The sequence below is a fragment of the Paractinoplanes ferrugineus genome (assembly GCF_016862195.1).
Lineage (GTDB): Bacteria > Actinomycetota > Actinomycetes > Mycobacteriales > Micromonosporaceae > Actinoplanes > Actinoplanes ferrugineus.
Genome location: NZ_BOMM01000044.1, coordinates 1 through 92,335, shown reverse-complemented (window position 1 = coordinate 92,335; position 92,335 = coordinate 1). Strand labels below are relative to the sequence as shown.

Sequence of the window (92,335 nt, the reverse complement as noted above, 5' to 3'; positions counted from 1 at the left end):
GGTGCGCGGCGGGGGGCGGTTCAGCTGTCGTAGTAGGGGTCGTAGGGCGGTTCCTCGTCCGGGGGTTCCTCGTCGGCGAAGAACTGGGGCTCGTCGGCGCGGCGCTGCGCGGGCGGGGTGGGGGTGGAGTCGCCGAAGCGGGAGAGGTCGACGCGGGCGCCGGTCGGTGGTGGGGCGGCTGCGCGGGCGGGCGCGGACGCCGAGGTGGGGTTGGGTGCGGAGTCGAAGAGGTCCAGGACCTGCTGGCCGAACTTGGTGAGTTTGCTCTGGCCCACGCCGCTGATCGTGCCCAGCTGGGTCAGGGTGGCCGGGCGCAGGGTGGCGATCGCCTTGAGGGTGGCGTCGTGGAAGATCACGTAGGCGGGGACGCCCTGGTCCTTGGCGGTCGCGGCGCGCCACGCGCGGAGGCGTTCGAAGTCGGCGGCGGCGGTGGCGGGCAGGTCGGCGGCGGGGGTGGTGGCCTTGGTGGTGCGGCCCGGCTTGGTCTTCTGCTGGGGGGCCTCGCGGCGCATCATCACCTTGGTGTCGCCGCGCAGGACCTCGGTGCTCCGGTCGGTCAGGGCCAGCGTGCCGTATTCACCTTCGACGGCCAGGTAGCCGCTGGCCAGCAGCTTGCGGACGACGCCGCGCCACTCCTGGTCGCGCAGGTCCTTGCCGATGCCGAAGACCTTCAGCTCGTCGTGGCGGAACTGGGTGACCTTGTCGGTCTGCTTGCCCAGCAGGATGTCGATGGACTGGCCGGCGCCGAATTTCTGGCCTCGCTCGCGCTGCAGGCGCAGGACGGTGGACAGCAGTTTCTGGGCCGGGACCGTGCCGTCCCACGACTCGGGTGGGGCCAGACACGTGTCGCAGTTGCCGCAGGCGCCGCCGCCGGGCTGGCCGAAGTAGGCCAGGAGCTCGGCCCGGCGGCAGGAGACCGTCTCGCAGAGCGCCAGCATCGCGTCGAGGTGCTGGGCGGCGTTGCGGCGGAAGGCCATGTCGCCGTCGGAGCTTTCGATCATCTTGCGTTGCTGCACCACGTCCTGCAGGCCGTAGGCGAGCCAGGCGGTGGACGGCTGGCCGTCGCGGCCGGCCCGGCCGGTTTCCTGGTAGTAGCCCTCCACCGACTTGGGCAGGTCGAGGTGGGCCACGAACCGGACGTCGGGTTTGTCGATGCCCATGCCGAAGGCGATCGTCGCGACCATGACCAGGCCCTCCTCCCGGAGGAAGCGGGACTGGTTGGCGGCGCGCACCCGGGCGTCGAGGCCGGCGTGGTAGGGCAGCGCCGGGATGCCGTTGTCGGACAGGAACTCGGCGGTCTTGTCCACCGAGGCGCGGGACAGGCAGTAGACGATGCCGGAGTCGCCGGCGTGCTCGGCGCGCAGCAGGGAGAGGAGCTGGCGGCGCGGCTCGTTCTTCGGGACGATCCGGTACTGGATGTTGGGGCGGTCGAAACTCTGGGTGAAATGCCGGGCATCGTCCAGCCGCAGCCGGGTGGCGATCTCGGCCCGGGTGGCGCTGGTGGCGGTGGCCGTCAGCGCGATGCGCGGCACGTCGGGCCAGCGCTCGTGCAGCATCGACAGGCCGAGGTAGTCGGGGCGGAAGTCGTGGCCCCACTGGGAGACGCAGTGGGCCTCGTCGATGGCGAACAGCGAGATCTTGCCGCGGTCGAGGAGGCGCTGCGTGTTGTGCACGCCCAGGCCCTCGGGGGCGACGTAGAGCAGGTCGAGCTCGCCGTTGACGAAATCCTCCTCGACCGCCCGCCGCTGGGACATGTCCTGGGTGGAGTTGATGAAGCCGGCGTTGACCCCGAGGGTGCGCAGCGCGTCGACCTGATCCTGCATGAGGGCGATCAGGGGCGAGATCACGACACCGGTGCCCGCCCGTACCAAAGCTGGAATCTGATAGCACAGCGACTTGCCGCCGCCGGTGGGCATCAGCACCAGGGCGTCGCCGCCGCCGATCACGTGCTCGATGATGTCGCGCTGGCTGCCGCGGAAATCGGGGTACCCGAACACGCGGTTGAGGACGTCCATGGCGGGGGAGAGGGCCGAAGTCACCCCGCGAGTTTAGAGAGCGGGGCCGACATCCTGTTCGGGGCTGTGCACAACCTCGGTCACCGGGAGGGACACCAGGTCGAGAATCATCCGTGCGGGCGTCCCCGCGGCCGCGTGCAGCGTGAGCGGGACCTTCTGCTCGGCGTGTTTCGCCGCGACGTGATGCAGGGCGGAGACCCCGGCGCTGGCGAGGTGGGTGACGGCCGACAGGTCGACCTCGAGCGGCACGGTGCCGCCCCGGCCGTGCCGCAACAGCTCGGTGCGCACCCGGTCGGCGGAGGTCGCGTCGACGTCCCCCGCGACGACCACCCGGCCATCGCCGGCCGAGATTCCGAACGAATGCGACATTTCCGACGTACGCGACGGGGTGTCGGCGTCGAGCAGCCGCGCCGGGCGCATCAGCGTGTGCCGCAGCAGCGCCCGCGTCCCCTCCGCCGACGGCTCCACCTTGACGGTCTCCACCAGCTGCGAGGCCATGGCCAGGCCGCGGCCGCGATGCTCGGCGCCGGACGCGGGCGGGCGCCAGGTGCCATGGTCACGCACGGAGATGTCCAGCTGCCCGGCTGCGCCGAGCATCCCCCGGACCTCGACCATCGACGTGTACGGGGTGGCCGAGTGCTCGATGGCATTGGTCAGGAGCTCGCCCAGGGCATGCTGGACGTTGAAGGCGTCATCCGTCGTCGCCCCGAGCCCGGCGAGCCAGGCCTCGATCTTCTTCCGGGCCTCGCGCAGCACCGTGGGATCGGCCGGCAGGTCGAGCACGAGCGGCGCCGGGTGCGGCACCCGCTGCACCGCGAGCAGCGTGATGTCGTCCTGATGGCCGGTGGCCCGGGTGAGCAGCTCGACGGTGTTGGTGCAGACCCGCTCGGCCGGGGTGGTGCCCGGATCGCGAAGCGCCCGCCCGGCCACGCTGTCCGCCGCGACCTGGGCCAGCTCGGCCGAACCCGACGCGTGATCGCGGCCGGGCCGCTCGAGGATGCCGTCGGTGAACAGCAGCAGCAGCTCCGCGGGGGCGAGCCGGTCGGTGGCGATCGGGAAGGATCCACCGGTGGCGAGGGGTCGCCCGCCCGTACCGGACAGGTAGCGGGTCCGGCCGCCGGGCGTGACCACCAGCGGGGCCGGATGGCCCGCCGTGCAGTAGGCCAGGTCCCCGGTGACCGGATCGAGCACCACCATGCAGATGGTGGCCGCGTGGGCGCCCGCCGAGCGCGCCGCGAAGCGGTCGGCGGCGGCCAGCGCCTCGGTGATGCCGGCCCCGTCGTCGAGCCGGTCGCGCAGCACCGCCCGCAGCTGACCCATCACGCCCGAGGCGGCGACGCCGTGCCCGACCACGTCGCCGACGATCAGCGCGACCCGGCCGTCCCGCTGCGCGACCACGTCGAACCAGTCGCCGCCGGCGGCCGTGTCGGCGTCGGCGAGCAGGTAGCTGGCCGCGACCTGGAGTCCGGGCAGAACCGGCAGCCCGGCCGGCAGCAGCTCCCGCTGGAGGGCCGTGATGACGTCCCGGGTCGCCTTGTAACGTTGTTCCAGCAGCTCGGCGGCCTGCCGCTGGCGGACCGTCGCGGTGACGTCGAAGCCGACCCCGATGACCCCCCGCAGGACCCCGTCGGAATACCACGGCGAGATGGTGAAGTTGGCGAACATCTCGTGGACGGAGCCGTCGGGCATGTCCAGATGGACCCGCCACTCCTGCCCGGTGATCGGCGTCCCGGAGCGATAGACCTGGTAGTAGGCGTCCGTGATCTGCTGGCCGATCAGGTCTCTGATCACCTCGCGGATGGGCAGCCCCGACCAGGGCCGTCCGGGCAGGACGGCCCTGGTCGCAGCGCTCAGCGCACGCACCCGCAGCTCGGGCCCCTCGCACACGGCCAGGATGAACGGCACCTGGTCGAAGGCCGTCAGCAGCCGGTGCGGGTCGTCGGTCATCGTCTCATCGTGCCGTACATCCTGGTCCCGGCCCTACTCGGCGAGCGGTAGCTCGATGGTGTGTGACGTGTGCGACGCCTTCGTGGCCAGGTAGCGGACGTTGGCGGGGGACATGTGCACGCCGGTCGGGACCCGTTGGGTGACCTCGATCCCGCACGCCTCCAGCTGGACCGCCTTGTCGGGGTTGTTGGACAGCAGCCGCACCCGGTCGGCACCGACGGCGAGCAGCATCTGCGCCGCCGCGGTGTAGTCCCGCTCGTCCTCGCCGTGGCCGAGCGCGACGTTCGCCTCGTAGGTGTCGAGCCCGGAATCCTGTAGGGCGTACGCGTCGAGCTTGGCGTACAGGCCGATGCCCCGTCCCTCCTGCCGCAGGTAGAGGACGAAACCGCCCTGTTCGGCGATCCGCTCCACCGCCTCGCGCAGCTGCGGACCGCAGTCGCAGCGCTGAGATCCGAACACGTCGCCGGTCATGCACTCGCTGTGCGGCCGCACCAGGGGCGCCCGGCCACCGGCCGCCGACTTGGTGAGCGCGCGCCGCCAGTCGCCGAGGCCAAGAGCGATGTGCTCCTTGCCGTCCACCAGACCGTCGAAGGTCATCACTTGAGCCGGAGTGGTGTATCCGTCGGTGAAGCGCAGCGGAACAGTGACCTGTTGGCGCACCGTGGCCTCGATCATCGGTATCGGTCCTCCCTGTTGAATCCCCGCTGATTCGCTATGCCCGCCAGCAAGGTCACTGCAACGCAACAGACTGCGAATGTGCCAGTAATCGTGTCCCGGATTATCTTGGACGCAAATGTTCGACCGGGGTGACGATCGTCGCTCGGCTGGAGGCGTCATCAGTGGTTGATCGTCCCTACACGTTGTTGAGCTGCGGCATGTCGATCGACGGCTACCTCGACGACACTGAGCCGGAGCGGTTGCTCCTGTCCAACGACGCCGACTTCGACCGGGTCGACGACGTCCGAGCGGGTTGCGACGCTATCCTGGTCGGCTCGAACACGATCCGGCAGGACGACCCGCGGCTGCTGATCCGCTCGCCCGCCCGCCAGCAGGCGCGCGTGGCGCGCGGCGAGCGGCCACACCCACTTAAGGTGACGGTCACCGGCTCCTGCACCATCGATCCCCAGGCCCGGTTCTTCGCGCACGGTGCGGTCGAGAAGCTCGTCTACTGCGGGAGCTCGTCGATCGCGTCGGCGCACGAACGGCTGGGCAAGGTGGCCACCGTCATCGACGGCGGTGAGCCGGTCGATCTGTCGTTCGTGGTCGACGACCTCGGTGCCCGGGGCGTACGACGGCTCATGGTCGAGGGCGGCGGCTCCATGCACACCCAGTTCCTCACGGCCGGGCTCGTCGACGAGTTGCAGCTGGTCGTGGCGCCGTTCTTCGTCGGCGACTCGAGGGCGCCCCGCTTCGTCGGCGACGGCGACTTCCCGTGGGGACCGAGCCGCCGGGCCACCCTGGCCGGGGTGCGCCAGATCGGGGACGTCGTACTTCTGCGGTACGCCCTCTCGGAGCGCTTCCAGCACGGGTAACTGCCAGTACACCACCAGGGATCACGCGCCGGTGCGGACGAGCTCTTTGCGCACCGCGTAGCCGACGGCGGGCGAGACCGGGGCCACCGCGCGTACGGCCTGGGCGGTGGCCGCGAGCTTGACCCGCGTCGCCGCCCGGAGCAGCACCACGAGCGCGCCCGGCAGGGCCGCGACGAAGGCGAACACGCCGTAGACCACCGCGATCGTCAGGCCCTGGGTGGCGCTGAGGCCGGCGGCGCCGAACGCCCACGCGGTGACCGCCTCGCGCGGGCCCCAGCCGCCGATGTTCAGCGGGAGCGACATCGCGAGCAGGGCGAGCAGCATGAGCGGGACGAGTTTGGTGATCGTGGCGGTGGAGCCGGCGGAGCGGGCGGCCACCACGAACGTCGCCAGGTGGCCGGCCAGCACGACGGTCGAGGCGAGCGTGATGCCCGGCCAGTTGCGGCGGGCGAGCAGGCCGGTGCGGATCTCACCAAGCGTGGTCCGCAGGGCGCCGGCGATCCGGGAACCGCCCTGGCGCAGCTTGCGGAAGGCGAGAAGAACGAGCACGCCGGCGGCGGCGACAGCCAAGGTGACCGTCGCGGCCACCAGGCCGTGCTTTTGCAACAGGGCCAGGACCGGCGAGGGTACGGTCACCAGCACCGTCACGCCGACCCCGACCAGGACGATCTGTCCCGCCGTGCGCTCCAGGACCACGGCCCGGACACTCTTGGCGACGTCACCCTCGTCACGGCCGTGCTTGACGGCCCGGTCGACGTCGCCGAGCACCCCGCCGGGCAGCGCCGCGTTGAGGAACAGCGCCTTGTAGTAGTCGGCGATCGCGGTCCTCAGCCCGAGCGTCAGGCCCATGCCGCGGGCGACGAGGCACCAGCGCCACGCACTGAACACGGTGGTGGTGACCCCGATCAGGAACGCCGCCGCGAGGGCGGGCGTGTCGATGACCCGGAGCCCGTCGAGGAACGCACCGGTGCCGAGCCGCCACAGCAGCACGGCGATGATCACGGCCCCGCCGAGCAGGCGCATCCATGGCCAGATCGATCGCGTCACGTCCGAGTCCCCTCTTGTTGCCCGTCTTTCCCCTAATACGCCGGGACAGGCCAAAAGGGTTCAGCCGAAGGTCGCCAAAAGATCGACATGTCCGACCGTGGCCGTCGGCAGGTCACCGAGCCGCTCCGCCAGGTAGTCGTCGAGCCGCAGATCAGGGCGCTGTTCCTGGGCCGCAGCCACCCATCCGCGCAGCCATTCGGCGGTCAGATCCGGCATCTGCGGCCCGATCCGCCAGACGCTCGGGCGGGTGACGACGGTCGCACCGGCCTTCTCGAACGCGATCCGGGCGGCGGCCGGGGCGTCCGGCCCCAGCAGTTGGCGGCCACCCTCCGCGCGGCGCTGATGCTCGTTGAACGCCGCCTTGACCTCGTCGTCCTCGGGCCGGGCCGGCTCCAGGGTGACCTCGCCCGCCACCGACAGGGTGAACAGCGCCGCCGTCCGGGAGGCCGCGCAGGCCGCCGCCAGGTCGCCGATCTCCGCCTCGGTGAGCAGGTCGAGCAGCGCCGAGCAGGTGACCAGATCGGTGTCCCGGAGGTCGTCCGCGGTCAGGTCGGTGACGTCGCCGAACGCCACCTCCACCGTGACCCCGTCGAACGGCATGTGCGCCGACGCGTACCGCAGCAGCGCCGGGTCGCGGTCGGCCATCACCCAGTGCTGCGGCGTCGGCAGCTGGGGGGCGAGCCAGCGGCCCAGCGACCCGGTGCCGCATCCGAGATCCCGGATCACCCGCACCGGTTGCGGCACCAGCGCCACCAGGTCACGGGCCCGCGCGTCGGCGTCGGCCGGTTCCCGAAGCCCCAGCCAGCTCTCACTGAACTCCCCGGTCATGCGGTGCCTCCTCGTTCGTCCAATACGTCGCAGATGCGGTGTGCGGTCGCCGCCCAGGTCGGGAGGGTCTCGCGGCGTGCCCGGGCCGACGCGCGCAGGCGCTCGCGCAGCTCGGGGTCGGTGAGCCACCGGCGCAGGGCGGCGGCCAGGGCGTCCGGGTCGTCCGGGGGGATCAGCAGGCCGGGGCGGGAGCCGTCGGGGGCGAGGCCGAGAGCCTCGGAGACACCCCCGACGTCGGTCGCGACGACCGGCAGGGCGCGGGCGAGCGCCTCGGTGACGACCATGCCGTACGTCTCGGCCCGCGACGGGAGCACGAAGAGATCCGCGTCCGCGTAGGCGGCGTCCAGCTCGGCGCCCGCTTTCGGCCCGGCGAAGTGGATGTTCGAGCTGCGGTACGGCACCGGCCGGGTGAGCGCGCCGACGAAGGTGCAGCTCCAGCCGAGGTCGGCCAGGTCCCGTTCGAGGGCGGTGACCAGCAGGTCCTGCCCCTTGCGGGGCGTCACGGAGGCGACGCAGAGCAGCCGGTTCCCGCTCGGTGAGGGGGCCGCCGGGGGAGCGGGGTCGACGCCGGGCACCGCCGCGGTCACTCCGGTCAGGTCGTGCATCGCGGAGATGCGCCGGGCGGCGGCCTCGCTGGTGGCGATCACTTCGTCGGCCAGGTGGAGGGCGGCGCGTTCCTTGGCGCGCAGCCGGGCGGCGTCACTGTCGCCGAGCCCGGTCTCGTCGCTGAGCGGCAGGTGCACGAGCACGACCAGCCGGAGCCGGTGCCGGTGCGGTTCGAGGATCTCCGGCACCCCGCAGGCCACCAGCCCATCAACCAGCACATCCGACTTTTCCGGAATGTCGCCCAGGGCGCGATCGAGCGCCCGGCGAGTGGCCTCGTCGGGCTCCGGCCAGGTCCCGGCGATCGCGATCTCGTGCACGTCCCGCCCGGCGATCTCCCACCCTTCGCCTGCGGCGAGGCCGGTATCCCGCGGGTCCGGCCCGGCGGCGGCCGGGTGCGCGGCGGGGTGGGCGATCAGGTCGAGGATCGTACGGTCGTAGCGGTTGCCGCCGCTGGGGGCCGCCGGGTCGTCAATGCCACCCGGCAGCACCGCCCAGAGGGGTCTTGTCACAGGGTGCGCTCGTAGCTCGCCCAGGCCACATGGGACTCGTGCAGGGTGACCGAGATGCCCGACAGGCCCGCGGCACCGGGGCCGAGGTCACCCGAGGCGACCTTGTCGGCGAGGCGGTCGGCGATCACCTTGGCCAGGAACTCCGTGGACGTGTTGACGCCCTTGAAGGTGGGCTCGTCGTCGAGGTTGCGGTAGCTCAGGGTGCCGCAGATCGCGCGCAGCTCCTCCAGGGCGCGGCCGATGTCGACCACGATGTTGTCGTCGTCCAGTTCGGGGCGGCGGAACGTGGCGTCGACCACGAACGTCGCGCCGTGGAGTTTCTGGGCCGGGCCGAAGACCTCGCCGGTGAAGCTGTGGGCGACCATGATGTGGTCGCGGACGGTGACGCTGAACAAGACTGCTACTCCTCGGGATAGTCGATCACGTGGCAGAGGGCGGGAAGGCTACCGTCCGCGAGGCGGGGCATCACCTCGGGCAGCTCGGAGAACGGCGATCTCCCGGTGATCAATGTCTCGAACGCCGGGTTCCTCAGAAGGTCAAGGGACAGGGCGAGCCGATCCGCGTACGTGCGGCGCCGCCCCGGCACGATGTTCCCCACCTGGCTGCTTCGAATCTTCAGGCGGCGGGCGTGAAAGAACTCACCCAACGGCACGCTGACCTGCTTGTCGCCGTACCAGCTGAGTTCGACCACGGTGCCCTCCGGAGCCAGCAACTCCAGCGAGCGGGTCAGGCCGGCGGAGGTGGCACTGGCGTGGATCACGATGTCGCAGTCACCCGAGGCGTCGTCGGGATGCGCGTACGAGGCACCCAGTCGCGCGGCGATCGGCTCACGCGCGGGATCGACGTCGACGAGCTCCACGCGTACACCCGGAAGCGTCGCCGCGATCGCCGCGACCGAACAGCCCACCATGCCGCCCCCGACCACCGCGATCCGGTCGCCGATCAGCGGGGCGGCGTCCCAGAGCGCGTTGACCGCGGTCTCCACCGTGCCCGCCAGAACCGCGCGATGGGCCGGCACGCCGTCCGGGACGACAGTGACGGCCGATACCGGAACGACATATCTCGTCTGGTGGGGGTAAAGGGAGAAGATGGTTCGCCCGAGAAGGTCGTCCGGGCCCTGCTCGACGACGCCGACGTTGAGGTACCCGTACTTGACCGGCGCCGGGAAGTCGCCCACCTGGTACGGCGCCCGCATCTCGGCCCGCTGGCTGGCCGGGACCCGTCCGGTGAAGACGAGCGTCTCCGTTCCGCGGCTCACCCCGGTGTGCAAAGTGCGCACCAGTACCTCGTCCGCGGCCGGAGCCGGCACCTGTTCCGGACGGATCTCACCGTTTCCTGGGGCGGCGAGCCAGAACGCCCGTGCGTCACCCGACATGGGCTGTCTCCTCAAAAGCTGAACCGAAAGCCGCCGGCCGCCGTGTTACCCCACAGCGGCAACGATACGCAGCCGATCTTGCACTGGAGGCATGGTGACACTCGCAGCGACCCCGTCGGCGCCCCCGCGTGGCCCGATGACCGGCCTGGCCGTCCAGCTCGCCCTGCTGGCCGTGCTCGCCGTTGCGCTCGGGCTCACCCCGGCCGGTCTCGCCGCCGGCGTCATCTACGGGCTGGTGCTGTGCACGCTGCTCGCCGCCGGCCTGATCCGGGCCGGCCGCACCCGGATGGGCGCCGCGAACGTCGTGACGTTCAGCCGCGCGATCCTCGTCGGTGGCGTCACCGCCCTGGTCGTGACGTCGTTCTCGCACGACATCAGCATCCCGGCCCTGGTCACGATCGCCGGCGTGGCACTGGCCCTGGACGGCGTCGACGGCCAGGTGGCCCGCCGCACCGGCACCACCAGCGCGCTGGGCGCGCGCTTCGACATGGAGATCGACGCGTTCCTGATCCTTGTGCTGTCGGTCTACGCCGGCGACCGTTTCGGCTGGTGGACCGTGGCCCTGGGGGCCTACCGCTACCTGTTCGTGGCCGCCTCCTGGGCGCTGCCCTGGCTCAACGCCGCCCTGCCGCCCCGGTTCTCCCGCAAGGTGGTCGCCGCCCTGCAGGGCATCGTGCTCGCCCTGGTGACCGCCGGCCTGCTCCCGCACTACGCCGCGCTCGCCGCGCTCGCCCTGGCCCTGGCCACCCTGACCTGGTCGTTCGGCCGGGACGCGAGCTGGCTCTACAAGGCGTCGCGGAGCCGGGCGGCGGCCCGCGAGCGTTCGTCGACCCCGCCCCGGCACACAGTCCTGGCGAGCTGAGCGACCCGTTGGCCCGCCGGGCGAACTGAGCGACAAGAGGCTGGTCAGGCGACCCGGGCGATCGAGTCCGGCGGCGCCGGGGGGACCGCGCCGGGGTGGAAGATGGCGGCCAGGGCCTCGACGCCGTCGACCAGGCGAGGTCCGGGACGCACGATCAGCCCGTCGCCGTCGACCGCCCACACCTGGGCGCCGGGGAAGTGCGGCACGACGGCCCGCGCCTGCTCGGCGGCGCCGGCCAGGTGAAAACCGCACGGGGTGACGAGCACGATGTCGGGTTCCGGGGCGGCCAGATCGGCGTACGCGACCCGCACCGACCGCTCGCCCGCCCGGGCCGCAACCGGATCGCCGCCCGCCGCCGTCACCAGATCGGGCACCCAGTGCCCGGCGGTGAACGGCGGATCCACCCATTCCACCACCGCGACCTTGGGCCGGGGCCGGCCCCGCACCGCCGCCGCGACCGCGTCCAGCCGCCGGCGCAGGGCGGCGAGCAGCTCGGCGGCCCGATCGGGGACGCCGGCCGCCTCACCCACCCGGCGGAACGTGTCGAGGACCTCGTCGAGCGAGTACGGATCGAGCGACAGCACCTCCGACCGGCACCCCAGGTGGTCGAGCGCCTCGTCGACGTGGTCGGACGGCAGGGCGCACACCCGGCACAGGTCCTGCGTCAGGATCAGGTCGGGCTCGAGGCCGGCCAGCGCGTTCGCGTGCAGCGTGTAGAGGTCGCCGCCGGACGACATCTGCTCGGTCACATAGGAGTCGATCTCGGCGGGGGACATGCCGCTGGTGTCACGGCCACCGACCACCACGGTCTTCTCGGCGCGGGCCCGCGGTGGCTCGTCGCACTCGAAGGTCACCCCGACCAGGTCGTCGCCGAGGCCGAGGGCATAGACGATCTCGGTCGCGGAGGGAAGCAGGGAGACGAGTCGCATGCTCCTACTAAACCCGACGGCGACCGCGGCCCCCACCGCGATCGCCGTCGACGTTGCCGTACGCCCGCAAGACATCGCCCGGCCCAGGCCGGTCATGAGCGGAATCGGCCAAAAGTTGCAGTCCGGGTCGCGGATTCCGCCCCGCGGCAGATGTGCCGGCGAACGCCCGCCCACGATGCTGTGTCCACCCGCCGGACCAGCATGGGGGAGAACGAAACATGACCACGGCACCGCTCGCCCACACCGACATCGTCGTCCTCGACTATCTGGCCGCGCTGTGGGCCCAGAGCGACGATCTTCTGCCCGACCAGCGCGACGAACTGATGACCACGGTGGCCGACTACATCTCCGCCCGCCGGGTGGCGGCGGTCGACCCCCTCGAGGACGCCGCCGCCATCGTGCGGCGGTTAGGGCCGCCCGAGGACCTGGTCGCGGCGATGCGCCGAGGAGCGCTTCCGCCACACGTACGTCTGCCGGTCCTGCTGCCGCCCCCGCCCGCGGCGCTTGCCCGGCCGGTGCGCGACGGCGGTGGCCCCGCCGAGTACACCGCGATCGGCATGCTGTCGGCGGGTGCGTTCCTGCTTCCGGGCATCGCGCCGGTGGCCGGGATGCTGCTCGCCACAGCGTCGCCGCACTGGACGCCGGCGCAGAAGTCGGCCGGCTGGGTGCTGACGCTCGGCTCGGTCGCCGGCGCGTTCGTCTTCGGGCTGCTGCTCGCCGCGGTCGCGCCGTTCTCCGACACGCCCAGCCTGTTCCTCGTCTACCTGGTGATGCTGGCCGGGTCACTGGGCGCGAGCGGGGTGCTGCTCGCCGGCCTGCGCAGTCGGTCGGCCTGAGGCCACGGGGGTTCGGCCGGGCCCGGCCGCGGCGGCCGCCGGGAGTCGGTTCAGGCCGGCTGCCGGCCGCGCACCGGCTCGTGGCCGATGATCTCGTCGATCACCTGTTGCCAGACGGCCGCCGGCGGGAACTCGTGGCCGACGCCCTCCAGCCAGACCAGGCGCGAGCCGGGGATCTCGGCGGCGAGGGCGTGCGCGTGTTCGGCCCCGAACATCGGGTCGGCCGTGCCGTGCAGGATCAAGGTGGGCGCGCTGATGCCGCACAGCGGCTTGCGCGTCGGCGGGCCGGCCGGGCAGAGCCAGTGATTCTGCTGGGTGGCGGCCATGTCCTCGGTGCGGTCGTAGACCCGCTCGGCGAGCCGGCGCAGGTGGGCCTCGTCGGCGGTGAACAGCCCGCCGAGGTCCTTGATGTCCTTGATCATGCGCCGGACCGCGGACTTGCGGTCGGACCAGTCCGGCGCGGTGAGATCCCCGGGGGCGGTTCCTTCGGCGGGCGGAAGCGCGGCGGCGGTCGCCTCGGGGGCCGGCGGGTCGTCGTGGATCGCCTCGGGGGCCGCCGAGGCGGCGTCGCCGTCGAGGTCCGCACCGGAGATCGCGGTGGTGGACATCAAGGTCAGGGACAGGACGCGGTGCGGGCGCTCGACGGCGATGCGCTGAGCCAGGGCGCCGCCCATCGACAGGCCGACCACGTGCGCCCGGTGGATGCCGAGACCGTCCAGCACGCCCAGGGCGTCGTGGGCCAGATCGGCACCGGAATAGGGCGGCGCACCGGGCGGGAACGCCGTCGAGCGGCCGGTGTCGCGATGGTCGTAGCGGATGACGTGCCGTCCGCCGGCGGCCAGGCGGCGGCAGAACTCGTCCTCCCACCAGTCCATGGAACTGGCGCCGCCGGCGATGAGCAGCAGGGCGGGATCGGCCGGTTCGCCGAACGTCTCGACACAGATGTCGATTCCGTTGACCGGCAGGGTCTCGACCACCATCACGCCATTGTCCGGTATCGCATTTGACGGGCAGGTTAAAACTGGACTACCGGTTCGCTACAGCGATCTTGCGACGAAGGCGAACGCGTCCGGCACGCAGCGGGACCAGAAGCCGAAGTTGTGCCGCCCGTCCCCGTACGATCCGGCGGCTTTGCCCTCCGGCAGTTCCTTCTCCAGGGTGCGCACGTCGTAGTAGAGGCCGTCCTGCTTGCCGCACCACAGTCCGACCCGGGTGCCGCGCAGCAGGCCGGCCTGCCGGGTGACGTCGTCGTCCGGCCGGACCGCGGGGGAGAAGGCGGCGACCGCGCGGACGAACCCGGGGTAGGCCTCGGCCAGCAGCAGCGAGCCGTAACCGCCCAGCGACCAGCCCCAGGCGGCCATCCGGCCGGTGTCGTAGCCGAACCTGCGGCACCACGCCGGGATCTCCTCGTGGACCATGCGCTGCGGGTCGTCGGCTCCGGCCGGGCGCCACGCCAGACCGCCGCCGTCCGCGCCGACCAGGACGAACGGGGGCGCGCCCCGGCGTACCGCATCGGTCAGGAACCGGCCGAGGCCGAGGCCGGCGTAGTCGGCCGGCCGTTTGGTCCCGCCGTGCAGGATCAGGCAGACCGGCAGGCCCCGGCCGTCCCCGTGGCCCTGCGGAACGGCGGTGTAGACATCGACCGTGCGCCCGCGGGCGGCCGACGGGAGTTGCCGCAGCCGCTGCTCACCGGCGGGCGCGGCCGGCATCACGGGCTCTTCCTCGGCCGTTCGGCGGCGGTACCCGGCCACTGTGGCGAGGGTGGCCACCGTCGCGCCGGCGCCGAGCAGTGTTCGTCGTCTCATCCCCTCCACAACGTCGATATGTCCGTTGGCGTGACGTTCCTAGGCTCACGGCATGCGCCGGTCGGGGATTTTCGTCATGCTGATGGCGATGCTCGCCGGTTGCGGGGGATCGGCCGCCGCGGATGCCGCCGCCCAGGCCCCGGCGGGGGTGCTGACCCGTGTCGTCAGCCTGGCCCGGGGCGCGGCACGTCCACTGCCGACGACGGTCTGGTCTCTCGCCGGGCTGACCGGCAAGCACCCGGTGGTGTTGTTCTCGCACGGTCTCGGTGGACTGCCGGCCCAGTTCGCGCCGATCGCGACGACGTGGGCGCGGGCCGGTTTCATCGTGCTCGCGCCGGCCTATCCGCACACCAACGCACGGGTCCGGGTCGACCGGGCGGACATCGGCAACCAGCCGGCCGACGCCGTCCATGTGCTGCACGCGATGGAACGACGCGATCCGCGCCTCGACGCGACCCGGGTCGCGGTCGTCGGGTTCTCCGCCGGCGGCACGACCACGCTGGGCATGCTCGGGGCCGGGCACGATCCGGGGATCCGGGCCGCGATCACGGTGTCCGGCCGCCGGCCGCCTTCGGCGTTCGGCGGGCCCGAGATCCCGGTGCTCTTCGTGCACGGCGATCGCGATCCGACGGTTCCGCTCCGCGCGGGCAGGATGGCGTACGAGTCCCTGCCGTGGCCGAAGACCTGGCTGACCGTTGCGGGCGGGCGGCACGGCGAGTTCCTCATTCCGGGGCGCCCGGGTTACCCGATGGTGTCCGGGCGGATCCTCACCTTCCTCCGGCAGGCGGTTTAGAACTTTCACGCAGAGTGGTACCCGAGGGTGGTCTTCTCGGCCGATCGGGCAGGTCTGCACTTGGAGTGATCTTGATTAGGCTGCATATGTGCACCTCATTCACGTCACAACGGCCGCAGCAGTAACTCTCAGTGTTGCTGGAGTCTCTTACGCAGCGTTAGATCCGGCGAAACTGGAGGCGTCGGCGCGCGTCGTCGCCGACCAGGCCACCTGCCGTACGGTCGACTCGGCCATCGTCGCCTACGCGGGGGTGCACGGCGCCGCCCCGCGTACGGTCGCCGACCTGGCCGGCTATGTGAAGGGCGACATCACCGCGTACCGCATCGTCGACGGCCTGGCCGCCGGTCCCGGCTGCTGACCGGTCCGCCGGGTGTTCTTGTCGAGGACATCTGCTCGTCGTCCGGTTGCGGTGTCCTGAGAGACACGCGGTGATCGAGGAGGGCGACATGCCGGTAGAGCTCGGCCAAAACATGCAGGATGACCTGGTGGAGACCGATCTCGAGCTGGCCCACCGCGCCGTCCTCACCGGCGCCGCGGTGGCGTTGCCGCACTTCGCCGCCCTGGCCGACCTACCGCGGGAACTGAAGGCCGACGGCAGCGTGGTCACCGCCGCCGACCGCGCCGTCGAGACCGCGATCCGCGAGGTGCTCGCCGCGGCCCGCCCGCACGACGCCGTCCTCGGCGAGGAGCACGGCGAGAGCGCCGGGCCGGACGCCTCCCGCCGCTGGATCATCGACCCGATCGACGGCACCGCCCTGTTCGTCAAGGGCGACGACCGCTGGCTGATCCTGATGGCCCTCGAGGAGGACGGCGAAGTGGTGGTCGGCGTCGCCGCCCACCCGGCCCAGGGCAGCATCTTCTGGGCCGTCCGCGGCGCCGGCGCCTTCGAGGGCCGAGTCGTCGGCGGCCGCGTCGTCGCCGCCACACCCCTGCACGTCGCCGCCGGCCCGGACGAGGGTGGGACGGACGAGGGTGGGACGGACGAGGGTGGGACGGGCGAGGGTGGGGCGGACGAGGGTGGACTGGTGGGGGCGCGGTTCGCGGCGGTGCCGGAGACGTGGGCGCCGCATCTGGTCGGGCCGATCAATGAGATCGCGCCGGCGCTGCCCTGGTCGATCCATCCGGGGCTGCTGGTCGCCCGCGGCGACCTCGACCTGGCGATCCAGACCGGCGGGCAGATCTGGGACTTCGCGGCCACGTCGCTCATCCTGACCGAGGCGGGCGGTTCGTTCAGTGGGCTGAACGGGCGCACCCGCCCCGGTCCCGGCGCGTCGCTCTATGCGCGCAGTGCGGCGCTGCGGCTGGCGACACTCGATCTTCTGGGCGACGCCCGGCACGCCGGGGCAACATCGTGATTCGCGAACTCACGTCGGCCGTGTTCGTGCTGGTTCTCGCGGTGCCCGTGGCCGGGTGCCGGCAGGCACCGCCCGCGGCCACAGCCGCGGTCGTGGACAACCAGGCCCAGCAGGCCTGTGACACGCTGGCGGCCGGCTACCCGAAGTCCTCGACGGCGGGCAAGCGCCTCAACCTGGCCGACGACGTCTTCCGGTGGTCCGGCCGCAGCGACAACCCGGCAATCGTCAAGCAGGGCTCGGTCGTGGGCAAGGCCGCCAACGACAGCACCGAGGCGTGGGACCGGGCCGCGGCGGACTTCCTGCAGATCTGCCGGCGAGCGGGTTGGGTCAAGAAGTAGGGGCGTGCAGGGTGATGGTCGTCCAGGCGCCCACGTGCACCTGGTCGCCGTCCTTGAGCTGGCGGGTCTGCCCGGCGCTCAACTGCTGCTGCTCGTCGTTGACCCAGGTGCCGTTGGTCGAGCCCAGGTCGGACACCAGCCACACGCCGTCGACGCTCAGCGTCAGCAACGCGTGGCTGTGCGAGACACCCGGATCGTCGTCGGCCAGGTCGATCTCCGGGTCGGTGCCCTTCGACGAGCTGCGCCGGCCGATCCGCACCTGGGGGGCGGGCAGGTCGACCTCGCGGGACGGGGCGGTCGCCGGGAACTCGACGCCCTCGATCGCGTTCTCCTCGAAATAGGCCCGGTCGGCGGCGATCGTCGCCCGCCACCGACCGGCCACCGGCGTCGCCACGGCCGGGGGAGCGGTGAGCGTCGGCACCTTGCCGGTGCTGTGGTCGTAGCCGCAGTCCTCGCAGAAGCGCAGGCCGCTGGCGTGCGGAGCCCCGCAGTTGGGGCACGCCGCGGCCGGGCCGGCGGCGGGGGTGGCGGCGGGGGTGGCCGGGCTCGAGGCGGCGGGCAGCGGAGCCGCCGCCACGCCGCCGATCTTGGCGCCGCACTCGTCGCAGAAGTCGTCGGTGCCGGACGCGTGGCCCTTCGGGCAGGCGTAGGTGGTCACTGGCCCCGCCCGACCCGGACCGTCTTGGTCGAGCGGGTGTCCAGGGCCATCTCGTCGGCGGCCTCGACCTTGCGCCGCAGCCGCACGGTGCCGGTGGCGGCGTCCTCGATGTCGACCACCGTCGCGAGCAGCTCCTCGGTGGCGGTGTTGCCGCTGGCGTGGGCGAGCTGCGCGGCCCGGCCGAACTTGATGGTGGCGGTGCGGTCGTCGCCGGACTTGCGCGCCTCGATGCCGGCCTGGATCGCGTCGGCCAGCTCGGCCTGCCCGGTGTAGTGGGCGACCTGCCGGTTGATCCGGGTGGACAGCGCGGTGTCCTCCGTCCACACCGCCCGGACCAGCGACTGGGCGTGCACGGTGTCGCCCTCGACGATCGAGATCCGGGCGGCGAGCATCTCGTCGCCGGCCGCTCCGGGCGCGACGTCGATGCAGACGTGGTAGTCGCGGCTCTCCGCGCCCCACGAGCCGAGCGGGTAGCGCGCGGCGCGCGGGCCGTCCTCGACGCGCTTGCCGGTCAGGTCCCTCACCTCGGGCTCGACCTGCTTGACGAAACGGACCGTCGAGTTGACCGGCGTCCACACCTTGAGCTGCACGTCGGCGCTGGTCTTGCCCATCGACTTGGTCATCATCTCCTCGAACGCGGCGGTCAGGCCGGCCGGCTGGGCGACGATGTCGACGGTGCCGAGGAGAGCGTTCGCGATCTTGCGGAGCTCCGGGACCTTCCAGTTGACCCCGACGCCGCGGCAGTCGCAGGTGAACTTGCCGCCGATCGAGGCGAGCACCTGCTCGAGGTAGCCGGCGCGCTCGCCGTTGTCGCCGTCGGTGAGCAGGATGGCGTGCGCGATGTCGCCCGGCCGCTGGCTGAACAGCTGCGCCGCGAGCAGCAGCCAGGCGCCCATCGCGGTGCCGCCGCTGGCCTGGAGCCGGTCGATGTTGCTGATCGCGTCGGCGCGCGAGGCCGGCGACGACACGGCCAGTTGGCCGGGCGCGGGGTAGAGCTGCTGGGCGGTGCTGACCCCGGCGATGATCGCGAAGTGGACCCCGTCGTCGATGCACTCGATGGCCGCCTTGGCCGCCTGCCGGGCGGCGCTCATCCGGCCCTCGGCCTGCATCGACCCGGACGCGTCGACGATGATGATCTCGGTGGCGCCGGAGGTGCGCCGGCCGCCCTCGGAGCCCGACGACGTGACCGTGACGATCGCGTTGACCTCGGTCGCGCCCAGCGCGAGAAACTCGTTCTGGAAGGCCTCGGCGGTGTACGGCATCCCTACTCCTTGACGCTAGACAGCGAAAGCACGGGCACGACGGCGACGGTGATGTTGTCGGCGCCACCCGCGGCGTTGGCGAAGTCGACCAGACCACGCGCGGCATCGACCAGAGTGCCGCCCGTGCGCAAGTTCTCGCGTATGGTCTCGGCGAGCGCGGCCGGGTCGGTGAGGTAGTTCCACAGCCCGTCGCTGCACAGGATCAGGTGGCCGGGGTCCTTGACGGTGAACGCGCCGACCCGCGGCGTCACCGGCCCGGCGTCGGCACCGAGCCACGCGGTGATCGCGTGCGCCTTCGGGTCGCGCATCGCGGCCTGCGGGTCGGCACCCATCGCGATGGCGTGGGTGGCCCACGAGTCGTCCTCGGTGAGCTGCTCGGCCGGCCCGGCGGCGGGCAGCCAGTAGGCCCGGCTGTCGCCCAGCCAACCGACGTTGATCTCGGCGCCGCGGACCGTCGCGGCCACGATCGTGCAGGCCGGGTTGGACGAGCCGCGGCGCGGGTCACCGCTCTTGACGAGCTCGGCCACCGCGTCCTTGGCGCTCAGGATCGCCTTGGCGACGTCCGGATCGTCGGCCAGCAGCGCCCCCGCCACCCCGGCGGCCGTCTCCGAGGCCACATCCGGGTCGAACGACGCCGACACGCCGTCGCAGACCACCACGTCGACGTCGGTGCCGCGGACCGCGAGCCACGCCGCGTCCTCGTTGCGGTGATGCCGGCGGCCACGGTCGGTGACGGCGGCGGCGACCGAACCGTAGTCGGCCTCGACGTGGTCCCGCGGCCGGCTGGCCAGCATGCCGCAGTGCTCGCAGTAGCCGTCCGCGCCGATCCCACCCGGCACGCCGCAGTGCGGGCACGCCTTGGCCGAGCTCAGCGCCCGCCCGCAGGCCTCGCAGAACGCCGCGCCGGCGGCCCGCTCGTCGGCGCACGAGGCGCAATCGGTAGTGGTCATGCTGCCTCGTTCCGTCATGTGCGCGTCCGTGGGCGGGACGCGTTCGCGAGATCCACCAGGCGGATCCGTTCCGGGCCGTGGGCGGCCTGGGCCATCTCGCGGTAGGCGTGCTCCAGGGCGAACCGTACGTCGCGTTCACCCACCTGGCCGCCACGGGTGGCACCCAGGACCGTCCCCGGCAGGGTGCCGCCACCGGCCAGCGATTGCAAGGCCTGTTCGAGCAGTTCGGCCCGGAGCGCGGCCAGTTGTGCCGCCTCGATCTCCAGGCGCTCGATCAGCGCCGCCGCGGCCGCGAGCGAGGTCACGTCGGCGGCGGCGGACGGGTGCGCCCGCACCAGGGCCCGCACCGCGCCGACCTGCGAGCTGCGAAAGGCCGAGGAGGTGCCGGGCACCCGGTTGTACGCCTCGACGGCGCCGTTGCGGTCGCCCGCGACGAGACGGCAGCGGGCCAGCCCGGCGGCCGCGGTGGTGTACGCCGGGTCGGTGCGGCTGACCACGTCGTAGTAGCCGGCCGCCCCCGGGTCGCCGGCCAGTTCCAGGGTCAGGCCGAGCGCGAGCTGCGGGGCGAGCTCGCCGGGCAGTGCCGAATAGACCGCGTCGAACTGCTGGCGGGCGTCGTCGAACCGCTCGGTGGCGAGCGACAGCAGACCGTCGTACCAGGCGATCCGCCAGTCCGACCCGTCGGCGGCGAGGAGGGCGTCACGCGCTTGCTCGGCCGGGGCGAAGTCGTCGTCGCGTACCCCCAGATCGATCTGCGCGCGCAACGCGCGCAGCTTGACCTCGACCGTCTCCTCGGGCGCGTTCTTCAGCAGCGCCAGGACCTCGGCCGGGTCGGTGACCGTGACCGACGCCAGGAAGGCGGCCGACGGGTCGGCCAGGTCGATCATCGGGGTCGGCAGGTCCTGCCAGCGGGGCGCGTCGGCCTTGAGGTCGGTGCGCAGCTCGCCGGTGAACATCCGGGAGGTGGCCGGTCGGGGCTGCCCGTCCCCGGCCGACAGCACCTGACGCAGCACGCCGAGCATCTGGCTGGTCATCTCGTCGGAGTCGACGAACCGGTCGGCCGCGTTGAGCGCGGTGGCCCGCAGCAGCAGCCGGTAGAACGACTCGTGGCGGCGGTAGACCTCGAACTCGCCGCGGTCGGGCAGGCTGTCCTTGAACGTGCTCTGGTAGCCGCGGAAGTCGGTGGTCAGCACGGCCAGCGTGCGGCCGATGGTGAACAGGTCGGACGCGATCGACGGGCCCTCGGTGGCCATCTCCGGCGCCTGGTAACCGACGGTGCCGTAGAGCGCCGCGTCCAGGTCGTCGATGTGCACGACGCCGCCGAGGTCGATCAGCTTCATCTGGTCACCGGACTGGATCACGTTGTCCGGCTTGAAGTCACAGAAGATCAGACCGCGGTCGTGCAGGTAGCCGAACGCCGGCATGATCTCCAGGACGTACGCCAGGGCCTGGTCCACCGGCAGCGGGTCGACGTTGCCGGCGTTGGCCAACCGGCGCTTCTTGAGGATGTCCTTGAGGGACTGGCCACCGACGTACTCCATCACGATGTAACCGGCGCCGTCGTGCTCGACGAAGTTGTAGATCTTGACGATGTTCGGGTGCTCGACCTCGGCCAGGAAGCGCTGCTCGGCCACCGCCGCCGCGAGGGCGTCCTCGTCGCCGGAGTTGAGCAGGCCCTTGAGCACCACCCAGCGGTTCGAGACGTTCCGGTCGACGGCCAGGTAGATCCAGCCGAGACCGCCGTGCGCGATCGCGCCGACCACCTCGTACTGTCCGCCGACCAGATCGCCCTTGACCAGCTTCGGGGTGAAGTTGAACTGCTCACCGCACGCCGGGCAGAAGCCGGAGGTGCGCCCCGCGCGGTCACCCCGCGCCCGGCCGACCGCGTTTCCGCACTTCGCGCAGTACCGCTTGTCCTCCGGAACCTCGGCCTCGGCCATGATGGCGGTCGCCGGGTCGGCCTGCACGATCGGCACGACCTCGACGAGGCCGCCGCCGAACCGGCGGCGCCGGGACCCGGTGCGGGAGCTGCCGGTCCGGCCACTTCCGCCGGTACGGGTGGAGAGCGCACTCGTCCGCTGCGAGGGTGAGGTCGCCCGGGTGCGCTGGGAGGGCGTGGTGTTCGCCGGTTTCGCCGAGGCGGCCGGGGCCATGCCGCAGGTGTCGCAGTAGCCGTCCTCGATGGTGCCGGGACAGTTACGTTCGCACTTCATTTGCCGTCCCTCGCGATCGTGGCGGTGAGCGCATCCTGGTAGGCGTCGACGGCCACGCGGGCCGCCTCGAGATCACATGGTGCCGTGAACAGCATCGTCCGGGCCTTCTCGGCCAGCTCGGTCAGGTCGGTGCTCTCACCGAGACCCCGCCGCAGCGCCTTGGCCCGGTAGGCGTCGAGGCGGCCGCGCAGCTCGTTGCGGGTGGTGAGCAGGCCCGCGTTGTGCGCTGTCGCGTTCTCCAGGGTGGCCAGCCGCTCCCGGGCCCGGCGGGTCCAGTCGGCCAGCTTCGGGCTGATCAGCGGCCAGTGGCCGGCCGCCGCGAGCGCCTCGACGGCTCGCAGGTCGGGCGTCAGGTCGGGACCCCGTACCGATCTGATGTCCTGGTCGCGGAAACGGTCCAGGGCCTGGTCCGCGGCGTGCTGCAAGGCCGTCTGGGCGACGCTGAGCTTCGCGGCGAGCGCGCGGGCGTCGGCCAGGCGCTGGGTGAGTGCCTCTCTCAGCTCGGCGGCCGAGGTGCGCTCCGCGTCGGCCCGCCTGATCAGCTCCCGTACGGGGTCGAGATCGCGGCCGTCGGCCCCGAGCGGGTCGGATGCCAGCTGGGCGGTGAAGCGGCCGAGCCGGCGGTCGGCCTCGTCGATCGTCGCCGTGCTGGCGCCGGCCTGACGGGTCAGGGCGCGCACGTTGTCGACAGCGGCGGCGGCGTCGGCGGCGGCCGGCAGCAACCGCTGCCACGCCTCGCCGGCCCGGGTGGCCACCGTGGCCGCGACGGTGAACGCGGCCTCCATCGCCGACAGCAGCTCGGCCGGGGAACAGGTGGTGTGGATCTGGCTGGTGCCGAGCAGCCCGCGCTGAGCCAGCGGGACCGTGGTGGTGGACAGCATGATCGACTTGCCGAGGAGCTGGTGGCTGACCGCCGCCCGGTCGGCGTCGCTGAGCTTGCGCTGGTCGCGGGTCTGGCGCGCCTTGGTCACCACGTCGGTCAGCAGACGATAACCGTCCCAGAGCTCGGTGAGCGCGTCGGTGGCGTCCGCCCACCTCGCCTTGGTCACGCCGGTCAGCTGCGTCTTGTCCAGATCCTTGCGAGCCGGGTTGTCGTCGAGGTCGACCAGGTTGGCGGCGATCGCGGTCAAGGCGGTCTCGAGGCGGAACAACTCGGCGTCGGCCGGCGCGAGGTCGGTCATCTCCACTGCGCCACGGGCGGCTGCGGGGCCTTGCCGAACGAGCCCAGCCATTTCTCGTACGTCTTCGTCCAGGTGCCGTCGGCCTTGTTCCTCTCCAGCACCGCGTTCACGAACTGGGTGAACTCCGGGTGCTGCGAGGAGATCGCCATGCCGTACGGCTCCTCGGTGAACTTGTTCCCGACGACCTTCGCGTACGGGTCCTGCGCCGCCATGCCGGCCAGGATCGTGTCATCGGTGGAGACCGCGTCCACCTCGTTCTGCTGGAAAGCCACCAGGCAATCGCCGAACGAGGGTCGCGAGACGGCAATCGGTTTCGGCTTCACGGCGCCGATATTGGTGTACGAGGTCGAGCCCTCGGCCGCGCACACCTTCTTGCCGCCGAGGTCCTCGATCCTCGTGGCCGTCGAGTCCTTCGACACCAGCACCCGCTGCCCGGCCTCGTAGTAGATCGTCGAGAAGTCGACCTGCTTCCAGCGGTCGCAGTTGGCGGTCATGGTGTCGGCGACGATGTCCACGCCGCCCTTGTCCGGGCCGTCCTGCACGGAGCTGACCCGTTTGTCGTACGCGATGACCTTGATCTGCAGCTTGCCGGGATCGCCGAAGATGGCCTCGGCGATCTGCCTGCCCATGTCGACGTCGAAGCCCTCGACCTTGCCGGTGAACGGGTTGCGCGCCGAGAACAGCAGGGTGTCCTGGCTGGTGCCGAGCACCAACCGGCCCTTCTTCTGGATCTCCGCCATGTAGGAGCCGGCCGGCATCCGGCCCGGCTGGGGGAGCGCCCCGGCCGGCTTGCGGCTGGCCCGCGCGTTGCACGAGGTGTCCGCCGGGGCGGCCTTGGTGGTGGAGGAGCTGGGCTGCGGCACGGCCTTCGGCATCGACGTCGTCGTCGGGGTGCAGCCGGTCAGGGCGACGGTCAGCACGACGGCGGCGATCGCTCGCTTGATCATCGGTACTCCTCGAGGCGGGTGCGGATGCCCGCGTAGGCGAGCCCGCAGATCACCAGGGCCGCGAGCGGGCCGAGGATCAGCAGCGCGGTCAGGCCCGTACCGGCCGCTTCGATCTCCTCCGTGAATTTGACCTTGCGTTGCTCGAGGGCCGTGCCGATGTCGTCGGTGACCTGCTCGAACTTGCCGGTGGTGGCGGTGCCGACAGCCAGCGCGACCGCCCCGTCGTAGTTGCCGTCCTGCGCGTCCAGCTTGCGGATCTGCTGGTGGGCCTGCCGGTAGGCCGCGTAGGCCGCGCCGGTGCCGTCGGGCAGGAACTCGTTGCCCAGGGCCGCCGACAGTTGCGGGTCGGCCGCCACCCAGCGTTTCTCCGGCTCGTCGCTGCTGCCGTGCAGGGCCAGGGTGAGGGCCTCGTCACCGCGCTCCTGCAGGGCCAGGATGCGGGCCTCGGCCAGCTGCGCGATCGGGGTGGAACCGGCGTCCTCGGCATCGGCGAGATGGAACTGCTGCGACCGGAGGAGCCCGAGCGAGCCGAGTGCCAGCAGGACGGTCACGACGGTGGCCGCCACCAGCGGGACGTTGAAGGTGCGGTGGGTGGAGCGGCTCAGGTAGCGCTGGGTGAGCAACAACGCGCCGGCCAGGGCCAGCAGCGAGAGCGCGAAGAAGGTGACCCACCACCAGCTCTTCGCGTTGCGGTAGCCGTCCTGAACCTGCTGCTGGGCGATCGTGAACAAGCTCTGCGCCTGGGGGAGAAGGGTCTCCCGGTTCAACGTCGAGGCTGCCGACAGATAGGACGAACCGACCGGGAGGCCCTGCCGGTTGTCGGCGCGGGCCGTCGCCACCAGTGCGGTGTAACGCGCCACGCCGTTCGCGATCTCGTGGATCGCCTTCGACGCCTCGCTGTCGGCCGGGGCCAGCCGGGCCGCCTCGGTGAGCGCCGTGGTCGCCTTGGCGATCTTCTCGTTGTAGCGGTCGGTGAGCGCGGCCGGTTCCAGGCCACCGGCCAGGAACGCCTGCGCGGCCGTGGTGTCGGCGTCGGCCAGCCCCTCGTAGATCGCCTCCGCCTGCACCAGCAGCGGTTGCGCTCGCTCGCCCAGGTCACCGGTGCCGGACTTGGTCTCGGCGGCGGCGAGGCCGGCCAGCAGCCCGGTCAGAACACCCAGGACGACGAGCGCGGCCAGGCGCATCTGAAGCCGGCCCGGCGACGTACGCCGCAGGTGTGCCCACCGTTCCGCTTTCGTCGTTGCCGGCGTGGGCCGGGCCTCCAAAGCTGTGCTCAAGCTTCCTCCGTCGAGGCATGGATACCGCCGGTCCTACTGTGCGGTATCCACGCAAGTGATCATCCTCCGGGGTGGCTCAGCTCAACTCTCGCTTGAGGAGCTTGCCGGTCGCCGTCATCGGCAGGGACTCGACGATCGCGACCAGACGCGGGTATTTGTAGGCCGCCATCTGCTCCCGGCCCCACGCGATGAGCTCGTCCTCGGTCGCCGACACGCCGTCCTTGAGGATCACGAACGCCTTGACCTCCTCGCCGTGACTGTCGTGCGGCACCCCGATGACCGCCGCGAGCGAGACGGCCGGGTGCGTCATCAGCACCTCCTCGATCTCCCGCGGGTAGACGTTGAACCCACCCCGGATGATCATGTCCTTGGCCCGGTCGACGACGTAGTACCAGCCGTCCTTGTCCCGGCGCCCCAGGTCCCCGCTGCGGAACCAGCCGTCGCGGATCACCTCGGCGGTCGCCTCCGGCCGCCCCAGGTAACCGCGCATGATGTTGTGCCCGCGGATCGCGATCTCGCCGATCTCGTCGGCGCCCTCGATCGTGTTCCACTGCTCGTCGATCAACTTCACCTCGACGCCCCAGATCGGCACCCCGATCGAGCCCGGCCGCGGATCGGCTTCCGGCTGACTGAAGGTGGCCACCGGCGACGTCTCGGACAGCCCGTACCCCTCCAGGATGGTCAGGCCGAGCCGCTCCTTGACCGCCCGGATGATCTCCACCGGCAAACTCGACCCACCGGACACCGCCACCCGCATGTTGGCCGCGATCCGGGCCACGTCGACGTCGTCGGTGAGCGCGTTGAGCAGCCCCCAGTACATCGTCGGAACCCCCGCGAAGAACGTGACGTTCTCGCTCTCCAGCAGCTTGACCGCCGCCGCCGCGTCGAACCGGGGCAGCAGCACGAGCGTCGCCCCGACCGAGAAGCCGGCGTTCATGTTGACGGTCGACCCGAAGGAATGGAACAACGGCAGCACCAGCAGGTGCGTGTCCGTCCCCGGCTTGCTCCCGAACAGCCGATTGCAGGTGAGCGCGTTCAGCACCAGGTTGGAGTGGCTGAGCTCGGCGCCCTTGGACTGGCCCGTGGTGCCACTGGTGTAGAGCACGACGGCGGGGTCGGTCTCCGGCAGCAACACCGGCTCGAACACCGGCGCCTGCCCGGCCAGAGCCTGCCCCAGCGTCTCCACCCCGTCGATCGGCGACGCCGCCGCCGGGTCCGCGGTGATCAGGACGAAGTGCTCACACCCGGCACTCTGCCCGAACCCGGCGTGCCCCTGCGCGCCCATCGGCAGCTCAGCCGTGCCCTCGAAGCAGAAGTAGGCCTTGGCCTGCGAATCCGCGAGGTGGTAGGCGATCTCCCGCCCCTTGAGCAACACGTTCAGCGGCACCACCACCGCGCCGGCCTTCAGAATGCCGTAATAGACCACCGGAAAATACGGCAGATTCGGGCACGAGAGCGCCACCTTGTCCCCGGGCCGGATGCCCCGCTCGACCAGAAGGTTGGCCACCTGATTGGCCGCCGCGTCGACCTGTGCATAGGTGAGCCGCTGCCCGCCGAGAACGACCGCCGCCCGCTCCGGATAGTTGCGAGCGCTGTCCTCCAGCAAAATGGAGAGGTTAAGCATGCGTCGTTCCCCTTCATGATCGTCCTGCGGCCCCGCCCCCCATCCCAGCACGCCACCCCCCTTGTGCGAACCCTCCGTTTCGCTCTTGTTTCCCCTTCGTTGCCCACTCGCCGGCCCAGCCGGGCGCTCCTTTCCCGCCCCCAGCCGCCCCGTTCTTCCCTCCCGGCTCGCCGCCCCTCACCCGCATCGACGACCGGCCCCGGTCCCTGCCCGGCCACCGCGTTCGCCCGGCCACCGCGTTCGCCCGGCCGCCGCGCTGCCCCTCGCCACCACTTGGCCTGATCTGCCCCATCCGCCCACCCTCACCGGTCGGCCCCGCCCCGGTCCGCCTTCTGCAGCCGGCTGTCGGTGCGGCGCATCGCGAGGTGCGGCGCACCGCGCTTGGTCGGCACCGGTCGCGGCCTCGGTCGATCTTGGTTTACCTGGCCCGCCGCCTCGACGGCGGTGGGCGCCGTTCCCGGCATAGGTCGGCACTCATTGACGTCCGCGCCTTCGAGGGCCACCACGCGCGGTGGCACGTAGCGGTAGGCGGGCACAGCTACTCCCGCTGTGCCTGTGCCGGTCGCGCCCCCGCCCGGCTCGGGGCGGGGGCGCGGCTGGATTCGCGGGGCGGGGCTGGGGTGGCTTCGCGGTCAGGTGGCGCTGCGGGATCGGCGTAGGACCGGGAGGGTGGTGGCGGCCAGGGCTACCACGGTGCACGTCGCGATGACTGCGGCGGCTGTGCCCCAGGGGACGACCAAGGCGACTGCGCGGTCGAGTTCGGCTTCCACGGCGGCGCGGACACCGCTCAGCGAGGCCACCGCGACCCCGGCTCCCAGGAGCGTGCCGACGGCGACGGCGAGCAGGGCTTCGGCTGAGGTGACGCGCAGGATCTGAGCCTCGGTCGCGCCGGCCAGGCGCAGTGTGCGGAACTCCGGGCGCCGGGCGGAGGTGGCCATCAGCAGCGTGTTGGCGACGGCCAGGCCGGTGTAGCCGACCGTGAGACCGATCAGCACCAGCAGGAACAGGTCGATCAGTTCGCCCTCCTCGTCGATCTCGATCTGCACGTAATCGCGCGCCGACATCGGCCGCGCCCCGACCGAGGCGACCGGTGGACCGTTGAGCAGCACCGCGCTGGTGAGCGCGGCGGGGTCGTGCTGACGGGCGAGCTCCCGCGGAACCAGGATGCCGGCTCCCGCGGCGGCCCTGATCGCCCGGACGGGCAGCGCCGCCGTGGAGCCGTCCGCCCATCGCACGTCGAGGGTCGTCCCGACGGAGGCGTGCAGATCCTTGGCCCGGGTCTTGTCGAGCACGACGCCGCCGGAGCTGCCGGCCGGGCCGGGGCCGAGCTCGGAAGGCGGGGCGCCCTCCGCGTCGTAGCCGGCCGTGGTCGCCCCTCGGGTCACCAGAAGCCGGGTCGGCAGGTGGGAGGTGCCGGCCTGGGCCTGCACGGCGGTCTCGGCCAGGCCGGGGACGCCGTCGGGGGCGAGCACGACCGTGGCCGGGATGTTGTCGGCGTCGTGCTGGCCCTGTACGTCGTCGATCGTGGCGACCGTGCCGGTGAGCAGCACGGTGAAGCCGACGGTCAGGAGAACGGGCGCCGCTGTCGAGGCCACCCGGCGGACCGCGATCAGGGTGCCCTCGCGCACCAGCATGCCGGTTGCCGCGCCGCGCCACGGCCAGGTCACCAGGCGGACCAGCGGGACGATCACGATCGGGGCCAGCGCCGCGGCCGCGGTCAGCAGGAGCATCGCGGCGCCCAGGCCGGCGCTCGACTGGTCGGTGGTCGCCATCATCGGCATCGTCACCAGCAACAGGGTGCCGAGGGCGGCCGTGGCGGCACCGGCGATCCACCGGAGGGGAGTCATCGCGCGGCGTTCGACGGCCGCCTCCCGCAACGCGTCGAGCGCCGGGGCGCGGCTCGCCCGCCGGGCCGCGACGGCGACGCCGGCCAGCGCGACCACGACGCCGAGAACGAAGGACCCGGCCAGCGCCGCCGGCTGCATGGTCACCGTGAACCCGGCCGGCTCCAGACCGGTGTCGACCAGCGGACCAGTGAGCAGGGGCGCGGTGAGCGCGCCGAGCGGCAGACCGGCGAGAGCGGCCATGGTCGAGATGACGAGCGTTTCCGCGTACATCAATCGGCGCACCTGACCCGGAGTCGCGCCGACCGCTCGCAGCAGGCCGATCTCACGCCGCCGCTGTGCGGCGCCGAGAGCGCAGGTCGAAGCCACGACGAAGACCGCGACGAAGCCGCCCAGCACGACCATCGCGATCAGCAGTTGCGCACCGAGCCAGCGGGTCCGCGTCACGCTCACCGGTTCGAGGGAGTCGCGCGCCCCGCCCGAGACGACCTCGCCGGCCGGACCGACCACGCCCCGGGCCGCCCCCGCGACCGCCTCGGCGTCGCCGTCCACGGTCAGGCCGATGACCCGGACGCCGGCGGACATGCGCAGCGCCTCGCGGTCCGCGACGTAGAACCCGGGGCCGTCGACCGTGCCGGTGACGGTCCACGTGGCCGGGCCGGCGGCGGTGAGCACCGGCATGCGGCTGCCGGGTGCGACCCCAGCGACCACGACCTCCCCGGGCCCTCGCGGTGCGGTGCCGGCGGCGAGCCGGTAGCCGCCGAGCGCGGCTGAGGACCAGGCGTGCCCGGCCAGCAGGGCATCCTGGGGATCGCCGGCCGGGCGGCCGGCGATCACCCGCTGCGCGTAGAAGACGGGGTCGACGGCCGCGGCCGTGACTCCGGGCAGCTTGGCCAGCTCGCCGGACAACCTGATCGCCTCGCCGGCCGTCCACGACTGGTATTCCGGCTCGCCGAAGGCGTTGTCGCCGACCGAGGGGGAGCGGACCAGCACCGGTGCGGAGTTGTATCGCTCCGGCGCCTCGGGCCGGGACGACAGGTAGATCGTGGTGGCGCCGGCGACGACCGCCACGCCCAGCGCGACGGCGACGAACGTGCCCGCGAAAGCGGCGAACCGATGCCGCACCATCGCCCAGGCGAGCCTCACGACAGCACCTCCGCCGGGCGGCCCTCCTCGAGGCGGGCCGTGCGGAGCGCGATCTCCTGCGCTCCGCACGGCCCGGTCAGGAAGTCGACCACCCGGCCGTCGGCCAGGAACAGCACCCGGTCGGCGTGCGCGGCCGCGAACGGGTCGTGAGTGACCATCACGACGGTCTGGCCGTGCCGGTCGACCGACGCGCGCAGCAGCCGCAGCACCTCGCGGCCGGACGCCGCGTCGAGCGCCCCGGTCGGTTCGTCGGCGAACAGCACCGCGGGGCGGGTGACCAGGGCCCGCGCGATCGCCACCCGCTGCTGCTGACCGCCGGACAGCTCGCTGGGCCGATGGTCGGCGCGCTTGGCCAGACCCACCTCGCCGAGCATCGCGGTGACCTCGCCGGCCGCCGGCTTGCGACCGGCCAGCCGCAGCGGCAGCGCGACATTCTGCGCCGCGGTCAACGCCGCGACCAGGTTGAACGCCTGGAAGACGAACCCCACCCGCTCGCGGCGCAGCCTGGTCAGCACCCGCTCGGACAAGCCGGCCACAGGCGTGCCGTCGATGATCACCTCGCCGCCGGTGGCCCGGTCGAGGCCGGCCGCGCAGTGCAGCAGAGTCGACTTGCCGGAGCCGGACGGCCCCATCACCGCGGTGAACGTGCCCGCGGGGAAGATCAGGTCGAGATCGTCGAGCGCGGTCACGGTGCGCTCGCCCGAACCGTAGGTCTTGGTGACACCCCGCAGCTCGACGGCCGGTGGATTGTTCGCCGTTGTCATGGCGATCAGCTAACCGGTCCGGAGCAGTGGGCACAGTAGAGCTGGATGTAGTTCCGAGGTATATCCAGCACTACCGACAAACGAGTCCGCCACCGGTAGCGTCGCCCCATGCCGGTTCGCAACGCGCTCGAAGCGCTCACGATGCGGCCGACGGAGTTCCTGCGGTCGGCCTGGCCCTGGCGGTCCCTGGCCTACCTGGCCGGCGGAGCGATGCTGGGGATCGCGACGTTCCTCGCCGTCCTGGGGCTGCTGGTCGCGGGCCTCGTGCTGTCGGTGGTGGTGATCGGCATCGCCGGCTATGTGGCCACCGCGCTGTCCGGGGTGGCGGTCGGCCGGCTCGAGCGGCGGCGCATGCGTCTGGTCGACCAGGTCGCGCTGCCCGACCCGCACCGGCCGGCCCCGCACGCGGGCGTCCGGGCGTGGGTGACGCTGCGGTTGCGGGAGCAGGCGACGTGGCGCGAGCTGGGTTACACGATGCTGTCGGCGCTGATGCTGTGCTGGATGGACGCGGTCGTGGTCGCCGCCGCTGTCTACCTGCCCCTGATGTTTCTCGCCGGCCCGATCTACATCGACGACGAGCCGTTGTCCCGGACGCTGCCGATGGCCCTGGTGGGGGTGCCGCTGGCGATCGTCGCGGCCTACCCGGTGACCGCCTGGGCGGGGGCGCGGGCGGCCATGGCGCGGGCGATCCTGGCGCCGCGGGTCCATGACGCCGACGCCAAGCTGGTCGAGGTGACCCAGTCCCGGGCGCGCCTGGTCGACGCGTTCGAGCTGGAACGGCGGCGCATCGAGCGCGACCTGCACGACGGTGCCCAGCAGCGGCTCGTCGCGCTGACCATCCAGCTCGGCCTGGCCCGCCTGGAGCTGCCGGCCGGCTCGGCGGCCTCCGAGCAGGTGTCGCACGCCCATGAGCTGGCCAAGCAGGCCCTGACCGAGGTGCGCGAGCTGATCCGCGGGGTCCATCCGAAGGTGCTTACCGACAGGGGCCTGGCGGCGGCGGTGAACGAGGTCGCGGCGGCCGCCCCGCTGCCGGTCGAGGTGTGCGTCCGCCTGTCCGGCCGGCTGCCGTCGCAGGTCGAGGTAACGGCCTATTTCGTCGTCACCGAGGCACTGACCAACGTGGCCAAGCACAGTTCGGCCCAGCGTGCCGTGGTCAGCGCCGAGGTGGTGGCCGGCCGCATCGTCCTCGAGGTTCGGGACGACGGGCGGGGCGGCGCGGATCCGTCGCGGGGGTCGGGCTTGATCGGACTCGCCGACCGGGTTGCCGCGGTCGACGGCGCGGTGGCCCTGTCCAGCCCGCCGGGCGGTCCCACACTGCTGCGAGTGGAGATTCCCGTGCCGCCCTGACCCCCGGGCCCGCACCGGAGCTTCGCCCGCAGGGAAATGAAGCGCTCGCCACCCGCCGGGGCGGCGGGTGACGAGCGCGGAGGCGGCGGGTGACGAGCGTGCGGGGTGACGAGCGCGGGCGGGCCGGAGCGGGTCAGCTGACCGTGGCCGGGAACCGTTCCCAGACGCGGTGCGCCGGGAGCAGCTGCTGGAGGGCGGCCAGGGCGGCCTCGCCGGAGTTCTCGGACAGCACGCCCGGGGTTCCGACGACGCCGGCCGCGTCCAGGACGGCCGCGCCGGAGCCCCACGCGCAGATCGCCTTGGCGTGCCGCCAGCTCTCTTCGATCAGCAGGAGCACCCGCGGGTCGACCAGGGAAGCCGGGCCGCTGCCGGAGCCGGCCTTCGCGTCCCGGGCCGGGAGGGCGTCCGGCGCCGGGGCGGGAGCGCCGGCGATGAGCAGGGCGTCGAACTCCACCGAGCGGGCGGTGGCGAACGTGCGCTGGACGTCGAGGCCGTCCACCTTGCCGCCGTGGGCGGCGATCACCAGGGGCAGCATGCCGGCGGCGAAGATGGCGGTGCGGACCTCGTCCACGTCCGGGTCGGGGGCCTCGGCGTCGACCACGATGCCGATGACGCGGCCATCGGCCGGCCACAGCTGGCCCACCTGGGAGAGAGCGGCGCTCGGCTCGACCTCGGCCAGCGGCTGGGTCGGGGACGGGGCGGGCAGGCCCAGGCCGGTCGCCACCTCCGAACACAGCACGGGGTCGATGTTGGCCAGGCACTGGAGCTGGCGTTCCTTGATCACCTGCTCGTAGCACTTGCCCAGCTCGAAGGTGTACGCCCGGATGATGTGTTCCTTCTCGACCGGGGTCATGCTCTGCCAGAACAGGCGCACCTGGCTGTAGTGGTCGTCGAAGGAGGCCGGGTTCTCGCGGATCTTGGGCGCGGCCGCCACCACCACCGGGACGTCGAGGAACGCGTGCGAGGCGTCGTCGGCCTCGAACGGGTTGCCGCCGTCCAGGGAGTTCGGGCGGTACGGGGCCACGCCGGCGTGCACGGCCTGCTGGTGGAAGCCGTCCCGGAGCATGTCGTTGACCGGCGCGTGCGGGCGGTTGATCGGGATCTGCGAGAAGTTCGGGCCGGCCAGCCGGGTCAACTGGGTGTCCAGGTAGGAGAACAGCCGGCCCTGCAGCAGCGGGTCGTTGGTGACGTCGATGCCGGGGACCAGGTTGCCCAGGTGGAAGGCGACCTGCTCGGTCTCGGCGAAGAAGTTGGTGGGGGTCCGGTTCAGGACCAGCTTGCCGACGGCCTGAACCGGGGCCAGCTCCTCGGGCACGATCTTGGTGGGGTCGAGCAGGTCGATGCCGGCGAACGTCTCGTCCGGGGTGTCCGGGAAGACCTGCAGGCCCAGTTCCCACTCGGGGTAGGCGCCGGCCTCGATGGCGTCGTAGAGGTCACGGCGGTGGAAGTCGGGGTCGACACCCGCGGCGATCTGCGCCTCCTCCCATTCGAGGGAGTGCACGCCGAGCTTGGGCTTCCAGTGGAACTTCGCCAGCGCCGTCTCGCCGGCCTCGTTGACCAGGCGGAAGGTGTGGACGCCGAAGCCCTCCATGGTGCGGTACGAACGCGGGATGCCTCGGTCCGACATGTTCCAGATCGTGTGGTGCTGGGCCTCGGTGTGCAACGAGACGAAGTCCCAGAACGTGTCGTGTGCGCTCTGCGCCTGCGGGATCTCGCGGTCCGGGTGCGGCTTGCCGGCGTGGATGACGTCCGGGAACTTGATCGCGTCCTGGATGAAGAACACCGGAATGTTGTTGCCGACCAGGTCGAACGTGCCCTCGTCGGTGTAGAACTTGGTGGCGAAGCCGCGGGTGTCACGGACTGTGTCGGCCGAGCCGCGCGAGCCGAGCACGGTCGAGAACCGGACGAAGACCTGGGTCTCCTTGCCCTTGGCGAGGAACCCGGCCCGGCTCACGCCCTCGGCGGTGCCGTAACCGGTGAACGTGCCGTGCGCGCCGGTGCCGCGGGCGTGCACGACCCGCTCGGGGATCCGTTCGTGGTCGAAGTGCGTGATCTTCTCGCGGAAGTGGTGGTCCTGCAGCAGGATCGGGCCGCGCGGGCCGGCCTTCAGCGAGTGGTCGGTGTCCCGCAGCCGCGCGCCGTTGGCGGTGGTCAGGAACGCGCCCTGCTGACCCTTGGCGGTCGGCGGGACGTCGGTGGGGGCACCCGTGGGCGTACGCGTGTCGGGGGTGCCCTGCTCGCTTTTCGGCGGCAGCGGGTCCTGCGGGGTGGTCGGCTCCGCCAGCGAGGGAACACCGCTGCCCGGGGATCCTGGAACTTGATCGGGCCGCGCGTCGGCAACCTTCGCCGCCGCCGCCTCGACGACGTCCTTGAGCACGCGCCCCGGCTTGGAGCTGTCCATCTGGGTGTCCTCCATCATGTCGGCAGTGGTGGACCGCGTACCCCGGTTCGGGCGTCACTAACGGTAGATCAATCGAGTATTTCGTCCCTTTCGTGGAGCCGGCCGCGTCCGGAAGGCTCAGGGCTTGCCAAGTTCGTGCCAGCTCGTCTCGGTCATCTCGACGCCGAACTTGGCCGCCGCCTTCTCGATCCGCCGGAAGGCCTCGTCCCGCTCGGTGTCGGAGACGTCCTTGACCTGGTCGAAGCGGGCGATCGCGTTCCGTACGTGGCGGGCGTCGCTGAGCGGCTCCTTGCGTAGCCGGGGAAACGCGAAGGCGCTGTCCGGCATGGCGCTGCGCTCGTCGGCGTCGAGTTCGTTCGAGGTCTGCTTCTTCGTGGCCATGTGCGGCGCGTACCCCGCCGGGCCGCGGTCAATCGTCCGGGCCGGTAGCTTGACGGGGCATCCGAGGAGGGGAGCGCGCGTTGCGGGTCGTGATCGCCGAGGACGGCATCCTCGTCCGGGAGGGTGTCGCGGGTCTGCTGCGGCGGTTCGGCCATGACGTGGTCGCGGCCGTGGGTGACGCGCAGGCGCTGCTTCGGGCGGTTGCCGAGCACCGCCCCGACATCGTGGTGACCGACGTGCGGATGCCGCCCGGGTTCAGCGACGAGGGCCTGCGGGCGGCGATCGCGTTGCGCGCCACCGATCCGGCCCTGCCGGTGGTGGTGCTCAGCCAGTTCGTGGCGCCCACCTACGCGGCCGAGCTGCTCGACTCCGGCAAGGAGGCCGGCATCGGCTATCTGCTGAAGGACCGGGTCGGCGACGTGACCGAGTTCGTCGGCGCGCTCGAGGCGGTCGGGCGGGGGCGCACGGTGGTGGATCCGGAGGTGGTCCGCCAGCTGCTGGGCCGGCGCAAGGATCCGCTGAGCCTGCTGACCGCGCGGGAGCGGGAGGTGCTCGCGCTGATGGCGGAGGGCCGCTCGAACACGGCGATCGCCCGCTCGCTGGTGGTGAGCGAGGCAGCGGTGGCCAAGCACATCGGCAGCGTGCTCACCAAGCTCGACCTGCCCCCGGACGGCGAGGATCACCGGCGGGTGCGGGCGGTCCTCGCCTACCTGCGGGGCTGACCGTGGCGAGCAGGAAGAAGATCCACATCAGCCGGTGGTCGTAGTAGTCGCCGGAGAACAGGCTCGCGCCGAGGATGTAGATCGCGCAGTAGGCGGCGGCCCGGGCCGGCCGGGACCGCTCCGGCTTGGGGGTCCGGGCGTATTCCGCGCGGATCGACCAGAACGCCAGGAGCAGCAGGAGTACGCCCACCGCCCCGCCCTCGGCCGCGACCGCCAGGGGCAGGTTGTGCACGTACTTCTCGCCCGGCCCGAGATTGGTGATGGCGTAGAAGCCGTGCACGCCGACGCCGAAGACCGGACTCTCGACGAACAACCAGAAGCCCTTCTCGTAGAGCACGTCCCGGTCCGAGGTGTGCCGCTGTTGCAGGGTGGTGGCCAGGTAACGGTTGTTGATCAGCAGCATGATCTGGTCGCCGAACAGCAGCCAGACCACGGCGCCGACCATCGGCAGCGTGGACAGCGGCTTGAGCGCGCCGTGCCGCCGCATGAACCGGACCAGGCTGGGAAACGCCGGCACCACGATGATGCCGAGCGCGACCAGGCCGCCCCGGGAGCCCGAGGCGATCGCGCCGACCAGGAACAGCGGTGCGGCGGCCAGCCAGGCGAACTTGCCGCCGCTGCGGAAGTAGAAGTACGCCGCCGCGATCATGCCGAGCACCTCGACGCGTACGTAGACGTTGGGTCCGCCGCCGAAGGCCGCCCACCGGCCGGCCGCCGTGCGACCGTGCCCGGACGCCGAGTAGACGAAGTACAGCCAGGCAGCGGCGTACTGGAGGTACATGGTGACGACCACGACGCGGTCGCGGTCCCATTCGGCGAGGGCGGTGTAGACGACGACCAGCACGACCATCGCGATCAGGTCACCCATCACGTCGTTGATGACCGCGTTGGGCGGCGCCCACGCGGCCGACATCAGCTGGTAGCCGAACAGCAGGAGGACGGGCTGCAGGGTGCGCCGGGCCGAGTCGGTGTGCAGCGGGTGGAAGCCGGCGTGGTGGATCTCCAGGGCGAACGCCATCAGGACGGCGGAGAAGAACAGCACGCGTACGTCGTTGAGGACCGGCACCGACAGGCCGATCCGGGTGAGGGTGAAGTGCCCGGCCAGGGTGGCGACGAAGGCGGCCGTGACGATGATCGGGCTGGGCCGCGGCCGGTCGATCACGGTTGCGACTTCCGGGCCGTGGTCGGGAACGCGTACAGCAGCGTGACGTAGGAGGACCCGGCGAGCAGCAGGGCCGCCACCCAGAAGCCGACGAGCGCGGCCGGCAGGGCCGGCAGCACCAGGGACGCGCCCAGGGTGCACAGGACCTCGGCGGCCAGGCAGCCGACGAGCAGCCCGGCGGTCACCGGCGCCTCCCGCAGCGCGTCGATGGTGGGCCGCGCCGCGTAGAACATGGCGAGCGGGATGGACACCGGCACCCCGAAGCGCACGACGTCCTCGCCGCCGACGAACGAGGCGCCGAGGAACGAGCGCAGCACCGGGGTGGCCGCGACCACGAACACCAGGCTGATCACCGCCGCCACGCCGGCCGCGGCGAACGGCAGCAGTCGTAGCCCGCGGGCCAGTTCGGCGCCGAACCCGCGCCCGGCCGCGGCGGTGGCGTCGGCGTGGCCGCTGAGACGGGGCAGCAGGACCGGCGAGAGCATGCCGAAGAGCGAGCAGATCAGCGTGATCGCCGATCCGGCGAAGCCGATGTAGCCGACGTCGGCGGGGCTGGGTGACGTGCTCGCCACGAAGAACGTCGGGAAGGCGAACAGCCCCGGCAGCGCGATGTCGCCGGGCGTACGGCGCAGGCCGTAGCGGACCAGCACGCGCAGGGGCGGCGCGGGCCGGGGGTTGGTCCCGACCGGGTCGCCGGCCATCCCGACGACCCACCAGGCCAGGGCGGCCATGGCCGCGCCCTGCACGATGAGGAAGACGTCGATGCGGGTGGTGACGGCGAAGGCGAGGATCGGCACGAGGCCGTAGCCGGCCAGCGAGGCGAGGTTCGAGCGGCCGGCCCGGCCGGTGCCGCGCAGGGCCGCCACCGCCGCGGTGAGCAGGCAGTTCCCGGCGGTCATCACCAGCACGGCGCGCACCTCGGCACCGCCGCCGATGCGGAACAGCCGGCCGATGTCGTCGGCGAGCGCGATGGTGAGCAGACCGAGCACGTTGAGGGTGGCGACCTCGAGCAGGAACGCCTGGCGGGCCAGCAGGCCGACCCGCCGGCCGGCCCGGGGGAGGTATCGGTGCAGTGCCTGGGCCAGTCCGAACAGCGCGAGCGGCTGCACGGTGGAGACGACGCCGCGGGCGATCTGGTAGTAGGCGAAGCCGAGCACCCCGGCGCGGACCGCGACGAGGTGGAACAGCAGCAGGCCGGAGGCGAGCGTCAGCCAGTGGGCGAGGAACGTGGCGAGGTAGTCCTGCCGCACCTTGGCGGGCACGCGGGCCAGGAGGCGGGGCGCCGGCACGGTCTCAGACGCGGGCCCGGACCGAGGTCACCATGCGTTGCAGCAGTTCGTCGGTGCGCGGGTGGCGCAGCAGGGCCAGGGCGGTCAACCCGAGAATCCCAAGATCAACGACGTAACTTCGGTTCTGCACGTACGCCATGGCGAGGTCCAGCTTGCCGGGGCGGATCATCTCGAAGTACGCGACGTGCGGATCGGCCCGCCCCTCGATCAGCATGTCCTGGTTGCGGTAGCGGATGGACGCCCAGTCGGTGATCCCCGGCCGTACGTCAAGCAGGTGTTTCTGCTGTTCGTCGTAGTGCTCGGCGTCCCAGACCGTGGGCGGCCGCGGCCCGACGAGACTCATCTCGCCGCGCAGCACGTTCACCAGCTGGGGCAGCTCGTCGAGCTTCCACCGGCGCAGGAACCGGCCGGTGGGGGTGAGGCTCGGGTCGTCGCCCGGGGTGACGTGCAGGCCGAGCTGGTCGGCGCCGATCGCCATGCTGCGGAACTTCAGGATGCGGAAGGTACGGCCGTGGCGACCGACCCGCAGGCCGCGGAAGATGACCGGGCCGTAGTCCTCGCGACGGACCCGCCAGGCGATGGCCGCGCCCAGCGGGGCGACGGCGAGCAGGCCGACCGCGGACACCACGATGTCGGTCGCGCGTTTCGCGGCCTCGTAGACCGGTGCCTCGCGGACCGGCCTCGTGCGCACCGACGTCGTCATCGGCGCCGGCCGGCCGGATCGAGCAGGCCCACGGCGGACCCGAGGCCGTAGCTGACATGGGTGGCGAAGAAGACCACCGGCATGACGACGAGCAGCCGGGGCTCGCGTTCGCGCGCCGCGATCCGGCCGGCGGAGCCGACGACCAGCACCCCGTACGTGCCGAGGACGGTGCCGGCGACGCGGCGGACCAGCTTCGAGTGCGGACCGAGGACGGCCGCCCCGGCGAGTCCGGCGACGAAGCCGAGCGGCACGCAGTTGCGCCACGACCCGATCCACCGGCCGACCGTGCGGCTGCCCTTGAACGCCCAGTACGCCGAGTTGTAGGTCCACGTGACGAACTGCTTCCAGTCGCCGCGCGGGTAGTAGGTGCAGACGATGTCCGGGATCAGCAGGATCTTGCCGCCGGCCGCCCGGAGCCGCTGGTTGAACTCGAGGTCCTGGGTGCGGTCGAGCCGCTCGTCGAACAGCCCGATCCGGTCGAAGACCGCCCGGCGGTAGCACCCGCCGAAGACGGTGTCGACCCACTTGGGCCCGGCCGCGCCGATCCGGTATTTCGCGTTCCCGGCCGCCAGCGGATGGGTGTTGGCCAGCGAGACGGCCCGGCTGAGCAGCCGTTCGTCGCGGGGCTCGGCCCGGCGCACGCCGCCGACGTTGTCCGCGTCCGGGTGCGCGACCAGGCCCTGCACGCAGCGGCGCAGGTAGTCCTTCTGGTAGACGGCGTGCACGTCGAGCCGGATGATCACGTCGCCGCGGGACTCGAGGATGCCGAGGTTGAGAGCGACCGGCTTGCTGTGGCCGGGGTTGTCGACGACTCGCAGGCGGGGTTCGCGGGCCTCGTACTTGGCCGCGATCTCCCGGGTGCCGTCGGTGCTCATCCCGTCGACCAGCAGGACCTCCATCCGGTCCGCCGGGTAGTCGTTGGCCAGCACCGAGTCGAGGAACGCGGCCACGAAACCGGCCTCGTTCCAGCACGGGATGACCACGCTGAGGAACGGCAGGCGGCTCATAGCGCACCGCTCAGCACGGCCAGGTTCCAGCCGCCGGGGCGCGGCGCCGGGGGCAGCGGCGGGCCCGAGGTGTCGGCGCTGACCGGCAGCCCGAGTCGCTTACGCGGGGCGGCGACCATGTTGAAGACCGGGCCGAGCAGCCGGGCGTCGACCGCGGCCAGGGCGCGGACGGCCGCGGTGACCTGGGTGGCGGTGGTCTTGCGGGCGCGGACGAGCAGGAGTGCCCCGTCGGCGCGGGCCGCCACCACCGCGCCGTCGGTGACCGGCAGCAGCGGCGGCGAGTCAAAGATGATCTTGTCGAAGCGGTCGCGGAGCTCGTCGATCAGCTCGCCCATCCGGGCCGAGCCGAGCAGCTCGCTGGGGTTGGGCGGCCGGTGCCCGCTGGCCAGCAGCCACAGTCCCGCGCCCCACGGCTGGAGCACCTGGTCGAGCGAGGCCGCCCCGACGAGCACGGTGGTCAGCCCGGCCGAGCCCTCCCGGCCCAGGAACCCGGCGAGCCGGGGGCGGCGCAACTCGGCGTCGACGATCAGCACCTTCTGGCCCGCCTCGGCGAACAGGATCGCCAGCCCGCACGCCGTCGACGAGCGGCCCTCGCCGGGCATCGCGCTGGTCACGGCCAGGATCTTCACCGGGTGCTCGCGGTCCGCGTACTGCACGTTGGTGCGTAGCTGGCGCAACGCCTCGGCGCGTGGCGAGCGGCTGTCCGAGACGAACGGGCCCGCCTCCCCGCGGGCCTTGCGGTCGATCGGGATCAGCGCCAGCACCGGCGTGCCGGTCAGGTCGGGCAGCACCCCGGCGAGCCGGATCGAGTTGTCGCAGACCTCGCGGATCACCCCGATCGCGGCGCCGATCAGCAGCCCGACCGCGACCGCGAGGGCGTCGTTGTGCAGCGGCCGCGGCGACACCGGCTCGGGGTCGAGCAGCACCGGCTGGACGATCTCGGCGACGATCGCCGGTCCGGCCGGGTCGGCGCGCTGCTCGAGTTCTTTCACCAGCGGCGGAAAGCGGGCGACAATGGCGTTCGCGATTGCCGAAGCGCGGGCCGGAACGCTGTCGGTGACCGTTACCGTCAGCAATACGCTACCGCCGTCGGTGATCACCGCAATGCGGTCCTCGATTTCCTCCGTGGTCAGTCCGGAATTCGTCGCCGACGCAATTTCCCGGACCATTTGATCGCCGGTCAGCAGCTCCGTGTAGGTTTTCAGGCGAGCCGAGACGAACAGCGATCCCTCGAGCACCGAGGAGGTCCCGTCCCGGGCGCTGGACAGGAAGAAGACGGCTGACGCCGCATACTCCGGGGTGGTCCGCTTGTTGATCACCTGGGTGACACCGAGCGCGACCAGAATCGTGGCGGCAACCACCCACCACTGTCGTTGCACCACCCGGAGGTAGTCGCGTATCTCCACGCGCGCTCCCCTCCGACGATCACGCCTTCACGATCAAACTAGGCGCCCTCGGCAGCGGCACGCGGCGATATCCCAAACTTCTTCCGGGGGACATCAGGTCGATTACGCTTCGCAATTGGGAAGACGGTCCGGGAGGTGCCGCTGTGACCGATGTGAAAAGGCATGCGCGGCGCTTCCCGTGGTGGGTGGCGGCGCCCGCGGTCGACTGCCTCGCCTGGGTGACCGGCCTCTACACCGCCATGCTCGCCCGGTACGAGTTCGACCTCGAAACCCGGCACCTGGCCGGGCTCGCCCCGGTCCTGGTGGTCGCGGTCGCCATGCAGATCGTCGCCGGTCAGGTCCTGCACCTCTACCGCGGCCGGCACGCGTTCGGCTCGATCGAGGAGATCCGCGTCCTGATCCGGATCGCCCTGCTCAACACCGCGGTGCTGCTGCTGGCCGACATGTGGGCGACCGACGTGACCGTGCCGGCCGGGGCGCCGGTCGTCGGCGGGTTCGCCGCGATCGTGCTGATGCTCGGGGTGCGGCTGCTGTGGCGGCTGCGCGAGGACGCCCGCTCCCGTCCCGACGCGCGCGTCGCCGCCCGGGTCCTGGTGTTCGGGGCCGGCTCGGCGGGGCGCCGGCTGCTCCAGTCGATGCTCACCGACCCCAACGGGCGGTACCTGCCGATCGGGGTGGTCGACGACGATCGCGGCAAGCGGCGGCTGCATCCGCACGGCGTACCCGTGCTCGGCAACCAGGCCGACATCCCGGCGCTCCTCGAACGTACCGGCGCGACCACCGTGGTCTTCGCCGTGGCCAACTCGAACGCCGAACTCGTGCGCGCCATCCGGGACATCACCACCTCGGCCGGCGCGCGGTTCCTCGTCGTGCCGTCGGTGGCGGAGCTGCTGGACCACGAGGTCGGCGTGCGTGACCTGCGCGAGCCCGACGTCACCGACCTGCTCGGCCGGCACCAGATCGACACCGACCTCGACGCCATCGCCGGCTACCTGACCGGCAAGCGGGTGCTTGTCACCGGGGCGGGCGGCTCGATCGGCTCCGAGCTGTGCCGGCAGATCCACCGTTTCCAGCCGGCCGAGCTGATCATGCTGGACCGCGACGAGTCGGCCCTGCACGCCGTGCTGCTCACGCTCGACCCGCAGGCCCAGCTCACCGACCCGGGACTGGTGCTGGCGTCGGTGCGCGACGCCGACCGGATGCGGCAGATCTTCCGCACCCGGAAACCGGAGGTGGTCTTCCACTCGGCCGCGCTGAAACACCTCTCGTTGCTCCAGCGCTACCCGGGCGAGGCGGTGAAGAGCAACATCTGGGGCACGCTCGCCGTCCTCGAGGCGGCCGGCGAGGTGGAGCGGTTCGTCAACATCTCCACCGACAAGGCGGCCGACCCGGTGAGCGTGCTCGGCTACACCAAACGCGTCACCGAACGGCTCACCGCCGATCAGGCACGGCGAAGTGCGGGAACCTTCCTCTCCGTACGCTTCGGCAACGTGCTCGGCAGCCGCGGGTCGGTGCTGACCACGTTCGCCGCACAGATCGCCGGCGGCGGCCCGATCACCGTTACCCACCCGGACGTCACCCGCTACCTGATGACCATCCAGGAGGCCGTGCAGCTGGTCATCCAGGCCGCCGCGATCGGGCGCGACGGTGAGGCGCTCGTGCTGGAGATGGGTGAGCCGGTGCGGATCGCCGAGCTCGCCAAGCAGATGAACCAGCTCGCGCCGAAACCGGTGGAGATCACTTACAGCGGGTTGCGGCCGGGGGAGAAGCTGAGCGAGGTGCTGTTCGGGGCGGGCGAGGTCGACCGGCGGCCGTACCATCCGTTGATCTCGCACGTCGGGGTGCCGCCGTTGGACCCGGCGTCGGTGCTGAACCTGGACGCGGACGCCGATCCCGTGCGCCTCGCCGCCGATCTGGCCGAACTGTGCGCGCTGCCGACCCTCAAACGCGCCGCCTGAGAAAGGCCGCGGGCGGGCCCGGTCGCGGCAACCACCGGGTCGCCGCCCGCGGCACTTGCGGAACCGGGCGCCGAGATCGGCGTTCAGTCCCTGGTCGGCGCTCCGCCGAGGGCGGCGGCGGGCGCGACTGCATCTTGGAAACGTCGGAGAACCCGGCGCAGGTTCACCCCGAGCAGATCGGCGCGCACGTGCAGCTCGTCACGCATGCGCAGCGGCAGACCGGGCAACCGCAGTGTTCGCTGCAGTTCGAGGTCCTCGGTCAGCACCGCCTCCTCGAAAGCGAGCTCGGAACGCAGCACGTCGGGCGTGGGATCGGCCACCCCGCCGATCCCGTGGAACAGCATCTTCGTGTAGATCCGGGTGCTGGACCGCGATTCCGGCTGGGCGAAGAACAGAATCGTCTTCACCGCGCCCGCGTCCAGCTCCTCGAGGCGCAGCATAAGCTGGAACGGCGCTCTGTACACATAGGTCGCTCGGCGCCTTTGTCGGGACGACCGCCGGCCGGCGAGCACCTCGGGATCCGCCGGATTGTCGAACCACTGCTCCTGCACGCTGCGGCAGCCCCACGGCTCCTCGGTCACCTCGTACCGTTCGACCAGTTTCTCCGCCGCCGCACCGAAGGTCCTGGCGTGCACGAACGGGAAATGGGCCACATCGAGGAAGTTGTCGGCGACGATGCCCGCCGACGCCTTGCTCCGCGCGGGTGGGAGCCAAGCTCCGACGTAGTTCTCGTCGTCGTGATCGGGATCGTCGAACAGCTCAGTGAGCGGCTTCTCCGGCGCGAGCCAGAGCAGCCCCCAGCGTTCCTGGGTGTGCTCCCGGTCCGGCCGGTAACGGCGCCCCAGCAGCTCCACCTCGGACACGTCGTCGACCCCGGCGATGCCGATCGGATGCCACGCGTACGCCAGCGACGGGTCCTCGTTGGTGAACAGATCGGCCGGATCGCCGCCCGGCAGGTCGTCCGTCGCGACCTGCACCATGCCGTCCCGCACCCGGATCCGCGGCCCCGTCGGCAGGTCGGCCCGCGGCGGCGGGTTCCCCTCCTGCGACGGCAGCGCCACACAGCTCCCGGCCGCGTCGAACTCCCAGCCGTGATAGGCGCACCGCAGCCGGCCGCCCTCGACGGTCGCGGCGGACAGCGGAACAAGGCGATGCGGGCACCGGTCCGCGAACACCACCGGCTCGGCGCCGGCCCGCGGCCGCAACACCACGAGGGGTACGCCGTGCGCCGTCACCGCCAGCGGCCGGGTGCTCACCTCAGCGTCCGATGCGATCGCCAGCCAGTCCATGCGCGCCAGTCTGCGCCTCCGGTGTTACAAAATGCGCCATGACCTTTTCGATCGTGGCCCGCTCCGCCGACGCCACCGCCCACGGGGTAGCCGTGGCCAGCAAGTTCCTCGGGGTGGGCGCGGCCGTCCCGGCCGCCCTCGCGTCGGTCGGCGCGGTGGCCACCCAGTCGTACGCCAATCTCGCCTACCGCCCGCAGGCCCTCGCCCTGCTGGCGACCGGCGTCACCGCCGCCTCGACAGTCACCGCGCTGACCGCCGCCGACGACGGCCCGATCGAACAACGGCAGGTCGGCGTGGTCGGCGTGACCGGTGCCGGCGGCACGTTCACCGGCGGCGAGTGCCACCCGTGGGCCGGCGGCACGGCCGGCGACGGTTACGCCATCCAGGGCAACATGCTCGCCGGCCCGCAGGTGGTGGACGGCATGGAGGTGGCCTGGCAGGCGTCGGCGGCGGAGACCCGGCTGGCCTACCGGCTGCTCGCGGCGCTGCGGGCGGGCGATCTCGCCGGCGGCGACCGCCGGGGCCGGCAGAGCGCGGCGCTGCTGGTGGTGGCGAAGGGCATGGGGTACGGCGGCACCAGTGACGTCTGGGTGGACCTGCGCGTGGACGACCACCCCGACCCGGTCGCCGAACTGCAGCGGCTGCTGGAGATGCACTCGCTGTACTTCGAACGCCCCGACCCGGACACCCTGATCCCGCTTACCGGCGTGGTCGCCGAGGAGGTGCGCGACCGGCTGTCCCGGGCCGGCCACACCGCCACCGACCTCGACGCCGCCCTGGCCGACTGGGCCGGTATCGAGAACCTGGAGGAACGCCTGGTCGCCGGGGCCATCGACCCCCTCGTGCTGGATCAGCTCCGGGTGTCCTGATCCCGGATGCGGGCGTGCAGGTGCATGTCGTGCCGCCCGTCGGCGTGCACGGCGTCGCTGCGCTTGGTGCCCTCCAGCCCGAAGCCGGCCTTGGTGGCGACCCGGCAGGACGCCGCGTTACGGGTGGAATGCTCGAGGTAGAGCCGGTGGAAGCCGGCCTCGCCCAGCCCCCACTCGCTGAGGGCGGTCAACGCTCGCGGTGCCAGCCCGGCGCCGCGAGCGTTCGGCAGCACCCAGTAGGCGCAGCCGGCGACACCGTCGGAGAAGTCGAACCCGCGCATCGTGATCCGCCCGAGCACCTCGTCCCCGTCGCGGGTGATCGCCCAGTGGCCGCCGGTCTCCGAACTCCAGTCCCGCCGATACTGCTCGAACCAGGCGAGCACGCCGTCGAGCCCGACCGGCTGCCGCGTGTGCCACCGCGTGATGTCCGCATCCTGATAGGCGCCGAGGAACGTCTCGGCGTCCTCGTCCGCCCACGGCCGCAGCACCAGGCCCGGGGTGGTGAGCACCGGTTGCGGCCGGCCGCTGAGGGTCCCGGCGACGATCGTGGGGGCGGTGGTCATGCCGTCGGTCATGACACGATCCTCGCCGAAGGGAGAACGATGGACATCATCGAGGCACCCGCCGTCGTCACCAAGGCGGCGCGGCCTTACCTGGGCATCCGAGTCGTCACGCCGTTCAAGGGCATGTTCGCCGTGCGTGACGAATTGATGAAAGAGCTTTACGCGTACGGCGACGGCATCCTGTTGTTCCGCCTGCACGTGGTCGACATGGCCGGCCCGATGGACATCGAGGTGGGTCTGCTGCCCGACCACCCCGCCGGGCCGGGCCCGGTTGCCGCCGGGCCTGCTGAGGATCGGGGCCGGGTTCGCGCCGGTGTCCGGCCGGCCGGCCGCTACGCGACGATGACCTACGTCAATCACGGCCGCCGCGCCCACGGCATGCTCATCGACTGGATCCGGGCCGCCGACCTCGAGCCGGACGTCACCGAGACCCCAGCCGGCGACCGGTTCGGCTGCCGCTACGAGGCCTACCTGACCGACCCCCGCACCGAGCGCATGAAGACCCGCTGGCAGATCGAACTCGCCATCCGCCTCGCCGACTGACCGCCCCCGCCGGCCTACGGCCACGCCCCGCTGATGCCACTCCCGCGCCGCCGCAGCCGTGCCTTCACGCGCCGGTTTTGGTCGGGTCGTGGCGGGTGGCGGCGTCGCGCAGGTGCGTCAGGAAGGCGAGCACCGCGGGGGACGGCGGGCGGCCCGCGGGTGTGGCCGCGAAGACCTGGCGGGTCGGCTCGTCGGCCGGGTCGAGGCGCAGCAGCACCACGTCGGCGGGTGCCGCCCGCAGCGCCAGCGCCGGGACCAGGGCCACGCCCAGCTGGGCGGCCACGCAGCCGAGCTTGCCGGTCCAGTCGGCCACCACGATGTCGATCTTCGGTGTGAACCCGTCCGGCAGGTTCGCGTGCAGCAGGGCGCTCTCGTCGGTGGCCGAGCCGACGATGAACGGATCGTCGGCCAGCTCCGCCAGGCCCACCGTCTCGCGACCGGCCAGCCGATGGTGCACCGACACCGCCACCAGCAGGTGTTCGTCGAGCAGGTGGCGCAGGGCGAACCGGCTCGCGTCGAGCGGAGCCGCGGGCGAGGCGCTGACCACGGCGATGTCGGCCGTACCCGCCGCCACCCGGTCCAGCAGGGTCGGGGTCAGCCCTTCCACCAGGGTCAGCCCCGCCTCGGGATAGGCCGCCCGGAACGTCGCCAGCGCGCGCGGGACCAGCTCGGCCACCGCGGTGGGAAAGGCGCCGACCCGAAGGCGGGCACGGCCGACGGTACGCAGGGCGTCGACCGCCTGCCGCGCCTCGGTGAGCCGGTCGAGGATGCCCTCCGCGTACGGCAGGAGTCGGCGCCCCGCCTCGGTGAGCGTGACTCCTCGCGGCACCCGGTCGAACAGTCGCGCGCCGAGCTCCGCCTCCAGCGCCGCCACCTGCCGGGACACCGCCGACTGGGTGAACCGCAACGGCCGGGCGGCCGACGTGATCGAGCCCAGGTGGGCAACGGTCCGGAAGACGTGCAACAGCTGCGTTTCCACCGACCCATGCTAGAGCCGCATGCCAACCAGGCGAAGCAGTCGTTGGTGGCATGCCGACATCGCCCCTACGTTGGCGGACATGACCGCAGACCTGGCCAACCCGCCCACCGCCGCCGCGCCGTTCGGCGATCGATTCGCCCACCTCGCCCGCGTCGGCGACACGCTTTTCCTGTCCGGGCAGGTCGCGGTCGACGACGCCGGGCGGGTGATCGCCCCGGGCGACGCCGAGGCCCAGGCCGAGCGCATCTTCGAGATCATCCGGGACGTCCTGACCGGCTACGGCGCGACCCTGGCCGACGTCGCCCACATCCGTACCTTCATGACCAGCCTCGACGACCTCCCGGCCTATGCCATCGTGCGCCGCCGCCTGTTCCCCGCCCCGGGCCAGACCCTCTCCCCGGCCAGCACCACGGTCGAGGTGAGCCGCCTGTTCCTGCCCGGCGCCGTCCTGGAGATCGAAGTCACGGCGGCGCTGCCCCGAGGTCGGCGCCCGCGCCCGCATGATCGGGGTGGCTGGGGGTAGGCGTTGGCGGGCGGACGAGGAAGAGGGCGTCATGACGGTTGCTGTGCTGGGTACGGGGATCATGGGTGCGGCGATGGCGCGCAGTCTGGTGCGGGACGGGCAGGCGGTTCGGTGCTGGAACCGGACGCGGGCCAGAGCGGAACCGCTCGCGGCAGACGGGATCGAGGTCTCGGACACGCCGGCGGAGGCGGTTCGGGATGCCGACGTCGTTGTGACGATGCTGTTCGACGGGGCGGCTGTGCTGGCAGTGATGGCCGAGGCCGGGCCGGCGGCGCGGGCGGGGGCGTGCTGGGTCCAGTCGACGACGGTGGGGCTCGACACGGTGGCGGAGCTGGGTGTGCTGGCGGCCGAGCACGAGCTGGTCCTGTTCGACGCGCCGGTGCTCGGCACCCGGGAGCCGGCCGAAGCGGGGCAACTCATCGTGCTGGCGTCCGGGCCGGAGGACCATCGGGAAACGGTTGCGCCGGTCTTCGACGCGGTCGGAGCGCGCACGGTGTGGGCGGGGGAGGCGGGCGCCGGCACGCGGCTGAAGCTGGTGGCCAATACCTGGCTGCTGGCCGCCACGCACGGGGCGGTGGAGGCGCTGGCGCTGGCCGAGGCACTCGGCGTGAACCCGGACGACTTCCTCGGGGTGATCAGAGGCGGTCCGCTGGACATGCCGTACCTGCATCTCAAGACCGGGCTGGTTCGCTCCGACCGGCTTTCGCCGACGAGCTTCGCGCTGGTCACGGCGGCGAAGGACGCCCGGCTGATCGTCGACGCGGCCGAGGCCCATGGGGTACGGCTGGACCAGACCGTCGCCGGCCTCGAGCGGTTCCGGCGCGCGGCGGAGAAGGGCCACGGTGACGAGGACATGGCCGCCTCGTACTTCGCCTGAGTCTGTCGGAAAGGTGACAACTACATTGGTTTGACCTTGTTTGCTGTGCGAACCGTGGAGGGGCCGGCCCACCCCACCGCGAGGAGGCACCCGCAGGTGAGCACGACCAGCGACGAGATGCGGGCCGGCGACAGCCCGGCCCCGACCCGGTCCGACCAGCTAGCACCCGACATGGTGCTGCCCGAGCTGCGGCCCTCCTGGTGGGAGACGGGCCTGCGGGCCCGGGCGTCCAGCGGGCTGATCGCCGTGTTCACCGAGCTTCCCGGCCTGGCCGGCCGGGCGGTGCGGGTGGCCTGGCGAGCCGACCGATGGCGTACGTCAGTGGTCGCCCTGGCCACCGTGGGAGCCGGCGCCATGGCGGCGTTCGGCCTGCTCGCCACCCAGCGGATCTTGATCGAGCTCTTCGCCGGCGGACCCACGCCGGACCGGGTGCGGGCCGCGCTGCCCGCCCTGGTGTGGCTGGCCGCGGCGACCGCCGTCCGGGGCGTGCTCGGCATGGCGGTCGGCTATGCGCTCAACGGGCTGACGCCGCGGGTGCACCAGGTCGCCGAGCGGGAACTGTTCGAGCGGACCACCACTGTGGAGCTGGCCGCGTTCGACGACGACGCCTTCAACGAGGACATGGAACGCGCCACCCGGGGCAGCGAGGCGGCGATCGAACTCGTGCAGGACACGATGAACCTGTTCGCCGGCGTGGTCAGCCTGCTCGCGGTGACGGTGGCGGTGGTCGCGATCAACCCGCTGCTGCTGCTCGCGCTCCTGGTCGCGACCGTCCCGACGGCCTATGCCGCGCTGCGCGCCGGACACGAGCAGTTCAAGAGCTACCTCGCCAGCTCCACCCGGCGGCGCCGGCGATGGGTGCTGCAGACACTCATGGCGGAGCGGCGCTCGGCGGCGGAGCTCCGATCGTACGGTCTCCGGCGCTTTGTCCTCGGCCTTTACGACCAGGTCATGCGGGCGCAGACGGGGGTCGAGCTGGCCGTCGCCCGCCGGGTCACCACGACCATGAGCATCGGCGCGGCGGTCGGCGGAATCGCGCTCACCGGGGTGTACGTGCTGCTCGGCACTCTGCTGCTGCAGGGGCAGATCCCGCTCGCCGCCGCGGCGACCTGCGTGGTGGCCGTGCAGGCCGCGCAACGCTCACTGTCGCAGGTGACGTTCCAGGTCGACCGGGTCTATGTCTCGGGGCAGTTCTTCAGCGAGTACGTCAAGTTCCTGGGCACCGCCGCGGACTACCTGCCGGCCGGCACGTCGGCCTCGGCGCACCCGGACGGATTCACCGAGCTGGGCGTGCACGGCGTGTCGCTGAGCTTCCCGAACCGCGACAGGCCGGCCGTCGACGAGATGACGCTGACCATCCGGGCCGGGCAGACGATCGCGTTCGTCGGCGAGAACGGCTCCGGCAAGACCACCCTGGCCGCGATGATCGCCGGCCTGCGCGAACCGACCGCCGGGCATCTGACCTGGAACGGCCGCCCCTATGCCGGCTGGGACAACGAGGGGCTGCGCAACCAGATCGCGGTCGTCCAGCAGGAGCACCACAAGTGGCCGTTCAGCGCGGCCACCAACATCGCGATGGGCGACATCGGCGCCGACACCGACCCGGCCCGCATCGAACGAGCGGCCGCCCTCGCCGCCGCCCACGAGATGATCCAGGAGCTGCCGCACGGCTATGACACGCTGCTCGACCGTACGTTCAAAGACGGACAGGACCTGTCCGGCGGCCAGTGGCAGCGAATCACCGCGGCCCGCGGCTTCTACCGCGACGCACCCTTGCTGATCATGGACGAGCCGTCCTCGGCACTCGACCCGCGCGCCGAGGACGCCCTGTTCCAGGCGCTGCGCAGCCGCCAGGGCCGGCGCACCACCATCCTGATCACGCACCGGCTCGCCAACATCATCCACGCCGACCAGATATACGTGATGCACCAGGGCTCTCTGATCGAATCCGGCACCCACGCCGCCCTGATGGATGTCGGTGGCCGCTACGCCGAGTTGTTCACCCTGCAGGCGGCCGGCTATCGGTCCACATAGGTCTAGGCTGATCTCCGTGCGACGACCGGCCCTCATCCCGGTGCCCCTCATCCCGGTGCCCCTCATCCCGCCCCTGACCGTGGTGGCGCTGCTGCTCGCGGGATGCGCCCGGCCGGGCACCGCGCCGCGCGACGTCCCCCCGAGCACCGTCGTCGTGGACGCCAGCGTGCTGGCGGTCGAGCCGGGCTCCGCGACCGATTCGTCGCGTTTCCTCCACCCCGGTGCCACGCTGACCTGTGCCGCCGGCGCGGGGGCGCCGCCGATAGCGAAGTCGCCGCGTGCTGCCGCCTCGCGTGCGGTCGCGCCGCCTGCTGTGGCGGTGCCGGGAGTGGCGGTGTCCGGTGCGTCGCTGCCTGCCCCGCCGCCGGCCTCCCCGGGCGTCGGCGACGCGCGGGAGCGGGCTCGGCGTGCTCTCCTCGAGCAGCGGAAGCCGGTCCCGCGGCGCGGCGTGGTGCCGGCAGCCGCCGTGCCGCGCGCTGAGGATTGCGTCCACGTCTTGCGTTTGCAGGTCAGCCTGCTGACCGCCGGCTCGGCGCAGCCGCCCGGCGAGGCGGCGCTGAAACGGGCGCTCAGCTCGGCCGGTCTCAGTGGCATCGTCGTGCGCCCGGGGCCGTCGTTCGGCGCATCGACCGGTGCCGTCTGCGTCTACGGCACGTTCACCGGCCCCGACCCGTCCTTCGAGATCGGGCCGCCGGCCGTCCCCTGCGCTCCTTGACCGGCTGAGCTTTTCGACCGCGACAACGGGGTCTCGGCGAGTCCGGAGGCCTCTTCTTCCGGGAGTTGCGAGCAAGCGAGCCGGCACCGGCGCGGGACGTGCCGGCCGGCCGGCGGACATGCTCAAGCAGGAGCCGACCGAACGCCTCGCCCGGGCCCGGGCGGCGCGTCGGGGAGGGGTCAGGCGACCTCGGAGACGGTGCGTAGGGTGCGGCGGCGCATGACGAGCCAGCTGATCCAGCCGAGACCGATGATGAAGCCGAAGCTGATCAGCCGGTAGAGGACCACGGCGGCGATCGCCGCCGAGGTCGGGACGCCGCCCGCGAGCAGGCCCAGGACCAGGGCGCTGTCGATGATGCCGAGGCCGCCGGGGATGATCGTGATGGTGCCGGCCGCCATCGCCGCGCAGAACGCCAGCAGCACCGGGGCCAGATTGACGTGGTCGCCGATCGCCCGGCAGCACAGCCACAGGCAGACGGCGTCGAACACCCAGTTCAGCACGGCGAAGACGGCTGCGGCCATGCCGTGTCCCGGGTGCAGCCGGGCCGACCGCAACTGCTCGACGAACGACCTGACGCGGTCGCCACCGTCGGCGGCGGGCCGGCGGCGCAGGCGGTTGAGCCAGGTGACCGGGACGCTCACCAGGGCCGGCCGGTGGATCACCTGACGGATGCCGAGCACCAGGAGCACCGTCGCCACGCCCAGCGCGGCCAGGTGACGCCAGTGCGTGGCACCGCCCGCGGCCAGGGCGCCGGCCGTCGTCACCGCGGCCAGGGCGGTCGCCGACAGGATGCCGCTCAGCGCGATGCACCAGGACGCGATCGCCGGGGTCGCGCCGAACCTGATCATCTGCTGGTAGTTGAAGCGGGTGGAGAACGCCGGGCCGCCGGGCAGCGTCACGCTCAGCGAGTGGGCGGCGTAGGCGAGGGCCAGGTGGTCGGTGATCGGCCGGTTGATTCCGGCGGACAGCAGCAAGCGGCGCTGCATCCGGGCGTACGCGCCCATCGAGGCGATCTCGGCGAGCACCGCGATGGTGAGCCAGCCGGGATGGGGCGCGCGCAGGTGTCCGACCGCGCCGGCGAGGGAGTGCCAGCCGAGGGCCAGTTCGGTACCGAAAAGGCCGCCGAGCGCGACCAGGCCGACCCGGCGTGACCAGCGGCTTCTATCGAGAGCCATGTCCCCCTCTGTTCGGTCACCGGGCGGGGTTGCTGAGGCGGTTCGAGATCTGGAAGCGCAACCGAGTTCAAACCGTCAACCCGGCCCCGGAGATGCCGATCACTGACGGCAACAACACCGAGAGGTCAGTGAAGGGCAACAGATGGGCGCAAAAGCACTCCCGCGAACCGTGCAGATCACCGCGAGGCGTAACCCGCTGGCCGGTAAGCTCGCCGACCTCCGGGTCGGCACCAAGATCTACATGTCGGTCCTGATCGTCGCGGTCGCGGCCCTCGGCATCGGGGTGTTCGGCATCAGCCGGATGAACTCGCTCAACCACGACATCCAGGAGATGAAGACGCGGCACGTCGACGCCCTCGTGCAGATCAGCACGATGCGCGGCGCGTCCAGCGACAGTTTCCAGGGCATGTGGCTCTACGCCCTGCTGCCCACCAACAAGGCCGACTACCTGAAGCGGACCCGCGACGCCGAGGTCGGCTTCGAGAACGCGCTCGCCGCCTATCGCAAGGTGGCGGCCGGCTCGGCCGCCGGCACCGCCGCGGCGACGAAGCTCGCGAGCACCTTCGAGTACTACCAGACGCTGCGCGACGTGCTCGTCTTCCGCCAGGCCCCGCCGGCCGGTTTCCAGACCCCGGCCGCCGACCAGATCGGCCCGGTCTGGCAGCAGACCCAGACCGACCTGCGCTCGGCCATCGAAAGCCTGCAGCGGACCGAGGAAACCGAGTCGACGGCCATGACGGCCGCCGCCGAGAAGTCCTACCAGGACGCCCGTACCCAGCTCATCGTGATCATGGCGGTGGCCATGCTGGTCGCGCTCGGGCTCGCCGTGTTCGTCTGCCGGCTCATCCTGCGCCAGCTCGCCACCGTCTCCGAGTCGCTCGCCGCGGTCGCCAAGGGCGACCTGTCGGTGGCCGCCGATGTGCAGGGCCGCGACGAGATCGGCGCCATGGCGGTCGCCGTCAACCAGGCCCGCGACGGCCTGCGCGACGTCGTCAGCCACCTCAGCGACAGCTCGCGGGCCCTGGGCGCCAGCAGCAGCCGCCTGATCAGTACCACCGAGCGCATCGGCGTCTCGGCCCAGGAGGCCTCGAACCGGGCCGACGCCGTCGCGGTCGCGGCCGGCACCGTCTCCACCAACGTCACCACGGTGGCGGCCGGCAGCGACGAGATGGGCCTGTCCATCCGCGAGATCGCGGAGAGCGCCAACGAGGCGGCCCGGGTGGCCTCCGAGGCGGTCGGCGTCGCCGAGCACACCAACGCGACGGTCACCAAGCTGGGCGCGTCCAGCGCCGAGATCGGCAACGTGGTCAAGGCGATCACCGCGATCGCCGAGCAGACCAACCTGCTCGCGCTCAACGCCACCATCGAGGCGGCCCGCGCCGGCGAGGCCGGCAAGGGCTTCGCCGTGGTCGCCAGCGAGGTCAAGGACCTGGCCCAGGAGACGGCGAAGGCCACCGAGGACATCTCCCGCCGGGTCGAGGCCATCCAGGCCGACACCGCCAACGCGGTCGTCGCGATCGGCGAGATCTCGGGCATCATCACCCGCATCAACGACTACCAGCTGACCATCGCCTCGGCGGTGGAGGAGCAGACCGCCACCACCGGCGAGATGAGCCGCAGCGTCAGCGACGCGGCCGCCGGCAGCACCGAGATCGCCGGCACCATCGCCGGCGTGGCCAGCGCCACCCAGACCACCACGTCCACCCTGGTCGAGGCCAACGGCGCGGTGGCCGAGCTGGCCGGCATCAGCTCGGAGCTGCAGCAGGTGATCGGCCGCTTCAAGCTCTGATCCACCCTGAACGACGGCCCGCCGGCAGATGCCGAGCGGGCCGCCGTGCGTTCCGGCGGCGGGAACGGGTGCGGGTCGTCGGACGTCCTAGTGCCGGACGTGAAGCGCTTCGGACGACTGGGGGAGCAATGGCCGTACGCGGATGGGGCTTGGTCCTGATCTTGTTGGTGGGTGGCTGTGGCGCGGCGGCGCCGGTAGCCGGCGGCGGGTCGCCCGAAGTGCATGACCGGTGGGAATCGTGTGCCGTGTCGGGGCCGCGGGACAGCGACGCGCTGGTCGGCTCCGCGGAACCGTTCGGGCTGGCGAAGCTCGACGACAGCTTCGCGCCGGTGTCCGCCGTGCTCTGCCGGAGCACCCCGGTCCGCCGACCCGCCGGCGGGGAGGACATGGTGGCCGCGGAGGACCGGGCCACCGACATCACATCCCTGGTCAAAGCGTTGCGGTTACCCGATGAGAGGCGCACCGACGGAGCGTGCACGGCGGATCTCGTGCTGGCGCCGTGGCTCGCGCTGGTGGACGCGTCCGGGCGGTGGATCCGGCCCGGTGTCCCGGTGAACTCCTGCGGCAAGCCCCGCCCGGAATTCCGCGACGCGCTCGCTGAACTGCGGACCCAGCGGGTCTCCGGCCGCACGCTGAGCACCACCTTGACGGACGGTGCCGCGGCCGCCGGTTGCGAGCAGACCTGGGCCGACATGGTGTGGGCGGTCGGTCTGACGGGCGGCGGCAAAGGCACACCGGACCGCACCCTCGCGGCCGACGACGCCTCGGTGCGCGTCTGCGTCTTCCAGGTGCCGCCCGAGGAGCGGGGCAGCGGGAAGCCGGCCGGGCAGTTCAAGTCGGGCGGCAAGCTCGCGCCGGGCGAGTGGGCAGCCGTCAAGAAGGAACTGGCGGCCGCCGGCACCCCGGCCGAATGCACCACGCCGGCCAGCCGCTTCGCGGTGCTGTACGCCCCGGACGTGGAGCTTTACGTCGAGGCCGACGGGTGCAGGCGGGTCCTGAACGACAACGCCTTGCGGACGGGGTCGCCCAAGTTGCTGTCGATCGTCTTCTAGTCAGGGCCTTCGACGATAGTGGTCGGCGATCAGGGCGACCGCCGCGAGCACCACGACCGTGCAGGTCAGTGCGACTCCGGTGGCGCCCCAGGCGACCATGGCCACCGACAGCAGGCCCCACAGCACGCCGCCCACGCACAGCACCGGAATGAGTATCGCCCGCGGCCACTGCCGGGGCACCCGGCGCAGCGACGGGTAGTCGTCGGTAAGCCGTTCGACGATCTGATCGAACTGGCGTTGCTTGTCCTCGGTGGCCATCCGCTCGCCCTTCGTTCCGGCAAGTGTGTTGCGCGTCGCAGCCTACTTCGGAAACCTGTAATTCCCACAGGAACCGTAAGCCGGATCCGCAATGAGCCAATCGGTGACCGGTTCTGTCCGCTCAGGCGGGGCCGTCGCCGAGCTGTTCGCGCACGTACCGCCAGCCGACCGCCAGCACCGCGGCGACCGGCACCGCCAGCAGGCTCCCGACGATGCCGGCCAGGCTTCCGCCGAGCGTCACCGCCAGCAGCACCACCGCGGCGTGCAGGCCCAGTCCCCGGCTCTGCACCATCGGCTGGAAGACGTTGCCCTCCAGCTGCTGCACCAGCACGATGATGCCGAGCACGACCAGGGCGGCGGTCAACCCCTTGAAGACCAGGGCGATGAGTACGGCGACGAGACCGGCGAACAGCGCGCCCACGATCGGCACGAACGCGGTCACGAAGGTGAGCACGGCCAGGGGCAGCACGAGCGGGACCCCGACGATCCACAGGCCGAGCCCGATGAAGACGGCGTCGAGCATGCCCACGAACGCCTGCGAGCGCACGAACGCGCCGAGCGTGGCCCACGAGCGGCCGGCCACCTCGGGCACGTCGGTGGCGAGCCGGCCGGGCAGCTGACGGGACAGCCACGGCAGGAAACCCGGGCCGTCCTTGAGGAAGAAGAACATCAGGAACAGCGCGAGTACGATCGTCACGACCGCGTTCACGACGGAGCCCACGCCCGTGACGGTGGCGGTCACGACGCTGCCGATGGAGCTCTGGAGCTTCGCCACCGCGGTGTCGATGGCCGACGTGATCTGGTCGTCGCCGATGTTCAGCGGCGGGCCGGCCGCCCAGTCGCGCAGTTGCTGGATGCCGTCGACCACGCCGTCGGTCAGCTCGTCCGACTGGGCCGCGACCGGCACCGCGATGCCCACCAGGATGCCGCCCGCCAGCAGCAGGAACCCCACCGTGACGGCGGAGGCGGCCAGGGCCGGCTTCCAGCCGTGCTTGCGCAGCCAGCGGGCCGGTGGCCAGGTGAGCGTCGTGATCAGCAGCGCGACCGTGAGCGGCCACACCACCGACCACATCCGGCCCAGGATCCACAGCGCCACCCCGGTCAGCAGCAGGATCAGCAGCATCTCCGCCGACAACCGGGCCGTCGCCCGCACCGCCGCCCGGGTCCGCGCCGTGTTCAGCCCACCGGGTCCCGACGCTTGCGAAACGGCCATAAAGTCACCCTAGGAGCACGACCGGGCGCGGCACGCAGGATCATGTCGGTATGCAGACTTTTGATGTGGTGGTCGTCGGGGCCGGACCGGGCGGCGAGGTCGCCGCGGGCCGGCTGGCCGAGGCGGGACTTTCGGTGGCGATCGTCGAGGCCGACCTGGTCGGGGGCGAGTGCTCGTTCTACGCGTGCATGCCGTCGAAGTCGCTGCTGCGGCCGGGTGCGCTGCTCACCGAGGCGCGCCGGGTCCCGGGCGTACGCGAGGCGGTCACCGGGCAGCTCGACGTGCCGGCGGTGCTGCGCCACCGCGACGAGGTGATCAACAACCTCGACGACGGCGGTCAGGTGCCGTGGCTGGTCGAGCGGGGGGTCAAGCTGTTCCGCGGCTGGGGCCGCCTCGACGGCGACAAGCGGGTCGTGGTGGGTGACGAGGTGCTCGAGGCGCGGCGGGCGGTGATCCTGGCCGGCGGCACCACGCCGACGATCCCCGCCATCGACGGCCTCGCCGAGGCGAACCCGTGGACCAACCGCGAGGCGACCACCGCCAAGGAGATCCCGGCCTCGCTCATCGTGATCGGCGGCGGCGTGGTGGGGGCCGAGATGACCCAGGCGTACGCGTCGTTCGGCACCCGTGTCACCCTCGTCGAGGGGGAGCACCGGCTGCTGTCCCGCGAGGAGGAGTTCGCCTGCGTGCAGGTCACCGAGTCGCTGACCGAGCAGGGCGTCGACATCCGCACCGGGCAGACCGCGAAGTCGGTGCGCCGGGACGGCGACCAGGTGAGCGTGACGCTGGCCGACGGCTCGACGGTCACCGCCGACCGGGTGCTGGTGGCGGCCGGGCGTACCCCGCAGTCGGCCGGCCTCGGCCTCGACACCGACGGCTACGTGCAGGTCGACGACCGGATGCGGGTGCCCGGCAAGGACTGGCTCTATGTGATCGGCGACCTCAACGGCCGCGCCCTGTTCACCCACATGGCGAAATACCAGGCCGCGATCGCCGCCACCGACATCCTCGGCGGCGACATGGTCGAGAAGCACCTGGCCGACGGACCCGGTTCACCCCGGGTGATCTTCACCGAGCCGCAGGTGGCGGCGGTCGGCTACACCGCCGCGGCGGCCGAGAAGGCCGGTCTCAAGGTGCGCGTGGTCGACGTCGGCACCGAGGCCAACGCGGGCGGGGCGTTCACCGGCACCAGCCGTGGCACCTGCCGGTTCGTCCTCGACGAGGACAAGGGCGTGCTGGTCGGGGCCACCTTCGTGGGCACCGAGGTGGCCGACTTCCTGCAGGCCGCGACGATCGCCGTGGTCGGCGAGGTCCCGCTGCACCGGCTCCGGCATGCCATCCCGTCGTTCCCGACGCGCAGCGAGATCTGGCTCTACCTGTTCAACTCCCTGGGGATCTGAGCAGGGGCGGCCCGGCCGTCCGCGCGGCGGCCGGGCATAGGCTGACCGGCATGAGCCAGCGGATCTTGATAACCGGTGCGCGGCGCGGGATCGGGGCGGCCCTCGCCGTCGGGCTGGCCCGCCCCGGCAACACCCTCCTGCTCCACCACCTCGACGCGGCCGGTGAATGCGAGAACGTGGCCGGTCTGTGCCGCGATCTCGGGGCGACGGCCGAGATGCTGGAGGCCGACCTCACCGACCCCGATGCGGTGGGCCGCCTCGCCGAGCAGGCCGGCCCGGTCGACGTACTGATCAACAACGCGGCTCGGGCCTCGAACGTCCCGTTCGGCGAACTCCCGCTGGGCGAATGGCACCAGACCTTCGCGGTGAACGTGACCGCACCGATGCTGCTCGCCCAGGCGTTGAGCGCCGGCATGGCCGAGCGGGGCTGGGGCCGCATCGTCAACGTGGTCTCGCCGACCGTCCGGATGGGCGGCCCGTCCGGCCCGTCCTACGTGGCGAGCAAGGCCGCCCTGATCGGCCTCACCCGGTCGCTCGCGCGCAGCCTGGGCCCGCACGGCATCACCGTGAACGCACTCTCCCCGGGTGCCATCCGCACCGAGGGCGAGGCCGAGCTGGCCGGCGGCCGCGACGTCGAGTCCCACGCGCCGCTGGTGGCCACCCAGGCGATCCCGCGCTCGCTGCTGCCCGAGGACCTGGTGGCCACCGTCCGCCTGCTCGTCTCGGCCGGCGCGGGCGCCTTGACCGGCCAGGTCATCGAGGTCGGCGGCGGCCTCGTCTTCCGCTGACCGACCATGGGATCGATACGACCGCCGCGCCGGCCCGGTCCCGTTGATCAACTTCTCTCGAGACGGGCCGGCGCCGGTCCGGCCCCGTCGTTCCCGGGCCTGCGCGCCCCGCCGGTCAGCCGTTCAGGGACTGGACTCGTCACTCCTGCGCCGGGACAGGTGATCGGCAAGCGTCGCCGGCCGGCGCGGGGCGGCACCGTCGCCCGCCTCCCCCGCCGGTGCCCCCGTCGTCTCCGCGCCCGGGGCCGGGCGGGCCGGAGCCGGAGAGCTCGGGCCGATCGCGGGCAGGTTGGACGGGACGCCGTCGGCCGGGCGACGGGTGCGAGGAACCTTGCCCGCGGTGTAGTCGCTCAGATCGGCCGGCCGCGATTCCCGCAGATGGTCGGCCAGGTCGGCGGGGCGGCGGAGCACCGGCTCGGCAGCGCCCGACGGCCGCGGCTCGGACCCGGTCCAGGGCTGCGGCTCCAGCTCGCTCTGCGTCTGCCACTCGGTCTGCGTCTGCCACTCGGTCGGCGGCTGCGGGCCGGTCTGTGACTGCGGCTCGGCTTGGGTCTGCGACTGCCACTCGGTCGGCGGCTGCGGCTCCGTCTGGGGCTGTGGCTCTGCGTGCGGCTGCGGCTCCGAGAAGGAGGAGATCGGTCGCCGGGGGAACGGCCGGTCGCCGAGCGTTGCCGGGCGGCGTGGCGGTGCCGTGCCGTCCTTCGGGTACGTGCCGAGGTCGGTAGGCCGATTCGAGGACCGTCGGGCCGGTGGCTGATCGGCAAGCGTGGCCGGCCGCCCGGCCCGCGCCCCCAGGTCCACCGTCGGCCCGGCCTCCACCTGTGCCGCCGGGGCGTAGGCGTAGTCGCTCTGAGTCGGCTCCGGCCCGAACAGCGTCGCCGCCGCCCGCGCGTAGAACTCCGCACCCAGCTGCTGGTCCCCACCGTCCCGCCGAGCGGACTCGGCCGGGGTGTCCTCGCTGTACGCACCCCGATCCCGTTGCTCCTGCGCCACCGGCTCAGCCGCCCCGGCGACGACCTGCTCCGCCTCGGCCGGCGTACCCGACCCCGGCGCCACGAACTCATCCAGCTCGTTTGCGTGCGGCTCGTGCGCGGTCGGCTCGTGCGCGTCCGAATCGTGCGCGGTCGGCTCCGTGGCCGCGGGTTCGGCGAACGCAACCGGCTGCACCGGCCGGTATGCGGCCGGCTCCGGCGTGCCGAGCGGGGCGGGCTGCCCGAACGCAACCGGCTGAGCCGAATCGAACACCGCCGGCTCCGGCATGGTGGCGGCCGCCGACCGGGGCGTGGCGAAGACGTCGAACTCAGGCACCTCAGCGGCCGCCGGCGCGGCGAAGATGTCCGGCTCCGGCGCCTCGGGAGAGGCCGGTTCAGCAAACCGGACCGGCTCGGCCACGCCGGAGGCACCCGGTGCTGACGTGGAGGTGGTGGGCTCGGCCGGATGGAACGCGGCGGACTCCGGCGTCGCGGCGGGCTCGGCCGTGTCGGGTGCGGTGTGCTCCGGCATGGCGGCGAAGGGTGCGGTTGTGTCGAGGTCCGTCGGCTCCGGCGCCGAGGCGGGCGCGGCCTCCGGCTCGGGGGCGGTGACAAGCTCGGCCTCGGTGACCGACTCAGACTTGGCGACCGGCTCCGGCTCGAGGACAAGCTCGGGCTCGGGCTCGGCGACCGGCTCGGGCTCGGCGACCGGCTCGGGCTCGGCGATCGGCTCGGCGATCGGCTCCGGTTCGGCGACAAGCTCGGGCTCGGCGACCGGCTCCGGTTCGGCGACAAGCTCCGGCTCGGCGGCCGGCTCGGGCTCGGCGAGCGACGCAGAGGCGGTGACCGGCTCAGGCTCGGCGAAAATCGACGGCTCGCTGTAAGAGGACGGCTCGCTGTAAGAGGACGGCTCGCTGTAAGGGGACGGCTCGCTGTGGGCGGAGGGCTCGCTGTGGGCCGGCCGCTCGGTGGCGACAGCGGCCTCGTCCGAACCTTCGTCGGCGGCCGGCGAAGCTGGGGAGGAGACCGGCGAGGCAGTGGTGGCCGGGGAGGAGTCGGCTTCGTCCCGAGCGGCGCGGGTGGTGGGGGAGAGGGCGGCTTCGTCCCCGGAGACCTCGGCGGCGGGGGTGTCGGCGACCGCCGGGGCCGGGGTAGGGGCGGTGGAGGGCTCGGGGGTGGCCGACGACCGGGTGAGGGCGGTCCACTGCGGGTTCTCGGTCGGGGACTCGGTGGCTGGGGTGGCGGCGGGGATGGGGTCGGGGTCCGTGCCGGGGGGCAGCGGGAGGGACATTCCGGGAATTACCGGAATGGCGGCGGAAGGGCCAGGGCGGGTGGGGGTGCGGCCCGGGGGGAGGGCCAGGGGGCCGGGTTCCGGGGCGGCCGGGGAGCCGAAGAAGTAGGAGTCCTCGGGGGACTTCGGTGGGGTGGGGGCCTCGTAGCTCGGGACGGCGGGGAGGAAGCCGGAGAGCTCGGCCAGGCGGGTGGCGGTCTGTTCGGGGTCGAACTCGCGCAGCGCCGGCACGTCGTCGGGGGCGGTGAAGGCGGCGTCGGCCTCGACGATCTCGGCGTCCACCGGGTCCTCGTCGGCCACCACCCGGGCGTCGGGGGCCGCGGGCAGGCTCAGGACCTGGGTCTCCTCGAAGCGGGAGAAGACCTGGGTGGCGTCGTTGCTGCCGGCGGGCAGGGCGAGCGGGGCGTCGGGGGCGGGGAGGGCGAGGATCTCGCCGGAGACCTCGTCGAGGGCGGTGGCCCCCTTGGCGCCGCGGATCTCTTCCATGCTGCGCAGGTCGGTTCGGGCGAAGGGCAGCGCGTACGCCGGGGCGGCGTAGCTGAGCACCTGGGTGTCGTCGGGCAGGGCGTGCCGGCCGGAGCTGGGCGACGGCGGGGGCGGCGGGGTCTCGTACTCGGCCAGGCCGGCTCGTTCCTGAAGGCGCCGCAGCGGGCCCGGTGCCCACCAGGCCGCGTCGCCCAGCAGGCGCAGGACCGCCGGGACCAGCAGCATGCGCACCACCGTCGCGTCGAGGAGCAAGGCGATGATCATGCCGACGCCGACGAAGCGCATGGTGGTGATCGAGGACATCGCGAAGGCGCCGGTGACGACGATCAGGAGCAGGGCGGCGGCGCTGATCACGCGGCCGGTTCGGGCCAGACCGGTGGTGACCGCCTCGACGGTGGAGGCGCCGCGGGTGCGTGCCTCGACCATCCGGGAGAGCAGGAACACCTCGTAGTCGGTGGACAGGCCGAACACGACCGCCGCCATCAGGACGACGATGCCGACTTCCAACGGGGCGGGGGAGACGTTCAGCAGGCCGGCGCCGTGGCCGTCCTGGAAGATCCAGACCAGCGAGCCGAACGTGGCGCCGAGGCTGAGCGCGCTCATCAGCACCGCCTTGATCGGCAGCAGGATCGAGCCGAACGCCAGGAACATCAGCAGCAGGGTGGCGCCGGCCAGCAGGCCGACCATGAGCGGCAGACGGTCGGCGGTGGCTTGCAGGCTGTCGACGTTGCGCGCGGTGGTGCCGCCGACCAGTACGGTCGCCCCGGCCGGGACCGGTAGCGCGCGGATGGCGTCGACGACGTCGCGGGCCTCGTCGCTGAACGCGTCGGGGGTCTTGAGCGTGGCGGTGAAGACGGCGACGTCGGCGGTCCGGCGCGGGACGCCGAGCTCGGCGATGCCGGGGACCTGCCGCAGGCCGACGGCGAACGAGGCGGTGTCCTTGGCGCCGGTCAGCACGATCTGCACGCTGTCGCCGGTGAACTGCGGGTAGTCCGATTTCAGGGTCTCGATCGCGACCCGGGCCGGGTCGCCGGCTGGCAGCATGCGCTCGTCGGCGTCGCCGAACTTGACGTTGCGCACCGGCGCGGCCAGCAGCAGCAGGATGGCCAGGATCGGGAGCGCGACGAGCAGCGGGCGGCGCAGCACGAAACCGGCGAGCCGGGCCCAGCCGTTGCCGCCCTTGAACCGGGGCAGCCGCACCGGGAGTTTGTCGACGCGCGGGCCGAGCACGGCGAGCATCGCGGGCAGCAGCGTCAGCGAGAGGAACGCGGCCAGGAAGACCGCGGCCAGACCGCCGTAGGCCAGCGACTTGAGGAAGCCCTGCGGGAACAGCAGCAGCCCGGACAGGGCGATCATCAGCATGGTGGCGGAGAAGACCACGGTGCGTCCGGCGGTGCCGACGGTGCGGGCCACGGCCTCGGCGGGCGTACGCCCCTCGGCCTGCTCCTCGCGGAACCGGCCGACCATGAACAGGCCGTAGTCGATCGCCATCCCGAGCCCGAGCAGGCTGGCCACGTTGACCGCGAACGAGTTGACGTCGTGCACCCCGGCGACCGCGTGCAGGATGCCCAGCGAGCCGAGCACCGAGGCGCCACCGACGAGCACCGGCAGCGACGCGGCGACCAGCGAGCCGAAGATGAACACGAGCAGGATCAGGGTGATCGGCACACTGATCGCCTCGGCCTTGCCGAGATCCTCGGTGGAACGGCTGGACGAGGCTTCGGCGAGCACGGTGGCGCCGGACAGCTGCACGTCGGCACCGTCGACCGCGAACTTGTCGTCGACCTCGCGGTAGGCCTCGAGTTTCGCGGAGTCGTCCGGGCCGGCCAGGTTGATCAGCGCGATCGCGCTTGATTTGTCCTTGGCGGTGTACGCCGGGGACTTCGTCGACCAGTACGAGCTGGACGCCGTGACCGCCGACTTGGGCAGTGCCGCCAGCGAGTCCTTGACCGCCTTGCCGAGCGCGGCGTCGTCGATCTTGCCCTTGGTCGGGGTGTAGATGACGACGAGGTCGCCGCCCTGCGCGCCGAACGCCTGCGTTATCGCTTCCGAGGCGTGCGCGGACTCGCTGTCGGGGTCGGTGTAGCCGCCCTCGGTCAACTGCGAGAAAAGACCCAGCCCCCAGATGCCGGCGCTGATCACCGCGACGAGCGCGACGGAGAGCACCGGCCATCGGAAGCGGGCAACCCACGATCCCCAGCCCGCGAACACTAGATCCCCTTTTTCCGCTTATTTCAAAGTTTCAGTATCTCAGCGCAGGGTCGCGGCCTGAAGCGCGACCCCACCGCAGCCGTCCCCTAACGCCTGCACGGTATTCCACTTGAAGTTGATTCTGGTCGCCGCCGGTGCCCGATAGGTAACCGTGTAGACCAGTGTGCGGAAAGTACCGTCGCGCTGCTGGACCGAACGCGCCGCCTTGGCCGATCCGGCCGACAGGGAGGCCGACAGCTCTCCCTTGGCGTCGATCACGCCGACGTACAGCCGTAGCGTGCGGGCCGTGGTCGAGGCCGGGGCGCTGATGCTGAACGCGTTGCCGGTGCCGCAGGTGCGGATGCCGGTGGTGGTGCCGTCGCTGCGGTCGACCGGGTCGCCGCCGGTCCAGCGGAAGAACTCCGGGCTCAGGGCGTGCTTGAACCGGGGCGCGGTCGGCGTGCCCTCGAGGATCTTGAAGCCGCCGCTCTTCCTGCGTTCCAGCGAGAACGTGCCGTTCAGGCCCCAGTGGACCCAGTCCGAGGTGCCTTCGGCGGTCAGATCCACCGAGCCGGGCACCGCCGAGGCGTCGATCTGGATGCTGCCCGGGAACGGCGGCTTGGTCGTCGGCTTGCTCGTCGCGGGTGGCGGAGTCACCGAGCGCGACGGACTTGGCGGGACGGAGGGTGACGGGCTGCCGATCGGGATCGGGGCGGGGCTGCCCGAGGGCAGGTCGGCACCGCCGAGCGCGGCGGTGGGCGGCGGATCGGGCAACGGGTTGCCGCCCTCGCCGTTGATGACCCGGCTGGCCACGAAGCCGAACCCGACCACCACGATGACCCCGGCCAGGATGACCGAGGCCGAGGACAGGATCTCGTTACGCCTGCCCTGGTCGCGGGGGGCGGTGCCGGGAGTCGACTCCGCCGCTCGGCGGAATCCGATGTGCGCGGTCCGGCGGAACGGACCACGGCGGCGCGCGGGCTCGCGACCAATACCGGTCGACGGCAAACGGACCCTCCCCTGGTCGTTCTGTGGCCCCGCCCGGCCGTGAAAGCGTTCTCACGTGTTTTCAATTGGTGAGACCGGTAAACGATCTCATTTCGATCAGTGACGGTGAAGAACGATTTGAGTGACGATCCGGATGGACGATCACCCGCCTCGGCGGTTCGGTGGAGGTTTCGTGAGGGGTGCGTCACCGCTACGGGTACCGTGTCGGAAGTTTCCGCCCAAGCCCGTCACAGGAGAGTCGACAGCATATGAGCACCCAGACTGATTCGAAGCGTCGCGGACAGGCGTTCGCCGGCGCCTTCGCGGGGGTGGCGATCGTCGTCGTCCTGGCCGTGGTCTTCTTCGTGGTCCGGAACAGCGACGACTCCGACAAGACCTCGGCGGCCGCCCCGCCGCCCGTCGCGACCCAGCCGTCGGCGGCGCCGGCCCAGCCCACCGACGCGGCACCGCAGCCGTCCGAGGCGGCGCCCCAACCGACCGCGGCGCAGGTGAACACCCCGCCCGCGCTGAGCAAGGAGCCGGACGTCAAGGGCGGCACCGGCAGGCTCACCAAGCTGGTCAAGACCACCCTCGTGCCCGGCACCGGCCCGGCGGTCCAGAAGGGCCAGACCGTCACCGCCAACTACAAGCTGGTCAAGTACGCCACCGGTGAGGTCATGGACTCGTCGTGGTCGCGGGGCGAGCCGTTCAGCACCCAGATCGGCGTCGGCGCCGTCATCAAGGGCTGGGACGAGGGCATCGTCGGCCTCAAGGTCGGCAGCCGCACCCAGCTCGACGTGCCCGAGGCGCTGGCCTACCCGGGCCAGGGTGACCTGCGCTTCGTCGTGGACGTCCTCGCCGCGAAGTGAAGAAGTGCTGATCCTGCTCCCGCCGTCGGAGGGTAAGACGCCGGCCGTCCGCGGTGCACCGGTCGATCTCGGCCGGCTGTGGCGGCCCGAGCTGGCCACCGCGCGGCGGCGGGTGCTCGGCAAGCTGGTGGCGATGTGCAAGCGCAGCAGCGCCCGCTCGGTGGCCGACTCGCTGACGGTGCTCGGGCTCAGCGACGGTCAGAAGGGCGAGATCGCCCGCAACGCCACGCTGCTCGAGGCGCCGGCGGCGCCGGCCGCCGAGGTCTACACCGGGGTTCTGTACGAGGCACTCGACGCCCCCACCCTGTCGGCGGCCGCGCACCAGTGGCTGTCGGACCGCGCGCTGATCTTCTCCGGACTGTGGGGCGCGGTGCGGCTCGACGACCGGATCCCGGCCTACCGGTGCTCGATCGGTGTCTCCCTCCCGGGGCTGGGCGGGCTCACCGCGTACTGGAAGAAGCGGTTGGTCGTCGACGGACCGGTCCTGGATCTGCGCTCCGGCGCCTATGCGGCCATGTCGGTGCCGACCGGCGAGGCGGCGAGCATGCGGGTGCTGCACGAGCGACCGGTCGGCGGGGTGCCGAAGCGGACCGTGGTCAGCCACTTCAACAAGGCCACCAAGGGGCGGATCGTGCGCGCGCTGGCCGAGTCGGGGGCGGCGCCCACCTCGATCGGTGAGGTGGTGGGCACGTTGCGTGACCTGAAGTACACCGTGGAGGAACCGGCACCCGGCCGGCTGGACGTGATCGTCACCGAGCTATAGGTCGGTGAGCGCCGCGGTGACGGTGGCGTAGACGCCCAGCCGCTCGGTCAGCCCGACCGTGTCGAGCAGGCGCTTCAAGAACGCGGGCGGGCAGGCCAGCCGCAGCCAGCCATCGGTCGCGACGGCCCGGTTGTGACCGACGACGAAGCTGCTCAGACCCATCGAGTCGCAGAACTCGACGCTCGACAGGTCGACCACGATCCGCGGCGCCGGGCGGTCGAGGACCTGGTCGAGCGTGTTCGTCAGCACGGAGACGCTGTCCACGTCGAGGTTGCCGCGGACCGAGACCACGACCGTGTCATCAGGATTACCGACCACGGAGACATGCATGGCCGTACTTCTGCCCAGAAGGTGACCGGAAGTCACCTCGACGGGGAACCTGCCGGTACCGAAACTGTGGTCTTGACGGTGGCCTGGTTCAACTCACCGATCCGCACGGTGAATTTGATCTCGTAGTCGCCCGGGTAGGGGAACGTGATCGCGCCGGCCGCGTGGTGGCGCGGGTTCAACGGCAGCAGCGGCTCGGTCACCGGCTCGAGATTCTTGCCCAGCAACTGCGACGTGACGGTCCACTCGTCGGCCGGCAGCGGCGCCCCGGCCGGCGTGTAGACGAACGCGTGGATGGTGTTGTTGTCGCCGAGCTGGGCCGGGAAGATGTTGAACTGCAGCGTGTACAGCGGGCAGGTGAGGGTCTGGGAGACGCCCTGTTCGCGTACCGCGCCCTGGTCGACCGAGGCGCTGCGACCCGGGTTGACCTGCACCAGCACCGCGCTGAGGCCCAGGATGACCACCGTCGCGGCGACCTCGATGCCGACGGCGCGGCGCAGCGGGCCGGCGCCGGCGGCCGGCACCTGCCGGCGATTGACCAGCCTGCGGGCATACCAGGCGGCGGCCAGCGTGGCGGCCAGGATCACCACCTTGGCGATCAGCAGCCTGCCGTAGTCGGTCTCCCACAGCGCCCGGATCGTGCCGACCTGCACGACCGCCTGCACGATGCCGCCCGCCACCAGCCACACCACGGCCAGCGCCGCCCAGCGCGACCAGACCGGCAGCAGCACGCCGAGCACCCGCGGGTGGGTGCGGCGCAGCAGGAAGACGGTGAGCGTGAGCAGGCCGCCCAGCCAGACCGCCATCGCCGCCATGTGCACGACGTCGGCGGCGACGATCGCGGCCGACAGCGGCGAGGCCGCCGCGTGCCCGGTCAGCGGCCAGGTGACCAGGGTCCCGAGGGCGACCGCGACCGCCGCGAGCCCACGCCACCGGGGGGCGGTGCCGCGCAGCACCGGCCGCAGCAGGACGCCGACGACCCCCAACAAGATCAAACGACAGCTCAAGATGATTCCGTACGAGCTGGTCAGCACCTGACCCAGCTCGGTGCCGCTGACGTCCCACAGGGCCGCGCCGCTGCTGGCCGGCGCCTGCACCCAGAGCGAGGCGAGCGTCGCCACCGCGACCAGGCCGAGACCGGCGTAGGCGGTGCGGGTGGCCGCCACCCGGGACCGGCGCCTCGGCCACAGCAGCGCCAGGAACAGGGCCGGTCCGGCGGTGAGCGTCAGACCCGCGTACCCCAGGAAGCGAGTGACCGGCGTCGCCAGCGTGACCGACCGGTGGATGCCGGCCTCGCCGGCCTTGGGCGGCTCGGCCGAGGGTGCGCCCACCGAGAACGTGATCGCGCCGCCGACCGGATGGCTGTCGGCGGAGATGACCCGATAGCTCACCAGGTAGGTGCCGAGCGGCTGGGCCGCCCGGCGCACCGGGATCCGCAGCGTCGCCCCGGACACCGTGGGAGTCCCGGAGATGCGCTTGCCATCCGGATCGAGCACCTGCACGCGCCCCGCCACCGCCGTGATGCCCTCGCTGAAGGTCACCACGATCTCGCTGGGGGAGGAGCCGATCACACTGCCCGGCGCCGGCGTGGACCCGATGAGCGCGGCGTGTGCGAAAGCCGGGCTCGCGGGTATCAGGAGAACACCGAGGGCGATGAGCGCGGCCGCCAGCAATCGTGCCGCTCGTGTCACTTCGGCCCTCTCGTCACGACAGGTAGTTCGGATAGCGGAGCGGGAAGGTTCAACCGGCGCCGCTATCGATAGGCTCCAGGCAGGTTACATGCCCCGAAGGAGGCCCCCATGTCCGTTGATCCCCGAGCCGGGACCCCCGCCGAACCGAGGGACCTCATCGACGTGCCGCGGGTCATCTCGCGCTACTACACCGAGCACCCCGACCCGGACGCCGTGGGCGAGCGGGTCGCGTTCGGCACGTCGGGGCACCGCGGCTCGTCGCTCAAGAACGCGTTCAACGAGGACCACATCGCCGCGACCAGTCAGGCGATCGTCGAATACCGCAAGGCGCAGGGCACCGACGGCCCGCTCTTCCTCGGCCGTGACACGCACGCGCTCAGCGAGCCGGCGATGATCACCGCGCTCGAGGTGTTCGCCGCCAACGACGTCACCACGCTGATCGACAGCCGGGACGGCTACACGCCGACCCCGTCGGTCTCGCGGGCGATCCTCGCCCACAACAAGGGCCGCACCGGCGGACTGGCCGACGGCGTCGTGGTCACCCCGTCGCACAACCCGCCGGCCGACGGCGGCTTCAAGTACAACCCGCCCAACGGCGGCCCCGCCGACACCGACGCCACCCGCTGGATCCAGGACCGGGCGAACGCGCTGATCGCGGGCGGTCTGAAGGAGGTGCGCCGGGTGCCGGCCGCCCGGGCCCGCTCGTCGGCGCTGGTCACCGGCTACGACTTCCTCGACGGTTACGTCGCCGACCTGGCCGGGGTGATCAACCTCGACGCCGTCCGCGACGCCGGGGTGCGCATCGGCGCCGACCCGCTGGGCGGGGCCAGCGTCGCCTACTGGGGTGCCATCGGCGAACGGTACGGCCTGGACCTCACGGTGGTGAACCCGCTCGTCGACCCGACGTTCGGCTTCATGACGCTGGACTGGGACGGCAAGATCCGGATGGACTGCTCCTCGCCGCACGCGATGGCCTCCCTGATCTCGCAGAAGGACCGGTTCCAGCTCGCCACCGGCAACGACGCCGACGCCGACCGGCACGGCATCGTCACGCCCGACGCCGGGCTGATGAACCCCAACCACTACCTGGCCGTCGCCATCTCCTACCTGTTCGCCAACCGGCCGGGCTGGCCGGCCGGCGCCGCGATCGGCAAGACCCTGGTCTCCTCCTCGATGATCGACCGGGTGGCGGGCGACCTGGGCCGCCGCCTCGACGAGGTGCCGGTGGGCTTCAAGTGGTTCGTGTCCGGCCTGGTCGACGGTTCGATCGGGTTCGGCGGCGAGGAGAGCGCGGGCGCGTCCTTCCTGCGCCTCGACGGCTCGGTGTGGACCACCGACAAGGACGGCATCATCCTCGACCTGCTCGCCTCGGAGATCATCGCGGTGACCGGCCGGACGCCGTCGGAGCACTACGCCGACCTGACCGCCCGCTTCGGGTCGCCGGCCTACGCCCGCATCGACGCGCCCGCCAGCCGCGAGGAGAAGGCGATCCTGGGCGCCCTGTCGCCCGAGCAGGTCAGCGCGAAGGAACTGGCCGGCGAGCCGATCACCGGGGTGCTCACCAACGCACCCGGCAACGGCGCGGCCATCGGTGGTCTCAAGGTCGTCACCGAGAGCGGCTGGTTCGCCGCCCGCCCCTCCGGCACCGAGGACGTCTACAAGATCTACGCCGAGTCGTTCCAGGGCGCTGACCACCTCGCCCGCATCCAGGAGGAGGCTCGCGGCGTGGTCTCCGCCGCACTGAAGGGCTGATCTTCTCAGCTCCACCCCCTGGTAGCCGACAGGTATGCCGCACAGACATATCTGCCCAGGGGGGCGCATGACCGCCAGCACCGTGCGCCGCGCGTCCGCCGGCCTCGTCCCGATGCTCGTCGCATCGGCGGCCGGCCTCGCGGTGTGCGTGTGGCTCGCGGTGCATACCGGCAGCAGTGTGCTTCTCGGCTACCTGGGTGGCCCGATCGCGCTCGCGGCGGCCGTCCTCGGATGCTGGAAGATCGGTTCCAACATCCGGGTCGACCGCCCGGTCCGCTCGTTCTGGCGGTCCATGTCCCATGCCGGGGTGCTGCTGTTCATCGGTCAGTGCGTCTCGCTGTCGCTGTCGAACAACAACGCCGGACTGTCCCTGGTCGCGGCCGCCCCCAACGTCCTCGGCATCGTCTGGGTGGTCGGCGCCATGGCGCGGCTGCCGCTCGGCGACTCCAGCGCCGCCGGCTGGGCCCGCATCCTTCTCGACTTCGTCACGGTCTGCGTGGCCGGCGCCCTCGTCTTCTGGTACGTCGTGCTCAGCTACGCCCCGCCCGGCACCGACCAGGACACGATGATCGCGGCCGGCACCGTCGGCGTCCTCGGCCTGCTCGCCCTGGCGATCATCGGCAAGGCGGCGGTCATCCCGCACCCGCCGGTCGACTCGTTGTCCCTGCGGATCCTCTCGGTCGCCCCGATCGTCGGCGCGATCACCGCCGTCCTGCTGATCGCCGGCACGGACGGACCCCGGCTGGCCATCTCGGTGCTGACCGGCCCGCTCGTCGCGCTGTCCTTCACCGTGGCCGCCTGGCGGCAGCGGCACGTGCTCGCCCGCCCGGCGGCCGAACCGGCCCGGCACCACCGCACCATGTGGGGCCTGATCCCGATGCTGGCCTCGGTCGCCACCGCCGCCATGGTCATCTCGGTGTCCGCCCGCGAGATGAACGGCCGCGAACGGGCCGTGATCATCGGCGCCGTGCTGATCGTGGTCTGCGTGGTCGCCCGCCAGCTGCTCGGCCTGCGCGAGAACAAGCGCCTGCTCACCGGGCTGCGCACGCAGCAGGTGCAGCTGGAACGGCTCGCGATGACCGACCCGCTGACCGGGCTGGCCAACCGCACCCGGTTCGGCTCCGCGCTGGAGGAACGGCTCGCCTCGCACCGGCCGGCCACCGTGCTGCTCATCGACATCGACGACTTCAAGATGATCAACGACTCGATGGGGCCGGCGCTCGGCGACCAACTGCTCTACCAGGTCGCCCAGCGGCTGCGGAACAACAGCGCGACCGCCTCGCTCTCGGCCCGCCTCGGCGGCGACGAGTTCGCGGTCCTGCTCGACGACGAGGAGATCGACGTCGCCGAGGACGCGGCCGGCCGCATCCAGAGGGCGCTCGCCGAGCCGTTCAAGGTCGGCGAGGAGCGCCTGCTGGCGCACGCCAGCATCGGGGTGGCCATCGCCGGGGCCGGGGACGGCGCCGACGAGGTGTTGCGCAACGCCGACATCGCCATGTACGCGGCGAAGGAGGGCGGCAAGGCGGCCTGGGTGCGGTTCGAGCCGCGGATGCGCCAGGACGTCGTCAACCACGCCCGGCTCGGCAGCGAGCTGCACAACGCGATCATCCGCAACGAGCTGTTCCTGCTCTACCAGCCGGTCTTCGACATCGTCACCGGCCGGCTGCACGGCGCCGAGGCGCTGGTGCGCTGGAAACACCCGGTACGCGGGCTCGTCTCGCCGGGCGACTTCGTCCCGGTGGCCGAGCGCTCCGGACTCATCGTGCGGCTCGGCTCGTGGGTGCTGCGCGAGGCCTGCCGGCAGCTGTCGGTGTGGAAAGCCGAGCACGGGCCCGGGGCGATCAAGGCGATAAACGTCAACGTCGCCGTACGGCAGCTGCGCGAACCCGGCTTCGTCGACGAGGTCGCCGCCGTGCTCGCCGAGTACGACCTGCTGCCCGGCAACCTGGTCATCGAGATCACCGAGTCGTCGGTGGCCGACGGCCGGCAGGTGCGCGAGACCCTGCAGGCCCTGCACGAGATGGGGATCCGGCTGGCGCTCGACGACTTCGGCACCGGCCAGTCGTCGCTCTCGCTGCTGCGGGCCTTCCCGGTCGACGTGCTCAAGCTCGACAAGTCGTTCGTCGACGGCATCGCCGACGGCGAGGACCGCGGCCGCCTCGCGATCGCGGCGGCGGTGGCCCAGCTGGCCGAGTACCTCCAGCTGTCGGCGGTTGCCGAGGGCATCGAGAGCGAGGCCCAGCTCGACCGCCTCCGCGACATGGGTTACCGCCTCGGCCAGGGCTTCTTCATGGCGAAGCCGCTCCCGCCCGACGAGGCCGGCGCCCTGATGGCCGCCGACCCCGTGACGGTCAACAACTAGGCCTCGACCTCGGTGCGGTCGTCGGTCGCCCAGAGGGTGTGGAACGAACCCTCCTTGTCGACCCGGCGGTAGGTGTGCGCCCCGAAGAAGTCACGCTGACCCTGGATCAGGGCGGCCGGCAGACGCTTCGCCCGCAGGCCGTCGTAATAGGCCAGCGCCGACGCGAAGCCCGGCGCCGGGATGCCCTGCTGCGCGGCCGTCGCCACGACCCGCCGCCACGCGTCCTGGGCGCCGCTCACCGCGTCCAGGAAGTAGTCGTCGACCAGCAGCGTCGACAGCGTCGGCTGCTTGTCGTACGCCTGCTTGATGTAGTCGAGGAACTTGGCGCGGATGATGCAGCCCGCGCGCCAGATCTTCGCCATCGCGCCCGGGTCGATCTCCCAGTCGTACTCCTTGCTGGCCGCCTGGATCTGCTGGAAGCCCTGCGCGTACGCCACGATCTTGGACGCGAACAGGGCCTGCTCGACATCCGCCTGCAGATCGCCACCGTGCGCCCCGGCCGACGGCGACGGGCCGGGCAGACCCGCGTCGGCGGCCGCCTTGCGCACGTCCGCGCCACCCGACAGGGCGCGGGCGAACACCGACTCGGCGATGCCGCTGACCGGAACACCGAGGTCCAGAGCCGCCTGTACGGTCCAGCGACCGGTGCCCTTCTGCTCGGCCTGGTCCTGCACCACGTCCACGAACGGCTTGCCGCTGGACGCGTCGACCTGCTTGAGCACCTCGGCGGTGATCTCGATCAGGTACGAGCCCAGGCGGCCCTCGTTCCAGCCCTTGAAGATCTCCGCGATCTCCGCCGGCTGGTGGCCACCCACCTGCCGGAGCAGGTCGTACGCCTCGGCGATGAGCTGCATGTCGGCGTACTCGATGCCGTTGTGCACCATCTTGACGAAGTGCCCGGCACCGTCGGGGCCGACGTGCACGCAGCACGGCTCCCCGTCGACCTTGGCCGAGATGTCCTCCAGCAGCGGACCCAGCGCGTCGTACGACTCCTTGGGGCCACCCGGCATGATGCTCGGTCCGTGCAGCGCGCCCTCCTCGCCACCCGAGACGCCGGCGCCCACGAAGTGCAGGCCCTTCTCCTTGAGCGCCGCCTCACGCCGCCGGGTGTCCAGGTAATGCGCGTTGCCCGCGTCGATGAGCATGTCCCCGGGCTCGAGCAGGGGAGCGAACTCGTCGATCACGGCGTCCGTCGGCCCACCGGCCTTGACCATGATCACGACACGGCGAGGGCGCTCCAGGCTGGCCACGAAGTCCGCGGCGCTCTCCGACGGAATGAACTTGCCCTCGTGGCCGAATTCCTCCACGAGCTCCTTGGTGCGTCCGTAGGAGCGGTTGTGCAGGGCCACGGTGTGCCCGTGCCGGGCGAAGTTGCGCGCCAGGTTGCGCCCCATCACCGCCAGACCGGTAACCCCGATCTGTGCCTTCTCCGACATTATTGACGTCCTTCCCTAGCTGCTTGCAACGCCCTCATTCTTACCTACGGGACCCGACCGATCTTGGTTCGATCCTTGTCGTTTCCGGCGCGCCGTTGCCCGCGCGTCTCGTAAGATCCGAACAGCGGTACCCTCGTGCGCATGCCTTCGCCAGCCGTGCCCGGGATGCGCTGACATGCGGCGCGGCGAGATCTGGACCATCGGCGACCGCACCGACCTGCGCTATCGGGTGCTGGTGCTGTCCGCCGACAGCTACAACGAGCGCAAGAACGCCGCCCCGTTCTGCGCCCCGATCGTCCGGCAGCGCGGAGCCCTCGAACTCCCGCCCTACGCCGTTCCCTTGATGGAACAGGACCCGATCACCGGCGTCGTGGTGGTCAACCGGATGCGCCGGCTCCCGGCCTCGATCGGGGCCGAACGGCTCGGCATGGTCACCGGCTCCTCCATGGTCCGCCTCACCGAGGCGATGCGTGACCTGTTCGAGCTCGGCACCCCGTTCGAGATCTGAGCCCGGTTCGCGAAAATCGCCCTTCTCGATCTTTCCCCTTCTCGATCAGGCCCCGTTCGGGTGAAGTGCGGCCCGGAGCAACCGCTGGTCGACGCGGTCCGGATGAACGGCCGATGACGATGGGTCCGTCACCGACGTACTAAAGAGACCTGTCGTTTTTCTGGGGAGGGCGTGGGTGACGTTAGCCGCCGGCACCGTGGTCGCCGCCGATCGATTCTTGATCGAGCGGGCCGTCGGCCTGCTCGCCGGACGGTCCCGGTGCCGCCTCGCCGAGGCCCACGACCACCTCCTCCGGATGGCCGCTGACCAGCAACGCGACGTCACCGAGGTGGCGGCCGGAGTGATCCGCGTCCTCGACGTCGCGATCACCTCGGCGGGATCGGTGCCGCAGATGGTGGCCGCCGCCCTGACCACCCCGGTCGTTCCCCGCCCGGCCCGCCGTTACGCGCCGTGGGTGTCCCTTGTGCAGCGAGTGCTCGACTCGACTCCGGGGATGAGTGGCTACCTGACCGCGGAGCGTGACCGCAACGGCCGCATCATCGACCTCGTCTGGCAGGCCGCCAGCCCCGGCGCGGCCACCCCCGACGGCCGCCGCGGACGTCAGCTCCTCGGGCAGCGCGCCAGCGGCCAGTTCCCCTCCGGCTGGGACGTCTACCAGGACGTCCTCGAGTCCGGTTGCCCGGCCGCGGTCGGCCCGTTCCGCTACGCCGACGGCCACTACACGGTGCGGGCCCAGCGGCTCGGTCACGGCCTGTTGCTCCAGTGGTCCAAACTCGACGAGCTCGACCGCTTCGCCAACCTCGGCTGGGCCGAGTGGGACCTGATGAGCGGCGACATCATCTGGTCCGACAACATGTACCGCCTCTACGACCGCGACCCGCAGCTCGGCCCGCTCACCCCGGCCGAGATCGACGCACTCGTCGACCCGCTCTTCCCCCCGTCCCGCCCCGTTCCTGGTCTTGCCGGCCCTGGTCTTGCCGGGCCGGCTCTTGGGGGCCCAGGTCCGGGCGGGAGCGGTGCCCAGGCCGACGTCACGACCCGGGTGATGCTCGGCGGCCGGGTCCGGCACCTGCGCACGGTGAGCGACGCGATCCGCGACGCCGACGGCCGCCCGCTGCGGGTGTTCGCGATCGTGCAGGACGTCACCGGCCGGCGCAACGACTCCCAGCACTTCCCCGAGGTGGACCAGCCCCAGCTCGCCGGCCGCCTCCAGCGCGTCGTCCAGCCCATCCCCGAGGAACCGATCGAACTGCCCGGCCTCAAGGTGGCGCTGCGCTACCTGCCGGCCGGTCAGGAGAGCTTCGTCGGCGGCGACTGGTATCAAGCGACCCGGCTGCGCGACGGATCGGTGCTGCTCGCCGTGGGCGACGTGGCCGGTCACGGCACCCACGCCGCCACCATGATGGCGCAGCTGCGGCACGCCCTGCGCGCCCTCGCCGTCACCACCGGCGACCCCGGTGTCCTGCTCGGACACCTCAACCGGCTGACCTTCGACCTCGAACGGGAGAATCCGGAACTGTCGGCCACCGCCGTCGTCGCCCGCTTCGACCCGGCCATCGGCGAGATCACCTGGGCCCAGGCCGGCCACCCGCCACCGCTGCTCAGCCGTGGCGGCCGCACCACCCCCCTGGAACGCCCGCCCGGCCCGATGCTCGGCGTCGTCAACGACGCCGTCTACCCGACGGCCCGCCTGCAGTTCCGCATCGGCGACGTCCTGCTGCTCTACACCGACGGCCTGGTCGAACACCGGCACGGCGGCCCCGACGACGGCCTCGCCCAGGTCATCCGCACCGTCGACGAGGCCGTGCACGCCTCCCCGCAGCAGCCGCTGGCCCAACTCCTGGCCCGCCTCCAGCAGGCCAACCCCGACGACGACACGTGCATCCTGGCCGCCCGTCCGGTGTCCGGCGAAACCCGCGACCTGCGCCGTCACCTGGCGAAGCGCTGACCCGCGTGCCGGCGCGCACCAGACCCCGTCTTCCGGGAAAAAGGGGTGTTCGAAGGCCGCGGAGCCCCCCTCTCCGGTGAAGAAGGGGCCTCCGGTCGGCTGCCGCTTCACCACCCGGGCGGCACGGACGACCGGACCGCCGATCCCGCCTAGCCGGTTCGGCGGTGCCGTCGTCGGAGGAGACCGAGATGACGCCGGCCAGGTCGGCCAGCGAAGCGGCCACGTCGCCGCGGCCCGGCACGGTCGGCCGGAGCGCCAGCGCGTCGTTCTGGTGCTCGACGGCGGTGTCCACGATCGTGAAACCACAGGCGGTCAGCACGTTTCGCCCGGTCCGTCCAGTGGACCGACCGCAGCCGGGAGCGGGGGGAGCCGGGAGTGGGCCGGGCGGGAGTGGGCCGGGCGGGAGCGGGGGAGCCAGGCGGCGAGCGGGGTGAGTCCAGGATGGCGAGCCGCCACGGACGGCGCCGGCGGCCATGCGGATGGCGGCGGCGAGCCGATGCCGGAGACGATCCGCGCGGCCATCCGGGACGGTCGAGGGCCGGCTCGCGGATCGGCAAGCCGGCCCCGCCCGGTCGGTTCGCCCCGGCTCATCGGAGCGCGAGTATCCCGTAGCCGAAACCCGCCACCCGCAGGCCGTCGGCGGTGGTGGTGACGCCCTCGGCGAGCAGCGGCGTCGCGGGCGGGACGGCGAGCGACGCGGCCTCCCGGCGCGGGTTGACGACGACCAGGTGGGTGCCGCCCCGGACGTACGCAAGGGGATAGCCCTCGCTGAGAACCTCGATCGACGCCCGGGCCCGCAGGGCCGGATGGGCCTGGCGCAGGCTGATCAGGCCGCGGACGAAGTTGAGTGTCGACGCCGGGTCGTCGTTCTGGGCGGCTACGGTCGGTCGCTGCGGGTCGGGGTCGATCGGCAGGTAGAGCTTCGCCGCGGCGGCGGCGGAGAAGCCGGCGTTGGCGGTGGAGTCCCACTGCATCGGGGTGCGGCAGCCGGCCCGGTTGTAGAGCGGGTTGCACACCGCACCCTCCACGTTCGGCAGATCCGGCAGATAGCGCATGCCGATCTCGTCGCCGTAGTAGAGGCAAGGCACGCTGCCCCAGGTGAACAGGAAGACCAGCGCCGAGCGCATCTGCTCCGCGGTGCGCCCGCCCACCCGCAGCCGGGCGTAGTCGTGGTCGGCGGTGGACAGCACGATCGGCCGGCCCGGGTCGACCGCCTTCGCCGCCGTCCAGGCGTCGAGGAACGGCCGGGTGCTGCCCCGGCCCTCGGCGTCGAAGAACGGCTCGCGTGGCGCCTGGAAAGGCAGGATCCCCGCGGCGTGGTTGTCGAACAGGCTCGCGTGCGCCTCCTTGATCACCAGGAAGAAATCGGCGTCGAAGGCGAGCGATTCACCCACCCTCGGTTCTGCGCCCTCCGGGATCAGAACAGCTTGCGGGTACGCGTCGTCCAGCCATCGCCGGATCTCGCCCCACAGCGACACCGTCTCGGCCCGACCCTCGTCCGACAGCTCGTCCTTGACCAGCGAGAACGCCATGTCGACCCGGAACCCGGCGACGCCCTTGGCGAGCCAGAACCCGATGATGTCCTTGAGTGCCTGCCGGTTGCGCAGCGGCCCGGGGGCGTCGACCGCGTCCCGCCACGGCTGGTCGGCACCACCCGGCCGGGCCCAGCCGAAGTTCAGTGCCGGCTGCTCGTCGTAGAAGTTCTTCAGGTAGTAGCCACGCCGCGGGCCGGGGGACTCGACCCAGGCCGGGGTGCCGGGCATGGCGCGGGCCCAGGTGCTCGCCGGCAGCTGCTCGCACCAGATGTACCGGTCGCCCTTCGGGTCGGGCCCGTCGGCGTGCAGCTCCTTGCGGAACCAGGGGTGCTCGATCGACGTGTGCCCGGCCACCAGGTCGAGCATGATGCGGATGCCGCGCTTGCCGGCCGCCTCGACGAGCTCCACCAGGTCGTCGTTGGTGCCGTAGCGCGGCGCGATCGTCAGATAATCGGACACGTCGTAACCGGCGTCGACGAACGGCGACGCGAAGCACGGGTTGAACCAGATGACGTCGACGCCGAGCGACGCGATGTGGTCGAGCCGGTCGATGACCCCGCGCAGGTCGCCGATCCCGTCGCCGTTCGAGTCGGCGAACGACTGCGGGTAGATCTCGTACATCACCGCGTCGGCGAACCAGTCCCCAGCCATGCTCCCGATGCTAGCCACGCCCGGCGGCCCGGCGGGGCACCGGATACTGGGAAGATGAACGTCTCGGAGCGGGACACGTGCGGAGTTTTCGTCTACGGATCGGTGGTTTCGGCCGCGGCGCTGGCGGCGACGCTCGGCGAGGGCGCCCGGGACGGTGTCCACTTCGGCAAGGCCACCCTCGCGGGCTGGCGGCGCCGATGGAACGTGTGCACCGACAACACCGTGTCACGGGCCGTTCGTTACCACACGCCGGGGACCACCGAGCGCCCGCCGGTGCAGGTCCTCTTCCTGAACATCGTCCCGGCCGACCCTCGGACGGTGCTCACCGGCTATCTGCTGCTGGGTGGACCGGACCTGGTCGCGGCGCTGGACGCGCGGGAGGGGAACTACGACCGGGCCGACGTCACGCACGCGGTCGTCGGCTGGGGCGGGCTGCCGCGCCCGGCGACGGTGTGGGCGTACGTCGGGAAGCCCGCCAGTGTCCGGACGGCGGAGGCCGGCCTCTCTCGCGGCTCGGCCCGGATCCGGCGGGAGTACCTCGACGTGGTGGCGGCGGCCTTCGCCCCGCACAGTGACCTGACGGCCGAGCTGCGCGCCAGCCTGACGCCGTTACCGGCCCGGATCGAGCCGCTCACCCGCGTCGTGGCGGGCTGACCGCCAGACCTCCAGCGCCTTCTCGACCAGGGCCGCGTTGCCGGGTGCCGGGCTGCCGTCCGGCAACACCAGGGTGTCCTCGAGGCCGACCCGGGTGGGCAGGCCGAGCCGGCCGGCGTGGGCGATCAGCGGCCAGCACGCGTCCTGTTCACCGTGCAGCAGGCGTTCGCCGGTCCAGCCGGCCTCGTCGAGGGCGGCCAGGATCGCGTCGGCGGCCGGGACCGCCGCGGCCGCCGGGGTGTCGAGCACCTCAATAAGCACCCGTTCCAGGGCGAGTCCGGCCACGGCCTGGGCCTCGGCCGGGCGCCACACCCCGGCTTCCACGCCGACGCCGCGGGCGGTGAGGAGGCGTACCAGATCGGTGAAGCCCTCCTCACCGACATTCACCGACGTGAAATCGGGCAGTGCGCGCCAGGCGGCGATGTGCGCCGCCCGGCGGGGCGCGTCGCCGCCGGTGATCCAGAGGCCGGTGGAGACACCCACCCGCAGGCCGGGGACGGCTCGCCGGATCGCCACCAGCGCCGCGCCGATGTCCTCGGCCGCCAGCGACTCGCGGCCGGCCGGGTCGCGCGGATGGACGTGCACGGCCTCGGCGCCCGCCGCCACGGCGGCGGCGGCCTCGGCGGCCAGATCGGTGGGGGAGGCGGGGGCGGGACGGCCGCCGTTGAGACACGCTTTAATGCTTTTCATGACTCGTACGCCCTCGGTCTCCGTGGTTTTCGTCTGTCACGACGGGGCGGGGCGCATCCTGCTCGCGCGGCGCTCCACCCGGGCCCGGGACGAGCCCGGCACCTGGGACTGCGGGGCGGGCGCGCTGGAGTTCGGGGAGACCTTCGAGCAGGCGGTCGCGCGCGAGGTCATCGAGGAGTACGGGACCGGGCCGGAGAAGATCGAGCTGCTCGGCGTACGCAATGTGCTGCGTCCCGGCTCGCACTGGGTGGCGATCGTCTTCGCGGTGCGCCTGGACCCGGCCGAGGCCCGCATCGGTGAGCCGCACAAGTTCGACGAGCTCGGTTGGTTCGACCCGGCGGAGCTCCCGTCCCCGGCACATTCGCAGCTGCCGGAGACGGTCGCTCTGTTCACCTAGGCGTGCCCGGCCTCGCGGCTGGCCAGCACCTGCCGGCCGTGGGCTTCCCAGCGCTCCCGGGCGTCGGAGTATTGCTGCTCCCAGGTCTCGCGCTGCTCATCGAACCCGTCGAGCCACTCGCCGGTCTCGGCGTCGAAGCCCTCGGGGTAGATGTAGTTGCCGTCGTTGTCGTACGTGGCGGCCATGCCGTACATCGTCGGGTCGAAGTTCTCGTCCCCGTCGACGTAGCTCTCGTTGGACTGGCGCAGCGACAGCGAGATGCGACGCCGGTCCAGATCGATGTCAATGATCTTGACAAGCACGGTGTCACCGGTCTGGACGATCTGCTCGGGCGACTCGATGTGCCCGCCGGCCAGCTCGGAGATGTGCACCAGACCCTCGATGCCGTGCTCGACCTGGACGAACGCGCCGAACGGCACCAGCTTGGTGACCTGGCCGGGCACGATCTGGCCGATCGTGTGGATCCGAGCGAACTGACGCCACGGGTCTTCCTGGGTCGCCTTGAGCGACAGGGACACCCGCTTGCGTTCCTGGCTGACCTCGAGCACCTCGACCTCGACCTCCTGGCCGACGCGAACCACCTCGGAGGGGTGGTCGACGTGCCGCCAGGAAAGCTCGGAGACGTGCACCAGACCGTCGACCCCGCCGAGGTCGACGAACGCACCGAAGGCGACGATCGACGAGACCACGCCCTTGCGCACCTGACCCTTGGCGAGCCGATCGAACAGACCGGTGCGCGCCTCGGTGCGGTGCTGCTCGAGCCAGGCCCGGCGGGACAGGACCACGTTGTTGCGGTTCTTGTCCAGCTCGATGATCTTGGCTTCGAGCTCACGACCCACGTAGGGCCGCAGGTCGCGGACGCGACGCATCTCCACCAGCGACGCGGGCAGGAAGCCCCGCACGCCGATGTCGAGGATCAGGCCGCCCTTGACGGCCTCGGTGACCGGGCCCTTGACGACCCCGTCCTCGTCCTTCAGCTTCTCGATCGCCGCCCAGGCCTGCTCGCGCGCGCGAGCGGCGGGATCGGGCGCGGCCGACGCCGCGTCGTCAGCGGCGGGAGCCGCGTCGTCTGCAGCCGGTGCCGCGTCGTCCACGGCGGGTGCCGCGTCGTCCACGGCGGGTGCCGCGTCGTCGGCGACCGGGGTCGCCTCAGCGACGGCTGGTGCCGCCTCGCCGGCGGCCGGGGCCGCTTCCTCGGCGCCGGGTGCCGTTTGCTCAACGGCGGGAGTGTCGGGCTCGGGAGCAGCGGATTCAAGCGTAGGGGCGGCTGCTGCATCCGCTTCGTCAGAAGCGGGCAGCACGGACTCGGGCGCCTCGGTTTCGGGCACCACGGCATCGGGCGAGCTCATCGACAATCCCACCTGTTCGTCGAACATCAGAGCTTACCAATCCGCAGTGGCGCCTCGGAAGGCGACGTGACCGGCCGGAATACGCCGTCGAGAGCCAGGTCGATGGAACGACCCGCGGCAGCCACGGCCTCGGCATGGCTGCCTGCTCCCTCGACGACGCCCTCGACCATACCGAACAACAGAATCACGTCGTCAGGGACCAGATCGGGCCGAACTTCACCCGCCTCCTGCGCGCGGCGCAGCGGTTCGGCCAGAACACCGGCGATGCGGCGCAGGAACCGGCCCCGGGTGGCGGCGTCGAGCCGGCGGGCCAACTGCACCAGCGGCCGCATGTTGACCTGTGCGCGCAGGATCTCGTGCAGCGCCGCCCGGAACATGGTGGGCTGCTCGAGTCCGGCCGCCACGCACCGCTCGAGGCCGTCGATCAGGTAGCCGATGACCGCCGTGGTCAGCGCTTCCCGGTCGGGGAAGTGGCGGTACAGGGTGGCCTGGCCGATCCCGGCCCGCCGGGCGATCTCCGGCATCCCGACCCGGGGCTGCGAACTCGACATCAGCTCGCAGGCGGCGGTCAGGATGGCGAGCCGGTTGCGTTGCGCGTCCCGGCGGCGTGCGGGCTGAGCACCGTAGAGCACCGCGCCCTCCCCTCGCACCCGCCGTCTCGGTACCGGCCCAGTCGGTTCGCTACCGCCCGGCTCGTTACCGTCCGGTTCGCTACCGCCCGGCTCGTTACCCGTCGGTAAAGTGACCAACGTTACTGGCAAGTAACGATAATGTCATGAAGTTCAAATTCTCGGTACCCGCTCCTACGCTCGCCGGACCTTCCGTCCCGTCGAGGAGTGCGCATGGTGCCACGGCGCTCATCCCTGCTTGCCTTCCTGCTATCGGTGCTGACCGCGGTCCTGGTGATCGGGGCCGCCCCGAGCCCGGCCCACGCCGCGTCCACCACCACCAAGTTCGTGGACATCCCCGGCGATGGCGGCGTGGTCCTCAAGGCCAACGTGGTCGCCCCGGCCGCCGCCGGCCGCTACCCCGCCGTCGTCTTCTCCTCCAGCTGGGGCCTCAACGACCTCGAATACGTCGCGCAGGCCGCGAGCATGGCCGCGGCCGGCTACGTCGTGGTCTCGTACACGCCGCGCGGCTGGTGGGCCAGCGGCGGTGCGATCGACACCGCCGGGCCGAAAGACCTGGCCGACCTGTCCAAGGTGCTCGACTGGACGATCGCCAACACGCCGACCGACCCGGCGCGCATCGGGGCGGCCGGGGTCTCGTACGGCGCCGGCATCAGCCTGCTCGGCTCGGCCTTCGACAACCGGATCCGGGCGGTCGCGATGCTCAGCGGCTGGACCGACCTGGTCGCCTCGCTCTACGCCGACCAGACCCGGCACCTCCAGTCGACCGGCCTGCTCGGCCTGGCCGCGCAACTCGTCGGCCACCCCGGTACCGAACTGACGACCATGCTCGACGACTTCAGCGCCGACCGGAACGTACCCAAGGTGATGGATTGGGCGAAGGTCCGCTCGGCCGCCACCTACCTCGACCGGATCAACGCCAACAACCCGGCCGTCATGATCGCGAACTCCTGGGGCGACACGTTCTTCCCGCCCAACCAGCTCGTCGACTTCTACGGCCGGCTCACCACCCCGAAGCGCCTCGAACTGCGCCCCGGCGACCATGCGATCGCCGAGCTGACCGGCCTCGTCGGCCTGCCCAACGAGGTGTGGGCGAGCACCCGCGGCTGGTTCGACCGCTACCTCAAGAACGACACCGCCGGCACGGCGCCGGGCAAGGTCTACCTCAAACCCGACAACGCGAGCGCCGAGATCTGGGACAGCTGGGCTGCCCAGACCACCAGCACCAGGAGGTACGGGCTGGGCGAGATCCGCTGGTACGACGGCACCGGCCGGCTCGGCGGCAGCCCCACCACCGGCTGGTCCAAGACCCTGCCCACCGACCTCGACACGGTCGCCAACGGTGGCGTGGTGCTGCTGACCAACGGCGTCTCCGCGTTCACCGGCCGGCGCCCGTCGATCTGGCTGCCGTTCGTCGACCGCACCCGGGCCGGCGTGTGGGCGGCGGACCGGCCCTCGACCGTCACCAAGATCCGCGGCATCCCGAAGGTGCACCTCGACCTGACCGGCACCGCCGCCGACGGCTCCCTGGTCGCGTACCTCTATGACCTCGACAGCGTGGGCAACGCCGCCCTGCTCACCCACAACCCGGTCAGCTGGTCGTCGAGCGGCGGCGGTAGCCGCACGATCGACCTGTCGCTCTCCGCCGTCAACTACGACCTGCCCGCCGGGCACTCGCTCACCCTGGTGATCGACACCGTCGATCCGCTCTACTACGACGCCAACGACCCCGGCTCGATCACCGTGGCCGGCGGCTCCTACCTGGATCTACCGATCAAGTAGCGCAGGGGACCGGCTACCCATGGTGGCCGGTCCTCCATGCATCCTCACCCGGACGAGGTGCGGCCATCGCGCGGCCCATGCGCGACCCGGGAGACCTGGACATCCTGCTCGACCGGGCGGCCGGCGCCCGCGTGGTGCTGATCGGCGAGGCCGGCCAAGGCACCCACGAGTTCCACCGGCGGCGGGCGGCGCTCACCCGCCGGCTGATCGACTTCGTCGCCGTTGCGGGAAACTGGCCCGACTGCGCCCGGGTCGACTCCGCGGTCCGCGGGTTCCCGGCCCCCGGGAGGCGTTGCCCGTCTACGACCGGCGGCCGACCTGGATGTGGGTCAACCAGGAGACCGCCGACTCCACCAATGGCTGCGCGCCCCCAACGACCAGCCCGGCCGAGGCCAACGCGTCCGCGACCCGGTTCACTTCGGCGCCGACCGGGTGCCGCTCATCGGCCTGGCCACCCACTGCGGCACCGCGGTCGCCGCCCCCCGGTGGGGCGCTCCCATGCGGGTGAGGCGAGTGCCCACGGCCAGCCCGGCTCGATCGAGGACCTCCTGCACGCCGAGGGGCCCCACAGGCCCTGTTCGTCTTCCCGCCCCGACCGGCCCCGCCCCACCATCCTGGTCGACGAGACCACCGCCGTGCACCCCGTCCACATCGACACCCTGGAGCCCGAAACCTATCTCAGCGGCGTCTGACCTTCCGCCATTTCCGGCCTTCCTGTTTCCGGTCGCCCGCAAGCCATGGAAAGTTGTTCGAAAATGGCATGATCCAACCTTGGCGGGGCGCATTCCGGGTGCGGGAAAATGTTCTTATGCGGCACCAGCAGCTCTCATTATTCTCTCGCGCAGTGACCATTGCGCTGCGGGATCGCACCAGAGCGCGTAATTGGTCGCCGGGCAATGACGAGTTCCGCCGCGAACACGAGCGTCACCGGCCCTGGGGCCTCGCCCGCCGCCACGGTTCGAAGTTGTGCCGCCTGCGCGGTTGCTCCCGCGAATGCGGCGAACTCGGCCTGCACGACCCCACCGACGCCCTCCCACCCCTGATCTGGCCCCCGGACGCGACCTTGACCCAGCGCCCGTCCTCCCCAGCGCCAGTTGCCACTGCTCCGCCCGCGCCCGCCGTCTCCACCCCCGAGCCAGCCCCCGGCACGCCTTTCCGCTCGCTCCCCGCCGCCCAGCCCTCCACCCCACCCGAGGCTGTGCCTGCGCCCCGGTCCGTGCCTGCGCCCGGGTCCGTGCCTGCGCCCGGGTCCGTGCCTGCGCCCGGGTCCGTGCCTGCGCCCGGGTCCGTGCCCGTTCCCCTGGTCGTGCCTGCGCCCCGTGTTGTGCCTGCGCGGCAGGTTGAGCTTGCGGTTCGGGTCATGCCTGCCTTCGGGGTCATGCCTGTCGCCTGGGGTTCGCCTGCTCCCCGGGTTTCGCCTGCTTCTCGGGTTGGGCTTGCTCTGCGGATCGAGCCCGATCGTCAGGTTGGGCTTGACCCCGAAGCTGTGCCCGCCTCTCAGGTGGAGCTCTTGTTTCAGGTGGATCCAGTAGCCCGGATGAGCATCGCTGCATGGCCCGCACTTCTCGGGCGGATCGGGAATTTTGCGAGGTTTGGGCTCCCTGATCGAGCGGGAACCGTGTCGAGAGTTGGTCCCGCACCTGGGGCTGATCCTCCACCTCCCTCCGGCGCTGTTCTTAGGGCTGGGCCTGCTTCGCGGGTGGAGCGTGCTTTCCGGCATGGGCGTGCCGCCGGGGTTGCGCTTGGTCGCTGGGCTGGGCCTTTGCCTCGAGCCGATCCTGATCCTCGAGCCGATCCTGATCCTCGGGCCGGTCCTGTTCTCGGTGCCGGCCTTGCTCGAGGGGCTGGGCTTGCTCCCCGGGCGTTGCCTTCTTCATGGGAGCGGACGTGCTGGGCGAGGCTCACTCTCTGGGTTGAAACTCCGCGTGAGAGGCAAACCGCATCCAGGCCGGGCGCATCCGGGCCGGCCTCGTGCAAGGCCGGGTCAGCCGGTCGACCATGTGGCGCCGGTCGAACCGCTGCAACGACGGTTCGGTCGAGCCGGCCCGCCCGAACCAGAGCGAGCCGGCCCGCCCGAACCAGAGCGAGCCGGCCGGGATCCACCCGTGGGGCACCGACAACATCGATCGTGCGACCCCGTCATACCGCCCGGCCTCGGTCGCCGCCGTATGTTCGTTTTACTGGGCGGCATCGATCGCCGGCTGCCGCCATCGAAGGCCGCCAGCGCTCCAGGGTCGCCGACACCACCGTGCTGCCGCCACGGAACTAGCCCTGGTACCCAGGGCTGCCGGTCAACCAGGGCTGCCGTCGACCAGGCCTGCCTACACCCGAGGTCGCCAACTCCGCAGCGCTGCCTCTGCATCCCAGGGTCGCCGGCATCGCAGGGCTGCGGGAGATCCAGGGTCGCGGGAAATCCAGGGCTGCGGGAACCCAGGACTGCGGGAACCCGGGGCTGCCAACGGCACGAAGCTGCCGGCCCCGAAGGCCACCAATCCCCAGGAGGGTCACCGGCGTCACGCAGCTGCCGACCTCCGATGTGCTGCCGAAACTCCGAGGCTGCCGAAACCCTGGGGCGGCGGACACCCCAAGGCCGCCGACATCCGAGGCTGCCGACATCCGGGGGCTGCTGACGTCCGCAGGCTGCCGACACCCAAGGGGCTGCTGACGTCCGCAGGCTGCCTACACCCAAGGGGCTGCTGACCCCACTGCCTCGGCGAATTGCGCTACGGCTGAGGTCTGTCCGGGTCGGGTGGGCGGTAATCGACTCGGAATTAGCAAGGGCTGGGAAGCTTCGAGCCCGATCACGCACTTCAGTTCAGGTGTTTTGGATGGCCCGGGAAAGGCGAGAACTGAAAAGCGGCTGAACGGTGGCGCGCCAGGCCAGGAATGGAGTCGGACGATCGATGATTCAAGGAATTTCAGGGGACTGCGCGAATACCAATATCTCGGCGAAGGAGGGGTGGTAGCCGGAGGTGGTGTCCACGACGAGGGTGGGGAGGGTGGAGGCGATGGGCTTCCAGTCGGGGACGGGTAGGGGGGTGCCGGGGTGGGCGGCTCGGAGGACTACGCGGGCGGTGGCGACCGGGGGGTCGGCGGTGCAATGGAGGATGCGGGTGGGGCCCAGGTCGAGCAGTGGGCGCCACGGGGCGTTCTGGAAAGCGGCCTCCGCGACGACTGTGACGCCGGCGTTCACCAGGGAGGTCACGGTCGCGATGAAGGTTCGGTAGGAGTGGGTCAGGTCGGGGTCGGGGGTTCCGGCGTGGACGATTCCTTCGCGGATCTCGTCACGGCTCACCACCGGGCAGCCGATCTCGCGGGCCAGCCGGTGGGCCAGGGTGCTCTTGCCGGTGCCCGGGGCACCGCTGATCACGATCAGCAACGGACCGCGATCAGCAACTGATGAAGATCAGAAAGGATCACGGGGTGCGATGAGCGACCACGATCCGGATGCGGGTGGTGAAGTCGAGCGGTTCGGGGATCTCCGAGGCCAGATGCGAGATGGCGACGGAGCGGCGGGAGATCGGGATGCGGTCGACCATCTCTCGGCCGCCGTGCGAGCCGATCCACTCGTACAGGTGGGCGGCGTCGTTGAATTCGCTGCGTACCGTCGCCTCGCTGACCTCGGCCGAGGCGAAGCCGGCGGTCAGCGCGGCGGCGTGCAGGCTCTCCGCCGAGTCGAACATCGGGTGCAGTTTGCGCTCCGGCGGCGCGTCGTCCGCGAAGCGGGCCAGGATCTTCATGGCCTGGCCATAGCGGGGGTCATGCTGGGCGAAACAGCTGAAGGCCAGGCGGCCCCGCGGGGTCAACAGCTTGCGGTACGCGGTGAGCGCGGCCGGCGGGTCGGGCAGGAAGAAGAGTACGAGCCCGGACGTGATCACGTCGAAGGAACCGTCCGGGAAGTCCGGCTGCTGGGCGTCGCCGGACTGGACGACCACCTGGTCGAGTCCGGTGGCCGTGGCCTGGCTGCGGGCCACCATGCCGGGCGCCAGATCGATGCCGACCACATATCCGCCGGACCCGACCGCCTCGGCGACCGGCACGAGCACCGCCCCCGTCCCGCAGCCCGCGTCGAGCACCCGCTCCCCGGGTTTCGGCTCGACCGCCCGCACCAGTTCGACCCCGAGCGGCCGGAAGAATTCCACGCCGACGTTGTCGTAGGCGTCCGAGGCTTCGTCGAAGATGCGAACTATCGGGGAGGGATCACTCATCGAACAAGCATGTCAGCCTCGCGCACCCCGGGCTCGTCCGGTGCCCGCCAGGGCGTACCGATCGTCACCGAGGCGAAGAAGTTGTCCAGATAATCGACGGTGATCGGCACCGTCCGCGGGTCGCCGAGCGGCAACCACCAGCGCACCGGCGCGGCCAGCCAGTAGGCGGCGTAGTCGCTGAAGTCGAAATGTCGGCTCTGCACCAGGGTGTAGGCCCGCGCCTGTTTCGAGTCGGCCCGGAACAGTTGCCGCGCCGACTCGTCGGTGGCCGCCCCGCCGGTGCCCGAGCTGATCAGCAGCAGTGGTTTGCCCACGCCGTCCGTCACGACCGGGCCGAACGGCGTGCCGTCCAGGTCGGCGGCCCCCCGGCAGCTCCCGTCGGTGCGGCAGGCCTCGAGCGCGGCCGCCCCGCCGAACGAGTGCCCGGCGTAGATCACCTGGTCGGCGCGGGCGTGCGGGCCGAGCAGCACAGCCACCCGGCCGGCCGCGAACCGGGCGTCGGCCGCCCACACGCTGAGCAGCCGGTTCCCGGCCGGGCCGGCGAGGTCGGTGGGCCGGCCGGCCGCCGACCCGGGCACCGGTTTGCCGCCGAGCACGCTCAGGTCGGCGCTGTAGGTCGGGGTCACCCCCGCGACCAGGTAACCGCGCGCGGCGATCCGGGCGGCCAGATTCGCGTACTGCGGTGCCGAGAAACCGAGGCCGGGCATCAGCACCACGATCGGGAAGGTGCCGTCGGCGAGCGGGGCGTCGTCGTACGTGCCGGTATCGACGTTTTTGAAGTCGGTTTCGGCCGGGCCGAAGTGGTGCAGGTCGGACCAGGCGCCCGGGGCGTACTCCGAGGGTTTTCCGCTGTTGCTCGCGGCCGGGTACCAGAGCGTGATCGACAGGACGCGCGGGTTGCCGCCGACCGGGGCCAGTTCGTCGGTGCGGGCCCGATCGGCGACCTCGTGCACCGCCCGGCCCACCGGGAACCGGCCGTCCGGGGCGAGCGACACGACCAGGCGTGACCGGTGGCCCAGGAAACCGGCGTACGCGCCGGCGAGAAGAAGGACCGCGGCCGCCGCGACCGAAAGAGCCCGCTTGATCGTCACCGCGCTATTTTGGCCGCTACCGGCGACTCGGCCGCAACCGCCGCCCGCGCTACCGTCGAGCGCGCCCACCGCCCGGTCGTGACCAGGCCCAGCACCAGCACCGACGCACCGAGCCCGGTGATGATCCACCAGCCCGCGTGGCTCGCCTCGGCGAAACCGACGGAGGTGGAGGCGACCGCCGCCCCGATCACCGCGACGCCGAGCGCCCCGCCGACCTGCCGGCTCGTCGACGCGATCGCGGCCGCCACCCCGGCCTGCTCACGCGGCATGCCGGAGACGGCGGTATTGGTGATCGGCGAGTTGACCATGGCGAACCCGACGCCGAACAGGACGTAACACGTCATCAGCAACCAGATCGGGGTGGTCGCGGTCAGCCGGGTCATCGGCAGCATGCCGGCGACGAACGCGACCCCGGCGACGGTCAGCGGCAGCCGGGTGCCGCGCGCCGCGACGAGCCGGCCCGAGACGGGGGAGAGCAGGGCGGTGGTGGCGGCCATCGGCAGCGTCCACAGGCCGGCGTGCAGTGGTTCCAGCCCGCGTACGTCCTGCAGGTATATCGAATTGAGGAAGAGGAACCCGGCCAGCGAGCCGAACGCGCACACGGCGATCAGGGTGGCGCCGCTGAACGGCACGCTGCGGAAGAACCGCAGCTCCAACAACGGTTCCGGCTGTCGCGGCTCATGGCGCAGAAGGGCGGCCAGGGCCGCCGCGCCGACCACGAAACACCCGACGATCCGCGGCGAGCTCCAGCCGGCGGTGGGTCCCTCGATGATGCCGTACGTGACTCCGGCCAGCACCAGGAACACGAGCACCTGCCCGACGGGGTCGAGCCGGCGTGGGTGCGGCGCCCGTGACTCGGGCACGAACCTGGCCGCGAGCAGGAACGCCGCGATGCCGACCGGCACGTTCACCCAGAAGATCGACCGCCACCCGAGCGTGTCGACGAGAAACCCGCCGAGCAGCGGCCCGAGCGCCATGCTGAACCCGATCACGCCACCCCACACGCCGATCGCGCGGGCCCGCTCGCGGGGCTCGGTGAAGGTGTTCGTGATGATCGACATCGCCACCGGGTTGAGCATGCTGCCGCCGATCGCCTGCACCGCCCGGAACGCGATCAGCCAGCCCAGGCTCGGCGCCACGCTGCAGAGCAGCGACCCGGCACTGAACAGCGCGAGCCCGGTCTGGAACACCCGCCGGCGGCCCACTCGGTCGGCCGTCGACCCGCTGAGCACGAGAAGGCTGGCCAGCACAAGCGTGTACGCGTCGATGGTCCACTGCAGCCCCGAGATGCTCGCGCCGAGATCCTCGCGCAGAGCCGGCAGCGCGATGTTCATGATCGTGACGTCGAGTCCGACGATGAACAGGCTCATGCAGCAGATAGCCAGGACGAGGTAGGGGCGGCGCATCCCTCAGTTCTACCCGCTGGCTGCATCATGCAGCTGTTAACTGGATCTCGGCGTGGCCTAGGCTCGGCTGATGGCACATGTCGGCGTGATGTTGCCGCGGGACCTGCCCGCGGCTCAGGTCCTGACCTACGCCCGCCGGGCCGAGGAGCTCGGCTTCGACGAACTGTGGGTCGTCGAGGACCTCGGCTTCCGCGGCGGCGTCGCCCAGGCCGGCGCGGTCCTCGCCGCCACCTCCCGGATCGTCGTCGGCATCGGCATCCTGCCGGCCGGCGCCCGCAACGCCGCCTTCGCCGCGATGGAACTCGCCACCCTGGCCCAACTCTTCCCGGACCGGCTGATCGCCGGCCTCGGGCACGGCATGCCCGACTGGATGCGGTCGGCCGGTGCCTGGCCGGCGAGCCCGCTGACGCTCCTTCGCGAGTACGCAACCGCCCTCCGAACCCTGCTGCGCGGCGAGCCGGGCCCACCCGCCGGCCGCTACGTCGACGTCGCCGGCGTCCGGATCGGCGAGATCCCGGCCACGCCGCCGCCCGTGGTCCTGGGCGTGCGCGGCCCGAAATCGATAGCCCTCGCCGGCGAGGTCGCCGACGGCCTCCTGCTGGCCGAGCCGGCCACTCCGCCCTACATCGCCGATTCCCGCCGCCGCCTGACCCCGGCCGCTGTCCCTGCTGGCGCAGCCGTAGCCGGTGCCGGGTCGGCGATGGCCGGGCCCGCCGGGTCGGCGATGGCCGGGCCCGCCGGCGCGGCGATGGCCGGGCCCAATGGCGCGGCGGCCGGGTCCGGTGCCGGGGCGGCGGAGCGGCCGCTGGTCATCACCTACGACGCGGCGGTGGTCGCGGACGACGGGCGGGCGGCTCGCGACCTGGCGCGGCCCGGTCTCGCCTGGATCGGCGAACCGGACTGGGCCCCGCACCTCGCCCCGCTGCCTTTCGCCGCCGACCTGGCCCGGCATCGCGAGGCGGCGGCGGGCCCGACCGAGTTCGCGGCGACCATGCCCGACGAGTGGGTCGGCGAGCTCGCCCTGGCCGGCACCCCCGACGAGGTACGCGCCCGGATCGCGGCCCGGCACGCCGCCGGCGCGACGAGCGTCGTGCTGATCCCGGCCGAGCCCGACCCGCTCACCGCCTTGACCGCCCTGGCGCGGGCCCGGCCCTGACGCCGGCTGGCGGCGAGTGCGGCGGCTGGCGGTGAGGGCGGCGGCTGGCGGTGAGGGCGGCGGCTGGCGGTGAGGGCGGCGGCTGGCGGTGAGGGCGGCGGCTGGCGGCGAGGGCGGCGG

At 72.0% G+C, this 92,335-nt stretch carries 77 protein-coding genes and 1 pseudogene; 31 read left to right on the top strand and 47 right to left on the bottom strand.

Features of this window, described 5'->3' with window-relative positions; genetic code table 11:
• Positions 1 to 20 precede the first annotated feature (20 nt).
• The 3 genes from recQ to Afe05nite_RS23745 are packed head-to-tail and all read right to left on the bottom strand — an operon-like array spanning position 21 to position 4,637.
• Positions 21 to 2,015 carry a DNA helicase RecQ gene (gene recQ / locus Afe05nite_RS23755; protein WP_203819388.1) on the bottom strand — a complete coding sequence of 665 codons (1,995 nt, stop codon included), beginning with the start codon at positions 2,013 to 2,015 and terminating at the stop codon, positions 21 to 23.
• A 33-nt stretch (positions 2,016 to 2,048) separates the two neighbouring features.
• Positions 2,049 to 3,962, bottom strand: a complete 1,914-nt coding sequence (locus tag Afe05nite_RS23750) for a SpoIIE family protein phosphatase (protein ID WP_203819376.1) — start codon at positions 3,960 to 3,962, stop codon at positions 2,049 to 2,051.
• Positions 3,963 to 3,995: 33 nt separating this feature from the next.
• On the bottom strand, positions 3,996 to 4,637 hold the full coding sequence (locus tag Afe05nite_RS23745) for a GTP cyclohydrolase II (protein WP_203819375.1): 642 nt from the start codon (positions 4,635 to 4,637) through the stop codon (positions 3,996 to 3,998).
• A 164-nt stretch (positions 4,638 to 4,801) separates the two neighbouring features.
• On the opposite strand from Afe05nite_RS23745, the gene Afe05nite_RS23740 reads away from it, so the two are divergent.
• Positions 4,802 to 5,494, top strand: a complete 693-nt coding sequence (locus tag Afe05nite_RS23740) for a RibD family protein (RefSeq protein WP_203819387.1) — start codon at positions 4,802 to 4,804, stop codon at positions 5,492 to 5,494.
• A gap of 21 nt (positions 5,495 to 5,515) precedes the next feature.
• Here Afe05nite_RS23740 and Afe05nite_RS23735 read toward each other — a convergent pair whose 3' ends face one another.
• The 5 genes from Afe05nite_RS23735 to Afe05nite_RS23715 form a co-directional block, all read right to left on the bottom strand.
• On the bottom strand, positions 5,516 to 6,517 hold the full coding sequence (locus tag Afe05nite_RS23735; RefSeq protein ID WP_203819386.1) for a lysylphosphatidylglycerol synthase transmembrane domain-containing protein: 1,002 nt from the start codon (positions 6,515 to 6,517) through the stop codon (positions 5,516 to 5,518).
• Positions 6,518 to 6,601: 84 nt separating this feature from the next.
• On the bottom strand, positions 6,602 to 7,369 hold the full coding sequence (locus Afe05nite_RS23730) for a class I SAM-dependent methyltransferase (protein WP_203819374.1): 768 nt from the start codon (positions 7,367 to 7,369) through the stop codon (positions 6,602 to 6,604).
• On the bottom strand, positions 7,366 to 8,484 hold the full coding sequence (locus Afe05nite_RS23725) for a glycosyltransferase family 4 protein (RefSeq protein WP_203819373.1): 1,119 nt from the start codon (positions 8,482 to 8,484) through the stop codon (positions 7,366 to 7,368). Before Afe05nite_RS23725 ends, Afe05nite_RS23730 begins: the two co-directional genes overlap by 4 nt.
• Positions 8,481 to 8,879 carry a 6-pyruvoyl trahydropterin synthase family protein gene (locus Afe05nite_RS23720; RefSeq protein ID WP_203819372.1) on the bottom strand — a complete coding sequence of 133 codons (399 nt, stop codon included), beginning with the start codon at positions 8,877 to 8,879 and terminating at the stop codon, positions 8,481 to 8,483. Before Afe05nite_RS23720 ends, Afe05nite_RS23725 begins: the two co-directional genes overlap by 4 nt.
• Positions 8,880 to 8,884: 5 nt before the next feature.
• A complete protein-coding gene (locus Afe05nite_RS23715; protein WP_203819371.1) occupies positions 8,885 to 9,859 on the bottom strand; it encodes a zinc-dependent alcohol dehydrogenase in 975 nt (324 codons plus the stop codon).
• Between the two features lie 91 nt (positions 9,860 to 9,950).
• Between Afe05nite_RS23715 and Afe05nite_RS23710 the strand changes: the two genes are divergently transcribed.
• Entirely contained in the window at positions 9,951 to 10,721 is a 771-nt protein-coding gene (locus Afe05nite_RS23710; protein WP_203819370.1) for a CDP-alcohol phosphatidyltransferase family protein, read from the top strand.
• 44 nt (positions 10,722 to 10,765) lie between these two features.
• On the opposite strand, the gene Afe05nite_RS23705 is transcribed toward Afe05nite_RS23710, so the two are convergent.
• Entirely contained in the window at positions 10,766 to 11,650 is an 885-nt protein-coding gene (locus Afe05nite_RS23705; RefSeq protein WP_203819369.1) for a cobalamin-binding protein, read from the bottom strand.
• 218 nt (positions 11,651 to 11,868) lie between these two features.
• Here Afe05nite_RS23705 and Afe05nite_RS23700 point away from each other — a divergent pair, with 218 nt between their 5' ends.
• Positions 11,869 to 12,486, top strand: a complete 618-nt coding sequence (locus tag Afe05nite_RS23700) for an HAAS signaling domain-containing protein (protein ID WP_203819368.1) — start codon at positions 11,869 to 11,871, stop codon at positions 12,484 to 12,486.
• A gap of 50 nt (positions 12,487 to 12,536) precedes the next feature.
• On the opposite strand, the gene Afe05nite_RS23695 is transcribed toward Afe05nite_RS23700, so the two are convergent.
• Together Afe05nite_RS23695 and Afe05nite_RS23690 are read right to left on the bottom strand one after the other, a co-directional pair.
• Positions 12,537 to 13,466: an alpha/beta fold hydrolase gene (locus Afe05nite_RS23695; protein ID WP_203819367.1), complete on the bottom strand. Its 930-nt coding sequence runs from the start codon at positions 13,464 to 13,466 to the stop codon at positions 12,537 to 12,539.
• Positions 13,467 to 13,523: 57 nt separating this feature from the next.
• Entirely contained in the window at positions 13,524 to 14,291 is a 768-nt protein-coding gene (locus Afe05nite_RS23690; RefSeq protein ID WP_203819366.1) for an alpha/beta hydrolase, read from the bottom strand.
• Positions 14,292 to 14,343: 52 nt separating this feature from the next.
• Between Afe05nite_RS23690 and Afe05nite_RS23685 the strand changes: the two genes are divergently transcribed.
• From Afe05nite_RS23685 to Afe05nite_RS23670, 4 genes are all read left to right on the top strand, one after another.
• A complete protein-coding gene (locus Afe05nite_RS23685) occupies positions 14,344 to 15,084 on the top strand; it encodes an alpha/beta hydrolase family protein (RefSeq protein ID WP_203819365.1) in 741 nt (246 codons plus the stop codon).
• Between the two features lie 88 nt (positions 15,085 to 15,172).
• Positions 15,173 to 15,442, top strand: a complete 270-nt coding sequence (locus Afe05nite_RS23680; protein ID WP_203819364.1) for a hypothetical protein — start codon at positions 15,173 to 15,175, stop codon at positions 15,440 to 15,442.
• Between the two features lie 88 nt (positions 15,443 to 15,530).
• Positions 15,531 to 16,439: an inositol monophosphatase family protein gene (locus Afe05nite_RS23675; RefSeq protein WP_203819363.1), complete on the top strand. Its 909-nt coding sequence runs from the start codon at positions 15,531 to 15,533 to the stop codon at positions 16,437 to 16,439.
• Complete coding sequence (locus tag Afe05nite_RS23670) at positions 16,436 to 16,777, top strand: hypothetical protein (protein WP_203819362.1); 342 nt, start codon at positions 16,436 to 16,438, stop codon at positions 16,775 to 16,777. Before Afe05nite_RS23675 ends, Afe05nite_RS23670 begins: the two co-directional genes overlap by 4 nt.
• On the opposite strand, the gene Afe05nite_RS23665 is transcribed toward Afe05nite_RS23670, so the two are convergent.
• From Afe05nite_RS23665 to Afe05nite_RS23620, 10 genes are all read right to left on the bottom strand, one after another.
• Positions 16,767 to 17,435 carry an FHA domain-containing protein gene (locus Afe05nite_RS23665; RefSeq protein ID WP_203819361.1) on the bottom strand — a complete coding sequence of 223 codons (669 nt, stop codon included), beginning with the start codon at positions 17,433 to 17,435 and terminating at the stop codon, positions 16,767 to 16,769. The genes Afe05nite_RS23670 and Afe05nite_RS23665 overlap by 11 nt on opposite strands.
• Positions 17,432 to 18,697: a vWA domain-containing protein gene (locus Afe05nite_RS23660; protein WP_203819360.1), complete on the bottom strand. Its 1,266-nt coding sequence runs from the start codon at positions 18,695 to 18,697 to the stop codon at positions 17,432 to 17,434. The genes Afe05nite_RS23665 and Afe05nite_RS23660 overlap by 4 nt, the downstream gene beginning before the upstream one ends.
• 2 nt (positions 18,698 to 18,699) lie before the next feature.
• Positions 18,700 to 19,647 carry a PP2C family protein-serine/threonine phosphatase gene (locus Afe05nite_RS23655; protein ID WP_203819359.1) on the bottom strand — a complete coding sequence of 316 codons (948 nt, stop codon included), beginning with the start codon at positions 19,645 to 19,647 and terminating at the stop codon, positions 18,700 to 18,702.
• A gap of 14 nt (positions 19,648 to 19,661) precedes the next feature.
• The gene (locus Afe05nite_RS23650) at positions 19,662 to 21,860 is read right to left on the bottom strand and encodes a serine/threonine-protein kinase (protein WP_239118145.1); all 2,199 of its coding nucleotides are present in this window, start codon (positions 21,858 to 21,860) and stop codon (positions 19,662 to 19,664) included.
• Complete coding sequence (locus Afe05nite_RS23645) at positions 21,857 to 23,041, bottom strand: hypothetical protein (protein WP_203819358.1); 1,185 nt, start codon at positions 23,039 to 23,041, stop codon at positions 21,857 to 21,859. The genes Afe05nite_RS23650 and Afe05nite_RS23645 overlap by 4 nt, the downstream gene beginning before the upstream one ends.
• Entirely contained in the window at positions 23,038 to 23,988 is a 951-nt protein-coding gene (locus Afe05nite_RS23640) for a glutamate ABC transporter substrate-binding protein (protein ID WP_203819357.1), read from the bottom strand. The genes Afe05nite_RS23645 and Afe05nite_RS23640 overlap by 4 nt, the downstream gene beginning before the upstream one ends.
• Positions 23,985 to 25,265, bottom strand: coding sequence for a GlnX family signal transduction membrane protein (locus Afe05nite_RS23635; protein WP_239118144.1), 1,281 nt, complete (start codon positions 25,263 to 25,265; stop codon positions 23,985 to 23,987). Before Afe05nite_RS23635 ends, Afe05nite_RS23640 begins: the two co-directional genes overlap by 4 nt.
• Positions 25,266 to 25,341: 76 nt before the next feature.
• A complete protein-coding gene (locus Afe05nite_RS23630; protein WP_203819356.1) occupies positions 25,342 to 26,889 on the bottom strand; it encodes a long-chain-fatty-acid--CoA ligase in 1,548 nt (515 codons plus the stop codon).
• Between the two features lie 632 nt (positions 26,890 to 27,521).
• Complete coding sequence (locus tag Afe05nite_RS23625; RefSeq protein WP_203819355.1) at positions 27,522 to 29,879, bottom strand: ABC transporter permease; 2,358 nt, start codon at positions 29,877 to 29,879, stop codon at positions 27,522 to 27,524.
• Positions 29,876 to 30,643 (bottom strand): ABC transporter ATP-binding protein, encoded by a 768-nt coding sequence (locus tag Afe05nite_RS23620; protein ID WP_203819354.1) that lies wholly within the window; start codon positions 30,641 to 30,643, stop codon positions 29,876 to 29,878. The genes Afe05nite_RS23625 and Afe05nite_RS23620 overlap by 4 nt, the downstream gene beginning before the upstream one ends.
• A 108-nt stretch (positions 30,644 to 30,751) precedes the next feature.
• Here Afe05nite_RS23620 and Afe05nite_RS23615 point away from each other — a divergent pair, with 108 nt between their 5' ends.
• The gene (locus Afe05nite_RS23615) at positions 30,752 to 31,990 is read left to right on the top strand and encodes a sensor histidine kinase (RefSeq protein ID WP_203819353.1); all 1,239 of its coding nucleotides are present in this window, start codon (positions 30,752 to 30,754) and stop codon (positions 31,988 to 31,990) included.
• 133 nt (positions 31,991 to 32,123) lie between these two features.
• On the opposite strand, the gene Afe05nite_RS23610 is transcribed toward Afe05nite_RS23615, so the two are convergent.
• Together Afe05nite_RS23610 and Afe05nite_RS23605 are read right to left on the bottom strand one after the other, a co-directional pair.
• The gene (locus Afe05nite_RS23610; protein ID WP_203819383.1) at positions 32,124 to 34,391 is read right to left on the bottom strand and encodes a catalase; all 2,268 of its coding nucleotides are present in this window, start codon (positions 34,389 to 34,391) and stop codon (positions 32,124 to 32,126) included.
• Between the two features lie 117 nt (positions 34,392 to 34,508).
• A complete protein-coding gene (locus tag Afe05nite_RS23605) occupies positions 34,509 to 34,772 on the bottom strand; it encodes a DUF6582 domain-containing protein (RefSeq protein WP_203819352.1) in 264 nt (87 codons plus the stop codon).
• Between the two features lie 80 nt (positions 34,773 to 34,852).
• Between Afe05nite_RS23605 and Afe05nite_RS23600 the strand changes: the two genes are divergently transcribed.
• The gene (locus Afe05nite_RS23600) at positions 34,853 to 35,494 is read left to right on the top strand and encodes a response regulator transcription factor (RefSeq protein ID WP_203819351.1); all 642 of its coding nucleotides are present in this window, start codon (positions 34,853 to 34,855) and stop codon (positions 35,492 to 35,494) included.
• Here Afe05nite_RS23600 and Afe05nite_RS23595 read toward each other — a convergent pair.
• Genes Afe05nite_RS23595 through Afe05nite_RS23575 form a run of 5 tightly spaced genes read right to left on the bottom strand, consistent with a single transcriptional unit; the run spans position 35,418 to position 41,061 of the window.
• A complete protein-coding gene (locus Afe05nite_RS23595; RefSeq protein WP_203819350.1) occupies positions 35,418 to 36,656 on the bottom strand; it encodes an O-antigen ligase family protein in 1,239 nt (412 codons plus the stop codon). The two genes, Afe05nite_RS23600 and Afe05nite_RS23595, sit on opposite strands and share 77 nt — an antisense overlap.
• Complete coding sequence (locus Afe05nite_RS23590) at positions 36,653 to 37,945, bottom strand: lipopolysaccharide biosynthesis protein (RefSeq protein WP_203819349.1); 1,293 nt, start codon at positions 37,943 to 37,945, stop codon at positions 36,653 to 36,655. Before Afe05nite_RS23590 ends, Afe05nite_RS23595 begins: the two co-directional genes overlap by 4 nt.
• Before the next feature lie 4 nt (positions 37,946 to 37,949).
• Positions 37,950 to 38,636, bottom strand: coding sequence for a sugar transferase (locus Afe05nite_RS23585; RefSeq protein WP_239118143.1), 687 nt, complete (start codon positions 38,634 to 38,636; stop codon positions 37,950 to 37,952).
• A gap of 8 nt (positions 38,637 to 38,644) precedes the next feature.
• Entirely contained in the window at positions 38,645 to 39,655 is a 1,011-nt protein-coding gene (locus Afe05nite_RS23580; RefSeq protein WP_203819347.1) for a glycosyltransferase family 2 protein, read from the bottom strand.
• On the bottom strand, positions 39,652 to 41,061 hold the full coding sequence (locus Afe05nite_RS23575) for a tyrosine-protein kinase domain-containing protein (protein WP_239118142.1): 1,410 nt from the start codon (positions 41,059 to 41,061) through the stop codon (positions 39,652 to 39,654). The genes Afe05nite_RS23580 and Afe05nite_RS23575 overlap by 4 nt, the downstream gene beginning before the upstream one ends.
• Before the next feature lie 143 nt (positions 41,062 to 41,204).
• Between Afe05nite_RS23575 and Afe05nite_RS23570 the strand changes: the two genes are divergently transcribed.
• The gene (locus Afe05nite_RS23570) at positions 41,205 to 43,019 is read left to right on the top strand and encodes a nucleoside-diphosphate sugar epimerase/dehydratase (protein WP_239118141.1); all 1,815 of its coding nucleotides are present in this window, start codon (positions 41,205 to 41,207) and stop codon (positions 43,017 to 43,019) included.
• Between the two features lie 83 nt (positions 43,020 to 43,102).
• Here Afe05nite_RS23570 and Afe05nite_RS23565 read toward each other — a convergent pair whose 3' ends face one another.
• Positions 43,103 to 44,308: a Rieske 2Fe-2S domain-containing protein gene (locus tag Afe05nite_RS23565; RefSeq protein WP_203819346.1), complete on the bottom strand. Its 1,206-nt coding sequence runs from the start codon at positions 44,306 to 44,308 to the stop codon at positions 43,103 to 43,105.
• 38 nt (positions 44,309 to 44,346) lie between these two features.
• Between Afe05nite_RS23565 and Afe05nite_RS23560 the strand changes: the two genes are divergently transcribed.
• Positions 44,347 to 45,177, top strand: coding sequence for a DUF1028 domain-containing protein (locus tag Afe05nite_RS23560; RefSeq protein ID WP_203819345.1), 831 nt, complete (start codon positions 44,347 to 44,349; stop codon positions 45,175 to 45,177).
• Here Afe05nite_RS23560 and Afe05nite_RS23555 read toward each other — a convergent pair.
• Positions 45,159 to 45,752 carry a GNAT family N-acetyltransferase gene (locus Afe05nite_RS23555; protein WP_203819344.1) on the bottom strand — a complete coding sequence of 198 codons (594 nt, stop codon included), beginning with the start codon at positions 45,750 to 45,752 and terminating at the stop codon, positions 45,159 to 45,161. The two genes, Afe05nite_RS23560 and Afe05nite_RS23555, sit on opposite strands and share 19 nt — an antisense overlap.
• A gap of 27 nt (positions 45,753 to 45,779) precedes the next feature.
• Between Afe05nite_RS23555 and Afe05nite_RS23550 the strand changes: the two genes are divergently transcribed.
• A complete protein-coding gene (locus tag Afe05nite_RS23550; RefSeq protein WP_203819343.1) occupies positions 45,780 to 46,283 on the top strand; it encodes a GyrI-like domain-containing protein in 504 nt (167 codons plus the stop codon).
• A 64-nt stretch (positions 46,284 to 46,347) separates the two neighbouring features.
• Here Afe05nite_RS23550 and Afe05nite_RS23545 read toward each other — a convergent pair whose 3' ends face one another.
• Positions 46,348 to 47,262 carry a LysR family transcriptional regulator gene (locus tag Afe05nite_RS23545; protein ID WP_203819342.1) on the bottom strand — a complete coding sequence of 305 codons (915 nt, stop codon included), beginning with the start codon at positions 47,260 to 47,262 and terminating at the stop codon, positions 46,348 to 46,350.
• Between the two features lie 79 nt (positions 47,263 to 47,341).
• On the opposite strand from Afe05nite_RS23545, the gene Afe05nite_RS23540 reads away from it, so the two are divergent.
• The 4 genes from Afe05nite_RS23540 to Afe05nite_RS23525 all read left to right on the top strand — a co-directional run bounded on the left by Afe05nite_RS23540 (position 47,342) and on the right by Afe05nite_RS23525 (position 51,411).
• Positions 47,342 to 47,785 (top strand): RidA family protein, encoded by a 444-nt coding sequence (locus Afe05nite_RS23540; protein ID WP_203819341.1) that lies wholly within the window; start codon positions 47,342 to 47,344, stop codon positions 47,783 to 47,785.
• Positions 47,786 to 47,816: 31 nt separating this feature from the next.
• Complete coding sequence (locus Afe05nite_RS23535) at positions 47,817 to 48,662, top strand: NAD(P)-dependent oxidoreductase (protein ID WP_203819340.1); 846 nt, start codon at positions 47,817 to 47,819, stop codon at positions 48,660 to 48,662.
• Between the two features lie 96 nt (positions 48,663 to 48,758).
• On the top strand, positions 48,759 to 50,696 hold the full coding sequence (locus Afe05nite_RS23530) for an ABC transporter ATP-binding protein (protein ID WP_438868712.1): 1,938 nt from the start codon (positions 48,759 to 48,761) through the stop codon (positions 50,694 to 50,696).
• 16 nt (positions 50,697 to 50,712) lie between these two features.
• Positions 50,713 to 51,411 carry a hypothetical protein gene (locus Afe05nite_RS23525; protein WP_203819339.1) on the top strand — a complete coding sequence of 233 codons (699 nt, stop codon included), beginning with the start codon at positions 50,713 to 50,715 and terminating at the stop codon, positions 51,409 to 51,411.
• A gap of 179 nt (positions 51,412 to 51,590) precedes the next feature.
• Here Afe05nite_RS23525 and Afe05nite_RS23520 read toward each other — a convergent pair whose 3' ends face one another.
• Positions 51,591 to 52,586 (bottom strand): lysylphosphatidylglycerol synthase transmembrane domain-containing protein, encoded by a 996-nt coding sequence (locus Afe05nite_RS23520; protein WP_203819338.1) that lies wholly within the window; start codon positions 52,584 to 52,586, stop codon positions 51,591 to 51,593.
• Positions 52,587 to 52,728: 142 nt separating this feature from the next.
• On the opposite strand from Afe05nite_RS23520, the gene Afe05nite_RS23515 reads away from it, so the two are divergent.
• Both Afe05nite_RS23515 and Afe05nite_RS23510 read left to right on the top strand, forming a co-directional pair.
• A complete protein-coding gene (locus Afe05nite_RS23515) occupies positions 52,729 to 54,375 on the top strand; it encodes a methyl-accepting chemotaxis protein (protein ID WP_203819337.1) in 1,647 nt (548 codons plus the stop codon).
• A gap of 245 nt (positions 54,376 to 54,620) precedes the next feature.
• Complete coding sequence (locus Afe05nite_RS23510; RefSeq protein ID WP_203819336.1) at positions 54,621 to 55,427, top strand: hypothetical protein; 807 nt, start codon at positions 54,621 to 54,623, stop codon at positions 55,425 to 55,427.
• On the opposite strand, the gene Afe05nite_RS23505 is transcribed toward Afe05nite_RS23510, so the two are convergent.
• Both Afe05nite_RS23505 and Afe05nite_RS23500 read right to left on the bottom strand, forming a co-directional pair.
• Positions 55,428 to 55,685: a hypothetical protein gene (locus Afe05nite_RS23505; RefSeq protein WP_203819335.1), complete on the bottom strand. Its 258-nt coding sequence runs from the start codon at positions 55,683 to 55,685 to the stop codon at positions 55,428 to 55,430. It abuts the gene before it with no gap.
• 121 nt (positions 55,686 to 55,806) lie between these two features.
• A complete protein-coding gene (locus tag Afe05nite_RS23500) occupies positions 55,807 to 56,898 on the bottom strand; it encodes an AI-2E family transporter (RefSeq protein ID WP_203819334.1) in 1,092 nt (363 codons plus the stop codon).
• A 50-nt stretch (positions 56,899 to 56,948) separates the two neighbouring features.
• Between Afe05nite_RS23500 and Afe05nite_RS23495 the strand changes: the two genes are divergently transcribed.
• Positions 56,949 to 58,298 (top strand): dihydrolipoyl dehydrogenase family protein, encoded by a 1,350-nt coding sequence (locus Afe05nite_RS23495; protein WP_203819333.1) that lies wholly within the window; start codon positions 56,949 to 56,951, stop codon positions 58,296 to 58,298.
• A 50-nt stretch (positions 58,299 to 58,348) separates the two neighbouring features.
• The gene (locus Afe05nite_RS23490) at positions 58,349 to 59,086 is read left to right on the top strand and encodes an SDR family NAD(P)-dependent oxidoreductase (RefSeq protein WP_203819332.1); all 738 of its coding nucleotides are present in this window, start codon (positions 58,349 to 58,351) and stop codon (positions 59,084 to 59,086) included.
• A gap of 123 nt (positions 59,087 to 59,209) precedes the next feature.
• Here the strand turns inward: Afe05nite_RS23490 and Afe05nite_RS44640 are convergent, their stop codons facing one another.
• Both Afe05nite_RS44640 and Afe05nite_RS23480 read right to left on the bottom strand, forming a co-directional pair.
• On the bottom strand, positions 59,210 to 64,045 hold the full coding sequence (locus tag Afe05nite_RS44640; RefSeq protein ID WP_275407502.1) for an MMPL family transporter: 4,836 nt from the start codon (positions 64,043 to 64,045) through the stop codon (positions 59,210 to 59,212).
• Positions 64,046 to 64,084: 39 nt separating this feature from the next.
• Complete coding sequence (locus Afe05nite_RS23480) at positions 64,085 to 65,032, bottom strand: hypothetical protein (protein ID WP_239118139.1); 948 nt, start codon at positions 65,030 to 65,032, stop codon at positions 64,085 to 64,087.
• A gap of 248 nt (positions 65,033 to 65,280) precedes the next feature.
• On the opposite strand from Afe05nite_RS23480, the gene Afe05nite_RS23475 reads away from it, so the two are divergent.
• Together Afe05nite_RS23475 and Afe05nite_RS23470 are read left to right on the top strand one after the other, a co-directional pair.
• The gene (locus Afe05nite_RS23475) at positions 65,281 to 65,880 is read left to right on the top strand and encodes an FKBP-type peptidyl-prolyl cis-trans isomerase (RefSeq protein ID WP_203819331.1); all 600 of its coding nucleotides are present in this window, start codon (positions 65,281 to 65,283) and stop codon (positions 65,878 to 65,880) included.
• A gap of 4 nt (positions 65,881 to 65,884) precedes the next feature.
• A complete protein-coding gene (locus tag Afe05nite_RS23470; RefSeq protein ID WP_203819330.1) occupies positions 65,885 to 66,643 on the top strand; it encodes a YaaA family protein in 759 nt (252 codons plus the stop codon).
• Here the strand turns inward: Afe05nite_RS23470 and Afe05nite_RS23465 are convergent.
• Both Afe05nite_RS23465 and Afe05nite_RS23460 read right to left on the bottom strand, forming a co-directional pair.
• The gene (locus Afe05nite_RS23465; protein ID WP_203819329.1) at positions 66,638 to 66,973 is read right to left on the bottom strand and encodes an STAS domain-containing protein; all 336 of its coding nucleotides are present in this window, start codon (positions 66,971 to 66,973) and stop codon (positions 66,638 to 66,640) included. The genes Afe05nite_RS23470 and Afe05nite_RS23465 overlap by 6 nt on opposite strands.
• Positions 66,974 to 67,005: 32 nt before the next feature.
• On the bottom strand, positions 67,006 to 68,661 hold the full coding sequence (locus Afe05nite_RS23460; RefSeq protein WP_203819328.1) for a copper resistance CopC/CopD family protein: 1,656 nt from the start codon (positions 68,659 to 68,661) through the stop codon (positions 67,006 to 67,008).
• 108 nt (positions 68,662 to 68,769) lie between these two features.
• Between Afe05nite_RS23460 and pgm the strand changes: the two genes are divergently transcribed.
• Entirely contained in the window at positions 68,770 to 70,413 is a 1,644-nt protein-coding gene (gene pgm / locus Afe05nite_RS23455; RefSeq protein ID WP_203819327.1) for a phosphoglucomutase (alpha-D-glucose-1,6-bisphosphate-dependent), read from the top strand.
• Between the two features lie 67 nt (positions 70,414 to 70,480).
• Positions 70,481 to 72,775, top strand: a complete 2,295-nt coding sequence (locus tag Afe05nite_RS23450; RefSeq protein WP_239118138.1) for a putative bifunctional diguanylate cyclase/phosphodiesterase — start codon at positions 70,481 to 70,483, stop codon at positions 72,773 to 72,775.
• Here the strand turns inward: Afe05nite_RS23450 and gnd are convergent.
• The gene (gnd, locus tag Afe05nite_RS23445; protein ID WP_203819326.1) at positions 72,772 to 74,211 is read right to left on the bottom strand and encodes an NADP-dependent phosphogluconate dehydrogenase; all 1,440 of its coding nucleotides are present in this window, start codon (positions 74,209 to 74,211) and stop codon (positions 72,772 to 72,774) included. The genes Afe05nite_RS23450 and gnd overlap by 4 nt on opposite strands.
• A gap of 175 nt (positions 74,212 to 74,386) precedes the next feature.
• Here gnd and Afe05nite_RS23440 point away from each other — a divergent pair, with 175 nt between their 5' ends.
• Both Afe05nite_RS23440 and Afe05nite_RS23435 read left to right on the top strand, forming a co-directional pair.
• Entirely contained in the window at positions 74,387 to 74,719 is a 333-nt protein-coding gene (locus Afe05nite_RS23440) for a type II toxin-antitoxin system PemK/MazF family toxin (RefSeq protein WP_203819325.1), read from the top strand.
• A 175-nt stretch (positions 74,720 to 74,894) separates the two neighbouring features.
• Entirely contained in the window at positions 74,895 to 76,667 is a 1,773-nt protein-coding gene (locus Afe05nite_RS23435) for a SpoIIE family protein phosphatase (protein WP_239118137.1), read from the top strand.
• A 587-nt stretch (positions 76,668 to 77,254) separates the two neighbouring features.
• Here Afe05nite_RS23435 and Afe05nite_RS23430 read toward each other — a convergent pair.
• Complete coding sequence (locus Afe05nite_RS23430) at positions 77,255 to 78,853, bottom strand: alpha-amylase family glycosyl hydrolase (protein ID WP_203819324.1); 1,599 nt, start codon at positions 78,851 to 78,853, stop codon at positions 77,255 to 77,257.
• A gap of 54 nt (positions 78,854 to 78,907) precedes the next feature.
• Here Afe05nite_RS23430 and Afe05nite_RS23425 point away from each other — a divergent pair, with 54 nt between their 5' ends.
• Positions 78,908 to 79,507, top strand: a complete 600-nt coding sequence (locus Afe05nite_RS23425; protein WP_203819323.1) for a gamma-glutamylcyclotransferase family protein — start codon at positions 78,908 to 78,910, stop codon at positions 79,505 to 79,507.
• Here Afe05nite_RS23425 and Afe05nite_RS23420 read toward each other — a convergent pair.
• On the bottom strand, positions 79,463 to 80,197 hold the full coding sequence (locus Afe05nite_RS23420) for a 3-keto-5-aminohexanoate cleavage protein (RefSeq protein WP_203819322.1): 735 nt from the start codon (positions 80,195 to 80,197) through the stop codon (positions 79,463 to 79,465). The two genes, Afe05nite_RS23425 and Afe05nite_RS23420, sit on opposite strands and share 45 nt — an antisense overlap.
• Between Afe05nite_RS23420 and Afe05nite_RS23415 the strand changes: the two genes are divergently transcribed.
• Complete coding sequence (locus Afe05nite_RS23415) at positions 80,196 to 80,594, top strand: NUDIX hydrolase (protein WP_203819321.1); 399 nt, start codon at positions 80,196 to 80,198, stop codon at positions 80,592 to 80,594. The genes Afe05nite_RS23420 and Afe05nite_RS23415 overlap by 2 nt on opposite strands.
• Here Afe05nite_RS23415 and Afe05nite_RS23410 read toward each other — a convergent pair.
• Both Afe05nite_RS23410 and Afe05nite_RS23405 read right to left on the bottom strand, forming a co-directional pair.
• Positions 80,591 to 81,943 (bottom strand): S1 RNA-binding domain-containing protein, encoded by a 1,353-nt coding sequence (locus Afe05nite_RS23410; RefSeq protein WP_307835646.1) that lies wholly within the window; start codon positions 81,941 to 81,943, stop codon positions 80,591 to 80,593. The genes Afe05nite_RS23415 and Afe05nite_RS23410 overlap by 4 nt on opposite strands.
• Before the next feature lie 26 nt (positions 81,944 to 81,969).
• The gene (locus Afe05nite_RS23405) at positions 81,970 to 82,575 is read right to left on the bottom strand and encodes a TetR/AcrR family transcriptional regulator (RefSeq protein ID WP_203819320.1); all 606 of its coding nucleotides are present in this window, start codon (positions 82,573 to 82,575) and stop codon (positions 81,970 to 81,972) included.
• A 210-nt stretch (positions 82,576 to 82,785) separates the two neighbouring features.
• Here Afe05nite_RS23405 and Afe05nite_RS23400 point away from each other — a divergent pair, with 210 nt between their 5' ends.
• Complete coding sequence (locus Afe05nite_RS23400; RefSeq protein WP_203819319.1) at positions 82,786 to 84,354, top strand: CocE/NonD family hydrolase; 1,569 nt, start codon at positions 82,786 to 82,788, stop codon at positions 84,352 to 84,354.
• A gap of 485 nt (positions 84,355 to 84,839) precedes the next feature.
• A complete protein-coding gene (locus Afe05nite_RS43985; RefSeq protein WP_239118136.1) occupies positions 84,840 to 85,046 on the top strand; it encodes a hypothetical protein in 207 nt (68 codons plus the stop codon).
• 2,216 nt (positions 85,047 to 87,262) lie between these two features.
• On the opposite strand, the pseudogene Afe05nite_RS23390 reads toward Afe05nite_RS43985, so the two are convergent.
• The 4 genes and pseudogenes from Afe05nite_RS23390 to Afe05nite_RS23375 form a co-directional block, all read right to left on the bottom strand.
• Positions 87,263 to 87,736, bottom strand: a pseudogene (locus tag Afe05nite_RS23390) (P-loop nucleotide/nucleoside kinase family protein); the annotation flags it as partial.
• Positions 87,737 to 87,770: 34 nt separating this feature from the next.
• Positions 87,771 to 88,562, bottom strand: a complete 792-nt coding sequence (locus tag Afe05nite_RS23385) for a class I SAM-dependent methyltransferase (protein ID WP_203819317.1) — start codon at positions 88,560 to 88,562, stop codon at positions 87,771 to 87,773.
• Positions 88,559 to 89,653: an alpha/beta hydrolase gene (locus Afe05nite_RS23380; RefSeq protein WP_203819316.1), complete on the bottom strand. Its 1,095-nt coding sequence runs from the start codon at positions 89,651 to 89,653 to the stop codon at positions 88,559 to 88,561. The genes Afe05nite_RS23385 and Afe05nite_RS23380 overlap by 4 nt, the downstream gene beginning before the upstream one ends.
• The gene (locus tag Afe05nite_RS23375) at positions 89,650 to 91,059 is read right to left on the bottom strand and encodes an MFS transporter (RefSeq protein WP_203819315.1); all 1,410 of its coding nucleotides are present in this window, start codon (positions 91,057 to 91,059) and stop codon (positions 89,650 to 89,652) included. The genes Afe05nite_RS23380 and Afe05nite_RS23375 overlap by 4 nt, the downstream gene beginning before the upstream one ends.
• A 70-nt stretch (positions 91,060 to 91,129) precedes the next feature.
• Between Afe05nite_RS23375 and Afe05nite_RS23370 the strand changes: the two genes are divergently transcribed.
• Complete coding sequence (locus Afe05nite_RS23370) at positions 91,130 to 92,215, top strand: LLM class flavin-dependent oxidoreductase (protein ID WP_203819314.1); 1,086 nt, start codon at positions 91,130 to 91,132, stop codon at positions 92,213 to 92,215.
• The last annotated feature ends 120 nt before the right edge of the window (positions 92,216 to 92,335 follow it).

Coding starts and splice junctions, on each gene's coding strand:
- Afe05nite_RS23370 (WP_203819314.1), top strand. CDS start 91,130: ATGGCACATGTCGGCGTGATGTTGCCGCGGGACCTGCCCGCGGCTCAG.
- Afe05nite_RS23560 (WP_203819345.1), top strand. CDS start 44,347: ATGACCTTTTCGATCGTGGCCCGCTCCGCCGACGCCACCGCCCACGGG.
- Afe05nite_RS23440 (WP_203819325.1), top strand. CDS start 74,387: ATGCGGCGCGGCGAGATCTGGACCATCGGCGACCGCACCGACCTGCGC.
- Afe05nite_RS23705 (WP_203819369.1), bottom strand. CDS start 11,650: ATGCGACTCGTCTCCCTGCTTCCCTCCGCGACCGAGATCGTCTATGCC.
- Afe05nite_RS23700 (WP_203819368.1), top strand. CDS start 11,869: ATGACCACGGCACCGCTCGCCCACACCGACATCGTCGTCCTCGACTAT.
- Afe05nite_RS23640 (WP_203819357.1), bottom strand. CDS start 23,988: ATGATCAAGCGAGCGATCGCCGCCGTCGTGCTGACCGTCGCCCTGACC.
- Afe05nite_RS23475 (WP_203819331.1), top strand. CDS start 65,281: ATGAGCACCCAGACTGATTCGAAGCGTCGCGGACAGGCGTTCGCCGGC.
- Afe05nite_RS23535 (WP_203819340.1), top strand. CDS start 47,817: ATGACGGTTGCTGTGCTGGGTACGGGGATCATGGGTGCGGCGATGGCG.
- Afe05nite_RS23630 (WP_203819356.1), bottom strand. CDS start 26,889: ATGCTTAACCTCTCCATTTTGCTGGAGGACAGCGCTCGCAACTATCCG.
- Afe05nite_RS23735 (WP_203819386.1), bottom strand. CDS start 6,517: ATGCGCCTGCTCGGCGGGGCCGTGATCATCGCCGTGCTGCTGTGGCGG.
- Afe05nite_RS23715 (WP_203819371.1), bottom strand. CDS start 9,859: ATGTCGGGTGACGCACGGGCGTTCTGGCTCGCCGCCCCAGGAAACGGT.
- Afe05nite_RS23450 (WP_239118138.1), top strand. CDS start 70,481: ATGACCGCCAGCACCGTGCGCCGCGCGTCCGCCGGCCTCGTCCCGATG.
- Afe05nite_RS23410 (WP_307835646.1), bottom strand. CDS start 81,943: ATGAGCTCGCCCGATGCCGTGGTGCCCGAAACCGAGGCGCCCGAGTCC.
- Afe05nite_RS23650 (WP_239118145.1), bottom strand. CDS start 21,860: ATGAAGTGCGAACGTAACTGTCCCGGCACCATCGAGGACGGCTACTGC.
- Afe05nite_RS23385 (WP_203819317.1), bottom strand. CDS start 88,562: ATGAGTGATCCCTCCCCGATAGTTCGCATCTTCGACGAAGCCTCGGAC.
- Afe05nite_RS23550 (WP_203819343.1), top strand. CDS start 45,780: ATGGACATCATCGAGGCACCCGCCGTCGTCACCAAGGCGGCGCGGCCT.
- Afe05nite_RS23495 (WP_203819333.1), top strand. CDS start 56,949: ATGCAGACTTTTGATGTGGTGGTCGTCGGGGCCGGACCGGGCGGCGAG.
- Afe05nite_RS23520 (WP_203819338.1), bottom strand. CDS start 52,586: ATGGCTCTCGATAGAAGCCGCTGGTCACGCCGGGTCGGCCTGGTCGCG.
- Afe05nite_RS23420 (WP_203819322.1), bottom strand. CDS start 80,197: ATGAAAAGCATTAAAGCGTGTCTCAACGGCGGCCGTCCCGCCCCCGCC.
- Afe05nite_RS23645 (WP_203819358.1), bottom strand. CDS start 23,041: ATGACCGACCTCGCGCCGGCCGACGCCGAGTTGTTCCGCCTCGAGACC.
- Afe05nite_RS23745 (WP_203819375.1), bottom strand. CDS start 4,637: ATGATCGAGGCCACGGTGCGCCAACAGGTCACTGTTCCGCTGCGCTTC.
- Afe05nite_RS23540 (WP_203819341.1), top strand. CDS start 47,342: ATGACCGCAGACCTGGCCAACCCGCCCACCGCCGCCGCGCCGTTCGGC.
- Afe05nite_RS23605 (WP_203819352.1), bottom strand. CDS start 34,772: ATGGCCACGAAGAAGCAGACCTCGAACGAACTCGACGCCGACGAGCGC.
- Afe05nite_RS23690 (WP_203819366.1), bottom strand. CDS start 14,291: ATGAGACGACGAACACTGCTCGGCGCCGGCGCGACGGTGGCCACCCTC.
- Afe05nite_RS23490 (WP_203819332.1), top strand. CDS start 58,349: ATGAGCCAGCGGATCTTGATAACCGGTGCGCGGCGCGGGATCGGGGCG.
- Afe05nite_RS23565 (WP_203819346.1), bottom strand. CDS start 44,308: ATGGACTGGCTGGCGATCGCATCGGACGCTGAGGTGAGCACCCGGCCG.
- Afe05nite_RS23500 (WP_203819334.1), bottom strand. CDS start 56,898: ATGGCCGTTTCGCAAGCGTCGGGACCCGGTGGGCTGAACACGGCGCGG.
- Afe05nite_RS23465 (WP_203819329.1), bottom strand. CDS start 66,973: ATGCATGTCTCCGTGGTCGGTAATCCTGATGACACGGTCGTGGTCTCG.
- Afe05nite_RS23375 (WP_203819315.1), bottom strand. CDS start 91,059: ATGCGCCGCCCCTACCTCGTCCTGGCTATCTGCTGCATGAGCCTGTTC.
- Afe05nite_RS23620 (WP_203819354.1), bottom strand. CDS start 30,643: ATGACAACGGCGAACAATCCACCGGCCGTCGAGCTGCGGGGTGTCACC.
- Afe05nite_RS23555 (WP_203819344.1), bottom strand. CDS start 45,752: ATGACCGACGGCATGACCACCGCCCCCACGATCGTCGCCGGGACCCTC.
- Afe05nite_RS23710 (WP_203819370.1), top strand. CDS start 9,951: ATGGTGACACTCGCAGCGACCCCGTCGGCGCCCCCGCGTGGCCCGATG.
- Afe05nite_RS23415 (WP_203819321.1), top strand. CDS start 80,196: ATGACTCGTACGCCCTCGGTCTCCGTGGTTTTCGTCTGTCACGACGGG.
- Afe05nite_RS23685 (WP_203819365.1), top strand. CDS start 14,344: ATGCGCCGGTCGGGGATTTTCGTCATGCTGATGGCGATGCTCGCCGGT.
- Afe05nite_RS23430 (WP_203819324.1), bottom strand. CDS start 78,853: ATGGCTGGGGACTGGTTCGCCGACGCGGTGATGTACGAGATCTACCCG.
- Afe05nite_RS23655 (WP_203819359.1), bottom strand. CDS start 19,647: ATGACCACTACCGATTGCGCCTCGTGCGCCGACGAGCGGGCCGCCGGC.
- pgm (WP_203819327.1), top strand. CDS start 68,770: ATGTCCGTTGATCCCCGAGCCGGGACCCCCGCCGAACCGAGGGACCTC.
- Afe05nite_RS23695 (WP_203819367.1), bottom strand. CDS start 13,466: ATGGTGGTCGAGACCCTGCCGGTCAACGGAATCGACATCTGTGTCGAG.
- Afe05nite_RS23610 (WP_203819383.1), bottom strand. CDS start 34,391: ATGGACAGCTCCAAGCCGGGGCGCGTGCTCAAGGACGTCGTCGAGGCG.
- Afe05nite_RS23675 (WP_203819363.1), top strand. CDS start 15,531: ATGCCGGTAGAGCTCGGCCAAAACATGCAGGATGACCTGGTGGAGACC.
- Afe05nite_RS23730 (WP_203819374.1), bottom strand. CDS start 7,369: ATGACCGGGGAGTTCAGTGAGAGCTGGCTGGGGCTTCGGGAACCGGCC.
- Afe05nite_RS23615 (WP_203819353.1), top strand. CDS start 30,752: ATGCCGGTTCGCAACGCGCTCGAAGCGCTCACGATGCGGCCGACGGAG.
- Afe05nite_RS23505 (WP_203819335.1), bottom strand. CDS start 55,685: ATGGCCACCGAGGACAAGCAACGCCAGTTCGATCAGATCGTCGAACGG.
- recQ (WP_203819388.1), bottom strand. CDS start 2,015: ATGGACGTCCTCAACCGCGTGTTCGGGTACCCCGATTTCCGCGGCAGC.
- Afe05nite_RS23515 (WP_203819337.1), top strand. CDS start 52,729: ATGGGCGCAAAAGCACTCCCGCGAACCGTGCAGATCACCGCGAGGCGT.
- Afe05nite_RS23400 (WP_203819319.1), top strand. CDS start 82,786: ATGGTGCCACGGCGCTCATCCCTGCTTGCCTTCCTGCTATCGGTGCTG.
- Afe05nite_RS23750 (WP_203819376.1), bottom strand. CDS start 3,962: ATGACCGACGACCCGCACCGGCTGCTGACGGCCTTCGACCAGGTGCCG.
- Afe05nite_RS23660 (WP_203819360.1), bottom strand. CDS start 18,697: ATGCCGTACACCGCCGAGGCCTTCCAGAACGAGTTTCTCGCGCTGGGC.
- Afe05nite_RS23425 (WP_203819323.1), top strand. CDS start 78,908: ATGAACGTCTCGGAGCGGGACACGTGCGGAGTTTTCGTCTACGGATCG.
- Afe05nite_RS23580 (WP_203819347.1), bottom strand. CDS start 39,655: ATGAGCCGCCTGCCGTTCCTCAGCGTGGTCATCCCGTGCTGGAACGAG.
- gnd (WP_203819326.1), bottom strand. CDS start 74,211: ATGTCGGAGAAGGCACAGATCGGGGTTACCGGTCTGGCGGTGATGGGG.